Source organism: uncultured Roseobacter sp. (genome assembly GCF_947496515.1).
GTDB lineage: Bacteria > Pseudomonadota > Alphaproteobacteria > Rhodobacterales > Rhodobacteraceae > Roseobacter.
Genome location: NZ_CANMDB010000007.1, coordinates 113,362 through 228,704 on the forward strand (window position 1 = coordinate 113,362; position 115,343 = coordinate 228,704).

The window sequence follows — 115,343 nt, forward strand, 5'->3', positions numbered from 1 at the left end:
TGTGGCGGCGATCGGTTCATGTTCGGAGGGCGGCGCGTCTTTTGTCGGACCTGCGTGTGGTCGAAAGGCAGGTTATGGATCGTTGCCTTTGAACAAGCGTTCTTCTGCAGGAACTCTTTTGGCTTGAAGCATAGGGTGGGCCGATCTCGCGGACGCGCCGGGTGCTCAGAGTAGGACAGATCTTGCCTTTGGCGCTACATCCGTTGGCTCAGCGCTGCGATGTCGGGTTTCCCGGACCCCCTGTCAATTGGTCCGGTCGTCCCGCGGCTGATCCAGCGTTTAAAGTAGGCGCAACAAGACAGTCGCTCAGCTTGGAGAGGCCGGATTCTGCGTAAGATGCAACGGGTCCCTATCCGGAGAGAGCGCCCGGGATCACTCGATCGCTTCCGCTCCCACCTTCGAGATCCTTGGCGGAGGTGAATCACCCAGCCTGTTTTGCGGGACCCGACGCTACGTGAGTGCAGCGCCGGATTTAGAGGACGCTTAGCGCCGAAACATAACACACCGTGGTGGCCGACCTTCGGTTGGGAAGTGTGTGCCGGGCGTGGCGATGCCCGTGGCGTGGCTGAGTCCATCGCCATCTTCCAGAGATCAGGGGCGGACGATCGAGAGGCCAGCGCCGGGGGAGGTGGAAAGGTTCTGACCGACCTCTCCGAGCGCTTCTTGTCGCAACCCCTCTCGCGCGCGGATGGTTCGGAGAACACGGCCCTGATATCAGGGCCGCGGCGATCCTTCCTGCTGTGTCAGTGACGTTCGGGCGTGATCAGCTGGCTTCTGCCAGCGGGGGCTGTTCGGCGGAGTGCAGCAGAGCATTGAGGTCAAGAATGCGAATAACGTCGTCCTCAATCAAAGTGAGGGCAGAAACGTAGCAATCGCCGCTTTTCGTCGCTGCCTCCGGCGGTTGCTGCATGTCTTCATCGGCGGGTGTGATGATGTCGGAGACGGAATCAACCAAAAGACCGACGGTCACCTCCTTTGCCTGTACAACGATGATCACGCTGCGCTCGTTGATTTCGGGTGTCTTGAGACCAAGCTTTGACGCCAGGTCCAGAAGCGGCAGCACGTCGCCGCGCAGGTTTATGACGCCCATCACATGCGGTTCGGTGTTGGGCATGCCGGAAGGTTCCGTCCACCCGCGTATTTCGCGAACGGTGCTGATGTCGATGGCATAGCTCTGCCCGCCCAGATCGAATGCGAGATGTTCGACGCCAGCGTTGATTGTTTTGTCAGTGTCCATGGTCGTTTTACTCCTCAAAAGTCATCCCAGCTGTCGTGATCTATGGCAAGGTTGTGCGCGGCGGCGGCGGCGGGTGACCCACTCGGGCCGGGCGCGGTTTCGGCCTTTTGGGTGCCCGCATTGCGTTCCTTTGCCAGCGAAACGACATTGCTTGCGGTTTTGAACATTGCGGTGGATTGTTTCAGCCCGTCAGCCTCGTTTGACAGCAAAGCGCTTGTGGCCGTCACCTCTTCAAAAGACGCCGCCTGCTTTTGGGTATTGCTGTCGATCTGAGCAACGGCGCTGTTGATCTCGGCGATGCCGTTCACCTGTTCCGCGATCGCGGATGTGATCTGATCGATCCCTTCGGAGACACCGACGACGCTCTGTGAAATCTTGTCCAGTGATGTCCGTGCGTTATTGACCTTTTCGACGCCTTCCACGACCGCGCGGTCGCTGCTGGCGATCACATCATCAATTTCCTTTGCGGCCTCTCCGGCACGTTGGGCAAGCTGGCGTACTTCGGACGCGACAACGGAGAAACCGCGGCCCGCTTCACCCGCACGCGCTGCCTCAACGCCGGCATTGAGAGCCAGGAGATTGATCTGGAAAGAGATGTCATTGATGACCGTGACAACTTTCGCAATATCCTGAGACGCTTGCGAAATCCGGTTGATGGCCTCTGCGGCATCCGCTGCAACCACGCTGCTGGTCTCAGCCGTTTCGCGTGCGACGCCGGCACTCCTGTTCGCGGTTTCCATGTTTCCGCTGACCTGCTTGATGCTCGCGGTCAGCTCTTCCAGAGCTGCCGATGTCTCCTCAAGGGAGGCGGCGTTTTGCTCCGCCTGTTTGGACAAGGCGTCCGAGGTGTCGCGCAGCTCGTCCGAGGAGGAAGACAGGTTCACCACGCTCCCGCCGATGTCGCCGATGAGCGTGCTCAACGCGTCGATCATGTGGTTTGTGCTGCTTTGAAGATCTTTGAAAGCGCCCTTGAATTCACCCTGCATCTGCTGGGTAAAGTCGCCGCCGGCAACCCGAGACAACGTCTCTCCCGTCGCCGAAAGACCATGCTCGACGCTCTCTACCAATGTGTTCACATTTCCGGCAAGGGCGGCGAGCTCATCGTCATTGAAATCAGCATCGACCCGGCGGGAGAAATCGCCGTCAGAGGCCGCGCTGACGACATTGCCCAGAGACGAGCTGAGGTCCGCGATCATCTTTTTACGTGCAGCTTCGGCTTGCTCCTGGGCGGCTGCTTCCTGCTCCGCCTGACGCTGCTTTTGTGCTTCGGCGGCGCGTCGCCGCTCTGCTTCGGCTGCTTTTTCGCGCTCTGACGCCTCGATGGATGCCTTGCCATTGGCCTTGAAGACCTCCAGCGCCTTTGCCATCCGCCCGATTTCATTGTCGAGATCGGAGTTCTGCACCGCAATGTCGAGATCACCTTCGGCAATATGCGACATTGTGGCGACAGCGTCTTCGATGTCACCGGAGATCCGCGTGGACAGCTTTTTTGACACGCGCCAGCCAAGAGCGACAATCAGAAGGGCAGCGCCACAGATTGCCACAACTGCCCAGAAGGAAATGGCATAACCTCGTGGGCCCAGCATGTTTTGACGATCGGCCGCCAGATCAATGACTGTCTCTACATCCGACGCAATGCCTTGGCCGAGAGTGTCCATGACGCCGCGGGCATTTACCTGTATCTGCACTGCTTCTGACAGGGCATCCGCGCGATTGACGAACCTCATGATGTTTCCGAAGGTCCCATCTACAAGTTCGATCATCAGAGGATCGTCGACGCCGATCCGCAGGGTCTTTACCTCCGACGAGGCCCGGCGCATCTCTGCCACGGATTGCTCAAGATCAGCGGGGTTTTCGGTGCGCTGGTACCTTCCCAGATAGTATCGACCCGACATAGCGGCCTGCTGAACGCGCCCGGCGTAAAAGACAGCTGTGGTGTCGCCGTCTTCGTGCGCCATCGTCATGATTTCAGTGAGCGACGCCTGCGCTGTCAATCCGGCTTCCATGACCTCTTCTTGCAGTGCGTCGTAGTCCGCTCTGGCAGCGAGCATCGTGTAAAACTGTGCGTCGTATTCAGCGAGGTCCGCTTTGAGGTTCTCAAAGGCCTCGGTCACATATGCCGGCTGATCCATATCGGCCATGACGTCGGCTTCGGCCGCGACAAGCTCCTCGATATTGCCGCGAAATTCCTCAGCGTAGGCGTCGTCCTGCGACAACTCCCACTGAACGACTGCCAGACGTGCTTCGAGCAAGTCCTCCAGGATTGCACCGCCGGTCAGAGTGATGAGAGCGGTGCCGCGATATTCCACGAAGGTTGATCTGATCAACACCGTGGTGCCGATCGCAAAGGCCGACAGGATCAACAGACCCAAGATAAGCCTTTTGCTGATCGAAAAAATCTGAGCGGAGACAGGTGCGTCTGACGTCATGGATGTTCTCGCTTAACCAATCAAGCCCGGGTGCATTGTTCCGGTCCGTCTTACGATTGGAGTCTTTATGGAAGGTGAATCTCCACGGTGACGAATTGCGTCATTTCTCACCACGCTGCCGGTAGACCAGTATCTTACGTGCCGTGATCCCGGTGCGTGGTGGCCGCCGGATGCGTGTTCGGCGGCGGTGCTTGCGGCCCGCAGGTGGCTTCGCGCACGACTCATGGCGCAGGGTTCAGGCAGGATGCGGCGAGCGCTGGAGCGGCACGAGCCACCCTCGATACCGGACGATGGTTCCGATCATCGGCGCCCGCAGGTGGACATCGAAGTGGAAACGACCCTGATCGTCCGTGCTCTCCCGGGCGGCGGCTTGGGGTGCGAGCAGCCTTGGCAGCTTCCATCGCCCGATGCGCCAGCCGCTTACCGGCATTTCGAGACCACCCGGGCGTGGCCGGACCGGGATGTCGAAGGTGAGTGGCCCGAAGCGTTCGCTCAGAAGCCCCGTGGTTTCGGCCCGAAGCAAGGAGGTCATCTGTCTGCCGGCAAAGCACCGGGTCCAGCGTTCGACAGGCACACCGTCCGTCGATGTGTCGCGGTCAATTGTGACGGTGACCGGGACCTGCCTGCCTGCTTTGGGAAAGCCAAATACCCTCGCCAGGACCCGTGGTACGATCCAGCGACCGCCGGTGACATCGGCCCGTCCTTCCCAGACGGGTGGGCCCGAGGGGTCATGGAAACGGCTCACCTCTTTGGGGAGCGCTTTGAACACGGTGGCGCCGAGCGCGCGCTCGAATGCGCCTGCTTCGATCTGCGTTTGTGATGTGGCTGTCGTGACCGGATAGCCGCGCGCTTGATCCAGAATATCGCGCAGGCTGACGGCGTGATGGGCGAGCTGCGCGCCTGCCGGTACGCGACCGGCGATCAGGGCGTCCACCGCCGCCGCGGCAGGCAAGATCGGAACGAAAGGTCCATGATCACGCCTGGCGATCAGGGACCATCTTGCCCGGCACGGAACGCGCTGCGCATCAAGACCGCTGATCTCGACGCGCATGCCGCCCACATCAGACGCGAGAATGCGCGTGATGCGTCGCGCCTTGAGCAACCATGGAACCAGAGGGCGAACGTTGTTGATCAGACCCCGCTTGCGCAACGCGGCAATCGCCTCGATCCCGTATTGTTCGATCCGGAACTCAAGACCCGCGAAAAAGGCCACGCGCGACTGAACGGTGAGGAGCGAGCCCAGATGCTCTGCATCGAAGGTCTCGACCGCGGCAACGCGGCGGCGTCCCAAGGTGGGGATGTCGATGACGTGGCCGCCGCGCCAACCGGTGGTGCGGGCCAACCGCCCGGATCGCCAGACGGGGATGTCCTTGCCTGCATAGCTCATGACAGCGTCGATCACCGATCGGCCGACCTCGCTTTTGCCGCCGGGGGTGATGCTGATATCGATGGTATCGACGCGCGCCCAGCCCCGGGTCAGCTGCCGTGCCACGCCCGTCGACAGGGCTGGCGTCGAACTTGCGCCTGTGAGTGCTGCGACGCCGTGGGTGCGGGCGAGCGTGTCGAGCGCCTGTGCAAAGCCTGCAAGATAGTCGCGCGCATCCGCCAGATCGACAAAATGCGCCCCCTTGCGCAAAACGGCACGGGCCGTGTCATAGGTGGCACGCTGGAACGGGCCCGAGCAGTCAACGACGACGTGGGGCTTCAACTCGTCGAGCCGCTCGTCCAGATTGACGGCGCAGTCCAGCGCAATCGGATGCAGTGGTGCCGCGCTGTCCTGCAAACCCTGAACAAGGAGCTCCGCCTTGGCCGGATCGCGGGAGGAGACGACAAGCGCCACATCCCGCCGGGCCGACAGGTGGCGCACCAGGCGTTTTCCGAAAACACCGGTGCCACCGATGATCATGATGGTGTGGCGTCTCACAGGACAAACCGGTCGCGCTGATCCGGGTGCGGGACCATACAGGTCTCCGTTTTGCCAAAGATCCGGTAGCGATTGCGCGCGATCACGGTATAGGCCGCATCGCGCAGCGGTCTGGGAATGAAACGCAACAGCCTGCCGAACCGGGCAGGGCCGTTGAGGTGCCGAGCGATGGCGATCACGGCATCGGATTTCTCCAGCGCGCGCCCGTTTTCGATGAAGAGGAACGTGGCCGGATCGTCGGGATCGATCCCGTGGCGGTCCGCCAGCGTCCGCCCCTCGTTTGACTGGATCGCGACAAACCGTATCTGTGATGTCTTCTCGTGCCGCAGGGTGTAGCGGACGCCGCTACTGCATAGCACACACTGGCCGTCAAAGAGCCAGATGGGATCCGATGTCATGGTGGATATCCTCTGTATCTGCGGATGCGGTGGTCTGCCGTGTGCAGACGTCTCAGATGGTCTGCGGGCAGTGTGGGCAGCACTTTGGCTGCCCCCAGCCCTCGGTGTCTGCGCCACGCAGCCTCGCGTCAGGGGGGTGCGAGCGCAGTGTGTTTCGGTGATTCAGCCCGTTGAACGCGCTGACGCGGGGAGAGGGGACGGGACGGGCGGGCATGATGACGGCGCCTTTGAGCTGACTGCAACGTGGGGCGATCCGGCGCTCTATTCCGACTTCTTACCCGTTACCGACAGCAGGGAGATCACCTTGGTGCCCATTTTCATCAGCGTATGCAGCTTGCTTTTGGGCACAGACAGCATCTGCCCGTACCAGGTATCGACGGTTTGCAGGAAGTCCTGCATTTCTTTCATGCGCTTGAGAGCGACGGGGTCGAGATCGTTTTCACCCTCGGCTGCGGTGATACAATCGTGCAAGACCTGCATTGCGGGGTCAATCTCACGCTCCTTGCGGCCTTTGGCGACGCGCATGGCGATTTCCCACACATCGCTTTCGGCTTCAAAATACTCGCGACGGTCGCCGGGCTTTGGCACGCGGCGGATCAGCTTCCAACTGACCAGTTCCTTGAGGGAGGTCGAGACGTTGGATCGGGCTATGCCGAGCTGCTCGGAGATCTGTTCCGCGTTGAGCGGCTGCGCGCTGAGAAACAACAGCGCCTGGATCTGGGCGACAGATCGGTTCACGCCCCATTGCCCGCCCATGTCGCCCCAGTAGAGGACGAATTGCGATTTCGCGGAGGATGCGTTTATATCAGTAATTTCTGTCATGACAGAAATATCTCAAAAGACTGTTAGTACATCAAGGTGAAATGGAGCCTGCGGGCTGCGACATTTTCGACACCTCAGAATACCTGCTGATCTGCCGGGATGTCGCGCTTAAGGAAATGCCGTGGCAGGTACCGGATGGGGCTGGGACGCTACCGAGGCCGCGTCGTATAGGATGGCCACCCCCGGCAGCATGAGGGCAAGACGGTCACGCGACGCCTATTCGATACTGCAATGGCGTTTCAGCGGTCGCTGAGACCTGCCCAGTTTTTATGTGGCTCCTGTGCGCCGGGACTCTAGCGCTCTGCTGAAGCCCTGCGTCAGGCGCACCGTCGCCGACGCTGGGCACTGTACCTTTCAGCGGGGGCCTCCTAAGGACCGACGCCGGACTGCTGATCTTTTTGTGACTGGACCGGAGCCGTTTTTCGGGCGCATTCTGCAGCCCTAACGGGAGACCCTTCGTGCGCGCCTTTTTCCTGCTGTTCTTTTTGATGATCTGCGCGGCGGGATCCGCCCTGGCCTGCGGACCCGATACCGATTGCGTCCTCGGGGATCGTCACTACCGCATCGCGCTGCCCGAAGGTCTTGACGGCGCCACGCCCGTACCCGCGCTGGTCTTTGCCCACGGCTACCGGGGCTCTGCGGCGGCGGTGATGCGGAACGGCTCGCTCAGGCGCATGGCCTCAGACATGGGGATCGCGCTGATCGCGGCCAAATCAGGCGACGAGGACTGGATCATTCCCAATGCGCCCCGCCACCCCGACACGGATGGATCAGTGGAGTTCGACTACTTCGCCGCGGTGCTAGAAGACGCGACAAGCCGGTTTGCCATCGACCCGGACCGTATCGTGGCCACTGGTTTCAGCGCGGGCGGCATGATGGTGTGGAATCTGGCCTGTTCCATGAGCGACCGTTTTGCGGGGTTTATCCCCATCTCGGGCACCTTCTGGTTGACGCCACCGGACAATTGCACCGGTCCGGTCACAAGCATCATTCACATCCATGGAACGACCGACGGGGTGGTGCCGCTGGACGGGCGGCCCATCGGACCAACCCATCAGGGCAAGGTCAGCGAGGCGATGGCGCTCTATCGTGAGTACGGCGCATTCGAGCCCGAGGCACAGACACGCCACGGCGAACTTTCCTGCACGGAAGAAGCGGGTGCCCAGGGCAACCGCCTCGCCCTGTGTCTCTTTGAGGGCGGGCACTCCTTCCGGACGGAGTTCCTGCGCTTTGGCTGGGAGCAGTTCGAGGCGATGGGGCGGCTCTGATCGGCAGACCGCCCCCAAACGCTCAGAGCATCAGCTGATAGCTGTGCGGTACGTAGGCAAAACCGTCGCCGGCTTTTTCCACATAACCGATGCCGGGCCAGGGCATGTGATAGCCGACAAAGGCTATCTTGTCGGCGGCCAGCATATCCAGCAGACGCCGCCGGGTCGCAGCCGCCGCGGGCTTGTCCATGTCGAACTTCACCTCCCAGTCGGGATGAGCGAGGGACCAGACGTAGTGGTTGGCGAAATCAGCACCCAGAACGAGCTGCGTCCCATCATCCTCGACCATGTAGACCGTATGCCCCGGCGTATGGCCATGGGCGGCCATGGCCGTGAGACCAGAAGCCACCGCGCCGCCATCCTCAATGAATGAAAACTGCTCGGCGAAAGGTTCGATCTTGGCCTTGAAATTTTCGTTGTCCTGGGCGGCCCAGGCATCGAACTCCACCCGGCCCGTGACATAGCGGGCGTTGGGATAGGCCAGGTTGCCATCCTCATCGGTCATGCCGCCGATGTGATCGCCGTGCATATGGGTGATGACCACAACGTCGATCTGATCGGGCAGGTAGCCCGCGGCCACCAGCGCTGCACCTGTGCCCTGCGCCGACAGCCCGGTGTCAAACAGCACCAGCTCCGATCCGGTGTTGACCACGGTGGGGGTGAAGAAGAACTGCGAGACATCCGTGGGAATGTTAGCCGCGGCGGAGGCTTCGGCGAAGGCGTCTGCGTCCACGTTCAGACCAAAGATATTGTGCGGCCCTTCCACGGCGCGGGTGCCTGCCAGCAGCGTGGTGACGTCAAAACCGCCCACCTTGACCCGGTGAAAGGGAGACATGGCGGGCCCGGAAATGGGCGCCGCGGCGCGCGTGCTGTGTGCCGTGGCAGCCGCCAGCGGCAAGGCGGCAGCACCGGCAAGCGCTGTGCGGCGAGAGAGTTTGACGTCGGAGAGCATGGGAATTCCTTTCCTGTTACCTATCCTCAAAGGTAGGGTTGTGTTGCGCGCCGCCCACGAAAAAACGCGGCAGGCGGATCATGTTTTCGAGAGGTGCCACTATGGAGGGCGCAAGAGCGGCCTGTGATTTTCTGGCGACTGTGACCCCGGAGCGCCGACAGCGGGAGGCCATGACGCTCGATGCGCTGTTTCGCGAGGTGACAGGCTGGGCGCCGCGGCTCTGGTCCGGCGGGATGCTGGGGTACGGCCGGTACGATTACACGTATGCGTCAGGTCGCTCGGGCAGCTTTCTCGCCACCGGCTTTGCTCCGCGCAAGGCGCGGCTATCGGTCTACATCCTGCCGGGATATACGGATTTCTCCGCTATTCTGAAGGATCTTGGCAAGCACAAGACGGGCAAATCCTGCGTCTACATCAACAAGCTGGAAGATGTCGATCTGGACGTGTTGCGACGGCTTATCCGCGCGGGGTTGAGCGATCTGGCGGCGCAGTGGCCGGTCCATCCTTGCTGAGCGATTGCTGGACAAAGACCCGGCCCTGTGACATGCCCCCGCCCAACAGGAGACACCCATGACAACCACCCGTTTCGCGCCTTCGCCCACCGGGCATATCCATATCGGCAACCTGCGCACGGCGCTGATGAACTACCTGATCGCGCGCAAGGCAGGCGGGCAGTTCATCCTGCGGATTGATGACACAGATCCCGAGCGCTCCAAGGAAGAATACGTGGACGGGATCAAGCGGGATCTGGAGTGGCTGGGCCTGCACTGGGACCGGGTCGAGCGGCAGTCCGAGCGGCTGGACCGCTACCACGCGGCTGCGGACCGGTTGCGCGAGATGGGGCGGTTCTACGAGGCCTTCGAGACACCGACAGAGCTGGATCTCAAGCGCAAGAAACAGCTCAACATGGGCAGGCCGCCGGTCTATGACCGGGCCGCGCTAGCGCTAAGCGAGGCCGAGCGGGACAGTCTGCGGGCCGAGCGGGGTGCCGGGGTATGGCGGTTCAAGCTGGACCAGCAGCGGATTGACTGGAGCGACGGGATCCTTGGCGAGATCTCCATTGATGCGGCCAGCGTGTCCGATCCGGTGTTGATCCGCGGCGATGGTCAGGTCCTCTATACGCTGGCATCGGTGGTCGATGACACGGAGATGGGCATCACCCATGTGGTGCGCGGGTCGGATCACGTGACCAATACCGCGACACAGATCCAGATCATCGAGGCGTTGGGCGGCACGGTGCCTGCCTTTGCGCATCATTCGCTGTTGACGGGGCCGCAGGGCGAGGCCTTGAGCAAGCGGTTGGGGACGTTGTCGCTCAAGGATCTGCGTGCGCAGGGCGTTGTCCCCATGGCGCTGCTGAGCCTCATGGCGCGGCTGGGCTCCAGCGATCCGGTGGAGTTGCGGACCGACATGGGCGCGTTGATCGAGGGGTTCGATCTGGAGCGCTTCGGCAGTGCGCCCACGAAGTTCGATGCGGAGGATCTGTTTCCGCTGACGGCGCGCTATCTGGCCGGATTGCCGCTGCAGGCGGTTGCGGACAGCATCGCCGACGCAGGTGTGCCAGACGCTCAGGCCGCGGCTTTCTGGTCGGTCACGCGGGAGAATATCACCACGCTGGGCGATCTGGCGGGGTGGTGGCGGCTGATGTCCGAGGGGGCGGAGCCCCAGATCGACCCTGACGATGCGGATTTCGTGGCGGAGGCCATGGCGCTGCTGCCTGAGGGGCCGTTCGATGACAGCACCTGGGGAGCCTGGACCGCCGACGTCAAACAGGCCACGGGGCGCAAGGGGCGGGGGCTGTTCATGCCGCTGCGCAAGGCGCTGACCGGGCAGGCGCAGGGGCCGGATATGGCAGCCCTGATGCCGCTTTTGCAAGTGGTGCGCGCGCGGGGGTGACCCGCCGTGCGTCGGAGGGGGGTGAAAGCGCCCTCCCCTCCATCGAGGAGGGTCGGGCGCTGCCCGGCCTTTGGGCCGGGTGGCGGCGGGCGGCCACCCTGTGCGGCCAGAGGGTCTAGGTGATACGGGCTCCGACCTGCGCGAGGTGATCATCGACCAGTTCGGTCTGGGCAGCGGTCAACGATTGTGCGCGGGGATACCGGGGCGCCGCACGATCGTTGAGGACGGGTGTGTCCCAATTGTCTGTCGTCTCGAAAAAACGGGCGACACCGGCTGAGCCGAAGACGGTCTCAAACCCTTGCACCACAACATCGAGATAGCTGAGCAGGATCACGTGATCCTGGCGCGGTTGGTGCGCCGCCCCGGGGACAGCATAGACCGCGATCCGCGGGCGGTGCGGCAGATCATGCTGGGTCTCGTGTTCGGCGCTGTGGCGCGCGTAGCCGGCCTCGCGCGCGTCGAGCGCTGCCCAGTCGCCGCCTGGTACCTTTGCGATCAGCCCGTCGATCCGGTGGCCCGGCGCGGGCACGCCGGTCAGCAGCGCCTGACCCGCGTGCGGTGTCGCCACCCAGGCGCGCCGCCAGCCGCTGAGCAGGGCAGGGCGCGGATCGGGGTAGTCGTGGGAGCGGGTGTTTACGAGGCTGCCGTAGCCAAAGAAGTAGGGGTCTGTCATGCAGGGCTTTCGGTGGGATGATCGGCGCAGTCAACCATCGTGATCCCCGGGTCGCAAGGGTGCTTAGTGCTTCGGACCGCGGGCGAGGGCGCGCCGAGGCGCTGCCGCAATGGTCACTCCCGGGCGCGCAACACCTGGGCCGGTCGCGCGTTGAGCGGCGCCCAGGCAAAGGCCAGCCCGGCGGCAAGTGTGGCCAGCACCCCGCCCACGATGATGGCCAGCGCCGACGGCCAGATCACCCGGTAGCTGATGTCCATGATGAAGTGGCTTACGGCCCAGCCGCCCGCGATCCCGGCGGCGAGAGCCACCAGACCGGCGGCGAGCCCGAGCAATCCTGCGCGCAGGGCGAAGCTGATCAGGATGCTGCGGCGGCTGGCACCGAGGGTTTTCAACACCGCGGCCTCGAAGACGCGCGCGCCGGTGCCCGCTGCGGCGGCCCCGATCAGCACCAGAAAGCCTGTCAGCAGCGTCGCGGCAGCCCCGTATGAGGTGGCCGCTGCCAGCCCGCTCAGCACATCGGCCACGCGGTCGATGGCGTCGCGCACGCGGATCGCGGTGATATTGGGGTAGCTGTCGGCCAGATCGCGCAGGATCTGCGCTTCGGCCTGCGGTTCGGCGTAGACGGTCGAGATGAAGCTGTGCGGCGCCCCGGCCAGGGCTGCGGGGTTCATCGACAGGATGAAGCCGATGCCCGCGGTGGAGAAATCAACCTCGCGAAAGCTCGCCAGCGTGCCGGTGATGTCGCGGCCCAGGATGTTGATCGTCATGGTGTCACCGATGGCAAGGCCCATCTCGGCAGCTTCTTCGGCGGCAAAGCTGATGAGCGGCGGGCCGGTATAATCCTCGGCCCACCAGTCGCCCGCGATCAGTCGGGTATTGTCGGGCATCGCGGCGGAGTAGGTCACGCCACGGTCGCCCTGCAGCACCCAATGATCGCCCGCGACCTCGCGCGCGGGCCGGTCGTTGATGCGCGTGATGATGCCGCGCAGCATCGGGGCGGATTGTACGTCGCGCACGGCTGGATCTTCTGTCAGGCGGGTCGTAAATCCTGCCATCTGGTCTTGCTGGATATCGACAAAGAAATAGGAGGGTGCCACTTCGGGCAGGTTTCCGGTGATCGCACCGCGCAGGTTGCCGTCAATCTGGCCGACGGCCGCAAGGACCGACAGGCCCAGGCCAAGTGACAGCACGACAGAACCTGCGCCTTCTCGCGGGCCGGAGATGGCGGCGAGCGCCCAGCGGAGCGGTGCGCGCCCGTAGCTGCGCGCGGCCATGCGGCGGGACAGTGCCCGGATCGCCAGCGCGGCGGCGCTCAGAAGCACGAGCGCGCCGCAGATACCGCCAGCGGTCCAGAGCGTCAGCCACCAGGTGCCGGAAAACAGCCCCGCAAGGCTAAGCAGTGCCGCGAGTACTAGGCCGGTCGTCAGCAGATAGGGCAGCGCGGGCAAGCGACGGTGACTGCTGAGCGCATCACGAAAGAGGGTGGCGGGCTTGATCTCCTCGGCGCGGGCGAGCGGCCAGAGGGTGAAGAGAAAGGCCGTGAGCAGGCCATATATCGCAGCCTCCGCCAGCGGTGCCGGGTAGATCGCAATGGCAGCAGGGATGGGCAGCCGCGCCTCGATCAGCGGGGCGAAGGCGACGGGCACAAGCGCCCCCAGCAGCAGCCCGATCGCGATGCCGAGCAGCGACAACGCGCCGATCTGTAAGAAATAGGTTTGAAAGATCAGCCGCCGCGTGGCCCCCAGTGTTCGCAGCGTGGCGATGACACCGGTTTTACCCGCGAGATACGCGCGCACCGCCGAGGAGACGCCGACGCCGCCGACCGCCAAGCCTGACAGACCGACGAGGACCAAAAAAGCCCCCAAACGGTCCACGAACTCCGACACGCCGGGCGCACCGTTGCGCGCGTCGGTCCAGCGCATGCCCGTGGGCTCAAACCGGCTGCGGGCCTCTACCGCGAGGCTGGCCAGATCCGTCTCAGGCGGCAGCGCGAGCCGGTATTTCGTGGAAAAGAGCGTGCCGGGGGCGAGCAGTTGCGATTCAGCCAGGCTCGGGGTGGTGACGATGGTACGCGGACCGAGCGCGAAGCCGCCCGCCGCGCTGTCGGGTTCGCGGACGAGCACGGCGGAGAGATAAAACACCTGCGTACCAAGGCGAAAGCGATCCCCAAGGGTCAAGCCGAGCCGGTCGATCAGCACCCGCTCCATCACTGCGCCCGGGATGCCGTCCTGCGGGGTGAGGGCGGCGTCGAGGGTGATGTTGGGCTCCAGCACGACAGTGCCGATCAGGGGATAGGCGTCGTCCACGGCTTTTATCTGGGTCAGTGCACGGCGCGCGGCGTCCCCTTCGCCTACAACTGCCATGGAACGGAAATCCACGATCTCCGAGACGGCGGTGGCGGTGGCCTCCATCCAGGCGCGTTCGGCCTCATTGGCATAGCGGTAGGTGAAATCCATTTCCGCATCACCGCCGAGCAGCGCAGCCCCTTCGCGGGCCAGCCCGGCCTCGATCCCGCTGCGCACGGAGCCGACAGCAGCGATCGCCGCGACGCCCAAGGCGAGGCAGGCGAGAAAGATGCGAAAACCGCGCAGACCGCCGCGCAATTCGCGCCGGGCCAGGCGGGTGGCGAGCGCGAGGCTCATTCCGCGGCCCGTTTCAGCGGAGCGATGCGCCCGTCGCCAAGCTCGATCACCCGGTCACAGCGCGCGGCGAGATCGGCGCTGTGGGTCACCAGGACCAGCGTCGCCCCGTGCCGGTCGCGCAGGCCAAAGAGCAGGTCGATAATGGCGTTGCCGTTGGCACCGTCCAGATTGCCCGTCGGCTCGTCCGCCAGCAGGATGTCGGGCCGTGGTGCCGAGGCGCGGGCCAGCGCCACGCGCTGCTGCTCGCCGCCTGACATCTGTGCGGGATAGTGGCCCGCGCGGTGTGCAAGACCCACGTCGGCCAATTCGGCCTGCGCGCGGGCAAAGGCGTCCGGCGCGCCCGCAAGCTCCAGCGGTGTGGCGACATTCTCCAGCGCGGTCATGGTGGGGATGAGATGAAACGACTGAAAGACCACGCCCATATGATCGCGACGAAAGCGGGCGAGCTGATCCTCCGACATCCCGGTGAGATCCTGGCCAAGGGCAGTGATGGTGCCGGATGACGCCCGCTCCAGCCCGCCCATGAGCATCAGCAGCGAGGACTTGCCCGAACCCGATGGCCCCACCAGCGCCAGGCTCTCGCCCTTGTGAACCTGCAGCGAAATCCCGTGCAGAATATCGACGCGCCCGGCATTGCCATCCAGCGAAAGCGTGGCATCTTCAAGAGAGAAAATCGGATCGGTCATGCGCATCCCTTTCAGCGCTATAACTGGGCCGCAAGGAGGCTGGATCAAGATGAAGACATGCGTGATGGTGCTTGCCTTGCTCTGGCCTGCGGGGCTTGCAGCACAAGATGTCGTGATCGCGGCCTTGGGCGACAGCCTGACCCAAGGCTACGGGCTGCCGGCGGAGGCAGGATTTGTGCCGCAATTGCAAAGCTGGTTGACCGAGCACGGCGCGGACGTCCGGCTGATCAACGCGGGCGTGTCGGGGGATACCACCGCCGGTGGGCTGTCGCGCGTGGCCTGGACGCTGACACCGGACGTGGATGCGGTGATCGTGACGCTGGGGGGCAATGATCTTCTGCGCGGGATCGATCCTGCCGTGAGCCGCGCCAATCTCGACGGCATCCTGAGCGCGGCGGCGGCAGCGGATGTTGAGGTGCTGTTGGTGGGCATGCAGGCGCCGGGCAACTACGGCCCCGCCTACAAGCAGTCCTTTGATGCGATTTATCCTGAGTTGGCCGCAGATTACGATGCCCTTTACGCCGAGAGCTTTTTCGAGGGGCTTGGCGGTGCAACGGTGGATCCTGGGTCAGTCCAGCCGTTCATGCAGCCCGATGGCATCCATCCCAATGCCGACGGGGTAGCGCGCATCGTGCAGGGCCTCGGACCCCATGTGCTCGACCTGATCGAGCGCGTGGAGGAGTAAGCGTCACATGCCTGGGCGCTTCTTCCTGACGGCTCCTATGGCGGAGGTTGCGGCGGCTTTGGGCGTCGACCCTGCCCCTGTGGCGGATGAGCCGCCGCGTCGCAACATCGCGCCGGGCGAGACCATCGTTGTGCTGACCCGGACGGGGCTGACGCGGATGCGGTGGGGGATCATCCCCGTAGGCCGGGTGAATGCACGGGGCCGCCCGGTGATGGAGACGATTGTCAACGCCCGCAGCGAGACGGTGTTCGACAAGTCTGCCTTTGCAGGCACCGGACGTGCCGTGGTGCCGATGACGGGCTGGTACGAGTGGACAGGCGAACGGCGGCGCAAGACGGCGTGGGCCATAACGCCCAGATCGGGCGGGCTGTTGTTCTTCGCGGCGATCACGGACCGCTGGCAGGGACCGGGTGGGATTGAGGTGGATCAGGTGGCCACCCTGACCTGCGCCCCGTCAGCAGATGTGGCAGAGATCCACCACCGGATGGGTGTCATCCTGACCCCTGCGGATGTGCCGCGCTGGCTGAGTGCACCAGAGAGCGAGGCCGCCGGGTTGCTGCGGGTCTGGCCCGCGGGCAGACTGAGGGTCGCAGCCGCGACGGATGTCGATTGGGATGCGCCGTGACCGCCCGAAATGCGGCAGTCATCAGCCATAAAAAAACGGGCACCGCGGCGCCCGTTCGAATACTGTCTCGTGGGTAATCAGGCGAGGGCCAGATTGCCTGCGCTCTCGCGACCGTCGCGGCCTGCTTCGACGTCGAATGTCACTTTCTGGTTGTCGGCCAGACCTGTGAGGCCTGCGCGTTCAACGGCAGAAATATGGACAAAGATGTCTTTGCCGCCGCCATCGGGGGCGATAAAGCCGTAGCCTTTTGTGGTGTTGAACCATTTCACGGTGCCTGTGGCCATGTCCGTGTCTCCTATGTGATGCTGCCCGCAGTATGCGGCAGCTTGGCTCGGTCGAAAGCAGATCGAAAGACTGGCCGAAAGGAGCAGTGGTCGATAGTTTGTCACGTCGCAGAGCTGATATTGGGTGTGAGCCTCTCAAATGCAAGTCAAATTCTCATGACAAGCGGCCTATTGGTCGTGTCGGCGATTTCCCGCCATTGTTGTACTGCTCATAATTTGACCGGCAGATCGCTTTGTCAGGGGGCGGTGATTTTTACCAGTTGATAAAAGATCATTGCCGTGACAGCTTTTCTCCTTCGCAGTTTAAGCCAGAACTTGGGAGAAACCATGTCCAGCGATACATTCACGCCCGGAATTGCGCCGGGTCGCCTGACGCCGGAAAGCTACGAGGCGCATTTTGCCGACTTGCACCCGGCATTGGAGCCCCACGAGGCTCTGGTCGCCGCAGACCGGTGTTACTTCTGCCATGACGCGCCGTGTATCACCGCCTGCCCCACGGAAATCGACATCCCGCTGTTCATCCGGCAGATCGCGACAGGCACACCTGATGCGGCCGCCAAGACGATCCTGAGCCAGAACATCATGGGAGGCATGTGCGCCCGTGTATGCCCGACCGAAGAGCTCTGCGAGCAGGCCTGCGTGCGGGAGATCGCCGAAGGCAAGCCGGTGCTGATCGGCCAGTTGCAGCGCTACGCGACCGATCATTTGCAGGAGCAGGGGCTGCATCCATTTGAGCGCGCCGCTGCCACAGGACGGAGCATTGCGGTCGTGGGCGCGGGGCCAGCGGGACTATCCTGCGCGCACCGGCTTGCGATGTTGGGCCATGAGGTGGTGGTATTCGACGCCCGCGCCAAGGCGGGTGGGCTCAATGAGTATGGAATTGCCACTTACAAGACGGTGGACGGTTTTGCACAAGCCGAAGTGGACTGGCTGTTGAAGATTGGCGGCATAAGGATCGAATATGGCAAGGCCCTCGGCCGCGATCTGACGCTTGATGCGCTTCGCAAAGACCATGATGCGGTGTTTCTGGGCCTCGGGCTTGGTGGGGTGAACGCGCTGGCGGCCCCCGGGGCGGACAAGGAGGGCGTGCGCGACGCCGTCGGGTTCATCGCTGATCTGCGGCAGGCAGAGGACCTCTCACAGATCCCCGTGGGCCGCGATGTCGTGGTGATCGGTGGCGGTATGACGGCCGTTGACGCCGCTGTGCAGGCGAAGCTACTGGGCGCGCTCAATGTCGCGCTGGTCTACCGGCGCGGGCGTGACCGGATGAATGCCAGCGTCTATGAGCAGGACCTCGCCGCCAGCAAGGGCGTCCGGATCATCACCCACGCCGTTCCGACCGAGATCATCGGGAATGGTGCGGTGCGCGAGATCGTCTTCGACTATGTGGATGACACCATGCAGCCCACGGGCCAGTCGCTGCGACTGGCCGCCGATCAGGTCTTTTGCGCGATCGGTCAGACGCTGGAGGGGGCGACCCTGCCCGACCTTGATGGACGCAAGATCAAGGTGACCGGGACTGGGCGAACCTCTGTCACGGGTGTCTGGGCAGGTGGCGACTGCGCCGCCGGTGGGGACGATCTGACCGTGACGGCAGTTGCTGAAGGGCGCGATGCGGCCCTGGACATCCACGCTCAGCTGATGCGCAATGCCTGAGCTGCCCGAAGCCGAGGCCGCGCGCGCCCGAATTGCGCGGGGCGCGCTGAACCGCACGATTGAGAGGATCGATCTGGGCGAAGTCAGCCATATGGAGCTGCCAGACGACGCTGCGCGCAAGCGGTTGATCGGCACACAGCTCACGCGGACCCACAGGCACGGTAAGTACATCTTTGTGGGCTCCGTCACAGGCCCGTGGTTGCATATCCATCTCGGCATGGCCGGATCCATTCGTATCTGCGAGGCGGGAGCCGACCTTCCGAAGTACGTCCGCTTGACCATTGTTTTCGAAGGGAACACCCGGCTTCACTTTCGGGATCCCCGCAAGTTCGGACATATCGAGGTGGTCGAGGATGTGGATGCTTTCATCGCCGACAAGGGGCTGGGGCCGGATGCGCTGACGATCGGCGACAATGCCTTTGCCGCCACCATCGGCGCCACGCGCGGAGCGGTGAAATCAGCGCTGCTGAGCCAGCAGAAACTGGCGGGCGTTGGTAATCTCTGGGCGGATGAGGCGCTATTTCGGTCAGGTATCCACCCCGAAGCCAGAGCCTGCGATCTGGGATCTGACCGGATCCAGTCCCTGCACAGCGCGGTCACCTCGACCCTGCAGGCTGTCGTCGATACCGATGCGACCTATTCGAAACTGCCCGAGGACTGGTTGATCCATCGCAGAGAAGACGGCGCGGCCTGCACGCGGTGCGATGGGACCATCACCAAGAAGACCGTCGGCGGTCGAACGTCTTATCATTGTCCCGACCATCAGGTCGGTGTCTCAAACCCGGCCCAGGCGCAAAGCTAAGGCATAACCCGAAGAAAGGTCCGCATATGGCTGATCTGAGAAGCGAATTTATCGGCATCAAGAGCCCAAACCCGTTCTGGCTGGCCTCTGCGCCGCCCACAGACAAGGAATACAACGTTCGCCGTGCGTTTGATGCCGGTTGGGGCGGTGTGGTGTGGAAGACGCTGGGGCTGGATCCGCATGTCGTCAATGTGAACGGCGCGCGCTACGGTGCGGTCTACGGCGCGGATCGTCGGCTTTTGGGCCTCAACAACATCGAGTTGATCACTGACAGGCCGCTGCAGACCAATCTGGACGAGATCAAGGTGGTCAAGCGGGACTACCCCGACCGGGCAATGATCGTGTCATTGATGGTGCCCTGTGAGGAGGAGCCTTGGAAGTTCATCCTGCCGTTGGTCGAAGACACTGGCGCGGACGGGGTGGAGCTGAACTTTGGCTGCCCGCACGGGATGAGCGAGCGGGGCATGGGGTCGGCGGTCGGGCAGGTGCCCGAATACATCGAGATGGTGACCCGGTGGGTGAAGGCCAACACCCGAATGCCGGTGATCGTGAAGCTGACGCCTAACATCACGGACATCCGCAAGCCTGCGGAGGCCGCCATGAAAGGCGGTGCCGATGCGGTCAGCCTGATCAATACGATCAACTCCATCACGAGCGTCGATCTGGACCTTTTCGCGCCGGAGCCCACCATTGATGGCAAGGGCGCACACGGCGGGTACTGCGGACCCGCGGTCAAACCCATCGCGCTCAACATGGTGGCCGAGATCGCGCGGGACCCGACCCTGGGGCAGATCCCGATTTCGGGCATCGGTGGCATCACGACCTGGCGCGATACGGCGGAGTTCATGGCTCTGGGGGCCGGGAATGTGCAGGTGTGTACCGCGGCCATGACCTACGGGTTCAAGATCGTGCAGGAGATGATCTCGGGCCTCAGCGATTATATGGACAGCAAGGGCATCGCGTCGGTCGATGAGATTGTCGGGCGCGCGGTACCCAATGTGACCGACTGGCAGTACCTGAACCTGAATTACGTGGCCAAGGCCAAGATCAATCAGGATCTGTGCATTTCCTGCGGGCGGTGCTTTGCAGCTTGCGAGGATACCTCGCATCAGGCGATCTCCATGTCGTCTGATCGGGTGTTCGAGGTGATCGACGCGGAATGCGTCGCGTGCAACCTATGTGTTAACGTCTGTCCGGTGGAGAACTGCATCACCATGGAGGCCATGACACCGGACGAAGTGGATCCGCGCACTGGCCAAAGGGTCGAAGCGGAGTACGCCAATTGGACAACCCATCCAAATAATCCTGCGGCCAAGGCCGCAGAATAGGGATCACTTCTCCTCCCGCTCCAGAATGGGCGCGGTCGGCAAGGGGTTGGGCAACTCGAACTCCGGTTCGGCGGCTTTGGCCTCAGCTGCGGCGGCAGCGGCACGTTCTTCAGCGCGCTTGGTCTCCATGGCCTCTCGGAATGCGCGGGACTCCGCGCGCTTCTGAGCTTGCTCTGCCCGGAAGTCGCTTTCTGCCGCGGCCTTGCTGCGCGCCTCTTCCGCTCGATTTTCTTCGGCCCGCGCCTCGATGACGGATTTCGAGGTGGCATCCGCAGGCACGGTCGGCACTGGCATGCGTACCTGCGCGCGCTTCAGCAACGTGGCCAGTTGTGCGCCGCCGGTGCCGGTCCCGCTTCCCGCCCCCTGACCGGAATGGTCGGACCCCATGTTGGTTCCGTTGCTGTTAGCCGATTTTGCGGTCGGCACGGCGGCCAGCGGATTGGCCGCGGATGCGTCGGCCGGTGCCAGCGTCGCGGGCTGCGGCGCATAGGGGGCATTGAAAGATATAGCACTCATCACAAGCTCCAATCACATCAGAAGCCGCCACCCGCATCTATTAAGGCAAAATGAATGCTAACGACGCGTTAACGCCGCCCAGTTTTTTCGCCTGTGGTTAACAGGGGCTCAAGGCGTGAGCAGCCGGGTAAACATCGCGTCGAGGTGTCTGGCGGCGTCCTTATGGCTGTCGGGGTCATCTTTCAGCAGAACTTTCACCTGCACCGCGAAATCGGCGTAGTGTTGCGTCGTGGCCCAGATGGAGAAGATCAGATGGCGCGGATCGACCGGGGCCAGTTGACCTTTATCCACCCAAGTCTTTATGACAGCACATTTTTCATCGAAAAGGGGTTGCAGATCCGAGGCGAGATAGGGGGTGACCCGCGGTGCGCCTCGCAGGATCTCGCCTGCGAACAACCGGCTTTCGCGCGGCAGATCCCGCGCCATATCCAGCTTGCGCCGCACATAGCAGAGGATCTCGGCCAAGGCTTCACCGTCGGGGTTAAGTGTGACCAAAGGGTCCTGCCACGTCCCCAGCAACTGGTTCAGAAGCGTGACATGAATGTCCTCTTTACCGTCGAAATAGTAAAGAATGTTAGGTTTGCTCAGCCCCGCTGCCTCCGCAATCTGGTCCAGTGTCGCGCCGCGGTAGCCGTGTGTTGAAAAAACATCCAAGGCCGCATCCAGGATCAGGCCGCGATTGCGGCGCTGGATTCGGCTTGGTTTTTTGACGTCGCCGTCTGGCACCTTCGTCTCCGCCACCAATGCTGCAAATTGCGTCAGCCTTGTCTACTAGTGTACACATCGTCCGATGCGCTGCAAATGGAAGCCTTGACTAAGCATACGCCAGTCGCAATCGTTAGAGCTTACCAATCGGTCAAAACCGATGCGGATCAGATGGAAAAAGGATCGCAGTCATGCCTGCTCCAGGTCAAAATCTGAAGATCAACCCGGACCGGCTGTGGGACAGCCTGATGGAGATGGCAAAGATCGGACCGGGGGTGGCGGGCGGCAACAACCGTCAGACGCTGACCGATGAAGACGCGGCGGGCCGTGCGTTGTTCCAGCAGTGGTGCCAAACGGCTGGCTGCGAGATGGGGCTGGATCAGATGGGTAACATGTTCGCCCGCCGCGAGGGGGCGGACCCGGCGGCGCTGCCGGTCTACGTGGGCAGCCATCTGGACACGCAGCCGACAGGTGGCAAATACGACGGGGTGCTGGGCGTGTTGGGCGGATTGGAGATCATCCGGACGCTCAATGATCTGGGCGTGCAGACGAAACACCCGATTGTCGTGACGAATTTTACCAATGAGGAAGGGACCCGCTATGCGCCCGCGATGCTGGCGTCGGGGGTGTTTGCAGGCCTGCACACGCAAGATTGGGCTTACGCGCGTGTCGATGCGGAGGGCAAGACCTTTGGCGATGAGCTGAAGCGGATCGGCTGGCGCGGGGACGAAGAGGTGGGCAAGCGCGAGATGCACGCGTTTTTCGAACTGCATATTGAGCAAGGCCCCATCCTAGAGGCTGAAAGCAAGGACATTGGTGTGGTGACCCACGGTCAGGGTCTGCGCTGGATCGAGGTGACGCTTCTGGGCAAGGATAGTCATACGGGCTCGACCCCGATGCCGATGCGGCGCAATGCGGGGCTCGGCATGGCGCGGATTTTGGAGAGGGTTGACGAGATCGCGCTGAGCCACGCGCCCCATGCGGTGGGGGCAGCTGGTCAGATCGACGTCAGTCCCAATTCACGCAACGTGATCCCGGGCAAGGTTGTCTTTACGGTTGATTTCCGCTCGCCGGATCTGAGCGTCATCGAGCAGATGGAAGAGGAGCTTTATCGGGTCGCCCGGCAGATCGCGGAGGATATGGGATTGGAGATCTCCTTTGCGACCGTTGGCGGGTTCGATCCGGTGGCCTTTGATGACGGGTGTGTGCGGGCGGTCCGGTCCGCCGCTGAGCGGCTTGGGTATTCGCACATGGATCTGATCTCCGGCGCCGGGCATGACGCCTGTTGGATCAACCGGGTGGCGCCGACGGCGATGGTCATGTGCCCCTGCGTGGATGGCCTGAGCCACAACGAGGCGGAAGAGATCTCCAAGGAGTGGGCCGCAGCGGGCACGGATGTGCTGTTGCATGCGGTGGTCGAGACGGCGGAAATCGTCGGATAGGTGCAATTGCCCGTATGGGGGCCAGCCCCCATACCCCCGGAGTTTATCGGGCAAAGTGAAAGAGCTTTGGGCCGCGAAGAGTAGGGACATGCGATGAGCAAGGTGATCAAGGGTGGGTTGGTTTGCACGGCAGACCGCACCTGGGAAGCGGATGTGCTGATCGAGGGCGAGACCATTGCCCGGATTGGGGAAGATCTGTCGGGTGACACGTACATTGATGCGGAAGGTGCTTATGTGATTCCGGGCGGGATTGATCCGCACACGCATATGGAGATGCCTTTTATGGGCACCACCGCCGCCGAGACCTTTGAGAGCGGGACCTGGGCGGCCGCCGCTGGCGGCACGACGATGATCGTGGATTTCTGTCTGCCCGGCGCCGATGGGTCGATCAAGAACGCCATTAACGAGTGGCACCGGAAATCCGCGCCGCAGATCTGTTCCGATGTGGGCTACCACATGGCGATCACCGGATGGAACGAGAGCATTTTCAATGAAATGAAGGACGCCGTGGAGATGGGCGTGAATTCCTTCAAGCACTTTATGGCCTACAAGGGCGCGTTGATGGTGGAGGATGACGAGATGTTCGCCTCTTTCCAGCGCTGTGCCGAGTTGGGCGCGCTGCCGATGGTGCATGCGGAAAACGGCGATCTGGTGGCGGCGCTGCAGGAGAAGTATTTCAATGAAGGCATCACCGGCCCGGAAGGACATGCGTATTCGCGACCGCCCGAGGTCGAGGGTGAGGCGGCGAACCGGGCGATCACCATTGCGGATGCGGCGGGGGTGCCTCTCTACATTGTGCATGTGTCTTGTGAGCAGGCGCATGAGGCGATCCGGCGGGCGCGGCAGAAGGGGATGCGGGTTTACGGGGAGCCGCTCGTTCAGTTTCTGACATTGAACGAGTCCGAGTATTTCGACAAGGATTGGGATCATGCGGCCCGCCGGGTCATGTCGCCACCGTTCCGGTCCAAGGCGCATCAGGATGGATTATGGGCCGGGCTACAGGCCGGATCACTTCAGGTGGTGGCGACGGATCACTGTGCCTTTACCACAGAGCAGAAACGCCGCGGACGCGATGATTTCAGGATTATTCCGAATGGATCCAATGGTCTGGAGGAACGGCTTGCCGTGCTCTGGACCCGGGGGGTGGAGACGGGGCGGCTGACGCCCAATGAGTTTGTGGCCGCCACGTCCAGCAATGTGGCCAAGATCCTCAACATCTATCCACGCAAGGGGGCGCTGGTGGAGGGTGCGGATGCAGATATCGTGGTGTGGGATCCCAAGATCTCACGGACGATTTCAGCCGGCAATCATCATTCCGTTTTGGACTATAACGTATTCGAAGGGTTCGAGGTGACCGCTCAGGCGCGGTATACGTTGAACAGAGGCGAGGTGATCTGGTCCTGGGGGCAGAATTCGCAACCGAACCCGGGACGCGGTCGGTTTATTCCGCGCCCTGCATTTTCATCGGCGAGCAAGGCGCTGAGCACGTGGAAGGCCTTGACCGCGCCCAAAATGATCGAAAGAGACCCGCTGAATATCCCCGCGGGGATTTGAGACGGTCGGGTTTTTGCCGGAAGCTTCCCAGCAGTTTGTCGTGGTCTGTCGCAAAGGCTTGCGCAGACTGCTGTTCGACATCGGCAGGCCCTTGGTGACGGTGTTTTAACCGGGATATATCCGGTCTTACTCGGGATGATACCGCGCTGCGCCGTGGTCCGGTTGGATGATGATGTTTCGTTGGTAGCGACTGGTTATCGTCATCCTGCTGCGACTGCAGGACTTGGCGACGGCATTTGGTGGAGGCCGGTCGTGTTATGACAGAGCGATGGCCCGCTGATACCGGCCCTCCGGGGGGAGTTTTTTGGCAAAGTGAGAGAGCGCCTGATGCGTGCACGGTGGTTTCGCGGCAGATTGGCGGCACGGGCAGGACTTTCAGGTGCGAGCCCTGACAGACGTTGAGCAATGAACTGTCAGCTGGGTGTGCTGTTTTTGGCGCCGATGGTGGCGCAGCGGCGGTTTTTCCCCCGTCAGACTGGATTTTTTGACGCGCCAAACCATCTTAGGTGAAGCCAAGGGAGACCTGAAAGTATGAGTAACATGGAAAATCTGGAAAGCCAGTTGACCGAGCAGGAGCGGCAATCGAAGATCAACGGTGACGCGCTGGCATCGGTGTTGGCCACGGGACGGCGGCGCGAGGCGCGCGGGTATGCGATGATGTCGGCGGCTCTTGGCTACGGTGAGGGCGCGCTGGGGACAGGGGTCTTTGGAAAGATCAGTCATCTTGCCAAGCTCTTCTGCATTGGGTTTGCGTTTTTGGCGCCGAGCCTCCTGGTGTGGTATGTTCTGCTGTAATGCGCGGACATGGCGCTTTTGACGGAGTTTCGCCAGCCGAGACACGCTGAGGCTGCCGATAGGTGCCCGGTGCTAGATGTTGGAAGCGGTTGTGATCGACTGGCGGGCTATTGACTTCGTTTCGTGGAACGGCGGGGCATTGGGTCGTTGTCGTTTCGAGCAAAGCATCCTCCCGGACCGTCTTGCGTTACTGGTAGCGTCAATAAGTCTGCCGGAAACCGTTTGAAAATGTCGTTTGGGGTCGTCAGGGATGCAATGCTTCGGGCCTGGCAGCGAGCACAGATGCATGTACCCACTAGCCGACGTGGAAGTACCCTTCCGCTTATCTTAGCTCTCAACCCTAACTTGTAGTGGCGGCACACAGGTGTTAATGATCATGCCGCCGCGCTTGCTTTTCGTCTGCGCTTCCCTGCGCTCGCCTCATTGGCTCTTGTTTCACAGTCTGCGGTCAATTCCGCCGGTGGAAGCCAGAGTGGGCTGTATTTTGAACCGGGCAGGTTGCACGCGCGGTTTGGGATGTGAAGAACGATACGAGCGCTTGCCAGAACAGGCACGTCACGATGAGCGTTGCCGTTAGACCGATACCGACACCTATATATAGTGCGAGCGCTGACCAGACCCCGAAATCGAAGAAAAACAGAGCCGACAAGAACGTCAGAAAGCCGCAGACGCCTCCGATCATAGTCGAGATGATCGCCATAAGAACTCCTCCATCTTCATCGCTAACAAACGCAAATTACCCAAAGGTTAACAATGTGGCGGGAATGTGGCGCCGAGGCGCGTATTCTGAGGCAAAGCGGGGGTAACATGCTTGGGGCAGACGAAGCGCATGGATCAGAGGTAAGTCGCCGGGCCGACTACATCTTGTGTCTCGCAGTTTGCAACGTCTGCATGCTGTTGTTTTTGAACAGGCCGATGATGCACGGCTTGGCCGGGAACGGCAGGTTTAAGAGAAGTTTTAAGCAGTTGGTTGGCTCTGAGCGGTTGGACGCGGACAGCTTGCGACGTCCTGCGGACGCCGTTTCCGTGTCACGACACCGCTGGCGTTGACGGCCAGTGCTCTTTCTTGGGAGAGGGGAAGGTCCTTCTTGCCAGACCATCTCATTTCAGAAATGCCTTAACAAAGATTCAAATTTTAGAAAAAACGTCGCGAGTGTGAAGCCGGTCACATACGACGGCCCTGGTACAGGCTTAAGTGGAAGGGTGAACCGGGGGGATATAGACCTCCTCGGAAGTGGAGTAACGATTGTGACCAGAGTACCTGATTTTACTGACGATCGCCGGGATATTTCCCCGGATGTCATCCCGGTTCTGCGCACCTCTTCCTCGCGCAAAACGGGGTGCAGCCCAGTCAGCCGTCGTCCCGGCCCGAAGTGCCCCGATACGTGGCGTTTCACAGACTGGGCTGCTCTCTGACTGACCCCAGGAAGCGCAGTTTCTCCCCCTGCGCCTTTTCCTCTCCCCTGACGGGCCGGTTATTTTGCCGGCCCGTTTTTTTGCGACTGGGCGGCGAGTGCTTTTCTACGTCTTTCAGAATCCGCGCTTACGCAGCACGTCTTGGCGGTGCTCGTGTGACGGTGCGACGGTCCTCTCGCGCGCCGAGCGTACGCGGTCGATGAACCGCCGGGGCGAGGGCTGGGCGAGGCCGGAGAGTCCCTGGACGGCTTCGTTGGCAAAACGCGGGTCAGCATACTTCTAGATAGGTACCGAATGTATGTTCCAGTTCTTGCTGCAACGTGAGCCGCGGCGGTGGTCCGATATCAGCGGTAGAACCTCCATTGACCGTATTCGCAGCCACATTGTTTCACCGCGCGGGTAGTCGTGACAATGCTTTCCTGTCCCGTCCTCTGCGTCCGAAGCTGCCAGGATGGCTCACTCATATCGCTCAACTTCAATCCGTAAAGAGGCGGGATAATTTTCGCGTCGAGCTTGGATTTAGAAGACCTGCCGGCTTCGAAAAAGTCCACTTTTATGGCCTGTTTTCGGGAGGGATGTAGATGTTTCTGCAGCTTGTTGTCTCAAGTTCGTTAGATATCGACTGAGCTCACCGGTTGATGGCATCGATATGTTTGTCCGGAACGCAAAGCTTAACGCAATCTTGGGTTAAAGTCAGTCAGTCGGGCAAAGCATTTGTCAGTCACTTTATGCGGATACCGGTCCAACTAATGTACACTTTCGCCTATGATTTCCTCATAGTGACTTGTGTTTCCAAACCGTGTGACCTGAGGCCCAGCTCTCTTCCAGTCTTTTGGAGAATACGTGTATTCGTTTTTTGGCCTTATGCGGCCTGCTTTCGCAAAGTCACTTTAACCGCAAACCCATTGATCGATGAGGTCAGCAAAGACCGGGAGTCGGGTTACATACGAGCTGTTCTGTGCCAATCGGGGTCTCCGCCCGGCTCGCCTGGGGTTGCGGCGTCGTCGCGGCGGCAGAGCGTCTCGCTCGCGTGAGCCACTCCTTCGTCTGATCTGGACCGAGGTCAGCGATTCCTGCAACGCATGTGCTGCGGTCTTCGCGTGATTTTCAAAATCGGAGTAATCGATTTGCTCATGGATCCATTCCTGCAAAGATTGGTTGCGTGGGAGGTCTGCCATATCCGTCACGCCCTCAATCACGCCGTTGAGGGACATGCTGTTGGGCGGGGCATTGGTCAGAATGCGTAGACCCGCAAAAAGCAACGTTTCGTACGCCAACCGAAAAAGGTCACCGGCCTGGAACAGCGCCCATACGGGTTCAACTTCGGACGAATCCATCCCTTTATCTTCTTCGGTCGTGACGCCAAACCAGTCTCACTTCGATCCCTTGGATTTGGGGGCCGTCCACGCTGGGCGGCTAGGCGCAGCAACGTCTTGAGGGTTTGACTTCTGGTCTGGTCGCACTCTGCCACTGATGCGTGCCGCCAGAAGAGAGTAGCTGCAAGTTCACGCTGTTCTTGGCTTCCCCTACTTCGCACACATCGGCTATATGAAGGTCGATGAGGTCGCCAAAGGTCTGTAGGCGGGAAACGGACGACTTGTTCGGCGCGATTCCTCGATCGACTCGGGTTTCTGCCTGGCGAGCCCGGCGATGGGCATCGTTGCGGCGAAGGAACGTCTCGCTCGCGTAGCGGCCCTTTCGTTTGATCTGGACGCGGATCAGGCATGGGAAGGAAGCTTGGTGATGGTGGCCATTTTGTGTGCGCTGTGTGTGCAACGAGTCGTCGTAGAGGGGCAAATTCGGGGATATCGGGGCGTAGTCCATCGTAGCAGCATCCGCCGCCAACAGTTTGAAGATACATAAAAATGCACATAGATAAAAATGCTATATTGTCTGTTGCGCCCATGATGGACTGGACGGACCGGCACTGCCGCTATCTGCACCGGCTGCTGAGCGCCCATACACTGCTCTACACTGAGATGGTGACGGCGGCAGCTCTGGTGCGGGGAGGCGCGTTGCACTTGTTGGCCTTCTCACCGCAGGAGCATCCGGTTGCTTTGCAGTTGGGCGGCTCTGATCCGGCGGAGCTGGCGCGTGCAGCGAAGTTGGGTGCGCAGGCGGGGTATGATGAGATCAACCTGAACGTCGGTTGCCCGTCGGACCGTGTGCAATCCGGTGCCTTTGGCGCCGTCCTGATGCAGCAGCCGGGTCTCGTGGCCGATTGCGTCGCTGCCATGCAGGACGCTGTCGCGGTACCCGTGACCGTGAAATGCCGCATCGGTGTTGATGATCAAACCCCCGAGGAGGTGCTGCCCGAATTTCTGGCGCGGATCGTCGCCGCAGGATGCGAGCGGCTTATCATTCACGCACGCAAGGCATGGTTGCAGGGCCTCAGCCCCAAGGAAAACCGGGACATCCCGCCGCTTGACTATGATCTGGTGATGCAGATGAAGGGCCTCTTTCCGAACCTGCATATCAGTATCAACGGCGGCATTACCACGCTGGAGCAGGCCGCAGCGTTCCTTGAGGCGGGGCTCGACGGTGTGATGATCGGGCGCGCGGCCTACCATGATCCCGCGGCCGTACTTTGCCGGGCCGATCCGGTGATCTTTGGTCGGGGTGAGGCGAGCACAGCGGAGCAGGCGGCGGAGGCGATGCTGCCCTACATCGAGGCCCATCTCGCCGAGGGCGGCAAGCTGGGGCAGGTCACGCGCCATATGCTGGGGCTTTTCAACGGGCGGCCCGGTGCGCGGCTCTGGCGGCGGACCCTGTCGGAGGGGGCGCATTTGCCCGGTGCGGGGCCGGAACTTGTCGAGCAGGCCTTGCGTGCGGTTCCCGCCGTGGATGGTTTGCGGGACACCGGATGACCCGGCGCACGCACGCCCGGGCTCATGTCACGTGACACAGCCGCCGTCATTCGCTGACAAGGGCTGGACCGTCTTCGTGCCCGAGCCTGCGGTGACTGACTGGGTCGAGGCGGCGCTGCCGCACGCCCGTCAGGCCCTGATTGCGCATCCAGATCAGTTGCAGTGTGACGGGACCTGGTTCGTCGGTCTCGACGTCTTGCCCAATGATGGCAGCGGTCGCATGCCGAGAGGGCCTGCATTGGCGGGGACGGCGGTGGACTTTGCGACGGCGCACTGCGGCGGCTGGCCGGTATTGCACGCAGGCCAGTTATCGGTGACCTATCCCGGCTATCCGCGTCCCCGCGCGGGCGAGACGGAGGCGGGCTTTCGCTACCGCCTGACCCGAGACGCGGCGCATGTGGATGGGATCATCGGTCTGGGAACGCCGAAACGGCGTTTTCTCAAAGAGCCGCACGCTTTTGTGCTGGGGCTACCACTCACCGAAGCAGATGCGGATGCCGCCCCGCTGGTGGTATGGGAAGGCAGTCATCACCTGATGCGTACTGCGTTACGCGATGCTGTCGCGGCAGCGCCCGGTGATGAAATAGAACGGATCGATGTCACGCAGGCGTATCAGGCAGCACGGCGCGTCGTCTTTGAGCAGTGCAGACGTGTTGTCCTACATGGCACACCCGGATCCGTGCTGTTGCTGCATCGCCACCTGTTGCATGGTGTGGCGCCCTGGACGCCGGGGGCCATGGCGGCGCCCGAAGGCCGCATGATCGCGTATTTCCGTCCCGAACTGCCCGGTGGTTTGCCGGACTGGCTGACCGCGCCCTGAGCCTGCATGCCCGCTTTGCATTCACCCCCCTTGGCAAGGCCTCGGGCAGCACTTATACGCGCAGCCTGATCCCCCGGAGCCGGAGACACCCCCAATGGTTGGCAGCGCAAATCTCAACATCATGATCAAGGCCGCGCGCCGCGCTGGCCGGGCGCTGGCCAAGGACTTTCGCGAGGTGGAAAACCTGCAGGTCTCGATGAAGGGGGCAGGTGACTTCGTCAGCCGCGCCGACATCAACGCAGAGAAGATCATCAAAGAAGACCTGATGGGCGCCCGGCCGACCTATGGCTGGCTCGGCGAGGAAGGCGGCGGCGAAGACGGGCAGGACCCGACCCGGCGCTGGATCGTCGACCCGCTCGATGGGACCACGAATTTCCTGCACGGGCTGCCGCATTGGGCGGTCTCCATCGCGTTGGAGCACAAGGGGCAGATCGTGGCCGGTGTGGTCTTCGACCCTGCCAAGGACGAGATGTTTTTCGCCGAGAAAGGCGCGGGTGCCTGGATGAACGAAAGCCGCTTGCGGGTTTCGGGGCGTTCCAAGATGATCGAGGCGCTTTTCTCGACGGGTATCCCCTTTGGCGGCCGTGCGGATTTGCCCGAAACGTTGAAAGAGATTGCACGGGTGGCGCCTGCGTGCTCCGGCATCCGTCGATGGGGGGCGGCGGCGCTCGATCTCGCCTATGTGGCGGCGGGCCGCTACGACGGATACTGGGAACGGCGGCTCAATGCCTGGGACATCGCGGCGGGGCTCATTATTCTGCGCGAAGCGGGCGGGCTGGTGGAGCCGATCACTCCCGGCGGCAACATCATCGAAGACGGCACGGTGATTGGCGCAAATGAGGCGCTGTTTTCTCCGCTGGCCAAGCTCGTGCGCGGCTGATCAAGACCAGGGCCCGCGCGGGCGCCGACGGCGACCCGCCCTGGGGATGCTGCTGCGGACCAGCTTGTACTGTGCTTGCGGATGAGGTGGCTGGCCATCGTTGCGGTTCCAGAACGCGGGGCCGCCGCGGCGCAACCACAAGGGTGCCGTCAAGATCACGCCCGCGATAAAGCCGCCCGCATGCGCCCAATAGGCGACGCCGCCCGTGTCAGGATTGGTGCCGATGCCACCGGCGAATTGCATCCCGAACCACAGCGCCAGCATGATCCATGCGGGGATCGGAAAGATCCTGAAAAAGACGACGAAGATGATCAGAATGTCGACTTTCGCCTTGGGAAAGAGGAGCAGATAGGCGCCCATCACCCCCGCGATCGCGCCCGAAGCCCCCACCATCGGCACCGCGGATAAAGGCGCCGTGATATACTGTGCCCAACCCGCGGCCAGCCCCGATAGAATGTAGAAGAGCGCGTAGCCCAGATGCCCCATTTCATCCTCGACGTTGTCGCCAAAGATGAACAGAAAGAGCATATTGCCTGCCAGGTGCATCCAGCCGCCATGCAGGAACATCGAGGTGATGAGCGTATAGCTCGCCTCGCCCGCGTTCAGTCTGGCGGGAATGAGCGCCCAGTCAAACCACAGCGCGTTCAGGGCGCGCGCATCCTGCATGACCCCAACGTAGCTGAGAAAGATGCCGATGTTCGCGGCCATCAGCAGATAGGTAACGTAAGGTGTGCGGCCGGACGGGTTGTGATCTCGGATCGGAAACATGGCGGCACGCTGGGCGATCCGCGCCCGAGCGTCAAGAGACGCAGAGCGCGGATCTAGGGCATCGCTTGCGTCAGGCTGACGCGCCCAGCAGGGCTGCGTTCCCACCCGAGGCGGTGGTGTCCACGCAAACGTGTTGTTCTGCGCGCACGCGCGTCAGGTCCGGTCTGCCGCAGAGCAGAGGGATAATCGGTCCGGTCCGGGCGGCGAGCGCCTGATCCATCGCGCGGCCCGTTTCTGCGTCTCCCCACCAGATCACGCCGCCGTAGGCAGGTCCCGCAGTGAGCATGCCGGGATCGATGCTGCCGGTTGCCTGGACTGCCAAACCGCCCAGTGCCTCGACCGCGCGGGCCTGGGCTGCAGCGATCTCTTTGCCCGGTCCGGCACACAAAAGGGCTGCGCGCGCGCAGCTGCTCAGCCGGTTGGATTCGCCGGTGGGTCCGGGCAGGCTGTGGGCTGAGGAGGGTTGACCAGAGGGCCGGGGCAGGGCGGGCAGCGCCGACATCTCCTGCGTCCAGCGGCTTTGCGTCTCTTCCCGGTCGGGGGCGGCAAAGCGCGTGAGGTAATTCGGCCCGCCCGCCTTGGGTCCGGTGCCCGAGAGCCCCTCGCCCCCGAAGGGCTGGCTGCCCACGATGGCACCGATCTGGTTGCGGTTGATGTAGATGTTGCCTGCCTCGATCCGCTCGGAGACGTGCTGCACCCGGTCGTCGATGCGGGTATGCAAGCCAAAGGTAAGCCCGTAGTCAGTGCCGTTGATGGCGTCGATCACTGCGTCCAGCTCGGACGCGGCGAAGGTCGCCAGATGCAACACCGGGCCAAAGATCTCGCGCTCCAGATCGCCGATGCCGCTGACGCGGATCAGCGTAGGCGCGATGAAGGTGCCTGTGGCGGGGGTGGCCAGCTCGGCCATTACACGGCCTTCGCGCCGGGCAGTGTCGATGTGATCAGCGATGTTCTTGCGTGCGGCCTCGTCGATCACGGGGCCAACGTCGGTGGACAGGTCCCACGGGCGCCCCAGCTGCAGCGCCTGCATCGCGCCGGTCAGCATCTTGGTGAAGCTCTCCGCGATATCCTCCTGCACGTAGAGACAGCGCAGCGCGGAACACCGCTGACCCGCGGACTGGAAGGCACTTTCGATAATGGATTGGACGGCTTGCTCCGGCAATGCGGTGCTGTCCACGATCATCGCGTTGAGCCCGCCTGTTTCGGCGATCAGGGGGGTGCCGGGCGTGCAATGCTCGGCCATGGCCGCTCGGATCCGCAGCGCGGTTGCGGTGGAGCCGGTGAAGGCCACACCGCCCAGCCGTGCGTCCGAGGTCAGCAGCGCGCCGATGTCTCCCCCGCCGGGCAAGAGTTGCAGCGCTGTGCGCGGTACGCCCGCCTCATGCAGGATCGACACGGCGAGATGTGCGGCCAGCGGTGTCTGCTCTGCCGGTTTGGCCAGGACCGCATTGCCCGCAGCGAGTGCCGCGGTGACCTGACCGCAGAAGATCGCAAAAGGGAAGTTCCAAGGCGAGATGCAGGTAAAGATGCCCGCAGGGGGCTTATCGGTCGCCTGGGTCGCGTAGTAACGCAGGAAATCCACCCCCTCGCGCAGTTCCGCTACGCAATCCGGCAGTCCCTTGCCAGCCTCACGCGCCAGCAACGCAAAGATCTCACCGTAGCGCGCTTCCATGAGGTCCGCGGCGCGCAGCAGGGCCGCGCGACGGGTGGCGAGCGGCTCCGACCAGGGGGCCGCGTGTTCAAAGGCGGTCGCCACGTCTTGCGCGCTGGCGTTGCGCACGGTCCCGGGGCTGTCGGCGGGATCGAAGGGGTTTTCGACGGTGCGGGCCTCGTCCGAGGCACCGGGACCGGCCAGCAGCGGTTCGGCGTGCCACTGATGCGCGGCGAAAGCTGCGCGCGCGTCCTCTATCGCGTCAAGCGTCTGGGTGTGGGTCAGGTCAAATCCGCGAGCGTTGTCGCGCAGCGGCTTGAAGATCTCCGTGCCGCGGGGGATCCGGTGCGCCGGGACCTCCGCCAAAGCCTCGAATGGATCCGCGGCGACAACCTCCGGCGGTACATCCTCGTCAACGATCTGATTGACAAAGCTGGAATTGGCACCGTTCTCCAGCAGTCGGCGCACCAGATAGGCCAGCAGGTCCTTGTGCGCACCCACCGGCGCGTAGATCCGGCAGCGGGTGCCGTTCTGGCGCATGACGCTGCGGTGCAGGGTTTCGCCCATGCCATGCAGACGCTGGAATTCATAGGCCTCGCTGTCCTTGGCCATATGCAGGATGGCCGCGACCGTATGCGCGTTGTGGGTTGCGAACTGAGGGTAGATCCGGTCGGTCATGCCCAAGAGCGTTTGCGCATTGCAGATATAGGAGACGTCCGTTTCCGCCTTCCGGGTGAAGACAGGAAACCCGTCGAGCCCTTCGACCTGGGCGCGTTTGATCTCCGTATCCCAATAGGCCCCTTTGACCAGCCGCACCATGATCTTGCGATCATGATGTTCGGCCATGTCATAGAGTGTGCGGATCACGGTGCCCGCCCGTGGCCCGTAGGCCTGCACCACGACACCCAGCCCGTCCCAGCCCGCCAGCGCAGGCTCCGCCATGACACAGTCGATCACCTCCATCGACAGCGCCAAGCGGTCTGCTTCTTCCGCGTCGATGTTCAGCCCCATGCCCGCTGATTTCGCCAGCAGCGCCAGCGCCCGGATGCGCGGCACGAGTTCTGACATCACCGCCGCCTCCTGCGCTATTTCGTAGCGCGGATGAAGAGCGGAGAGCTTGACCGAAATACCGGGGTTCTTGCGGATGTCATCCGATGCACAGGCCGTCGCGATGGCGGAGATCGCGCGGCTGTAGCTCAGGTGATAGCGTTTGGCGTCGGCTTCAGTGCGGGCCGCCTCGCCCAGCATATCGTAGGAGTAGGTAAATCCCTCCTTCTCCATATTGGCGGCCCGGGTCATGGCGGCGGCGATATCTTCGCCCAACACGAACTGGCGACCCATCTCTTTCATGGCGCGGCTGACAGCGGTGCGGATCACCGGCTCGCCCAGCCGCTTGATGGCTGCGCGCAGATGGCGGACGGGACCCGGCTGCTCATCGTCGAGCACACGGCCCGTCAGCATGAGGGCCCAGGTCGAGGCGTTCACCAGGCTGGAGGTGGAATGCCCCATGTGCTTGCCCCAGTCAGACGGTGCAATCTTGTCCTCGATCAGCGCGTCAATGGTTTCTGCATCCGGGACCCGCAGGAGTGCCTCGGCCAGACACATCAGGGCCACGCCTTCGTCGGTAGAGAGACCGTATTCCGCCAGAAAGACCTCCATCAACCCCGGCGCGCTGGTGCCGCGGATGTCGCGGACAAGCCCGGCCGCGCGATCACAGATCTGCGCACGTGCTGAGGCATCGAGATCGGCGCCCGAGATCAGCTCGGCCAGCACCGCCCGGGGGTCGGCGTAGGTGACAGAATCGATGCGGTGGCGCAGGGAAGGCAGGCTGTCGCGGGCCATTGGCAGTCTCCTAAATGAACATTTGGTATAGTATAGCCCGGTTCGTTTAGTCATATTCACCAAAAGTGCGAATTTCGGAGGGCCAAATGGTCGATAAAACTGGCGATGAATTGAAAAATGACCAGCTGGCGATGGATCGGTTTGATCGCGCGATTCTCTCGGTGCTGGCGGAGGATGGGCGCATCAGCATCACGGACCTGGCCAAGCGCATCGGCTTGTCGAAATCACCGACCCAGGCAAGGCTACGACGATTGGAACAGTCAGAGGTGATCCTTGGCTACCGCGCGTTGCTGGATCCGATCAAGCTGGGGCTTGATCACGTGGCTTTTGTGGAGGTGCGGCTGAGCGATACGCGCGAACGGGCGCTGCGCGCTTTCAACGCCGCCGTGGCCAAAGTGCCCGAGATCGAGCAGGCGCATATGATAGCGGGCAACTTTGACTACCTGCTGAAAGTCCGCACCCGTGATATGTCGCGCTACAGGCAGTTTCTGGGTGAGACCGTCTCTGCGCTGCCCCATGTCGCTGGCACCTCGACATATGTGGCGATGGAAGCGGTCAAGGAGACGATGCTCGCCGACGGGACTTGAATTTGGCGCGCAGCGGCGCACTATACTGCTGGTGAGAATGCTGACCTTTGTTCTGGCCGTGATGGCGGCCCCCGTTCTGGCCGACTGTCCGGCGCCAGAAGATGTGACCGACGCCCTTGAGGATCTTTTCACCAAAGCGAGGGAGGCCGAAAACGATCAGGCGGGCGGTGCCCTCTCGGCAGCGATGTGGGAGCTATGGCTCAGCGCGCCGGATGCTGCAGCACAGGATGTTCTGGACGCAGGGATGCGCAAGCGCCAGGTGGCGGACTACACCGGTGCGATCGATGATTTCACCCGGCTGATTGACTACTGCCCGGCCTATGCAGAAGGGTTCAACCAGCGCGCCTTTGTCTATTTCCTCAGCGGTGATTTCGACGCAGCGCTGCGTGATCTGGATATCGCTTTGCAGCTACAGCCCCGTCACGTTGGGGCGCAGTCAGGGCGCGCGCTGACGCTGATGAACCTCGGGCGGACGGACGCTGCACGCGCTCAATTGCGCGCGGCCTTGGCGAACAACCCATGGCTGTCAGAACGCTTTCTGCTCGCGGACGGCGGCCCGTTGGCTTTGCCGGGCGAAGACATCTGAGATGTCGGACCGGGTCCGTGTTGATCGGGCGGATTTGCGATGTTCATCCTCGATTGGCTGTGACATCTTTCGGCGCACGCGGACGTGGTGGAATCGGTAGACACAAGAGACTTAAAATCTCTCGATCGTATGATCATGCGGGTTCGAGTCCCGCCGTCCGCACCACAGTCGCTTTGGGCAAAAGCGACGAAGCTCTTCACAATGGTGTCACGCGGCAGTCGTTTCGAAGAAACGATGAGAGCGCTTGTTTCTAGTTCTCTCTTCTCATCCGCACCACAGTCGCTTCGGACTGAAGCGACGAAGCTCGGCGGAATGGCGTCATGCGGCAGTCGTTTCGAAGAAGCGATGAGAGCATTTTGTTCCAGTTCTCTCTTCTGATCCGCACCACCGTCGCTTTTGGCAGAAAAGTGGCAATTGGAACTTGTGATTAGCCCCGGGGACCGGTTGTCTCGCCGAACCATGACGCCCCTTTCGTCTCACGCCCAAAACCTGCGTGGGCGTGCTGCGATGCCACTACAGAAAGGACTTGAAAGGGCTCATCTTCCCGGGTCTCCCGCCCGCGCGGTGATCCGGAGCCTGTGCTCAACCGCGACCTGACACACTGCTTTGATAGCGATCGAGTTCGGTGATCAGGGCGCGACCTGTGGGTAGGTTCTCACGGGCGGAAAACTCGTCCCAGACGAGAGAGAACGGCATGTCCTTGAACTCTTCGGTGACGGTCAGTCGGCTGGTGAAATCCAAGGCGTTCTCGGCGGATTTCAATGTGTCCAATGGCATCAGCAGTGCACGAAGCAAGGCCTTTTGCATGTTGCGGGTGCCAATCACCCAGGCTGCCGTCCGGCTGATCGTCGCATCAAAGAAGTCCAGCCCGATACGGGTTCTGCCCAGCAAATCCGCGCTGACCAGTTCCTGCGCCATCTGCAGGATGGCGTCGTCGAGCAATATGACGTGGTCGCTGTCCCACCGCATCGGGCGAGAGACATGAAGCAGTATGTCATCAACCGACAGCGCCACGGAACTGAGTTTGTCAGCAATGTTCTCGGTCGGATGGAAGTGGCCCATGTCGAGGCACAACAGCGTGCCTTTTCGGATCGCGTAGCCCAGGTAGAATTCATGGCTTCCGACGGTGCAGGCTTCGACACCAATCCCGAATAGCTTGCTTTCGACAGCGTCGAGCATCTGGGATTTGTCGAGGCTAGTCGCAAGCATGGTGTCGAGGGACGCCTCAAGTCGCACCCGCGCGGACATCCGGTCAGTAGGGGTGTCCTTGTAGCCGTCAGGCACCCATATATTGTTCACACAGGCCGATCCCAGAGCAGCCCCGATTTTGGCCGCGATATCCCGGGACCGCCGCCCGTGTTCTAGCCAGAAATCACGGATCTCCCTGTCCGGATGGCTGAGCGTCAGATTGTCGTCTGCCTTGGGGTGGGCAAAGAAAGTCGGATTGAAGTCCAGACCGATCCCCTGATCTTTGGCCCAATCGACCCAGGGGGTGAAATGACCGAACTCGATTTCATCGCGATCAGGGGTCGCATCTGTGTCCAGATACATGGCGTGCAGGTTCAGCCTATGGGTTCCCGGGATCATCGAATAGGCAAACTCCAGATCCGCGCGTAGTTCATCCGGTGTCCGCGCGCGGCCGGGATGATTGCCTGTCGCCTGGATGCCGCCACCCGAGGTACCGGTCTTTTGTTCAAAGCCCCGAACGTCGTCGCCCTGCCAGCAATGCATGGAGATGGGAATGGATCTCAACCGCTGCAATGCGGCCTCGGTATCCACGCCCCAGTCGGCGAAGGCGGCCTTTGCTGATTGATAGCTCATGGTGATCCCCTACCGTGTAAAGGCCTGGACGTTACCGGCATCGACATTGAGGATGTTGCCCGTGGATTTGGCGGATATGTCGGCGGCGAAGAAGTAGCAGGCCTCGGCGATATCCTCCGGATAAACGGAACGCTTTAGCAAAGAGCGCTGGCGATACATTTCTTCCAGCCCTTCCTTGTCGGTGCCATAGGTGCCCGCGCGTTGTTCAAGCCAATCCCCTTCCCAGATCCTGGATCCGCGCAGAACCGCATCGGGGTTGACCACATTGACGCGAATGCCGGTCTCCCCGCCTTCCAGGGCAAGGCACCGTGCGAGATGGATTTCGGACGCTTTTGCGGTGCAATAGGCGGCGGCATTGGGCGATGCGGCCAGGCCATTCTTGGATGCGACGAAAACGACAGAGCCACCTAGATCCTGCAGCCGCATGACCTTGAACGCTTCGCGACTGACCAGGAAATAGCCCGTGGACAAGATGTCCATGTTTTTGTTCCAGAGCGCGAGCGAGGTTTCCTCAATCGGTGCGGACGATGCGATGCCCGCATTGGACACGAGGATGTCGACGCCGCCAAACTCGACACGGGCATCGGCGAACGCGGCTGCGACGGCCTCTTCGTTCGTGACATTCATAACGACGCTGCGCACCGCATCCTTGCCATGGCGGGCGGCCAGGGTCTCTTTGGTGGCGGCAAGCGCGTCCTCGTTTACGTCGGCCAGCACGACGCAGGCACCTTCGCTCAGATACCGCTGGGCCGTGGCGCTGCCGATGCCTCCCGCGCCGCCGGTCACGAGGGCCACCCGGCCCGCGAGCGATTTCGGCTTCGGCATGCGCTGCAGCTTCGCTTCTTCCAAAAGCCAGTACTCAATGTCAAAGGCTTCCTGCTCAGGCAGCCCCTGATACTCGCTCACCGTAGACGCGCCGCGCATCACGTTGATTGCGTTGACATAGAATTCGCCGGAGATGCGTGCGGTCGACTTGTCCTTTGCAAATGTGATCATCCCAACTCCGGGCACGAGATAGACCACCGCATTGGGGTCGCGCAGCGCCGGGCTGTCGTCGTGCTTACATCGCTCGTAGTAGGCCGCGTAGTCCTTTCGATAGGTTTCAACCTGCTTGGGCAGACCGGCCAGAACATCCTCGATATTGCCCACAGCGGGATCAAATGGGACGACCAGTGGGCGGATCTTTGTGCGCAGAAAATGATCCGGGCATGACGTGCCCAATGCGGCCAGTTGCGCCATATCCCTTGAATTGACGAACTCAAGGACCGCATCGCTGTCGTTGAAATGACCAACCATGTGCTGGTTTCCCGACACGAAGCCGCGAATCGCCGGCATGAGGCGGGCCGCCATCGCGCGACGGCGTTCGGGTGAAAGACTGTCGTGGATCGGCCCGCCGAAAGGAGCGATGCCACGGCTTTGCCCTGATAGCCATTTCGTTGCGACGTTGATGACATCAATGGACTGGTCATAGCATGCGCGGGCCGTATCACCCCATGTGAAAAGACCGTGACTTTCCAGAACGACCCCATCGGCGTCGGGATTGTCGAGGCAGAATTTCTCAAGCCAGAGACCCAATTCGTAGCCGGGCCGCTTCCAGGGCAACCAGCCAATGCGATTGCCAAAAATCTGCCGGGTTAATGCCTCGGAGTTCTTGGACGCAGCAATGGCAATAATCGCGTCGGCGTGGACGTGATCAACGTGCTTGCGGGGGACATATGCGTGTAGTGGCGTATCTATGGAGGCAGCGCGGGGGTTCAGTTTGAACGTGCAGTGCGGCAAATAGCCAACCATCTCATCTTCGAACTCGACGCCGCGATAAAGTGCCTTCAGGGCGTGCAGCTTGTCCATGTAGAGCGTGGCAAACCCGTCCATCTTCATCGATCCGATATCGCCGCCGGAGCCCTTGACCCAGAGCACCTCGACCTGTTCGCCGGTCAGAGGGTCGGTTTCGATGATCTTGGCGGAGGTATTGCCTCCTCCGTAATTGGTCACGCGCTTGTCGGATCCCAGAATGTTCGACCGGTAGAGCAAAAGCTCCGATTCGCTCATGCCTTCGGCGTCTTGATCCACCCAACGGCGATCGAGGAGCTTAGAGTCCAGCGTTTCCAACATGTTCCCTCCCGGTCAGCGCTTTGCGCCCATCATCTTCATGGCGGCAAGGCTGGGCGGGTTAGCATGGTTTGTCAATCAACTTCGATCATTATCAATCGCCATTATGCCCCAGTGACTGATCGTGATTGTTTTTGATTGACAGAGAGCGCGAATCTGCACAGCCTTGGTCACCAAGGGGAGGTCGATATGCACGAGAAAGAACGCCATACGATCATCTTGTCTGCGGTTGAAGAACGCCCCGTCGTGACTGTGGCCGAGTTGTGCAATCTGACCGGCGCGTCGGAGGCCACGATCCGACGGGATATCGTGACCCTGGATCACCAAAAGCAGCTTCGCCGGGTGCGGGGGGGCGCCGAAGCGCTTAGCCCGCCGCAGTTTGTCGGCCTCGCAGGGCGGCCGTTTTCGGTCAACGAAGCCATGCGGATTGCTGAAAAGCAGGCAATTGCGGCAGCAGCTGTCGATCTGTGCGACGACGGCGATGCTGTCATTATCAACGGCGGCACGACGACATTTCAGATGGTTCACCCATTGGCGAGCCGGCGGATGCAGGTCTTCACTAATTCGTTCCCCATTGCCGAGCATCTGCTCAAGCATTCAAAAAACACGGTCATGCTGTCGGGTGGGACGATCTACCGTGAACAGAACATCATCCTGTCGCCTTTCGATAATGATGTGACCCGCAACTTCTGTGCCCGCCGCATGTTCATGGGCGCTCAAGGGCTCGGTCCGCTGGGCTTGATGGAAGCCGACCCGCTGCTGATCCAGGCAGAGCAAAAGCTGATCGGCCAGGCGGATGAGTTGGTCGTTCTGGTCGACAGCAGCAAGTTCGACCAGCGCTCCAGCCTCGTGCTTTGCCCGCTGAGCCGTATCAGCACGGTCATCACCGACGACCAGATTTCAGACAAGGCAGCCGCCATGCTGGAGGCCGCCGACGTGACCTTGATCGTCACCCAATCGGGGAGCGCTCAAAAAAACGTGGCCTCATAAGGGGCCCGATACGCGAACGTACTTTAGGGAGGAAACCAATGAAACGTCGCACTTTTACCAAACTCACCGCAAGCCTCAGCCTCGCAGCAGGCCTCTTTGGCACCACCGCGCTGGCCGAGGACAACATGCGCATCGCACTTGTGGTCAAAGCACTTGGCATCGGCTTTTTCGAGGCTGCCGCGGAAGGCGCCGAAGAAGCGGCCCAGGAATTGGGCGGGGTGGAGATCATCTATACCGGGCCAACCGACACGACCGCTGAAGGTCAGATCGAAGTGATCAATTCGCTGATCGCCCAGGGCGTCGATGCGATCGCCGTGTCGGCCAATGACACCGATGCGCTTGTGCCAACGCTCAAGAAGGCCATGCAACGGGGCATCACGGTCATTTCCTGGGATTCGGGCGTTGCCGAGGACGGTCGCCAGATGCACCTGAACCCGTCGTCCAATGCGCTGATTGGCAATATGATCATCAAACTGGCCGCCGATCACCTGCCGGAGGGCGGTGATGTGGCTGTATTGTCCGCAACCACAACCTCGACGAACCAGAACATCTGGATCGAGGAAATGAACAAGGTCATGGGCGATTATCCCGGCATAAACGTCGTGGCGACGGTTTATGGTGATGATCTTGCCGACAAATCCTACCGCGAGGCCACCGGCCTGATGCAGTCTCACCCCGATCTCGATGCGATCATCGCGCCGACCTCCGTTGGCATCGTCGCCGCAGCTCAGGCGGTCGTGGATGCCGGAAAGGTGGGGGAAGTCAACGTGACCGGCCTCGGCCTTCCATCGGAAATGGCCGGTGCGATTGAAAACGGTGCCTCACAGTCCTTCGCGATCTGGAACCCGATTGATCTTGGCTACTCCGCCGCCATGATCGCGCACGCTCTGGCGTCCGGTGCCGCAACTGCCGCACCCGGATCCGAGATCTCGATTGGTCGGGTCGGCACGATCACGCTGGACGAGACGAGCTCTGCCGCCATGGCGGATCCTTTCGTCTATGACGCCTCCAACATCGACCAGTTCAAGTCGATCTTCTAGGGGATCGACGCGTCTTTCCGGTGCGGTCGAATGGGCCGCGCCGGATACCTCTTTTCCAGCGGATTGAGATCCCCGATGCTGAAAAAACCGGACACCTTCTTGCCGACTGACGACGGGACCGGGGAAACCGCGGTCCTGGCGCTCGATGGCATTACAAAGAGGTTTCCGGGGGTGATCGCCCTGTCGGGTGTGTCACTCCGTCTGATACCGGGCAAGGTCACGGCTCTTATTGGTGAGAACGGTGCGGGCAAATCGACAGTTGTGAAAATCCTGACCGGGATTTACCAACCCGATGGTGGCGCGATGCTCGTCGATGAGCTTCCGACTGTCTTTCCGGCGCCCCAGGTCGCTGCCGAACACGGCGTGACGGCCATTCACCAGGAAACGGTTTTATTCGACGAGCTATCGGTGGCCGAAAACATCTTTCTCGGACACGCACCGCGGGGGCGTTTCGGGTTGATAGATCTCAAAGCCATGATCGCCAGATCGCGCGATATCCTTGAGAGTATCGGTGCGGGCATCGATCCCGAACAAAAGCTGAAAGACCTCGGTATTGCGAAAAAACATCTGGTGGCCATCGCCCGAGCGCTGTCCATTGATGCCCGCGTTGTCATCATGGATGAGCCGACGGCGGCGCTGTCACACAAGGAAATCGAAGAGCTGTACGAGCTTGTTGAAAGCCTCAAGTCGCAAGGCAAGGCAATCCTGTTTATCAGTCACAAGTTCGACGAGATTTTTCGAATTGCCGACAACTATACGGTTTTCCGGGACGGTCAGATGATAGGCAAGGGTGCGATGGCCGACGTGTCCGAAGTTGATTTGGTGACGATGATGGTGGGGCGCGATGTCAGCCAGATTTTCCCGCAACGCGCGTCCAATCCCGGGGAGACTGTCCTGAAGGTCGAAGGGTACGCGCACCCGACGGAGTTCGAGGATATCAGCTTTACCTTACGCAAAGGTCAGATCCTGGGGTTTTACGGCCTCGTTGGCGCGGGTCGCTCTGAATTCATGCAGGCCTTGTTCGGGATCACGCGACCCTCACGCGGCAGAATAGAGATTGACGGTATCACCGCACAGATCACCTCTCCTGCGGACGCCATTGAGAATGGCATTGTCTACGTGCCCGAGGATCGCGGCCAACAAGGCGCCATTCTAGACCTGCCGATTTTTCAAAACGTGACACTACCTTCGCTCGGGCGGATATCCGGCAACGGATTTCTGAAGCTGGCGCAGGAATTCGCACTGGCCCGTGAGTACACCGAACGCCTGGATCTGCGGGCGGCATCCTTGGACACGCATGTCGGCACCCTTTCAGGCGGCAATCAGCAAAAGGTCGTCATCGCCAAATGGCTCGCGACACGGCCAAAGGTCATCATTCTCGATGAACCCACCAAGGGCGTCGACATCGGATCCAAGGCGGCGGTGCATGAATTCATGGCGGAGCTGGCAGCCCAAGGCCTCGCCGTGATCATGGTCAGTTCCGAGATCCCGGAGATTTTGGGCATGTCCGACCGCGTTATTGTTATGCGCGAGGGGCGGATCGTCACCGAACTGGCCCAGGGCGACATGCGGCCCGAGACACTCGTTCGGCACGCGGCCGGGATCTGAAGGAAAACGCCATGCTCAAACGCCTGATCCAGTCGCGCGAAGCCTTGCTGACCGGCGCAATTATGCTGTTGCTGGCGCTGATCTTCTCGCGCTTTCCCGGATTTGTGACGCCCGCAAACCTCGCCAATGTGTTCAACGATACGGCGCCGCTGATCCTGCTGGCGATTGGCCAGATGATCGTCATCCTGACCCGGTGCATTGACCTGAGTGTCGCGGCAAACCTGGCGCTGACGGGCATGGTGGTGTCTATGATCAACGTCGCGGCACCCGGCCTGCCCATTGCCCTGATCGTGGTCATCGCGGTAGGTCTGGGCACGCTGCTGGGCATGGTCAACGGTCTTCTGGTCTGGAAGCTGGCCATTCCACCGATTGTCGTGACGCTCGGAACGATGACCATTTTCCGCGGTCTGATTTTTGTCATCTCCGACGGCAAATGGGTCAACAGCCATGAAATGAGCCCCGCCTTCAAAGCGTTTCCGCGGACCGAAATCCTAGGCCTGCCGGTTCTTGGCTGGACTGCGGTCATTGCTGTTATCGTTTTCTCTGTCGTGATGACCCGTACCTCGCTGGGTCGGGCCATCTATGCCGCTGGCGGCAATCCCCGTGCCGCGACATATGCAGGGATCAACGTTGGCAAGACGCAATTCTGGGCCTTTACGATTTCGGGCGCCCTGGCCGGATTGACCGGATATCTCTGGGTCTCCCGCTTTGCCGTCTCATACGTCGATATCGCCGGGGGCTTTGAGCTTGACGTTGTCGCAGCCTGCGTGATCGGCGGTGTGTCGATCATGGGGGGCATGGGCACCGTTGTGGGCGCGCTGCTGGGGGCGTTGTTTCTTGGCATCATCAAGAACGCCCTGCCCGTGGTTGACGTCTCTCCCTTTTGGCAGTTGGCCATTTCCGGCGGCGCCATCATCATCGCGGTTGCACTGAATGCGAAAGCCAATCGCGTCAAAGGCCGTATCATCCTTAAACGCGCGGAGCGGGCCTCATGAACACATCCTCGCGCACCATCCCCGACCGGCTGCGGTCTCCGCTGGAACAGCGCCTCAAGAGCTGGGAGACGCTGCTGCTGCTGGTTGCGATCGGGATCTTTGTCGCCAACAGTCTCGCATCGCCCTACTTCCTGAATGCCTGGAACCTGAGCGATGCGACATTCAACTTCACCGAAAAGGCGATGATCGCCTTCGCGATGGCGTTGCTCATCATCTCGGGCGAAATCGACCTCTCCGTGGCGTCCATCATAGCGCTGGCGTCCACCGCGATGGGGGCGGCGGTTCAAATGGGCGTGGGCACACCGGGCCTCGTCCTGATCGGTCTGGGGGTCGGTCTTTTGTGCGGTGCGTTCAACGGCGTGCTGGTCACCCGTTTCGGGCTGCCGTCCATTGTCGTCACCATCGGGACCATGAGCCTGTTTCGCGGCATCAGCTATATCGTTCTGGGCGATCAGGCCTTCCGGGGCTATCCCGCCAGCTTTTCGTGGTTCGGTCAGGGCTACGTCTGGTGGGTGATCTCGTTTGAGTTTGTGCTCTTTGCGATCATCGCGGTGATCTACGCCGTTCTGTTGCACAAAACCAACTTTGGTCGCGCCGTCTATGCCATCGGCAACAACGCGACGGGGGCTATGTTCTCCGGCATCCGCGTGCAACGGGTAAAGTTCACGCTGTTCCTGCTGACCGGCCTGATGTCCGGTATCGCCGCGATTTGCCTGACGGCGCGGCTCGGCTCAACCCGGCCGTCCATCGCGACGGGGTGGGAGCTTGAGATCGTGACTATGGTCGTCCTTGGAGGTGTCAGCATTCTGGGTGGCTCAGGCACGATCGTCGGCGTCGTCATCGCGGCCTTCGTCATGGGGCTGGTGACCTTCGGGCTGGGTCTCTTAAACGTACCCGGCATCGTGATGTCCATCGTGATCGGAGCGCTGTTGATCGGTGTCATCGCCCTGCCGCGCCTGTGGTCCATGTGGCGCGCCAGGTGATGGAGAAATATGCCTTCAAGATGCACCTGAACCCCGGGTGCCGCACGGAATACATCAAGCGCCATGATGAGATCTGGCCAGAGCTCTTGGCACTTCTGACAAAGGCGGGTGTTTCCGACTATTCAATTCATCTGGATGCGGAGACCGACACGCTTTTTGGTGTGCTGTGGCGGGTGGAGGGCCATGTGATGGACGACCTGCCCAACCACCCCGTGATGCGCAGGTGGTGGTCGCATATGGCCGACATCATGCAGACAGGTCCTGACAACGAACCCGTGGCCACGCCGCTTGAATGTGTGTTTCATATGCCATGACATGCCATGTCGCCGTCATAGACATCGGCAAAACCAACGCAAAACTCGCGCTGGTCGATAGAGACACCCTGACCGAGATCGCCGTCAAGACGCGCCCCAATAGGGTTCTCGCGGCCCCGCCCTGGCCGCATGTAGATGTGGAGGGCCACTGGGCGTTCTTGCTGGAGGGTTTGCGCGCGTTTCATGCGGCTTACGGCATTGACGCCATCTCAGTGACAACCCACGGCGCTTGCATCGCATTGCTTGACAGGACCGGTAACCTTGCCGCGCCGATACTGGACTATGAGCACACCGGGCCGGACGAACTGGCCGAGGACTACGATGCCATCCGCCCGCCGTTTTCGGAAACAGGATCACCACGGCTCGCCGCTGGCCTGAACATCGGGGCGCAGCTGTTCTGGCAGTTTCAGGTCGATCCCGGTCTGAAGGACAGGACGCACCGGATTGTCACCTATCCCCAGTATTGGGGCGCGCGGTTGTCCGGCGTTGCCGCGATGGATGTCACCTCTCTGGGCTGTCACAGCGATCTGTGGAACCCTCATCGGGGTGAGTTTTCCTCGCTGGTTGGATCTCTAGGCATTGCCGATAAGCTGCCCGCCGTTCGGAGACCCTCGGATGTTCTGGGGATGATCCTGCCGGAGATCGCGGAGCGGGCAAGCCTGCCGACTAGTACCCCCGTTCATTGCGGCATCCACGATTCCAACGCATCGCTACTTCCCTATATCCTTGCGAAAACGCCGCCCTTTAGCGTGATCTCCACCGGCACCTGGGCGATTGCGATGTCCATTGGCGGCAGCCCCGTTGAGCTTGACCCTGATCTTGATACCCTGATTAACGTGACTGCCCTCGATCAGCCCGCACCATCGGCGCGTTTTATGGGGGGGCGGGAACATGATCTTGCAACAGGCGGCTCCTATCCGGACCCAACGGCGCAGGATCTGGATTTCATCCTGACACATGAGATTATGCTCATGCCTGCCGTCGCCGCGGAAACCGGACCTTTCAAGGGATGCCAGTCGGCGTGGTTGGGTCCCGAGCCAGACGTGGGAACCGGCAAGCGTGGCGCCGCGGTCGCACTTTATCTTGCGCTCGTGACATCAGAGTGCCTGCTCAACATTTGCCACAAAGGATCACTCATCGTCGAAGGCCCGTTCGCGGGTAACCGCCTCTTTCTTGAGATGCTGAGTGTTGCAACGGGATCGGACGTGCATCTTTCATCGGGGATGACCGGGACCAGTGCAGGGGCGGCGTTGCTCGTGCCGGGAACGACCGATGCCCTGTCAATGCGTGATAGCCTTGTCCCCGTCTCCGCAGACCTTTCGACCTCTTTTCAACACTACGCCCATCGCTGGCGGCAACATGCGCGGCGGCGATCTATACAACGGGGCGTGTGACAGCCGGACATCCGGCGGCGTGTTCTCTGCCGTTTTTCCGGCTTTCCTGCCCGCACTACCTTCGCATATTGAGTTTGCGGTGGCCGGGCTTGCGGTGCTGATCCCGATCCAGGGCGGCGACGCGTTGTTCCTTTCAGACGTCCCGGGCCAAATCGCCGACCGTTGAACAGTCTCAGCACCTTTTGCCGGCAAGGGAGTGATGGTCTTATCGGCCTTTGGAGCCAAGTGCGATGTCAAAGCCCGACAAAAAACCTATCAACCATGCAATCATTCGTCGCTCGGCTCGGTAGCGCAAGGTTGCCACTTTGAAGACGGCATCAGGGATGATCTGGGCATTCTGTGTCGAGCCGCTGCAGCTGGGCGTATGTCCGCTGTAGCAGCATCCAATCCAGCGGCATGAACAGCTTGGACGCAAGGTCCATCGTCTTTTGGGTCACGTGCTCGACTGTCCGTTTACTCTGCGCGAGTTTGCCTTGGTTATCCGCAAGTGACCCCAGTTTAAGCTCAACCGTAAAGCACATAGCGAACTCCGCAAGCATCGCCATATGCGCGGCTTGCTCGGCAGGGCTGGTTCGGTCGGCTGCTCTGCTTTCGCTTTTATGCAGGGCCTTCTCCACCCGCAGGCGGCTGGCATCAAGCTTCGCGGGATCGGCTGATCGTCGCTCTTCCAACTCGCGTTCCGCTCCAAAAAAATGGGCGCGATAGCGATCGCTGACCGCGCGGGGCAATCCGGTCACGCGGCTTGCCCGCCGGTGTAGCGCGGCAGCATTCGCAAGGATCTCGACGGCGGCTGCAGAGGTCGAGACTTGCGCTTCGACACGCAGGCCAAACGCCCGCGCCTCCAGCGCTTCAGCCAGCGCAAGCGGCACATCTTCGCGCCCGGCAAAGCTTGCAGCAGCGAGGTCTAGCGCAAAGCGGGCAGCCGTGATGGCCTCGGCCTGTCCGGTCAATGGGCCGTCATCAAAAGATTCGCCATCCCGCGACGCAGGATGGTATGGGCCCGGCCCGGCGCCCCGTTCACCGGTGCGAGATCTTCCAGAGTGCCAAAAAGGTCTTCGGCCTCAGCGTAGCACGTGAGCGCCCGGTCAAGCTGCGCGAAATGAGGAGTAAGGCGCCGAGATCAGCGCGCGCAGATGCGTATCTCCCTCCGCCAGCAAGCCCTTGCGCACGCCGCATTGCCTCTGAGCGTCCAGCCTCCAGTTTTTCAACGGCTGGGTATTCGTCCGGCACCTTACCCATCGTCGGGATCAGGGTATCAAGGTCAGTCAGGCAACGCTGCGCCTCGATCCAGCGGAGAATCCGCGCCGTGCGCGTGCCGCTGACGAGATGGTCGCGAATGCCCTCGCGCGCTCTGGAAACCAGTAGCTGATCCGCAATCTGCGCTAGGGTCAGACGATGGGCACTGTGTTCGATCTGTGCCGCTGCGGCGACATGGGCAAGGATGCGGCCCGTGATCGGCGACCGGATCCTCTCAAGCTGTTCGAATTGAGACACGAGGATATTGCGTTCGGCGCTTTTGCTTCGTTCGGCCAGCATGGCAATCTCCCGAGAGACGCTCATCTTGCGGACCTGGAGAAGGGCTGAGGCGCCATGTTTTGCCGAGGTTTCAAAACAGGATTGCGCCTGCCGGAGTGTTTCCAGGGCCGGGACCTCGTCTTGCATGCGCGACTTAACGCGCAAGGCCATGCCACGCGCGTCCCAGCACCGCGCCACCCCTTCGGCATCCTCCAACGCCTCCAGCAATTCGGTCGCCTTTCGCAACTCGTATTCAGCGGTGCGGAGTGCATCTTTGGCACCCTTGGGCTTGGCATATGCGTGCAGAAGCAGGGTTTCGGCCAAGGCGCGCCGCGCCTCCGCCTCACCGGCCGGGTCCGGGATCGTCAGGTAGGTATCGACGGCCTGTCTGAAGGCATCCAAGGCGGTTGTCAGATGATTCGCTGCCTGTGGCCACTCCTCACGGGCGCGAGCAAGCGCCGAGAGACCCTGGTCAAGGTAGGTTCCGGCCGAGATTGCAGGATTGTCGTGATGCTCTGTGGCGCCGCGCGCGGCAAAGGTATCGCGCGCATGTGGCAGGGTTGCCGCCAACATATCCATTCCAGTTAAATCCTGGCCCGATAAATCAGCCCGACGAAAATTCGCATCGCGCCAGAAGGTGGCCGGATCGTATCCGACCATGCGCGCCAGTTCGCGCAAATCCGATGTCTTGGCGAGCATGACGCGGACGACCTTTTCCTGCCAGCCGGCACTACCAATCCTCAGAGAAGATGACCTCCGCAATGACGAGATCTGCGTGTTTTTCGCCGAGGTCGGCAAGCTGCAGAAAACCCGCCGAGAGCAGTTCTTCCTTGATGGCCTGTTCGACCTGTCCTGTCACCGTATCGGTGAATTCCTGCCACGTCGTGAAGAAGCGATGGGCCTGTGCCCCGAGGGAGAGATCGGCGCCGGGCGCGATGGTTTCGGAGAGCGAAAACCCTGCCTTGCCGTGGGCCTCAGCAGAGATCTGACGGGTGACCAACCGGGTTTCCGCTTCTCGGGCTGGTGTGCGTTCGACCGACGCGCAGATCACACGAAGGGGTTCGCTTTCAGGTGCGATCAATACGATTTCGGCCCGTTTGAGCGAGAGGCAGAAGCGCACTGCATCGTCCTACTCGGCCCCGAAGCGGCCTTCGCGAAAGACCACGCCGGCATGCACAGTTGCCGTTTCCTCGGTGTCAAAGGCCGCAACCAGTCATCCAATGAGACCACCTGTCGTACCGCTCTGCTTGAGTTAGACATGCGCAGCATCCACAAAGAAATCCGGCCAGAACCCAGATGAAAAAACCTCGAATACAACGTTGTAAAATGCCAATGACACCGATACGTATCGGAAAGCCCGGCTTGGCGCAAAAAAGCAGTGCAGGGGGTTAATGTTACCTTCCACTCACACAACAGGTCGACCGCTTGCGGGTTGGCACGCGATGCTTGAGCCAACACCGACCGGTCTGTCTGACAAAGGTGAAGGCCTTGCAATTACGGTCAAACGCGCAGCGTAGTCGGCAGGCGGCAGGATCACGGTTTTGGATCAGGACGCTTCTCAGATCACTTCCCGCCCGATCCCAACCATATTCCAGCCCCTGTACGCCTGAGATCCCGCCAGTGAACGCTGACTGCACTGGAATATCGTCTTTCAGCCAACACCGCGCATTCGCAGGGTCCTGAAGACCAGGCGCAACATACGTCCAACTGCGACACCCATCCGTTTCATTGCAACGATCACGGCAGATCTCAGGATCAGGATCACTCAGATCGAAATTGGCAATGTCCGATCCATCCCTCGAAACGTCTTTCTCAAACGTCTTGCGTGTCGCTTCGTAAAAAGCGTTCAGCAGCACAGCACCCAATTGCACAGCACCCATCTCATTGCTGTTGACTGCTGCGACGCCTACATGCCCAAAAGGCAAGCGGATCGTCAACGTATTCGCCCGACCACCCCCTACCGCCGAAGGTGGCGTGCGTCCTCCATGCGCCCGGTAGCGATTGATGCTGGTGTTTTTTGTCAGCCAAGGATGGCCGATGCTCCTCCAATAGATCATTCGCGGCGTTTCACTTGACGGGAATAGCCGCCGGGTACTGCGTTTCAGAATCGTATTGCCAAACTCAATTGTCCGCAAAATATGCGCCATGTCCCGCACGGAATAGCTCCACGAGCCCTGTGATCGACAGAAGCCCGAAGCATCGCTCAATCCGCCTTGGCTAGAGTTGCGATTTGTATATTGCTTCGCCACGCGACCATGATCCAATGCCCCGGCAACACAGGTAGCCCCATCGAAACGCACGGGAAACCGTGGCAGAAATTCCTCATTCATATATCGCGTATACAAATTGCCATATTCTTGCGCGGCAAAACCATTGTAGTCGCTCCTACCCAGGTCCGAGGCCGCCGTTTCGAGCGCGTTTGTTTCGTCCGGGTAAGCTAGGTTGGGGATCGCATATAGCAGTAGCGTGTAATTGTTGTTGTTGTAGTCCTGCGTGTCGTTGGTCAGTTCATTCATCTGGACGGGCTGCGAAAGTGCCCAGCCGATCTTTGTTCCTTCATTGTGCCTCACGGTGCTTCCGGGTTCATCCGCAAGGCCCGATGTATGGTCCAGCAAGTCTTCCAGCGTTACCCGGTCAAAGTTTGTGGTCCTGTTTCCGCCAAAATAGAAATCCTTCCATTTGTCGGGCATGAAAAACGGAAATGGTGTCTGCAATTCTTGCGCCACCGGTGCGCTCCGACTTTCCAGCAAATCCAGGAGCGCCACGCCAGAGAGAACCTTTTGGTTCGAGCCAAAGTTGATGACGACATTTGTCGCCATCGCCAAGTCGCCATCGCCAGGCGCCTGTGCCCAACCCCCGGAAGCATCCGCCACAATCCCGTCTGCATCCGCGATTGCAAAGGCATAGCCCATGACCTGCCCGGCAATCTGTCTGTCGATGGATCGCTCAAAGACATCCCGATCAACAGAGCGCCAATTCTGTGAAAGGGCGAGGTTTGGCAGCAGAACAAACAATAATAAAAGAGCAAGGCGCACATAATAAATAAGTCTCATATCAACCATCCAAATCAGTAAAAAATACAAAGGCATTGGTCTTATAGTTGGAAACTACGATACCGCATCCGGCGCTCAAAATCCACGGCACCGGCGAAAACCCGCCGTTTGTTTGCGGAAAATGGCTTGTTTAGAAACTGCGATAGAAGATCTGTCTTGATATTTACCCGGCGCTTAAGCGGAAGGACGGGAGCCGCTGGCATATGGTTATTCTTACTTTCGCCCAGCGTCCAATTTGATGCTGTCTTTCACTGTCTGGTCAAGATGTTGAGCCAAGATATTGCATCCGCAGCCCGCAATGCTGTCCGTGCATCGGGCACGTGATCTGCTTGTGCGTCAGAGAACACAGCCCATCCACGGTCTGCGTGGCTCGGTCGCTGAGTCTAGCATCTCCATTGCACGTGGCTTAGCCCGGTTGCTTTTGCTGAAGATACAACGTTCGGGCAAGATCGCGACCTACCTGACATTGCCAGTAAGGTGATCCGCAATCTGTCCGGGCAACCCGTAGCTCTACATAAGCGTATCCGCTGACACGAGGAACGGTTGAATTAGGTCGCTGAAGAAGACCAACGAGTGCGTCTGCTAAGCACAATCCCAGGTGTCGGTGCCGTGACAGCCTCGGCAATCATTCTGCAGGGCGACCAATGGGCGGTGATCGTGATCTGGCGGCCGCGGCAATGATCGTACAGCTGGCGGCTACCGGGCGATGTTCCGCACGGGCTAAGCGGCCAACGGCTACACCGCCTAGCTGATGATCCAGCAAGTGATACAGACCCTATTGAGACGAGAGAGATCAGCCACACTCATCATCGCATCGCGCCACACCGGCGAGAAAACCTCGAAAACCCGATACTGCCTGTCCGCATGTTCAAGGTTCGGTGCAGTCTTCTCCGAAACATCTGTTAGGTTGGCGGATAGTCTCTAGTTATAGAAGTAATCCACGAGGAAGAGCGGAATTGATGGGATGTAGGTGCACATCAGCAGCACGGTGAGCAGCACCGCGATGAAGTAGATGTTGACCTTGGTCACGTCCCAGATGTTCGCCCTTGCAACGGCGCAGGCTGTGATCAGAACGCTAGCCACCGGAGGGGTTTGCTGCCCGATGGCAAGGTTCAGGGTCACCACGAGCCCAAAGTGGATAGGGTTGATCCCCACTGCGTCGATCAATGGAATGACAATCGGCACAACCAGAATGATCGCTGCCGCTGAATGCAGGAAAAACCCGATGACGAGGAAGAAGAAGTTCAGGATCAGCAGGATCAGCCATTTGTTTTCGGTGATGCTGAGGATGCCGGCAGCCAACTCCTGCGGGTACTGTGCGCGGGTCAGAAAACCGCCCATGACCACGGAAGCCGCTACAAGCAGCATGACAACGGCGGTCTGCATGCCACCATCCAGCATGGAGCGCTGCAAATGCCGCAGATCGACCTGCCGGTACCAGAGGCTGATGGCGATGGCTGCGAGGACGGCCAGCCCGGCGGCCTCCGTCGCGGTCACATAGCCGCCGAAGATCCCGCCGAGGATGATCACGGGCAGGGCGAAGGTCGGCAGGGCATCGACGAAGGTTTCCCACAGCTTGCGGCCCGAAAAGGCGTCTTCGCGGGGTAGGTCATAGCGCCGTGCGAAGTAGTAAGCCACACCCATGAGGCCTGCCGCGCCCATCAGGCCAGGCACGATGCCTGCCACGAACAACTGCTCCACCGACACGTTGGCCGAGGTGGCATAGAGGATCATGGGGATGGAGGGCGGAATGATGATGGCCAGCGAGGCCGACGAGGACGTCACCGCCGCCGACAGGGCCGCGGAATAGCCGCGTTTTTTCATCTGCGGGATCATCACGGACCCCATCGCGGCCACATCCGCGACGGCCGAGCCAGATATTTCCGCGAAAAACAGTGACACGCCGATGTTCACATGCGCCAGCCCGCCCCGGATGAAGCCGATCAGGGCGGCCACGAAGTTGATCAATCGGTCGGTAATGCCGCCTGCGTTCATGATCGCGCCCGCCAGAACAAACATCGGGATGGCAATCAGCGAAAACTTGGTCGCACCGCCGTACATGTCCAGGGCGACATTCACCAAAGAGCTGGTGCCCTCCAGAACCAGAAGACCGACGATGGCAGAGACCGCCAGCGCCACACCGATTGGTATATTCAGACAGATCATCGCGACCATGGCGATGAAGATCCCCAGCATCAGCATCAGGCGTTCCCCGCTTTCTTCATCTCGGTTTCGACCTCGTCTTCGATCTCCGCATGCTCGAGCGACACACCCGCTGCCGTTTTCCGCCAGTACTCCGGCAGGCTCAGCATCTGGCAGATCAGGAAGAGCACCGCGCCGATGGGAATGACAGATTGTGTGAAGCTGATCGGCACCCATGTCAGGGAGACAAGGGACATGCCACCCAGAATGGTCATGACGGTGTATCCCGCCCAGGCCAGCAGGATGAAAAACCCGGCTGTGATCGCCTCGGCCAGGGCGACTGCCCACATCCGGGCTGGCATGCGGATCGACAAGAGCACCGAGTCAAACCCGATGTGCCGCCGCCGCAGCGCGGCCAGCGCGGACCCGTAGTACGTGATCCACGCCAGCAGGATCGCCGCCACCTCATCGTACCAGGCGAGGCTTGATCCAACCAAGCGATAGATGACGGCGACGACCACTACCGCGGTCAGGATCACCATCAGGAAGATCACCAGGTATTCGAGGACGACCTCAAAGAATGTGCGGAGCCATTGGATCATAACAAGCCTCTGCCGGTCGCAGTGCGCCGGTGCTGTCTGAGGAAGGTGTCGGGACCGGCAGGGCAGGGGGCACTCAGGCCCTCTGCCCAGGTCAGATCACGACCCCGATGCGAGGGTCTGAATGCGCTCGATCAACTCCGCCCCACCGTCGATGGACGTGGCGAATTCGTCATAGATCGAGGCAGAGGCATCGATAAAGGCCTGATTGTCGGCTTCATTGACCTCTACACCTGCCTCCCGGATCACGTCGAGCAGGTCTGTCTCCAGCTTGGCGGCGTGCTCATAGACGAAATCCTGCGTTTCGGCACCGCAGGCTTCGAGATCGGCGCGCACATCTTCCGGCCACTTCTGCCACTGACTTTCAGCGACCAGGACATACCCCGGCGTATAGACATGGCCGGTGATCGACAGATATTTCTGCACCTCCTGGAATTTCGCGGAGGCGATCTGCGCATAAGGGTTTTCCTGCCCGTCAATCACGTTGGTCTGCAGCGCCGTGAAAACTTCGGAGAACGCCATGGGTGTCGGGTTCGCGCCGTATTTCTGGAACATCTTCACCCGCCATTCGCCGTTGGGTGTGCGCAGCTTTATGCCTTGAAGGTCATCCGGCGTGTTGATCGGGCGGGTGTTGTTGGTGATATGGCGGAAGCCGTTCTCGAAGTAACCGATGATCCGGTAGCCTTCGCCTAGGGCCGCCTCCTGGAAAACATCACCCAGTTCCGCCTGAATGCGGCGCATGTGGTCGCGGTCTTGCACGATGTAAGGCATCTCGAAGACACCGAACTCCGGCGCGACCGACGACATGACGGAAGATGGCAGCGAGAAATGGACCTGCCCCAGCTTCAGTTTTTGAAGCAGTTCACGGTCCTTGCCCAGTTGGCTCGCGCCAAAGGTCTGCACCTCTGCGCGATCGCCCAGCTTCCCATTTGCACATTCTGCAAAGGCGTTGGCTGAGGCTTCGAACAGCGATCCCGGATTGCCGACATGGCCGAAGCGCAGCGTCAGATCCGCCGCGGTTGCTGCCAGCGGCATCGCGACTGCCGCCACACTTGCCAGTATGGTTGCTTTCAGTGTCATTGATTTTCCTCCCGTTTGTGCCCCCGTTGTGAGGCGTTATTCAGCGGCTACCCGCTCATCCGTTGTGTGTTTGAGATACTCCATTGCTGCCTGCGCGCCGCCAGATTGATGCGGAACGCCCGCCCGGGCCAAGCCCATTTCCACGCCCGACAGTGTTGCCATCAGCATCAAATCGTTGAAATCGCCCAGGTGTCCGATGCGGAACACCTTGTCTGCGACCTTGGACAGACCGTTACCCAGCGAGATGTCGTAGTGTTTGAGCGTCGTGGCGCGGAACCCGTCCGCCGAATGCCCCTCTGGCATCAGAACCGCTGTCAGAACGCCCGACTCCTGCCCTTGGCGTGCACAGAGCACCTCCAGCCCCCAGGCTCGAACGGCTGCCCGCGTGGCCGCACCATGACGGGCGTGGCGGGCAAAGACATTATCAAGACCTTCCTCATGCAGCATGTCGATGGCTTCATTCAGCCCGTACAGCAGGTTGGTTCCCGGCGTATACGGAAAGTAACCCGTCTTGTTTGGGCCAACCATGTCGTGCCAATCCCAGTAGCTGCGCGCCATGGTAACGGATTTCGCGTGTTCTAAAGCCTTATCGCTGACCGCGTTGAAGCTCAGACCGGGTGGCAGCATCAGACCCTTTTGCGACCCGGACACGCAGACATCTACGCCCCAATCGTCGACTTGGAAGTCAATAGACGCCAGGCCTGAGATCGAATCGACCATGAGCAGGGCAGGGTGCCCGGCGGCATCGATCGCCTTGCGCACATCCGCAATAGGCGACACCGAACCGGTCGAGGTTTCGTTGTGCACGACGCAAACGGCCCTGATCTCATGGTTGGTGTCTTCTCGCAGACGCGCCTCGATGCGATCCGGCTCAGCCCCGCCGCGCCAGTCACCCTCAAGAAACTCGGGCTCAACCCCGATCTTGCGCGCCATCTTGTTCCACAGCGTCGCAAAATGCCCCGTTTCGAACATCAGCACCTTGTCGCCCGGCGATACGGTGTTCACCAGGGCCGCTTCCCACGCTCCCGTGCCCGAGGAGGGGAAGATGAAGACATGCTGCTCCGTCTTGAAGATCGCCTTCATACCGTTCAACGCTTTCAGGCCGACCTCGGCAAAATCGGGCCCGCGATGATCGATGGTCTGCTGCCCGATTGCCTTGAGAATGCGGTCTGGAACGGCGCTCGGCCCCGGAATTTGCAAGAAATGTCTGCCAGCCTGACGCATCGAATCTATATCTCCCAGGGACGCCGTTTCGTGGGCGCGATTAGTAGTTGTCAAAACGTAATTATGAATTCATAATTCAGTCAACCAAAAAATTGCGGCCCAGGAAGCGAGGGCTGTCAAGGGAGGAAGCCAAAGGCCTCATGCGTGAGAATACACGTCTTTCCGGTCGTTTAAGCGCTGCAGTCAAAGGCGACGTCATGAGCGATGCGGCATCGCGCGGGCGCTACGCAACCGATGCGTCGATCTATCAAATGGTTCCCGAAGCGGTGGTGCTGCCGCAGTCCGAAGAGGATATTCAGGCGGCCATGCACGTGGCCCGCGAAGAAGAGGTGCCGGTCTTGCCACGCGGGGGCGGCACGTCGCAATGCGGACAGACGGTGAACCGCGCAGTGGTGCTGGACAACTCGCGACACCTCAACAAGATAATCGACATCGACACCGAAAATCTGACGGCCAAGGTCCAGCCGGGTCTGGTGCTGGACGAGTTGAACCGCGCCTTGAAACCGTATGGTCTGTGGTTCCCAGTCGATCCCTCCACCGCGTCCCGCTGCACCTTGGGAGGCATGGCCGCGAACAACTCGTCGGGTGGTAAATCCCTGCGTTTCGGCATCATGCGCGACAACGTCCGCGCGATCTCGGCTATTCTGCCGGACGGGACAAAGGCACGCTTCAACGGCTCTGATCCGCAGCCCGGCCCCTACGCCGACCTCGTCAATGACATGCGCGCCTTGGGCCAGCGCGAGGCGGATGAGATCGCCGCAAAATTTCCGAAGGTCCAGCGTCGCGTTGGCGGTTACAATATCGACGCGCTCACCGGCAACGACGTCAATATGGCGCATCTGCTGGTTGGCTCCGAAGGTACACTGGCCTATTTCACCGAACTTGAGCTCAGCCTTGCGCATTTGCCGGGCGAGAAGGTGACGGGGGTCTGTCACTTTCCAACCTTCTACGCGGCGATGGACGCGGCCCAGCACCTAGTCAAACTCGCCCCCCAGGGCGTTGAGTTGATCGACGACACCATGATCTCGCTGGGCCGCGACATCCCGCTGTTCCGCAAGACCATCGAAGCCTTCGTCGAAGGCGACCCCGCCGCGCTTTTGCTGGTCGAATTTGCCGAAGGGAGTGCGGAGGCGAACGCTGCAAAGCTGGCCGAGCTGTCGCAATTGATGGGCGATCTGGGGTTCACCTTACAGGGCGCAGGCAACAGATGGGGCGGCGTCGTGCCGGTCACGGACGACACGCTGCAAGGTGCGATTACGGAATACCGTAAGGCTGGCCTCAACGTGATGATGTCGATGAAGGAGGCGGGCAAACCGATCTCCTTTGTCGAAGACTGCGCTGTCGCGCTGCCCGATCTGGCCGACTACACCCAAGGTGTGACCGATATCTTCGTACGGCATGGCACCAAAGGCACATGGTATGCGCATGCCTCGGTCGGGTGCCTGCACGTGCGGCCCGTTCTGAACATGAGGCAGGACAAAGACATCAAAACCATGCGCGCAATGGCCGAGGAAATCTTCGACCTGGTTAAACATTACAAAGGGTCGCATTCCGGCGAACATGGGGACGGGATCGTACGGTCCGAGTTCCACGAAAAGATGTTTGGTCAGCGTATCGTGTCGGCCTTTGAAGAGGTCAAAGCGCGGTTTGACCCCGATGGCTTGATGAATCCAGGCAAGATTGTGCACGCCCCCGCCATGGATGACCGCCGCGTGTTCCGCTACGGGCCGGATTACGAAGTGCCGAATTTCAAAACCGAACTCGACTGGTCCGCATGGCCGGGTGCGGCAGGCGGTTTTCAAGGCGCGGTCGAGATGTGCAACAACAACGGCGCGTGTCGCAAGCTCAAGGGCGGTGTCATGTGCCCGTCATTCCGCGCCACCCGCAAAGAACGCGACGCGACGCGGGGCAGGGCGAACACGCTGCGCTTTGCCATCAGCGGCCAGATGCCGGGCGGTCTGACGTCTGATGCGATGGCCGACACGATGAAGTACTGCGTCTCCTGCAAAGGCTGTCGACGCGAATGCCCCACGGGCGTCGACATGGCGAAGATGAAGATCGAAGTACTGGCCGCGCGCCGCCGCGAAAACGGCATGTCATTTGCCGACAGGCTGGTTGGCTACCTGCCGCGCTATGCCCCCAAGGCCGCGAAGGTCGCTTGGTTGATGAACCTGCGCAACAAGATCGGCCCTGTACGCAAACTGACGGAAAAGTTGACCGGCGTATCGCACCGCCGGGACCTGCCGATCTGGTCCTCAAACCCATTCCGCGATGACGAGGCGCAGGATGCTGATCCGGAACTGCTGCTCTTCGCGGATGTCTTCAACCGCTACTTCGAGCCGGAAAATCTCCGCGCTGCTGTGCGTGTTCTGCGCAAAGCCGGGCTGCGCGTTGCCGTTGCACGGGATGGAAGCGGCAGGTCGCTGGAGTGTGGGCGCACCTTCTTGGCGGTCGGTTGCGTTGACGAGGCGCGCGCAGAGGCGCAACGCGCCATAACCGCAACGAAAGACGCTGTGGCCAGCGGCATTCCTGTCGTTGGCCTGGAACCCTCGTCCATCCTCACCTTCCGCGATGAATTCCTCGCGCTTTGTCCCGGACCGGACGCTGAGGCGCTTGCATCAGCGACCCATACGTTCGAAGAGTTCCTTGCCAAGCGGCCAAGCCTGCCGCTCAAAACACTGGGAAAACCGATCTATGTCCACGGCCATTGCCACCAAAAGGCACAGGACGCGGTGACGCCCATGCTCGATCTGCTGAAATGCATTCCCGGGGTTGAGGTCAACATGATTGAAACATCGTGCTGCGGAATGGCAGGCGCGTTCGGCTACGCGCCCGACACCATTGACGTCTCACTCAGGATGGCCAAGCTCGACCTTTTTCCAGCGCTGGAGGCAGCCCCGAAAGATGCGCTCGTCGTTGCCGATGGCACTTCCTGCCGACACCAGATCGCAGATGGCACACCCCGCCGCGCACTGCATGTTGCGCGCTTGCTGGATCAGGCGCTCGCCGGATAGGATGTTGACATGAACCTGACGCAAACCATCAAACGCCCGACCCTGCATGAAGAACTGGTCGAACGATTGCGCAACCTTGTGGTCGAAGATGGGTTGAAACCGGGTGAAAAGGTTCCCGAAAAAGAGCTGTGCGAGAGCTTTGGCGTCTCTCGCACCCCCCTGCGCGAAGCATTGAAGGTTCTGGCGTCCGAAGGGTTTGTCGTGCTTCAGGCCAATCGCGGTGCGCGGGTGGCAGAGGTGACCCGACAGGAGCTGGAAAATACGTTCCCCGTGATCGCCGTGCTCGAACAACTGGCCGGAGAGCTTGCCTGCCAAAATCTCGATGCCGATGAGTTGGCTTGGATTGAGAAGCGCCACAGCGCAATGCTCAGAGCCTACCAAGCGCGAGATCGGACATCTTACTTTCAGGCCAATCAGGATGTTCATCAGGCTCTGATCCGCGGCGCCAAGAACGACATCCTCGAAGGCCATCACAAGCTCCTGGCGGCACGGGTGCGCCGGGTGCGATTCATGGCGAACTTGTCGGACGAACGCTGGGCGCAAGCCATCGACGAACACGAGAACATGATGAACCGCCTGCGCGCCCGCGATTCCGGTGGTCTCGGCCAGCTCATGAAGCTTCACATGATGAACAAGTTCGCCGCGCATATTCAGGCACTGGACGCGCAATCCGGCGACACCGCCGCGACCTGACACTCATCGGAGCCGCCCGCGCAAAGTCGTGTCGCGGTCATTGTCGGTACGCCAAAAGGGCGCTTCGTTCTTAACAACCGGCCTTGCTTCGGAGGATCTTGAGATATGACCAGCGAACTCACCTCGCAGCTACGGGACCAGACGCTCTGGGTCACGTTCAACCGCCCCGAAGCACGCAATGCTTTGACCTTTTCAATGTACGAATCGTTGGCCGAGATATGCAGTACGGTGCCGACCGACGGATCCGTGCGCACAATGGTGATCTCGGGTGCAGGCGGCAAAGCCTTTGCCGCAGGTACAGACATGACTCAGTTCCGGGCGTTCGAGGTCGAGCAAGACGCTCTCGACTACGAAGATGAAATCACCGGTGTTCTGACCGCCGTTGACCAATGTCCCGTGCCGACGGTCGCCGCCATCCATGGCGCGTGCACCGGTGGCGGTGCCTCCATCGCGGCAGCCTGTGACATTCGCATCACCAGCGCACAGCTCAAGTTCGGCTTCCCTATCTCGCGCACCCTTGGCAACTGCCTGAACGCCGGAAACCTGGCCCGTCTAAGTGAATTGATGGGGGCAGGACGGGTGCGTGAGATGATCTTCACCGCGCGTCTCATGGGCGCGGAGGAAGCGCTGTCAGCAGGCCTGGTCTCCGAAATCCTGCCCGACGAAGACGCCCTTATGGCACGCGCCAGCGACCTCGCCACTCATCTGGTTGGCATGGCCCCGTTGACCTTGCGCGCCACCAAGGAGGCCATGCGTCGCAACCGCAACGCACTGGCTGTCGAGGACAGCGATCTCATCACAATGTGCTACATGAGCAAGGACTTTAAACACGGGCTCGAAGCGTTCCTTGCGAAGCAAAAGCCGGAATGGAGCGGCACATGAGCAACGTCGGACCCCTCACAGGAATGAAAGTGATAGAGCTGGCGCATATCATGGCCGGCCCGGCCTGCGGATTGATGCTGGCCGATATGGGCGCCGACGTGATCAAGGTTGAAAAGCCCGATGGCGACGACAGCCGCCGCTTTCTACCCCCCGATATCAACGGTGAAAGCGCCGCTTACATGATGATGAACCGCAACAAGCGCGGCATCGCCTTGAATCTCAAAGACCCCGACGCGATCGCTGCACTTCGCACCCTTCTGGATAGCGCCGACGTCGTCATTGAAAACTACCGCCACGACACGATGGCCAAGCTGGGTCTCGACTACGAAACCCTCCGGAGCACCAACCCAAAGCTCGTCTACTGCGCCATATCCGGCTTCGGCCGCACCGGACCTTATGCCGAACGCGGCGGGTTCGATCTGATCGCGCAAGGCATGTCTGGGCTGATGTCCATCACGGGCGAAGGTCCGGGGCGACCACCTGTCAAACCCGGCGCGCCGATTGCGGATATTACCGCTGGCTTTCTGGCTGCTTTGGGCTGTGTATCGGCCTATACCCACGCGCAGAAGACTGGCGAGGGGCAGATGGTCGATACATCGCTTTTCGAAGCCGGGATTTCCCTGACCTACTGGCAGTCGGCCATCGCTTTTGCCACCGGTCAGGCACCGGGCGCGCTCGGCTCGGCCCATCCCCTGAATGCGCCTTACCAGTCGTTCCGCACCCGTGATGGCTGGATCAACATCGGTGCTGCCAACCAACGAAACTGGCATCGGTTGCTTGACGTCATTGACGCACCCGAATTGGGGACTGACCCGCGCTTTGTCACCAACCGCGACCGGATCCAGAACCTGGCCGCGCTTGTCCCGTTGCTGGAAGGCTATATGAAACTCCGCGATACCAATGACTGGATCGCCCGCATGGAAGCGGCGGGCCTGCCAGCCGGTCCGGTGATGGATGTCTGCGAAATGCACCGCGACCCGCAGGCCATTGCGCGGGACATGATTGTTGAAACCGACCACCCGACGGCCGGGCCGGTCAAGGCCATCGGTCTGCCGATTAAGTTCAGTGAAACCCCTGGCGGCGTTGCTCGTCCGGCTCCCAACCTTGGTCAACACGGGCCCGAGGTCTTGTCAGAACATGGTTATTCGCAAGAACAGATCGATGCCTTGAAAAGGCAAAGCGCCTTGATCGTCGCGTGAGGGGGAAACGCGCCACGTAACGGTGCGCTGATCGGGTTTCGCCCGTGGTTAGCCGCCGCAAACAGTATCATTCGCGTTGTTCATGTGGATTGGATCGGCATCATCCACGACTGCTGCTCGTGTAAACGCGACCTTAGGTACGCAGTCTGGAGACCACCTCATACAACGCCCTTTCCCATGTGGACGTTGCCGATGTCATCAAAACACCCTTTCGCGCGGAAAGGCGATATGGGTGGACCGTTTCGGTATAGACGACCTTAGAAAGATAGCGCGCCGGTGTGAGTTGCCTCAGCCTAAAACACTTGTATACAGGGTGGGGTGCGATCTCAGCGCGATGCTTCATGCCCCTGTGTCGCGAAGCGGGTGGCTGAAATCCAACGGGGATCTGGTAGGTCCTGTGGCAACGGAAAAGGAATGACAGTGTGAAGCAAATGCTTTGCCACATCCGCAGAGCGCTACCCGAGATCGGGCAAGCCGAGCCTTTTCCAGCTGCCGCGGCTCGGTCCTGTGGGTCGGTCGCAGCGGATCCTTCATGCTGAAGGTCAATGACACGCCGGAAACGGTCTCCGATCTGATCGGTTGTGTTTTGATCTGGGGACGATTGCTGCGCGTATTCACCGACCCGGCGCAGGCAGAGCAGGCTGCGCGGGACGGGATTGACCTGGCGGAGCGCGCGCGGTTCAGGGCATTCGCGCACGCGACGAACCTGCGAGGGCGATTTAAACGTCTGCGGTTCAAGCACCTTTCCAAGCAGCCGTTGCCGATCGTCGCAAAAGATGTCGCCGGCGGATGGTTCATTCTTGTTGCCCAGAATGACACCGGGCTGGTGATCCAGAGACCACACGCGGCTGAGCCGGAACTCCTCAGCCCCGAAGCGCTGGCACCTTTGTGGTCGGGTCACGTGCTCTTGCTTGCGCCCAAGAAGCGCCTGATCGGCTACTCGGAGCAATTCAGTCTGCTATGGTTCTGGCGAGAGCTGAAGCAGTATAAGCTGCTGGGCGCTGAATTGCTGGCTGCCTCGGCTGCGCTGCAATTGCTGGCGCTGGTGACGCCGCTGCTGTTTCAGGCGATCTTCGACAAGGTGCTGGTACATCAGAGTTTCTCGACGCTTGATGTGCTGGTCATTGTGATTGTCGTTGTGGCAATTTTTGAGGCACTGTTGAAGGGCGCCCGCGACTACCTCGCGCTCCATACTGCCACGCGGGTGGATGCGCGGCTTGGAGCGCGGTTGTTTGGCCATCTGGTACATCTTCCGCTGTCATATTTTCAGTCACGACCCGTCGGTGTAACCGTCTCGCGCGTGATGGAGTTGGACCAGATCCGCGCCTTCCTGACCGGGGCTGCCAATACGCTGTTAATCGATCTGACCTTCTCCATGCTGTTTTTCGCGGTCATGTGGGCCTATTCTCCGCAACTGACGCTGTTCGTGATGGCATCGATCCCGCTCTACATTCTGATTGCCGTGGTCATCGCGCGGCCCTTCCTTCGGAGGGTTGAACAATTGCACCGCGATGCCGCGCTCAATACGTCCTTTCTGACCGAAATCCTGACCGGAACGGAGACGGTGAAATCCATCGCGGTGGAGCCCAAGTTGCAGCGACGCTGGGAGATGCAGACCCGTGATCTGACCCGGTCCAACCATGCGGTGCAGGAATTGACCCACCTGTCGAGCAATCTGGTTTCCTTCGTGCAGAAAGGTGTCACGGTGGTCGTGCTGTGGGTCGGGGTCGGGCTGGTGCTGGATCTTGAGCTGACCATCGGCGAGCTCATTGCCTTCAACATGATGGCGTCGCATGTCAGCCAGCCGTTGGTGCGGTTGACGGAGTTGTGGCGCGAGTTTCTGCAGGCACGGCTGGGGATCGAGCGGATCGCCGATGTGCTCAACACCCTGCCAGAGGTGAGCGAGCACAAAGCCGCACCCGCCCGGAAAGGCGGCGACATCGAGCTGCGGGGTGTCGATTTCAGCTATCAGGTGGAGGGTCCTCTGGCGCTGAAGAACCTGTCATTGCACATCCCGGAAGGCGAGATGATCGCCTTTGTCGGCGCGTCCGGATCGGGTAAGAGCACGGTCACCAAACTCATCCAGAAGCTCTATGTGCCCCACAAAGGCCAAGTGCGGTTTGGCGGGCGCGATTTGGCAGAACTGGACCCGACGGCGCTGCGCCAGCAGATCTCGGTGGTGCCACAGGAAAGCTTTCTCTTTGCTCGCTCGGTCCGCGACAATATCGCCGTGGGTCACCCCGCGGCCACGTTCGAGCAAGTCCAGCGTGCGGCAACGCTGGCCGGTGCGCATGAATTCATCGTGGCACTTTCTGACGGTTACGACACCGAGGTTGCCGAAGGCGGGGTGTCGCTGTCCGGCGGTCAGCGACAACGCATTTCGATCGCCCGGGCGCTGATGAGCGATCCGGCTGTGCTGATCCTGGATGAGGCGACCTCGGCCCTGGACGAACACTCCCAGGCCGCAATCCAGGCGAACATGGCGGAGATACGACAGGGCCGCACCGTGATCGTGGTGGCGCACCGGCTCTCCACCGTTCGCGACTGTGACAGGATCGCGGTCATGGATCAGGGTGAGGTGGTGGAACTGGGATCGCACGACGCTCTGCTCGCTGACCCCGAGGGGCGTTACCGGCGCCTGTGGGATCTTCAGGTACGCGCGCTCTGGGGCGCCACGCCCGACAAGGAGATTGAGAATGGCTAGCGAACCTCTCGGGCAGGTAGGTGTCGCGGCTGCGAAACCGCCGCCAGCTGACCCCTTTCAACCGGGCCGCAAGACCCGGTTGGAGCTTGATTTCCTGCCCGAGTATCTGGAGATCACAGAGCGCCCGCCAGCCTTTGGTGCACGGTTTCTGATCGCGGCGATCCTGACGCTCTGTGCGGCAGCGGTGGTCTGGATCTTCCTTGGCCAGATCGACATCATCGCTTCGTCGCAGGGGCGGCTGATCGTCGACGGGCGCACAAAGGTGGTGCAGGCCGGTGAGGCCGGCGAGATCCGGGCGATCCATGTCCGGGATGGCCAAAAAGTGCGCCGCGGCGATCCGCTGGTCGATCTGGTATCCACATCGGCGGAGGCCGAGGTCGCGCGGCTGGAGACGCTGATCGCCACGGCTGATCTGGAGGTCGCGCGGCTGAGGGCGATGCTGGCAGGCCAGACGCTGGAGACGTTCATCCCGCCGGATGGTGTGCGGCAGGTGGACTTTCAGCGCGCGCAGGACAGGTTTCGCGCCGATATGGTGGAACGCCGGGTGAACCGGCAGACCCGGATCGAGGCGATTGCCCAGACCGACCGGAGGATCACCGCTGCCCGCGCCGTGCTCGACCGCACGACGGCGCTCGCCGACAATGTGGAGGTCCGCCTGCAAAGCAGTGCGCAATTGCTGCAGGGTGGAAACCTGTCACGCCTGCGCTTTATCGAGCTGGAGAAAGAAAAGATCGACCAGCTGCGCCAGATCGCGGATGTGGAAGCGACCATCGTCGGGCTCGAAGCCGACAAGGCGCGGTTGCGTGGCGAGTTGGAACAGACCGATGCCAGTTGGGAGAAGTCTCTTCTCGACAAGATCGCGGAGCAGACACAGGCCGCGGAGGACACGTTGCAACGGCTGATCCCCGCCCGCGAAACACTGCGCCGTCTTGAGGTGATCGCACCGAGTGCTGGCATCATACAGGAAGTGGCGGTCAACACGTTGGGTGCCGTTGTCTCACCGGGGCAGGAATTGATGAAAATCGTGCCCGAAGACACGCAAATCGAGGCCGAGATTATGGTGCTGAATCGTGACGTCGGATTTGTCAGTGCCGGGCAAAGCGTTCAGGTCAAGATCGACAGCTTCCCCTACACGCGCTACGGCACCATCGACGGCAAGGTCACGACCATCTCGCGCGACAGTGTCGCCGACGAGCAGTTGGGTTTGGTCTTTCCCGCCCGTGTCGCGCTGGCTGCGCAGCAGATCGTCTATCAGGACCAGACAATCCCGCTGAACGCCGGGATGAGTATCGTCGGTGAGATCCGCACCGGCGAAAGGCGCATCATCGACTACATCCTGAGCCCGCTGAGACAGTATCAATCCGAGGCGCTGCGCGAGCGATGAGGCAGGGGCTGGGCGAGACGCTGGAGGAGAGCGGTTGGATCGAGAACGCGGGTGCCGCGGTCTCGCACGCGGACGATAGCGGGTTGACCGCGCTGGTCCGTGCGGCGGCAGCGCTCGATATCGCGCTGGACGCGGGGCAGCTTTGGCATCTCAACGGCGTATCGGACCGCTTCTTTTCGGTGGGCGAGTTGCTGCGGTCGGCGCGGCAAAACGGGATCAAGGCGCGGACCGGGCGTATCACGGCGATAGGGTACGCGCGCGCCTCCTTTCCGCTGCTTGTCTTCGATGACGTACAGCAACGCTGGTTCACGGTGCTCGGCGCGGAGGCCGGCCGCTACCGGATTGCAGGACTGGATGGCCCGGATGAGGCGCTCGGCGCCGCTGAAATGCTGTCGCGTTTCGGCAACAGGGTGATCCGCCTGTCACGTGCCAGGGCGGCTGACGGGCCCAGCCAGTTTGGCGGGTACGGTTGGTTTATCGCCAAAGTGCTCAAACAGTCAGGCCAGTTTCAAAGGGTTATTCTCGCCTCCGTTCTGGTGAATCTCGTCGCCATCGTGACGCCCATGATCTTTCAGGTGGTGATTGATCAGGTATTGGTCAGCCGTGGCGCCAACAGTCTCACGACGCTGGCCATTGCGCTGGCCGCGCTGGCGCTCTTTGATCCCGTGATCAACTACAGCCGTGGTGCGACGCTATCCTATGCATCAGGTGCGGTCAGCGCCGAGCTTTCTTCCGGGTTGATGTCGCATCTGTTGCGGTTGCCGCTCAGCTATTTTCAGGACAGAAAGGCAGGCGACACCATCGCCAGAATCCGCGAAATGGAGCAGATCCGATCCTTCATGACCGGCTCTGCGGTGCTGTTCATCGTCGATTTTCTGTTCATCTTCGTCTACATTGGTGTGCTTTTGGCCTACAGCCCGCGGCTTACCCTGATTGTGCTGGGCGTTCTGGTGATCTTTGCAACGATCTGGCTGGTCGTCGCGCCCATTTTGCGGCGACGGGTTACCGACGACTACGAGCGTCAGGCCGACAATACGGCCTATATCACCGAGAGTGTCAGCGGTGTCGCCACGATAAAATCACTGGCACTGACTGAGCGTTTTTCGAAAGGGTGGGAGCGGGTGCTGGGCCGGTCCATCACGGCGGGCATGCGCGCCAATGTGCTCGGGCTTTGTGCGGGGCTCAGCCTGCAGGTTGTGCAGAAGATCTCCGTTGGGCTGATCCTGTGGTTCGGGGTCGATCTGGCGATGAGCGGCACGATCTCCGTCGGTCAGCTTGTCGCGTTCAACATGATCGCCTCGCAGGCGACTATGCCCATCCTGCGCCTGTCACAGGTCTGGCAGGACTTCCAGAACACACAGGTGGCGGTACGACGCTTGGCCGACATCGCACAGGCGCCGACCGAGCGGGTGTCGCACCAAGGGCGTGCGTCCTTTCCGAGGATCGAAGGTCATGTTGAGTTTCGGTCCGTCAGTTTCCGCTACAAGCCTGACGCGCCGCAGGCGCTGCGACGCCTGAAATTGACAATTGCACCCGGCGAGGTCGTCGGCATCACCGGCCCCTCTGGCTCGGGCAAAAGCACGATAACCAAAATGATCCAAGGATTTTACGCCGCCGAGACGGGGCAGGTCCTGGTCGATGGTGTTGATCTTGCGATGGCGGATGTGGTCTCGTTGCGTCGCCAGATTGGCGTTGTCCCGCAGGAGAGTTTTCTGTTCAACGGATCGCTGCGCGACAACATCTCCTTGGGAAACGCGGCGGCCTCGGAGCGAGAGATTGCGCGGGTCATTGAACTGTCCGGCGTTGATCTTTTTCTGGACGGGTTGTCCCACGGGCTCGATACTCAGGTAGGCGAGAGAGGCGGGTTGCTGTCAGGGGGGCAACGTCAGCGCGTGGCACTGGCGCGCGCATTGCTGGGCGACCCGCGCATCCTGATCCTGGATGAGGCAACCTCGGCCGTGGATTACGAAACGGAAGCCGCCATCGCCGCGCGGATGCCGGAGATCTTTGCGGGTCGTACTGTCCTGATGATTGCGCACCGACTTTCCTCGATGCCTCTAACCGATCGTGTCGCGGTGTTGCGCCATGGTTCCGTCGTCGAGCTGGACGCACACGCAACGCTGATTGCGCAGCAAGACGGCCTGTACCGTTCCATGTGGACAGCGCAGACCAGCATGTGATGCGCCAGCTACTCCGGTGTGTGCGCCGGAACGCGTTCAAGACCGATGACGTAAGCTTCCTGCTCTGCCGTTTCCACTGCTTCGGCGCTGTGCTGGCGGCGGATGAAGGCAATCGCTTCGGCACCGGTCAGACCGTAGGTGGTGGCCAGACGCGCGGCGATCATGCCGGTCCGGCCCAGCCCTGCCTTGCAGTGGATCGCGACACAGCTACCCGTCTTGCAGACGGCCCGCGCCGCCACCATGGCGTCGGCGACCAAGGGCTCCGTCACCGCATCCGGTACGGACATATCGCGGATCGGTAGCAAAACCCATGAGATGCCGAACTGGCCAAAGCTTCCGCTATACGCTGGCACGCCGAGTGGCAGTTCCTGAGCACAGATGCAGGACAGAACAAGCCCGACGTTGTGATCGCGCAGCCGCTCTGCATCCGCCTGCAGCAGCGCCTTCGTGCTCACCCGTTGACCTGCTTGCTGCCGCACCCCTGGGCAAGACATCAACCGCAGATCAAGGTCCGTGTCCGGGAGCCGCACCGTGCTGAACCGTGTCGGGGATGTTGGGTCTGACATATGCTTTCCGATACACCGCTGGATATAGATGTATACAGGTATATAGAAAGCAGGACCAGCGCAAGTCTCGTGTCGTTGTTACGGGGCAGCGGTAGCTTGGCGCGTGCCGTCGTTCAGCATGTCCCTGTAAGCGCGAATACTGCGGCTGTGGACATCGAAGAAGGCCTCGGGATCTCCGGCGTTGAGTGCCGCCGAAAGATCATTCGCTGTCCCCTGCAACCGCCCGGCCGCAGCACCGGGGTCAGCCAGTAAGGCCGTCATCAAGGCAGGGGCCGACCGGAAGAACAGCAGCGACTCCATATGGCGGAGCACATCATCGGCCAGGAGTGGCAGACAAATGTCCTGAACCGCTTTGAGCACCTGCCAGAAATGATCGGGATCGGTGCTCTGCGACAGCCGAGAGGCCCGTCCCTGCAGGACCATCGTCAGATCGTCAGTGTCGGCGTCTGAGCTGATCATACCAAGCTCTGAAACGGCCGAGATCATCCGCGCCCGAAGCTCCAGATATCCATCGGCGAGCTCAACCGAAAACGGCTCGACAATGGTGCCGACGCCGGTGCGTACAGAGGCGAGCTTTTCGTATTCAAGCCGTTGCAGTGCTTGCCGGATTGGCGTGCGGCTGACCTCGAATTCACGGCCCAGTTCGCTTTCGTGAAAGGTATCGCCCGGTTGATAGACTCCAAGACAAATCCGGTCGCGCAAGGTTTCGTAGATCAAATCGACACGGGTTTTTTGCGCCATCGCACTTGTCTTTCCATACGGGGCATGAGCCAGCCGGGTTCGATCTTTTCATATGCCAAGCAAAACGAAATAAACAGTCTTCGCGGGTCGGGTGTCGGATTTCTGCCGCGCCCATGTGACGATCCCTGCTTCACAGAGGTTTCACATAAACCTACTATCGCCGCGATGATGCAAGCCTTGACGATGATACCGGCCCGTTTGAAAGCCGCAGGCCGGATTTTCGTCTGCGGTACGCCGGGGCTGGTGATCCTGCCCAACGGCGATCTGGATCTTTGCATGGTCACACTTGAGAACGAAATGCGACGGCTGCGTGCGCATGGTGTCAAGACACTGATCGGTCTGACCGAGGATGCGGAGCTTGAATGCGTCGCCTATGAGGACATCGCAGAGATGTCGGAGGCGTTCGGCATTGGGTCGCGACGCTTCCCGGTCCCGGATTTCGGCATTCCCGCTCCGGCGCAGGAAGCGCATTGGACGGATCTTTCACGAGAGGCGCGCGAGATCATCGCGGCTGGTGATGCAGTGGCAATCCATTGTCTGGCCGGGGCCGGACGCAGTTGCATGATGGCCGCCTGTCTATTGGTGCAACTGGGCTTGACGCCCCAGCGAGCGATTGCGGCCGTGCGCCAGGGTCGGTCTGATGCCATCGAAACGCCTGCCCAGTATGACTACGTTCACGCGACGCTCATCCCGTCCTAGTCTCTCGCAGCCGAATGCCCCTTTTCTCAGCTTGCTCAGCGCGGCCTCAGGTATTTCTCGCGCTGTTACCACACTGTCATTTGCAATGATCTCAGACTCGGTATAGCTGTATACAGCAGGAATGCTCCGCCTGAAGATAAGATGGCCGGAGCAAAACGGATCCGGGGTCTGTTCCGGATGCTCTGATAGCGGAGAAAAGCCATGTCTGATCGCAAAATTCGTACCAAGACTGGCTACATCTACGACTTCGACAACTACGTTGGCGGCACGTCCGGCAAGATCACCATTACCGCGCCGGATCAGACCAAGCGCGAGGTTGAAACCCCTTTCAAGGTGCGCAATCTCCAGGTGGTTGAGATGCCCGGTGGGGATCACTTTGTCTGGGCGCTGCAGCGCAACGGTCAGATCGAGGTGGTCGCACTCGATGACGCGGGTGAGTTAGACTACACGCGTTCGAAGATCCTGTCAGGCATGTTCAATGCGACGGGTCGACGCTACAGCCACATTGCGGTCGGAGCCTCGGGCGCCTACGCCGTGGACGACGCAGGCTATATGTACGGCTTCATCCACGGCACCGATCCCGAAGGCTTCTTCAAATCGGGAGAACCCGTGATCCCCGATCCTGCACGGATCGCCGAGGCGACCGTAAACACGGCTGGCAAACTGGTTCTTACCGACAAAAGCGGTACCGTCACGACTATCGACACCTTTGACGCGCAGGCTCTGGCACTTACGGCGGATCTCATCGCTGCGCCCGACGGTAGCGAGCGGTACTTTCTCTCTGGCACTCAGATCTACCGCAAGGCCGCCGGTTCGGAGCAATGGCTGCGTGTCGCCGGACTGGAGCCGGTAATCGACATTTGGCGCAACGCCGATGCGACGGGCACGCAGGCTGGCTCGGTCTTCGTCAAACTGGCCGGGTCCGGCGCGATCATGCGCTTTGACGGTCAGGCGTTCGCGGCGATTGACACAGATGCCGTCCCAACGGCGGAGACGGTCAAATATCTGACGAACGGAGCAGGTGGCAGCTGGAGCCTGGGTCTGGATGGCCGCATCACCACCGCCGACGGGGCTGTTCTCTCGATCCCTGATGCGCCGGGCCCGGCGCCGGTGCGGATCGTGGATTTTGCCGTTGCCGCGAACCGTGTCATTGCCGTCGATGCGTCGGGCCGTGCGTGGGAGGTCACGGGAGAGACCACAGCCACCCAGTTGGGCGACGGAGAAGGCTACAACCAGGCCAACATTGACGCCCAAGGGCGGATCATCCTGCGGCACCGGGGCGACGGTGTTCAGGCGCCGACCCGTTTCGACGTGGTCGAGGGCGATGCACTGCGCCCGCTAATCGGCGTCGATCAACCGGCACAGATCGTTCTTGATGCCGCACATGAAGGCACCATGATCGTCGACCCGGACGGGCGGCGATATTCGCTGATCGGCGGCTCGGTCCATTACTTTGACCATCAGGAAGGAGCGTGGTTTCCCACCGGCGCCGACGATGTCCGGTCGCTGGTACTGGGGGCGGACGGCGGCCTTTACGCTCAGGTGGGACCTAGCCGCATCTGGAAGCTCGACCGCTACGGCCAGCCACAGCAGTACCTGACCGATACCGTCACCGCGACGACGCCGGACGGCGAGGATCACCGCCAGCGGATGGTCAGCACCACATTGGACATGAACATCGAGAGTTTTGCCGTGGATCGGGACGGCAACATTCAGGCGGTGGGCCAACTGCGGCGGGATGCGGGCGGCGAGGCCACCAAGGAAGTGATCTTTGTTCCGTCAACGCAGAACAAGTGGAACGAGCAGCTCTTTGCCCTGTCGGGTCCCGCCGTTGCAAACGATGAGACACAGATCACCTGGAGTATCGACGGCGCGCTCAAAACACACGTTCTCGACGTGCGCCAACAGCTTCGGGTTGGGGACAAGACCTATTATCTGTCCGATACATATGGCGTCTGGTCTTGGCAGGACGGGGCCTATGCGCCGGAACATATCGTTGCTCCGGAACTGACGCCGGAGACCCTTTTTGCGACCCCCGACGGTCGATTGGGGGTGCGTGCAGCCGATGGCACACAGCAGATTTTCAACGATCATCTGTGGAGCGCACCCGCAGAGCCGTTGCAAACGATCCCGGACTTCCTTCGGAATCTGCCCACCGATCGTCGGATGCAGATCACCGTGGACCGAGATGGCGTCACCTGGGTGCTGTTGACGGGGAATAATGCCGAACCTGAACTGCGGCGATGGTCCAAGGCGACGGGCTCGACGACAATTGCCAATCTGAACGATCTGCAGGACGGTCGCACAGCAACCGCCATCGGTCTGGATGCAAACGGCGGTCTTTTGGTCACGGGTGCGGTATTGGCCACCGATGATCAAAAGCAGTTCCGCGCCAATAGCGATGGCAGCTGGAGCCTTGTCGATCAGCGCAGCGTTCCAACCACATTCGACAAGTTCTTCGACAACGTTCAGCGCAAGAACAACTCTATCAAACTGCAGTCATTCATCGGACGAACCGAATGGGCCCGCTGGTACATGGGCGCCTGGGAGAAGATGCAGGGCACGCGAAACCGTGCCGACCTCAGAACCACGCGATCGGTCAGCTATTTCAGCGGGCTGAAGAACTACGTCGCCTGGGCCTATGAGGCGATCAAAGACTACCTTAGCTACGGCGCACCCTGGCGCGTGGATTTCATGAGCCGGGCCGAAGTGAGCAACCATAACCGGCAATTGCGTCGGTTGCCGCTGGTCGGCCTTTATGACGCCGACGCCGATCTGCGTGATGCCGATACCAAAGCTCTCTTTGCCGAGACGAAAGAACGACTGACTGCCTCAAGCCTCGATGCGCTTCAGCTCATCAAGACGATAATCCCCTCCTATAAGTCTTCCTACGTCGGGGACGGTACCCCGATTTTCCGGAACCCTGTCCTGAGTGACCTTTACAACAGGCGGGTAGCGCTTTTCGGCGAGAACGATCCCCTGGCCCTCGCGCTCTTTGACATCAAGGACACGAACAAGATCTCCCAGGGGCGCAACCGCGTCGATTTGCTGATCGGCGCGATGATCGAGGATCAGGTGACGCTGGAGCAGATGAGTACCGCCGATACCGCCGAAGAGCTTCGGCAGACGGCGGCGCAGCACGCGGAGTCCCGGTGGGTACAGGCGCGCCGCATCGGCTATAGCAGCGTCTATCAGGTCGGTCGGGCTGTCGTCGGGTTGAAAAAGCTGCGCTCGATCTTTGAACGGGATCAGTTCAGCGCTGGTGTCGTGACGTCAGAAGGGGTCACGACGGGGACAGCAAAGGATACGATGCTCGACCTCATCCGCTCCATGCGGTCGGGCGAATCCGTCAGTTTTGAGAGTACCGCCGACCGGGAGGCAACGCTCTACCGGATCGTCAAGGGCGGCAATATTGCCCTTGGTGGTGCCGGGGTGGGCGAAGGACGCCTTCACGCCGGTATCAAGGATGATCGCGGCGTCGGTTTCAGCGTAAAGCGGACGGCTACGGGTTGGGACATCACGCTGGATCGCTATTACCAGAGCGGCCAGGACATTGAAGCGGTCCTGGGTCTGAGCTTCAACCCCGCCTACTTTCTGGACATCGAAGGGGGGCTACGAGCCCGGCGGAAGCACAAGACAGAGCGCGCCGTCAAATTCAGCATCGACGGTACCAATGGCGAACAGCTGCAGCGCGTCATGAACGGCTTGATGACGGGGGATGTCGACGCCGTTGAAACGTTGATGCGTGAGGCCAAGGAAAATTCTGCCAGCGTCAAGGAAAAGAGCTCTTACCGCGTCGGCCTCAGCTTTACGGCCGCTCTGCTGGGCAAGATCTCGGTCACGGATGGATACGTCGGTGATGGAAGCCCCACCCCCGACACGGCTTACCTGCGCGCGAAATATCTGGGTTTCTTTGCCGACTTCAACGTCATCGCAACCGACTTCGTGCGCAAGCAGGAAGTGAGCACCAATGCCAATGGGGTCAGCCAGATAGCCGTCTCCAGCGAAACGGTATCGAAGATTCACGACAAGACATCGGTGGAGTCCTACTATCTCGCGCTTGCGACCCGCGGCTTTACCGAGGCGGAGCTGCGTCAGACACCGGGCCGCGATGGGGACGGGGCCGACTTTGCCGGAACGCCCGATTCTATTCCGGCATTCGGCGGCGAGATTTACAAGGAATTCCAGGAGTGGGCGAAAAAGCTGTCCAAGGTCGAGCGCGCGTTTGTCCCCGATCCTGAAAAGATCAGCCTGGAGTTTGACCGCGACGGAAATCTGATCGGCGCGACCTATGACGTTGAAATCGACCGTACCGCCGCGTTCCTGGATACGCGCGCATACCGCGATCTGGTCGCAACAATGAGCGCGGACGAGCGACGTGCGTTCGATACTGATCTGCAAAAAGCACTGGCTTTCACCAACCCGGAAAACCAGAAAGCCATCGCCGACGGTTTGCAGGCGCTCCGTGCAGCTGCCGTGAGCAACGGTGCTTCTGACACTGAACTGGCCAAGATCGACAGGATGATTGGCCGCTCCGCGTTTCTCGACCGGTACGATAATCAGAATATTGTCAGCGCGCTCAAGGACATCTCGGGCTGGAGCCCGTTCCGGTCCCGCTCGGCCGAAGAAAAGCGCATCGCGAAAGGCTTGCTCAAGAGACTGGGCAACCGGCAATGGCGCAAGCCGACCAATCTCGATCTGGACAAGATGAACATCGAGATGAGCTTTTCCAAAGAGGTGGTTGCGCTGATCGGCAATCAAAACGCCGAGGGAGGCCGGTCGGAATTTCGAACAAAGGCACTCAAAGAAGGACTGTCTGTTGATGCGCCGCGGATCAGCAAGATAACGATCGACAATAGCCGCTCGGCGCGCGGCTATCGCGGCGCCAGTGGTCTTTTCTTCTATCTGACGAGCACGCGAGGCATGAAGCTCAAACGGCTCGGCGCTCTGATGACTTTCCCGGTCGATGGAGAGGGGCGCAGCCGTTACAAATCCTCGGACAGCACCGGCGATATCTTTGATACCGGGCGCAGCTACGATGTGACGGACAACGCCCAGAGGAACCGGATCGTCCGACAGGTGGCCCATGGGCTCAACAATCTCCGCGTGATTGCACCCTACGGGATCGGGCCGGACGGCACGACCGCAACTGCGGCTCAGACGCCTGACAATCGCACCATCTATTTCATCAACGGGGTGCCGACAATCAAGGTTGGCGCCAAGGTCGTGATCCTGCCGCTGGCGGCGGTGGAGGCGCTCATCGCGCAAGACACAGACAACAACGGCACGGTGATCAATGACACCATGGCGCAGGGTGAAAGCCTGCGACTTCTGCTGCCCGAACCGATTGCCGATTACGACACGCTCAAGACCCGCGCCGCTGTTAATCCGGGCCGGATCTCTGCCTCGCCGGGGAACAATCTGCCGGACGACCCGGCGACACTTCTGGACATGCTGAAGAGCGATCCCGGCAGCTTTGAGCGATTGACGGTGCGGCAGCGCTATGTGCTGGGAACGATCTTTGCGCAAGGAGGTGCTGGTGGAGACGGTGTGGCTGTTGACGGTGCCTTCTATTCAGACAGGGCTTTTCTTAAGAAAACACTTTCGCCAAGCAGCCGTATCCCCAAGATCTTCTGGCGTCGGAGCGAAAGCGAGTACAACCTCTATCGGACGGCTTTAGGCGATCAGGCGGTGATCGAGGGGCGGGTACGGGTCAGCGAAGCGGTAGCACATCTCCGGCTCGCCCGAACGGGGACATTGCCGAGCCTCAGCGGAAGAATGACGATCCTGAATGCGCTGTCCAACGTGTACGGTGTTCGTAACCCGGATTATTCCCTGAAGACCGTGAACGCGTTCCAGTCACATGCCGTGAGTGGTGCAGGCACGGAAACAGGACGTCTGAGGGCGCTGTCGGCAGGCTACATGCTGGCATTGCTGAGCGACGACCGAAGTGAAGCGGCAAGCTACCTCGAAGCCATCAATCGGCAAGACGATGCAGCCGGTTTGACCTTTGGAGAGGATTTCGGAAGCCAACTGGTGGCACTCGAACAGTTGTCCAGCGGCGACAACGCGCCCTTTGAGCGTTCTAGCCGAACTCTGAAGGAGCTGATCGGTGCGGTCGTGCGTGCGGATGTATCGGGCACGCCAGTCGGCACTGATAGCGCACAACAGTTCCAACTCGGAACCCATGAGTTTGTTCTCAGCAAAGAGGCCAAGGGCGGCAAGGTAGTCTACGCCTTTTTTGATCCAAACTTTGGCCGTTTCGAGATTGCTGGCCCCGCAAATCCGGATGCAGCACAGACGAACCGGGTCATCTCGGCGCTAAAGGCGACGATCACGGCGCATCTGAACAAGAAGATCAAAAACGCAGGTCCTGTCAAAACCCTCGGTGCCCATTACGGCGTTCCGGTTCAGAAAGAAAGCGCTGACATCGGTGATTTGCGCGTTGAAACTCTGACCCGCAAGGCGACAGCGGACCTTACACCGGCAGCAACCGCCGCGATCAACGATGTTCAGGCATCCGCCGAGGCTCTCAACGGCGAAGTGCGCCGGGCGACCGAGACCAAGGTGAAAGTGGGTGACGGCAGCTATACCCTTGCGGATCTGCGGCGCGCAGGCCTCACGGTGCCGGATGGTGTCACGGATGTGACGGTCACCCTGCGCGACCAGATGCAGAACGGCGCCCAGATATTCGACCCGGGCCGGTTCTCGTCGTTCATGATCGACACGGTGCAGATCGGAACGGCAAGGTCCTTTGCCCGGATGATCGGCAGCGTGCTCAGCCTCGCGCCGCCAAACGTGAACGTTGACGGGCTGATTGCAGGCGATGCCGGTGCCACGTCCGCAAGGCAGGCTGCAGAGGACGGGCTACGGATCGTCTCGACCTACCAAATGGATTCCTTGCGAGCCGAACAGGCGCTTGTTAGCGCTGTCAAGCAGCGCGGCGTCAGCAATCCGCAGCCCTCCGCAATGGCTCGTTTTGCGGGGCGGGCGGATGGGTTCGCCAGCGGGATCGGGATCCTTCAGGGGCTTGTCGGGCTTACGAATATGACCAGCCGTTCGCAGCTCGCGGGGCTTAGCGACCGCGAGATTGACCAGATCATGATCGATCAGAAGGTGGCCGCGGCAAGCCTTGGGGCAGAACTAGGTGGTCCCCTTACCCAGATGACTAGCGGTTGGGTGGCAAGCAGGCTGTCGGGGGCGACATCTCCGGCCAGACGCATGACGCAATATGTGGCGGCACAGGCCTCGAAGGCCTTTGGCGGCCTCCTTGGAATCGCTGGTGCGGCTTTTGGCCTCTATTTCACCATCCGCGCGGCGGAAGATGCAGCGAGGACCGATGATCCTCGGCTGAAAGAGATCTTTACCGTCAACGCGGCCCTAAGCGGGGTCGGCGCCGTTGCAGGCCTCGCCGGTATGATCGCGGTGGCTGCGGCGGTTCCGGTCGTTGGTTGGATTGCGCTTGGGGTCGGCGTGCTCGCCGGTCTGGGCACGGGGATCTATAACGCCGTCAAGGCGGTCGAGCAGATCAAGGAGGTCATTCACCTCAATCCTCTGCAGACGCTCAACGAGGGCTGGAACGCCTTCTGGGGTATGGGTCCGTCGAATGAAACACGGCGGCGTCTCGCGCAGGTCTCCAACGCTGAACACCGCAAGGCAGTCTTCGATTACTACAATAACTCCAAAGGCCGCGATTGGGCAGAAAACGAGCTGTGGCAGGTGCGTCAATACGGAGGCACGCTGGGCAAGTCGTTCATCATGGGGTTGCACCGAAGCCCGGACATTCAGGAAAACAAGCTGTGGAAGGTACAAATAAACGGTTGGTGGCCGCATGACCGAGGCAGGTATTACGATGAGGGCGGCAAGGATAAGTTTGCCACACGCCGCGAAGCCGAAGCATGGCGCGATCACCCAGATCGCGATAAGGGCCGCAAATATCGCGTGGTCGAAAGCGCCCATAAAACATATGAGGTAAAGGCCAACGACAAGATGTTCACCGTGAACGACAGCTTTGTCGTTGTTGATGGCAAGGTGGTCATCGATACCGGCGGCCGACACGTCCAGGCCTTCAGAAACATCGCGACGGACATCACGCCATCACTCGCGCGGCTGCAGAATCCACACATCATCCAGCTCAACGCAGGCACCGACAAGGTCCGAACCTTGGTTCACGATCGCCGCGTTGTGGTTTTTGCAAAAGACGGTCAGAAGAGTATCTTGCTCGGCGAGAACGATGATACCGTCGTGCTGGACGAGGTCCTGGACCACGCAGTGACGGGCACCATTTCGGGCGGTTTCGGCGAAGATGTTCTCGTTCTGAAAGGTGCGCTTGCTCGCGACCATACTGCAAACGTCACTGTCGATCTGACTGCGTCTCGGGTCGCTATCGAGAAAGTTCGACATAGCGGTGGTACAGCATCCAAAGTGCTCGATTACAGCTTCAATGCGCTGAATTTCGAGAATTACGTCGGCATCCGAGACGTGGCCGAGACAGTTCACGGCACTGATGGCAACAACGCCCTGAATGGCCAAGGCGGTGGCGGCACTTTTTACGGGCACGGCGGGGATGACATGATTACCGCTGGCGGTTCCTATGCGGACATCAGGCGGGTGGATACGGTCAAAACCTATCCCAACACGGCTGCTGGTATCGTAAAGCGGGCTGTTCAGGCTGCAAAAATTGCGATCCAGCGGACCAGACGGCAACTGGAACTGAATGTCGCAAAATCAAAAATCGTCAATACCGTCATTCATGCCGGAGCTGGCAATGATAGGGTGGTGATCGCGCGGGGGCACGCTGGTACCGAAAACATCACAATTCATGACACGACAGAGGCCGGCGGAACGCTGTCCATTTCGATGGACTACGCATTGGAAGAGATCCAGGAAATCTCGGCCCAAGCGGACCGGTCTCTCTTGTTGAAGCTGAAGGGCGATGACGCGGCGAGGACTACGGTCCGCGTTGCTGGCTTTTGGAACGAGGACTGGACCCGGCGAGACATGGGGTTCAGTCTCATGACCAACGACGGATTTACAGTTGCGCCAACCGTCGCCGTGCATGCGCCAAACCCGGGTTTCGACACTGCAAAGTCCGCTTTGGGTTTCGTTGTGAGCTACAATTTCGCCAGTGATTCCAATGTCAAAACCAAAAACAATCGATACACGCTGTTACCCCTTGGCAAGACCTACGCGGACCTCAGTGCTGATGCACGCGGCTCCGACGAATACAAACGACACGATGCTGCCGCCAAGCGCTATGAAAGCGATATCCGCCTGTATAAGAGCCAGCTCGCCAGGATAGGCAACGGCAGGCGCAGCGGTAACAAGAAGCGGAACCTGCGCAACAAGATCGCAACGGCGGAAACGAATTTGGGAAATTCGCGCTATGCACGCGGCAAGGTCGTCTCGGATTACATCGCCGATCGTGAATCGGAAGTCGATCTCGAAACCGAGATCAAGCCCATCGACCATTCGCTCAAGGTCTTGCGGACAGCAGACGGTACGCTCATCGAGAAGACCCTGCACTGGAAGGACCACCCCGATACGGTGACGCAGACAACCCTTCAGCCAGGCTTTGGCATCCTTCTGCAGGCCACCGGACGTCAGGATGTGTTGGTCGGTACCGATGGCACCGATGTCTTCACCGCCGCGGCGACATTTGCGACGCTGAGGGGTGGGGATGGCGTGGACTATTACGTGATCGCGCCGCCTGCCACGCCGGAGGCGATTGCCGATCTCGACGACATGCGGCGCGACATCACGCGCGAGATCGCGGAGATCGACGCGCTGGAGCACAACGAACGCAAGATGCTTACAAATCGCCGGGAAACGTTGCTTACCGCCCGTGACGTGTTCGATGCACAGCACGCCAAGATGCTGGCACGCCGGACCACGGTGATTGAAAATTTCAGTACCGACCGCGTCGCGCTGGCTGGCGAGAGCCAGTTGGTGACCGATGCGCTGATCGTCGGTGTGGATCGCCACGATCTGCGCGTTCGCCGTGGCCTGGGCTCGGGTTCCAACAGTGTTGTGCTGGAGGATTTGGCAAACGATGCGATTGGCAAGGTTGTCCTGCACGATTTCATGGTGTCGGAGGAACACCGCCACATCATGGTCGTGGATAAAACCGGTGCAGCCTATGAGCTAAGCCTAAAAGACGGGGTCCCCGTTCTGTCGGACGTCGGTGTGCTTAGCCTGGATGATAGCGGCAATGTGCATACCGCCGCCATTGCCGCCAATCTTATTGTCGGTGGCGCAGGCAATGATGAGCTGACCGCACAGTCAGACGGGGCCGTCGGTGGCGATTTCCTCTTGGGTGGGGATGGTGATGACACGCTGACCGACAGCGATGGCGATGACAGCCTGTTCGGCGATGCGGGCGATGATATCATCCAGCTGACGGGCAAAGGCAACGATACCGTCATGTTGGGCGCAGGCCAGGATCAGGTGATGGTCGGCCCACAGGCCGAGGGAACCAAAACGATCCTGATAGAAGGCGCAGCTATTGGCGCGACCCGTATCGCGATCGTCCACGCGGTGAGCGACGCGCCTGCCGCTGGTGGAGATCTTGATCGCAATTCGCAGCTGAACATACGTCGGACAAACGCCAGCGACCTGATCGTTGAGTTTGCGAACGACGCGTTCGGTGAACAAGGTCGCGCGCGGCTGGTCCTTGCCGGTTACTTCCTGGAGGAGAACTGGCGCAGCGTTGATATCGAGTTGGAAACGCGTATCGATCTGCTCGACCAGCCAGACGAGGTATCTACCAGGACCTACAGCGCACTGGATCTCTACAGGCTGGCCCTTCAGGCGCCCTTCGTTTCATCGGAGGACGACTTTATCGAACTTGACGCCGTGGTTGCCAATAACGTGTCGGCAGGTGACGGCGACGATACCGTGATCGTGCGGGACATCACCGGCGATACGACCAGCTTTGCCAAGCAGCGCCTCAACGGCGGGGACGGGGATGACGTCATTCATTCTCACCTCGGGGTGGATTTCCTGATCGGCGGCGACGGCGATGATGTGCTCACGGATATGGGCAATCTCAAAGGCGGTACGGATCGGCTTTCGGGCGGGTCGGGCGATGACTGGATCACGGGATCGCTCGACAGTCTCAATTTCATCAACGGTGGAAGCGGCGACGACCGGGTGAGGGGCCGTGGCACTGTGCAGGGCGGCGCGGGCAGCGACATCGTCGAAGGCAGCGATGCCGCGGATACACTGTATGGCGGCGAAATACGCAAACCCCTGGAAGCACGGGAAGAGGATGTTGATTACATCCATGGTTACGGCGGGGACGATACCATCATCGGCACGGACGGCCGCGATATCGTCGATGGCGGCGCGGGAGACGATACGATCCGTACCAACGGTGGCGATGATCTGATTTTTGCCTCCGATGGCACCGACAGGATTGATGCAGGCGATAGCGACGACGTGCTGTCCTTTGCGATGTTCGGCCGGGCCGTAACGCAGGCGGATCTGCCGGAGATCGCCGGGGTCGAGCATATTGGCGGCTCTCTTTATGACGACCGTTTGCATACCGCAGGCGATATGGTCTCGCTCTCGGGCGGTGCCGGGGATGATCATCTGTCGGTTGGAAGCGGCAGCTTCACCCGCATGCAAACGCTGACCGGCGGCGCGGGTCATGACACGCTGATCGGCAGCACCCGCGCAGATCTGTTGATTGGCGATGCACAATGGCTCGTCACGTCAGAAGCTCTGGCCGCTTACGAGCAGGCGCTGTTGTCAGCAGATCCGAACCGGACGCCGCTGATGACCCAAGGCACTATCGTGCAGTCTGCCATGGCCCTGGGTGCCGAAGCGCGCAGATTGGCAGACGAGCTGTCGCCTTTCTCCACCAGTGAGACATGGGCTTACGTGGCCGCCGCTCTGACCCCTTACTGGTCGGAGATCGCGCTGCCGGACGGCGGCTTTGACGCCGAGGCACTTTTGCCCGAAAACCAGCTGAGCACCTATCCGTCAGGGCAGGCGCCCGCGGGTTGGACGGCATTGCCCAGTAGCGTTCTGGGCTGGGGAAATATCGGCAGCGACCTTCTGCAGAGCCCCACATCCAGCAGCGACAAGGTTGCGGTGTTGCATAGTGGCGGGATCCTCAACGAGGTTGGCGAGGCATTCGATAGCAGCAAGACCTACCGCCTCAGTGCCGACCTTGGCCGGACCAAACAATGGTCGCTCAAGTTCGCGCTGCGTCTTTATGCCGGGGACAAGATGATCGCGGAAGTTACGGACGAGAGCACCGACATCATCAAATTCAAGACCGAAGGCACCGTGGCTGTCCAGGTGATGGGGGCGGATTTTGCCGCTCATGATGGCGCGGACTTGCGGGTCGAGATTGTGAACCGCCGGGATGACAACCCCTACTGGGTCGACAATGTCACGCTTGCCGCGCGCGAGACCTATTCCTACGGCGGCGCGCGTGGCCCCGCCGGTGATGACACGCTGGTTTCGGGCGGCGGGAACGACTTGCTGTTCGGCGGTGCGGGCGACGATCACTATCAGATCACGACCGTCAACGGTCAGGTCGATGACGTCACCATCGTCGATCTCGAAGGCAATGATACGCTTGCCTTTGACCGCGCAGCCCCGGCGACTCACTTCTGGCTGAAACGGGAAGCCGAAGATCTGATCGTGCTGCGAAAGCGGTTTGGCGGTGAGGTCGCGCGCACGACCATCCGCGGTCATTTCGCCAACGTCGATCACCGCATTGAGGAGATCACCATCTCGGATGGCGACCTGTCGCTTTCGGGTGCCAATATCGACAAGCTGGTCGATGTGATGGCAGCGCATCGTCGCTTTGATGTCACGGCAGCCGTTGAGGGCGTCCCGGGCAAAACCGTGGAGAATGAGATCAACCGGCTCTGGGCGACCGTTCCTACTTGATCCATCGGTACCACTGCGGTTCTCGACGGTGACGGCGGGGTTGTTACAGACCGACCCGTCGGCCTGCGTGTGGCGCTGGACATGAAAAAACCCATAAAAAATGGATGATCTGCGCGGAAAACTCTTGCTGTAAACTTGTATACAGGTTTATCTCTACGCAGTAGTGGAGACCAAACCATGCGCAAGCAGATCGTCAGCACAAGCCTCATTTGGCAGATCGCGTTTTTTTGTGCGGTGGTCTACGGCGCCGCGGTTGCAGTGCAGAACGTCGAAGCCAACCTCGCCCGCGCGGGCATCGCTGTCTCGTTCAGCTTTATGAACAGCCAGGCGGGGTTTGACATCAGCGAAAGCCTGATCGAGGTGTCTTCTTCCAGCAGCTACGCGCGCGTCTTCATGGCCGGTGTGTTGAATACTCTGATGCTCTCCGCGGTCTGTATCGCGGGCGCAACCTTGATTGGTGTGGTCATGGGCGTCTTGCGTGCGAGCACTCATGCACTCGGCACCCGGGTTGCGCATCTCTACATCGAACTGATGCGCAACCTGCCCAAGCTGCTGATCCTGCTTGCCTTGTTTCTGGCGGTGATCAACGCATTGCCACCCGTCCGGCAAAGCTGGAGCGTCCTCGACACCATATACGTGTCAAACCGTGCAATTTACTTTCCGACGCTCGATGCAAGCTCCGGCACGCGGCTGTTGCTGGTTCTTGGGCCGCTCTGGCTGGTCGGTGTTCTGATCGGGCGTCGTCTCGCAAAACGCTGGCAGGACCGCACGGGAAAAGTGATACCGGTGGTCTGGCCAATGAGCCTTGCCGTGCTGCTCATCCTGGTGGGAACGGCCGCCTTCGGGCTCGTACGGTTTCCGATTTCGCATCCTGAACTCCGTGGCTTTGACTTTCAGGAAGGTGGTCGGCTGTCGATCCAGTTCGTGGTCCTGGCGGCGGCGCTGTCCATCTATCACGGCGGTCAGGTGGCTGAGCTGGTGCGCGGTGCCATCGAGGCCGTGCCGTCCGGCCAGTCTGAAGCGGCCAAAGCCAGCGGGCTGAACTTCGTGCAAAGGATGCGTCTGGTGGTCCTGCCCCAGGCGGTGCGGGTAATCGTGCCGCCGATGGGCAATCAGTATCTCAACATCACCAAAAACACCTCCATTGGTCTCGCGGTTGGCTATTCCGACCTGGTGTCTGTCATGACGACGTCGATCAACCAGACCTTTCGCCCGATCGAGCTGATGAGCCTGAGCATGTGCATCTACCTGAGCATCTGTCTGACGGTCTCGTTGCTGGTCAACCTCTACAACCGCCACATCGCCTTGAAAGGCCGCTGAAATGAGCACCATGACCCAGGACCCGGTGCTCAGCGCGCCCAAATCGTCCCTGCTCCAGCAGATCAGGCGCAGTCTTTTCAGCAACCGGCGCGACACGGTCATCACTCTGGTGTTGCTGGCGCTGATCGTGGGCCTGGTGCAGGCAGGCGCCCGCTGGTTGCTCTTTGACGCCGTGCCGCCCTGGGGCCCGGCTACCGCCTGCGCACAAGCCGCCGGGGCATGCTGGCCGTTTCTGATGGAGAAACACCGGCTGATCCTCTTCGGCACCTACCCGTTTGAGGCCCATTGGCGCCCCCTGCTGGCGAGCCTGACCCTGATCGCTGCCGTCGGCATCAGCATGCTGCCACGGATGCACAACATGCGCCTCCTGTGGTTGTGGGCCATGGCAGGTGCGATCTTCTATCTGTTGATGCGCGGCGGGCTCGGAGGGCTGGACCTCGTTCAGCCCGAACGCTGGAATGGTCTGCCGGTGTTGCTGATGCTGGCCATTTTCGGGTTGGTCTTTGCCTTTCCGATCGGTGTCGTGCTGGCGCTCGCCCGGCACCAGGACAGCCTGCCCGTTATCCGGGCGTTTGCGGTTTTCTACATCGAGATTGTGCGCGGCGTGCCGATGATCATGGTGCTGTTTCTGGGGCTTTTCGTGCTGCCGCTGATGATGCCCGAGGGTGTGTCGCTGAACCCTCTTCTCACCACCATGATCGCGCTGGTTTTCTTTCACGCTGCCTATTTCGCGGAATCGGTGCGCGGCGGGCTGCAATCGGTTCCGGCAGGTCAGTACGAGGCGGCCGACAGCCAAGGATTGAACTACGCACAGAAGACCCGGCTGGTGATCCTGCCGCAGGCGCTCTCCCGCTCCATGCCCGGCATCATGAACACGGTGCTGGGTGCTTACAAAGACACATCGCTTGTGGTCATCATCGGCATTCACGACATCATGGCAACGGCCAAGATGGCTTTCAGCGATCCGAATTGGCAACGCTACGGGCTGGAGGCTTATCTCCTCGTTGGCCTGTGGTACCTCGCCACCTGCTGGTGCCTGTCCTCCTACAGCCGCTGGCTGGAACGAAGAACACCCCAATGATCCCAACAAACCAATAAGGAAGTCACTTATGAAATCCCTTCGACATCTACTCGCCGCCGGTGCCCTGCTGGCATTGCCGACTGCTGTCATGGCCGGGCCGGTCTTTGACCAGATCAAGAGCAGCGATAGCATAATCTGCCTTGTGAACACCAATTCGCCCGGCTTCTCGGTGCCGGACAGCCAGGGGGTCTATCAGGGCTTCAATACCGATTTCTGCCGCATGGCCGCCGCCGCGATCCTGGGCGATGCGTCGAAGGCAGATATCCGCGGCATCGGGTTCTCCGACAGCATGAAAACCATCGTGGCACAGAACGCGCACATGGCCTCAAGGAGCATCACGCGCACGGGAACGCGCGATGCCAATCCGGGCATGAATTTTGTCGCCACAACCTTCTACGATGGTCAGGGGTTTCTGGTCGCCAAGGAACTCGGCGTCTCCTCCGCGGCAGAACTGGCAGGGGCCACGGTCTGCGCCGAGGAAGGCTCGACCACACTTCTGAACATTGCGGATTGGTTTTCCGACCGTGACATTGCCTACCGGGTGGAAAACATCGCTGACAAAAGCGCGCGGTTGCAGGCTTTCTTCACTGGCAAATGCGATGTCCTCGCCAGCGACCGAACGGCGCTGAACTCCGACCGGCTGCTGGCCGAGACGCCAACCGCCTACAAGGTGCTGCCGGAAGTGATCTCAAACGAGCCGCTGACCCTGTTGGCCCAGCCCGATCCTGCGCTGGAGAAGGCGCTTTACTGGGGGTTTCAGGTGATGCTGAACGCCGAAAACCTCGGCATCACGTCGGAGAATATCGACGCGATCATGGCCGATCTGCCCAGCCAACCCAAGGCAGTGCAGCGCCTTTTGGGCACCGACTCGGCTGCAGGCGAGATGGCCGCCCAGATCGGCCTTCCGGCGGAGTGGAGCTACAACATCATCAAACAGGTCGGCAACTACGCCGAGGTCTACGAGCGGCACTTGGGTGTCGATACCACCTTCGGGCTGGAGCGCTCCCAGACAGCGAACGCTCTTAGTACCGACGGCGGTCTGATGTACCCCGACCCGATCCGCTGAAGCGGGCCCGGGCGCGGGATCCTCGCGCCCGGTTTTCCCTCATCCCCGTTCGCGCAACACCATCTTTGGCAAAGGACCGAGATATGACAGCCCAACCAGATCCGGCGCAGCACCCGATGGTCCGCATGCGCGGTGTGAACAAGTGGTACGGTGGCTACCATGCCCTTCGCGACATTACGCTCGATGTAGGCGAGGCCGAGCGTGTCGTAATTTGCGGTCCTTCCGGGTCTGGAAAATCCACTCTCATTCGCTGCATCAACCAGCTGGAGCGTCACGAAAGTGGCGAGATTGAGATCGCGGGTAGTGCGCTATCCGACACGCCGGCTCATCTCACTCGGATCCGCCAGGATGTCGGCATGGTGTTTCAGTCTTTCAATCTTTACCCGCATCTTACGATCCTGGAGAATTGCACGCTTGCGCCGATCTGGGTTCTCAAGACGCCGCGCAAGCTGGCAGAGGAACGTGCCCGCCATTTCCTCGCACGGGTGCAGATCGAAGAGCAGGCGGAGAAGTATCCGCGCCAGCTTTCAGGCGGGCAGCAGCAGCGCGTGGCGATCGCCCGAACGCTTTGCATGGCGCCAAAGGTGATCCTGTTTGACGAGCCGACGTCGGCCCTGGACCCCGAAATGATCAAGGAAGTCCTTGATGTGATGGTCGATCTTGCCCGCGACAATACCACGATGGTCTGCGTCACTCACGAAATGGGCTTTGCCCGGCGCGTGGCGGATCGTGTGATTTTCATGGATGCCGGACAGATCGTCGAGCAGAGCGCACCCGAGCTGTTTTTCGAGCATCCGAAATCCGACCGGACGCGACAGTTTCTCTCCCAGGTGCTGGCGAGTTAGTTTTGAAAGACGGGCCCGTCTCATTGTCGGTCCTCCGAATGGCAAGCTGACGTCGAGTAGGACCTGCCATGCCGTGCGATGGTATTATCGCTTCCTCCTGTCGTATCTTAATGTGCGAGCGCTCGGGCATGTGAAACATGCCCTGCCGGGCGAGGGGCGAACTGGCTGCGTAAAAACGGTGAAGGGCAGCGCACGACATCGCACCAACTGCCTCAATGTACCGGTTCCGTTTCAAATCATTTGGACTGCGCTCGACACAACCCTTCCAGCAGGATTATCGGAGCGTCGAAAAGATGGCTGCGGTCTTTTTTGAATTTCAATTCACTCGGATCAGCAAGGGCGACCCTAAACGGGATCGAAACAGTGCTTTTGATCGAAGAAGCGCAAAAAGGCGCTGGCTGCACGCTCGTGGTTTAAGCCAGTCTTGCTGAGTGAAAGACACTGGACATCGCCTGTCCCGGACTGCGGCAAGACTTTGCAGCAGGGCCGTAATTCTGCACCGCCTCGACTCTATTCGAGTGATATCTTCCAAGCCATTCCCTCAAAACGAGAAATATGGATCTAATTCTGCGATAAGCGCGCAAATGCGTTGTCATTCGTTGACGCTGCATCAATCGCTCAATAGCCTTTTCTCAGATATTTAAGAAGCACCGAGACGTACGTTTGAAAGATGCTTTTAAAAGTCAATTTGAACCGAGCTGACGATGCACGCGTGTTCCACACGTAAGCTCGGGCCTGAATTTGGGGGAATGACATGGCCGTTTCGTATTTCGGAAACAATTATAATGTTCTCGCGAACACAGTAACCTTTACACCGAAAGACAGCCAGTTCGGACCCGGCGCAGGCGGAGACCCTATCGAGCCTGTGTTTTTTGGCATCGGTGGCGACAGTCTGCGCACGACGCCATTCGACATCGGCGGGCCGGTGGTGACGGACCTGCCTTTTCTTGGTGAGGTTGAGCTGTTGCGGGCGCGATTGTTCGGTGAGCTGGGCGCGCGGATGGGCATCGAGATCCTCGCTGGGCTTGAGAAAGGCGCCGACGATCCCGATGATCCAGACCTCATAACTCCGGGCCAGATCGCCGCCGTCCTGCCCTACGATCTGGTCGTTGCCTATCCGACGCTCGCACCGACCGCGGCCTCGGGTGATCTTCTTGATCTCTTTTTCGATGCCACGTTTAATCCCGGTGCAAGCGCTGACACCGGTTTTCAGACCCGGTTTCCCAGCCTGATTTTCGAGATGAACATCATCAATGAGCTGGACGTGGTCCTAGGTGCCGAAGTCGGCGTGCTGGGCACGAACACCACGTTCACGCCGGTTGATTTCAACGCCTCCTCGTCAATCCCGCTTATATCGCTGGACACCGCGCGTACCGACGCGGAGGGCGGTGCGGACCCGGTCAACATACTGGGCATCGGAACTCAGACGATCATCAGCCTGCTGGGCCTCGATCCCATTGAAAACGAGAATGGGGAGTTTGCCGGGATCTCGGTGCCGCTGAATGCGTTTTTCGACACCACATTACCGTCTGACCGCGAGAACCCGAGCACGGATGTTGCAGGGGACCAGCCGTCGGGCCGGGTTCCCGAGCGTCCCGAGATTGATGTGGGCCGGGTCGAACTCTTCGTCCCCAACATCAACGTCGCGTCAAAAGAAGTGGACGGCATCTATGTCGCCGACCCGGACAAGCGCGTTGTCAACGGCGTGGTGCAGGACGACCCGACCGGTCGCGGAACCAAGGACGATCTTGCTGCGCTGGTTCTGGATCTGGATGGCCTTACCACGATCGCGACCGGAGGCGCTTTCCCCCCGCTTGAATTGGAATGGGAGCTCTTCAACAGCAACAACGGGGAGTCGAGCGAGGATGCCAGCCCCTTTGAGCTGGCCATCGATTTCTACTACAACCTGCTCGATGTCGAACTGCGTACCGCATTCCCGCTGGCGCAAGAGTTTGAACTCACACCCGACATCGCGACCAAGGTCTCATTCTTCGAAGTCACAGAAGACGGCGGGAAAGGCGATGCGCTGGCGGTGCAGGTCGCACAGACAAAGAAGCAATTGTTGTTTGATGCGTCCGGTTCTTTTACCAGCGACGCGGTGGCGCAGCGTCTGTCCGAACTAGCGTCGCAGTCCACGCAAGTGGCGCGCGACATCGAACTGTTCGTTGACCTTGAGCGGGCGATCCCCGGCGCCTTTACCGGCGACGTCGGTGGCGTATCGGGCGTGTTGGGCATCAGCCGCGATGGCGGAGCCTTCGAACCGCTGGATGCCTTGGGTGACGCACCGATTGTCGAATCCGAACCGCAACTCGGCGAAAACCAGAATGTGGCGCTTGATCTTTCCGGTCTGGCGTTCGGCTACATCATCAGCAGTCAGATTGACAGAACGGAAACAACCGAAGTCATCCCGCTGGATTTCGATCCAACCGCGAGTGTTTTCCGGTTTGTCGATGTGGAAACACCCGCCGGTCTGACGGAGACGGACTTTCTGACGGATCTGTCGGCTCTGAATGTTGTCTACGGTGGGGAGCAGGTTTTTGTCGAGGTCGAGACCGAGGCGCGGCCCATTGTGCGGAGCAAGACGGGGCTGGAGATTGATCTGTCTCTCTTGCTCTCGGGGCTGGAGTTCGAGGCCGGGTTCAACGCAACCGTCGATTTGGGGCCGTTCTCCGTCGGTGTGGGTCTTGATCTGGGGGTCGGACCGCTTTTCGATGAGACCATCCCGCTTTTCAACGCCGATCTCATCACCCTGTTTGAAGAGACGTTTTCGATCACCGACAGTCAGACAACATCGTTTTTGCTGGGCGGTGACATCGAGGGTGAACTGGCGCCGGGTGCGATTGTCGGAACGGAAGGTGATGACCGCCTGACACCGGAGGAAGCCGCGAACCTTGATTCTGTCATCGCGGCAGCTCAGCAGCAGGCCGCGCAGGCGCGCGCTGTGATCGCAGATAACGAACCCCTTATCCCACCAGCGGAGGCGGCGGTGCTGGCCGCCAGTCTGGCGGCGCAAGAAGCGACGACGCTGCTTTTGCTGGCGCAAGCGGTGTTTCAACGAGACCAAGCCCTGTTCGCAATAGGTGCCATCACACGCGCCGAGTTGGACGCAAGCCGCGAGGCCTTCCAACAGGCACAGTCAAATGTGACTCAGGCCAACGCGACCTTGGCCAACAGCAACAGCGAGCTTGCAGCACTTAATCAGACCCTCGACGACGCGAATGGCGATCTGGTGGAGGCTGAGCAGATCCTTGCAGACGTCGACGCGCCCGAGCTCTTGGGTACGACGCAGGCCGACGTCATCGTCGGTCTGGCCGGTGACGACAGGCTTCTGGGCCTGGCGGGTGACGATACACTGTTTCCGGGTGAGGGTGCGGATAGCGTCGATGGGGGCGATGGCATTGATCTGGTCGATTTCAGCGATCTGAACGGTGCTGTGCTGACGACCGGTTATGCAGGCCAGTTGCCCGCGGGTGCGCGCGCGGGCGTTGACGTGACACTCGATGGCGGCGTCGAGACCGCAGCGGAGATTGAAAGCGGGGGCGTGACCGGTGCTGTCACAGACGTCCGCAACGTCGAGCGCTGGCGCCTGACCGATTCCGCCGATGTTTTGCGGCTGCAAATCGCGGTAGGGCCAGAATTGGATACCCTGCGCGATGTCGCCTTGTTGGACGGCGACGACGTTGTCGAGGCGACGGGGCTTGGCCTGCGCAGTCCGAACGCTCCGTCGTTCACGGTTGATCTGGGTGAGGGCGACGACCGTTTCACCATTACCAACGGCGGCAACCTGAACGACCTTGCGCCCGGCATGACCGTTTTGGGCGGAGCGGGCGAGGACACCATCGCGGCCAGCGGCGACGTGGACCTGCAGGCAAACACAGGGCCACTGGGCGCGACGTTCTCGGGGTTCGAGAACATCACCCGGCTGGACGGCGGGCCAGGCACGCTCGCAGGAGACGACGGCGCCAACAGGCTTCAGGATAGCGCCGGAGACGGCACGCTGATCGGACGCGGTGGCGCCGACATCTTGCTGGGAGGGCTCGGCGACGACACGCTGGTAGGCGGGCTGGGCGCGGATGTTCTGGACGGTGGCGGCGGATTTGACACGGCGAGTTACGCTGACAGCACCACCTCCATTTTCGTCCGGGAGCTGTCCGATGGCCAGATGCTGGGCTTTCGAGGTGAGGCGCAGGGCGACGTGCTGGTGGATATCGAACGCATCGAAGGCTCTGCCTTCAACGATCTTTTCCGTGGCGGTGCCCGCAGCATGACAACCGAAGGCGGCGACGGTGATGACCGTATTGTCGCCGGTGCCGGAAACGATACGATCTTCGGCCAGAATGGCGATGATCTGCTGTTGCGCGCCGAAGAGGGCCAGGTGTCAGGCTCCAACACCTTTGACGGCGGCGACGGGTTTGACCTGCTGGGCGGTTTCGAGGGCGGTGTGCGGATCGCGAGTGGTTCGGTCAACGGCACCGTACGCTTTATCGAGCGCGACCCGAACGGCATTCTGCCTTCGGTCGACAGGAACATCGACAGGACAGGCACGTTCACCTACAGCGCCCCGGTTGAGCAGTTCCTGCGCGTGCGTATGGCCGATGGTGTGGCCCAGATGATCGAGGAAGACATTGACAGCAACGCCATTTTCACCAGCGTCAGTGTTCTGGGTCGCTATAACTACACTGAATTTGGCCTGTTTAATATCCCAACGGATTGGCGCAATGTGAATATCCAGACCTTTGAGCAGTTTGGGTTCACACGCGCGTCTCTGCTGGCCTCCAGCAACGATTTCGTGGATGGCACCGGCAGAGACTCACTCAGCACCTTCATCGCTGACGCAGTCAGCGGCCTATCCTCCAGCGATATCGTTCAGAGTTTTTACTCCTCGGACATCCGGTCCATCGGCAGTTTGTCCTCCAGCGAACGCATCCTCTCGACCGATACGTTCACCAATGTCGAAGGTATTGTGGGCACAACGCGCGATGATGAGCTGTTCGGTGCCGGGGCGGACGAGGCGTTCTACGGCAACGGTGGCGACGACTATATTGAAGCGGCAGCAGGGGACGACATTCTGGGCTTTGGCGAGGGTCAGGCGCTGCGGGACCTGACCGACCCGCCCGGGGGGACGGCGGTTCCTGTCTTTGGTCGCCAGGGCGGGACGAACGCGCCGCAAAACAACCCGACAATCCTAGAGCGCTTGCGGACGCTAGACCCAGATGACCGCGTCGCAAGTGCAGCGCCCGTGACCCTGACAGGCGATGTGGACGGCGTGGGAAATACCCGTGTCGATTGGGGGTCATTCCTTTGGGGCGGGGCGGGCATCGACACACTGGATCTGCGTTTTGACAGGGGCCTCAGCTTCCTGCCCAGTGACGGGCCAGCCGCACGCGCCATTGTTGACCTTGACGCCGCGCCGACCAACACGACCATCAACACCTTTACCGGCGAACGGGTGGTGTATGGCACCGCGGTCTTCACCAACCCCGGTGAAGATACGAGTGCGCGGGGTTCTTATGTCAATGCAACGCTCTACGGCATCGAAAACGTGCTGGGCACGGCGAATGACGACATCATCAGCGGCGACGCGCGGGACAACCGGATCGAAGGCGGCGGCGGCGCGGATGCGATGGAGGGGCGTGGCGGCACGGATACCGTCAGCTACGCGCTGGCATCGGAAGGTGTATCGCTGAACCTGCTCCGTACCGGTAACGGTGTTCGTTTGGACAATGCAAACGCGGGATCAGGTGATTCAGCGGGCGATGTCGCGTTCGGTTTCGAGCGTTACGAGGGGTCCGACTTCGGGGATACGGTAACGGTGACCGGCTCTTTGGCCGCGGCGCCGGTCACTATTTCATTTGTTGTGCCGCACGTCTTTCCCGAGATTACCGTAGAACAGCCTGCTCCGTCGCCTGACATTGTTCTGGCGGAAGAGACACAGGGCTTCGTGGAAACCGTGAGGATCTTTGACAGGCTGCTTGTCCCCACCGCTCCCCTCGTCACCCTCGCGCTTGGCGCCGGTGACGACGTTCTGACCGCCGACGCCGGCGCTCCGGTGATTGCCGATCTGGGAGATGGTGACGATACCGTGCACCTCACAGGGGTCAGCCATGACATCACCCTCGGCTTCGGTGACGACACTGTGACCGTTGCTGCGCTGCCGGGTGGGGCCCTCACGGGGCGTTCCGTCGCCGAACGGACCACGCTCATCGACGGTGGCGACGGTATAGACACGGTCAGTTTTGCGGCAGATGCCTTTGTCAGCCTGCAATCCGATGGTGCGGGTCGTGCTGTGGTCACCGTTGACGCAACCCCAAGCGATGTCGAAACGACGGCTGTCATTGCGCCACGCACCATCTCCCAGGCGTCACCGGCAGGCAGTATTCAGCGTACGTCCGAGTTTGATGGCCCGGTAGATCTGACGCAGGAAGGTGTCTATGCCGCTGCCTTGGCTCAATCAGCTGCTGCGCCCGCCATCTATGATCTGACAAATGTCGAGTTTATCGAGATCGCGGGCGAACGCATCCGCCTGAATGCGACCGACCCGTTGGTCGATGCCGACACCACGCTGACCATCCAGGAGGATGCGCGCGATCCTTTCGACCTTGGGATCAGTGTCTCTACAGCAGAGCAGGATGTCGGTGCCACCTTCCGCATCGAGAGGCTGCCGGACACAGCCCAGATTGTGCTTCCTGCGACCGTTGGGGGTACTGGTCCAGTGTCAGTCGGTGACGTGCTGACCAGCGATCAGGTGGCGGCGTTGCAGGTTGTGCCAGGCCAGCTGTTCGGTCAGACCATTGACCGCGTGGAATACGCCCGCGTTGATCCGCCGCAACCCGAAGCGCCCCGCGTCGCGACCTTGCCGAGCCAGGCGCCGGTGGACGGAGTGTCATTGAACATTACCGCGCCGGTCAGCCCGGATGGGGATCCGGTCACCGTCACAATCACACAGGCACCGGACAGTGGCACGCTCTTCATCATGCGGCCTGATCCCGGATTCCTGGCGTTTGGCGTGACCCTCCTCACGCCCGTCGAAGTGGCCGTAGGCGACACTCTTACCGCGGATGAGCTGGCAGAACTGGCCTATCGTCCCGCCGAGAATGTGAGCGGGCCGGTGGGCTCCTTGGCTTACGTGGCGGATACCGGGCTTGGTCTGCGACAACTGTCCGGGACCCGCGAAGACGATGATGTGCCTTCAGACCGCGACGGGCGCGCGGAGCAGGTAATCGCAATAGAGATTACCCCCGTGGATGATGCGCCCGAGGTCTCGCGACTGCTTTATCCCTTGTCACCGAATGGCGTACTGGAAGCGAAGATCACTGCAAGCGACGCGGAGAACGATCCTTTTTCACTGCGCATCGAACAGGCGCCGACGTTGGGCTCTCTGGTGCTGAACCCTGACGGCACATTTGTGTACCGCCAGGACACGGTAGTGGATTTCCAGGGCGCGGATTTTGTCGAGGATCGCTTCAGCGTGCGTGCCACGCAGGATATCGGTGGTCCCGACGGCGATCTGCTCCAATCACCGGAAGTTATACAGGTCGTGCGTATCGTGAACCCCGAGACGCAACGCGCCATCGTCTTTGACGCCGCACAGACGGATGTCTTCTTCGACGATGAGGGCCAACCGATTGCTCTGGGCGGACTTGGAACCGACGATACGCTGATCGGGCATTTCGGCCCCGATCAGCTCTTCGGCTTTGGTGGCAACGACCGGATATTCGGTTTCAAAGACGATGACGTCCTTTCCGGTGGTACCGGTGACGACAGGCTGAACGGAGGCGCGGGCAATGACACGATCTCGGGCGGTGACGGTGCGGATACGGTCTTCGGTCAGGGCGGCGATGATGACATCGACGGAGGCGACGGGAATGACACCCTCTCCGGTGAAGGCGGCGATGACATCATCAACGGCGGCAGCGGCGACGATTGGATCCGCGGCGCCAATGGAGACGATGATATCGATGGCGGCGCAGGCAATGACACTGCCTTCGGAGGTGAGGGCAAAGACATCATACGTGGCGGCGTGGGGGATGACAGGCTCGTAGGCAGCGGGGGCGCCGACGATATCTTCGGTGACGATGGCAATGACACCCTCTTCGGCGAGACCGGCGCCGACGAATTGTTCGGGGGCGCGGGTGACGACTACATGGGCGGCGGCGGCGGAGACGATTTTCTGGACGGACAAGCCGGAAATGACACGCTCTTTGGCGGCTCGAACGACGACCGGATTTTTGGCGGATCGGGCGACGACCTGCTGGATGGTCAGCAACAGGATGACGATCTCTTTGGCCAGTCAGGCGATGACACGCTGTTCGGCGGCGATGGCTTTGACAGGCTCGACGGCGGTGCGGGCAACGACATGCTCTTCGGCGGAGCTCAGGGCGACGTTCTGGCGGGCGGTGCCGGGGTTGATATGCTGGACGGCGGAGGTGGTTTTGACACATTCGACTTCAATTCGGTATCGGATTCCGCCTTTGGCGCGGCCGATACGGTCGCGGGCTTCGAGGGCGCAGGGGCGCCGGGCGGAGACGCTATTGATGTCTCGGAAATCGACGCCAATGGTCTCTTGGGCGGCGACCAGGCCTTCACCTTCCTGGGTGCTGTCACCAACGCCGTCGGCCTTGGATTTGGTGCTGGTGCGCTTTGGGTGCAGGAGTTCGGGGGCCAGACGCGGCTTTACGGCACCGTCAATGACGATGGGCTGATCGACTTCGAAGTTCGCATCAACGATGGTGCTGGCACCTTGGCCTCTGACTATGCCGCGGACGACTTCGTGCTTTGACAGCCTTGCCACGGGTGACCCTCGCAACAATGAGCGCCGTTGTCTCGGTGACCTGTCGCGAACGTCGCCGAGGTTTCGTACAGGGGGGCGTAGGATGTCGGTCGGATCCGGTCCATGGTATCGCTCAAAGGTGCGTAGTCTTGGACAGACGCTATCCCGCACGCCACCTTCTTCCATGTCCTGTAAGCCATCTCTCAACGCGACTGCGTAAAAGTCTGCGGCGGCGGTGCTACCTGTGCCGGACCGTGGATAGTGGCGGCCAAATTCCTGATTTCATGCTGTTTTAATATCGAGACGAGGCCGCCGCGCTCCGGCTTCCTGCAAAGGTGATTTCGACGATTGGCCCGCCATTCGCCTGTGTGATCAACAAAAGTGGGGGCGAATTCGGCAGGCCTGAGGGGCATGGATGCGGCTCTGCGTGACATGGATTCACCGCACAGGATCAGGGTCTATCGGTCCAAGTGTCTCAACAACGTCGTGGGTCAGAAACGCCGCGATGTGAAACGACGGACACGGGGTACGCTGGGCTTCAAATCACTCAGAATAGAAACGACAACGTTGGACGGGATTCAGACAGCGCCTATCGTCCTGAAAAGGGCTCCAGAGCAAAGGCTGTCCGTTCGAGATCTACGCCAGCTTTGCGGCGTGAACGGCGGCTGAGGTGGCTTCATTTTGGCGCAAGAAGAACTTTGCGACCGCGCCAAACGACCCGGAGAGCCTTACTCCAACCCCGTCTTGTTGCGGTGAATGGAGGTTTATCGGCAAGTAAGCCGGGAACTGATCATCGTCGCGAAGGTTGAATAAGGTATCAACTGGACAATCCGAAAGTTCGGTGGTGGCCACTGCGACGGCACCAAGGGATGTCTGAAGGCAATCGACGTGAAAGCTCAGATGAAAAACACAATACGGAGGATGAAGTGATGTCTGTTAAGAGAATGATTACAAAACTCGCACTCGCGTTCGCTGCCAAAAAGGGTATGGACGTTTTCAGGTCAGCTGGTGGCATTCAGGGTCTGACCCGTTCGCTTTCGACCCGCGGTGCAACAAACACCACCGATAATGCTGCGATGGGTCGCGTCGGCGACACCGGAGGTTCCGGCATCGGTGGTCTTGGCAATATCCTTGCATCTCTCGGCGTCGCTGGGCCTGCGGGTGGTCATCAAGCGGGTATGACCGGACAGGCAGTGCCGCAGAACCAAAGTCTGGGGCAGATTTTCGGTAACTTGGCAGCTGCATTCGGCGGCAACCCCAACAGCGGCGCCAGACAACTGAATGATGAGCTTGATATTCCCGATCGGGAGGATGCAGACGAGGCGCGCCCGGTCATAATGGCCATGGTGCAGATGGCCCGGGCCGACGGCAGTATCGACGATGCGGAACAGCGTGCTCTGCTGGACTTCTTGGATGATGCCACGGAAGCAGAGCAACGCTTACTGCGAGAAGCTTTAGACAACCCCGTCGGGCCGGCGCAAATTGCCCAGCAGACACCGCACCATGCTCGCAAGGAAGTTTATGCGGCGGCACTTTTGGTTGGAGATGCCGACAACTCGCAGGAGCGGGCATTCCTGAACGAATTGGGATCCTGTCTTCAACTGTCGGAGATGGAGACAAACCGCCTTCAAGCTGCCATGCGCGCGGATCGGGCAACGGTCTGACAACCGTACAAGTACACGTCGTCCGAGGCTTGTCGTCTCGGGAACGTGAATTTGCTTACCGTAGCATTTTGTCCAGTACGAACCTCATATCAGGTGAGGGTGGCCAATACCGCGGAGTTTAGCGCGAACGACCTTGGAGTGCTGCCCCGGCCCTGCGATGATGGTTCGCGGCGTCACCTGAAAGAACGATTTGTCCGCGACCGATACAACTGCGACCAGGCTGGTCATTTTGTGTATCTTCTGTGTGTCTTGGGCACGCCACCAGCGGTGCCGCTCTCAAGCCGTTCGATAGCGCAGGTTGGTGTCCGCTAGGAAAAGTGGACGCGATGAAGCTGCAGTTGGAACAACAATCGGATGGAGGGGATTTGGAGCGATGACGAGCCATATTGGTCTGCGAGAAAACTCGCGCAGCGGGTGTTCCGTGGTCCAGATGGTACGTCGATACCGCTTGAACGCCCAACCTCCCGTCAAATGGCTGCGGGATCAAGTCTCTGCCCGGAGCACTGCGCCGCACAAGACTAAAGCTGATTCAGTGTTCGGTCCGCCACAACGGCGGCAGAGGTTCGATTGTCCACGCCCATCTTCTGGAACACCTGCTCCAGATGCTTGTTGATGGTCCGGCTGCTTAGGCCGAGGATCTGGGCAATGTCACGGTTGGTCTTGCCCATCGACAACCAATAGAGCACCTCCGCCTCGCGCGGGGTCAGGCCGAAGCCGGTTTCGAGCCGACTGTAGGGCGCCGACGCATCCCTGAGCCCGGTTTTCAGGAGGACCTCACCCAGAGCCGACGTGCCGATGTATTCAAGTTCCAGGTCGTTTTGGGAGTACCGTTTCGTTTGTGATGCCGGGAGGCGAGCGCATTGCGCGAGCCAATCCAGGCAGGCTGGGCTGCTCAGAACGCAGTTAGTGTCGCCGACCTCATGGGGCTCGATCAATCGCAGTGCCTTTGGGCTGCCCCAGAGCAAGGTGCCGGAGGGCGTTACCGCGATGACCGACCGCCCCGAGGTATCAAGCGCCTGACGGGCACTTTGGACGGCCTTGGCGTTCAGGATATGCGTTGTGATGCGGGCGATAAGCTCATCGATGACCGCCGGCTTCATGATGTAATCCACTCCGCCGACCTGCAGGCCCCGCACAATATGTTCGGAGTCAGTGAGGCCGGTCATGAAGATCACCGGCGCATAGGCCAGACTAGCATCCGCCTTGAGCAACGCACAGGTCTCGAAGCCGTCGATGCCGGGCATCACGGCATCAAGCAGAACGACATCCGGGCGGATCCGGCGTGCCAGATCCAGCGCGGCGCGACCATTGGCGGCGACGACTGCGCTGATCCCGTGTTCCTCCAGCGCGCTACTGACCATGCTCAGCGTCTCGGGGCTGTCATCGACCACCAGCGCGATCCGTCTCTCCGGCAGCTCATCAAGCAACATCGTCATCCTCGTCGAGAATGTCGGCAATGCCCGGCAGGTCGAACACGGACGCCATCTTGTTGAGGCGCACCAGCATCGGACCTCGCAGGCTGCCGCGCTCGGCCAGTTGGGCGATGCGGTCGGTAAGCGCCCGGGCCATTCCGTTGCGGGCCAACTCGATCAACTCAGCCCGGTCATCCTCGGAAAAGGCCGCGCCGGGGATTGCGTCCGTCGCATGTTCTTTCGTGTAGACCAACTCCAGCCTGAGGATCTCCCCGATGCGGAGCAACAGGTCATCCAGATTGTAAGGCTTGGCGATAAAAGCATCGCAGAGCTTTATCTGCGCGATGGGTTGGCGCGTGTCAGCAGCGTGACCCGAGATGATGATGATGGGAGACGTCCGATGCGCACCGTGTCGCAGCTTTTCGGCCAGCGAGTAACCATCGAGACCCGGCAGATCGATATCGAGCACAAAGAGATCGGGGGTGATGTCCTCCAACATCTCCACGGCCTGCTCTGCGCTGGAGGCGGTCAGTACGGCAAAACCCAAGGGAGCCAGGAACCCTTCGACAAGGCTCAGGTGGTTGAGATCGTCGTCGACAACAAGCAGCGTCTTGCGCGATCCGGTGACACTTGAGACGGCGATCTTTGCTGTCTCTACCGGCGCGTCAGACCCGCCTTCCAAGGCGCCAAGCAGCACGGCGGGCAGCATCACGCGTACCCGAAAAAGACTGCCGACGCCGACCGTGCTCTCCATCTCGATGTCCCCTCCCAGGATTTCGACGAGCAGTTTCGTGATCGTCAGACCCAGGCCGGAGCCGCGGACTTTCATCCCCTTGCCCCGCTCGAAAGGCTCCCAGATGCGGGCACGGTCTGCCTCAAGGATCCCGCATCCGGTGTCCTGCACCTCGATCACGGCGACCTCGTTGCGATAGGTGATGCGCATTGTGACACTGCCGTGCTCGGTATAGCGGATGGCGTTGGAGAGCAGGTTGATGATGATCTGCCGCAGGCGCTTTTCGTCAAAGACAACCCAGACCGGCAGCACGTCACTGATCTGCATGGTAAAGGAGAGGTTCTTCTCCCGCGCGGCTTCCTCGAATATCGACCCGACCTGCTTGAGAAAGGCGCGCAGGTTGATCCGGTCGCGACTGAGCTTGAGGTGCCCGGCCTCGATGCGCGAGATGTCCAACAGGCCCTCGATGAGACCGGCAAGATGCTCACTGCTGCGCCGGATCGTGGTGATCGAGTTGCGCCGCTTGGTGGGAATGTCCTCGGCTCGTTCCAGGATCTGGGCGAACCCGTAGATGGAGTTGAGCGGCGTGCGCAGCTCGTGGCTGAGCCCGGTCATGTAGCGGGTCTTTGCAAGGTTGGCCGCTTCGGCTTTTTCCTTTGCCTGCTGCAGTTCACGGTCGGTACGTTCGTGGGCGCGGACCTCGAAAAGAAGCCGTTCGGTTTGCTTTTCCGCTTCGCTTCGGGCCTGCGCCTTGCTTTCCGAGATCAGCAGGAACATCCAGACCGAGACGCCGATGATAATCAGCGCCATCGCGAATATCACCCAGAGTATCGCGTCGAGGTTCTCGGCGTGACGTAGATCGCGCATCAACAGCAAGAGCCCACCGACCAGCGAACTGATGACAGATGTGCTAAGGATGAACTGCGACATGCGTGACATCAGGGCCTGAGCCACTGGTGCAGGCAGGCGTCGGTTCAGGAACTTGCGCATCTGCATGTCGAGCCGACCGTGCGGTTTGCACGCGTCGCGGCACGCGCTGTCCAGCGTGCAGCAAAGTGAGCAAATAGCCCCGCTGTGGAAAGGGCAGTGGGTCATATCAGGTGGATCAAAACTGAAATCGCAAACGATGCAGGTGTTGGGGACCGCCGTCGGGACAGGGCGCGCAAGATAGTACTGACCGCGCGTGCCCCATGCGATCAGCGGTGCCAGCGCGAAGGAACTGCCAAGCGCTATGAAACTTGATAGGGCGTCGGCGAGCGGACCAAAGACCCCGCCAAATGACAGCAATGACAGCACGCAGGCCGTTGCCGTGGCCCCGATACCGACTGGGTTGAAGTCGTAAAGATGGGCACGGCGAAACTCGATGCCCGGCGGGCTAAGTCCCAATGGTTTATTGACCACCAGATCCGCGACCAGGGCCCCGATCCAGGCCAGCGCCACATGCGAGTACAGCGCGAGGGTCGCCTCCAGCGCGCCGAAGACACCAAGCTCCATCAGCATCAGCGCGATACCGACGTTGAACACCAGCCAGACCACGCGACCGGGATGGGCATGGGTCAGGCGCGAGAAGAAGTTCGACCACGCGATTGAGCCAGCGTAGGCGTTGGTTACGTTGATCTTGAGTTGGCTGAGGATGACAAAGCTGCTGGTGAGCACGATGACCAGCAACGGTGAGCCGAGTGCCATGTCAAAGACGTTTTCGTACATGCGGGTCGGATCGCTGGCAAGCGCATCCGGGACGCCGCTTGCGAGCGCCAGAACCACCAGATAGGAGCCCGCGAGCATCTTGAACATGCCCAGGACCGACCAGCCGGGGCCCGCAACCAGTACGGCGGCCCACCAGCGTCGCTTGTCCGACGGCGTATGGGGTTTCGGCAGGAACCGCAGGTAGTCTACCTGCTCTCCGACCTGCGCGATCAGGGAAAAGATCACACCGGATGCGGCGCCCAGCAAAATGAGCTTTCCGGCCTCATGCGTTTCGGTGCCCGATTTGCCCTCGAAGCTGGACCATGCCTCAAAGTCGTAGCCCACGAACGCGAGAATGAGAAACGGCGTGATGTGCAGGACTGCCCAGAAGGGCTGCGTCCAGGTCTGAAAGGTCGAAATCTTCGAAAATCCGTTGATGACGAGCGGAATGACGACGACGGCGCTGATCAGATAGCCGAGCACCAGCGGTATGCCGAGGCAGTACTCCAGCGCGAGTGCCAGAATGGCGGCCTCGAGTGCGAAAAAGATAAAGGTGAAGGTGGCGTAGATCAGTGAGGTGATGGTCGATCCGATGTAGCCGAAACCCGCACCGCGGGTCAGCAGGTCGATGTCGACACCGTAGCGCGCAGCATAATAGCTGATCGGGAAGGCCGTCAGGAACAGAAAGGCACCGACAAGCATGATCGCGGTGACCGCAATGTCAAAGCCGTAGGACAGGGTCAGCGCACCGCCGATGGCTTCCAGCGCAAGAAACGAGATCGAGCCGATGGCGGTGTTGGCAACGCGTCCGTAGGACCACCGGCGCGCCCGGTGCGCCGTGAAACGCAGCGCAAAATCTTCCATGGTCTCATTGGCGACCCAGCGGTTGTACTGCCTCTTTTCCTTGGTCGCACGATACATCATCGCCATGAAGTACCCCGATCCTTTCTCCCGCGCCCACCGCCGGGAACATCGCCGAAAACCGTGCGCTGCCGGGTCCTCCAAACCCGATCCGCTCTCACGTCAGGGAATTGGTACAGCGTATTTATGCGCAGCGGCATACGTCAATCGACGTATACGCACCCGCCGTTGGTTAACGGATGTTGAAAGCGAGCCGCACAGATTCTGCACATGCATACAACTATATCGAGAGGATTATTCATGTCTGACGGGAAGTTACCAAACATCAAGGGCGGCACGAGCCGTCGTGCCTTCATGGCCGGTACGGCCGCGATGACCGCATCGCTTTTTGTGCCAAAGGGATTGCGGGCGCAGGATTACGCGACCGCTGACATCAATACCACGGGGCTTGCGGTCACGGATGATACGGTGACGATCGGTATCCTGCACTCCGTCACGGGTACGATGGCGATCTCCGAAACAGGCTCGGTGCAGGCCGAAAAGCTGGCGATCTCACAGATCAATGCCCAGGGCGGTATTCTTGGTCGCAAGATCGAATACATTCAGGAGGACGGCGCGTCCGATTGGCCGACCTTTGCGGAAAAGGCCCGCAAGCTGCTGGTCAATGACAAGGTCGCCTCCGTCATGGGATGCTGGACGTCTGCCTCGCGCAAGGCGGTGCTGCCGGTCTTCGAGCAGCATAACGGGTTTCTCTACTATCCGACATTCTATGAAGGGCTCGAGCAGTCTCCGAACGTGATCTACACCGGTCAGGAAGCGACCCAGCAGATCATCGCGGGGCTCGATTGGGTCAGCGAAACCAAAGGCGCGAAGACATTCTATCTGCTGGGCTCTGACTACATCTGGCCCCGGACATCGAACAAGATCGCTCGAAAGCACATCGAGAATTTCCTCGAAGGGTCCCGCGTTCTGGGCGAAGAATACTACCCTCTCGGTCACACGCAGTTCAATTCGGTCATCAACAAGATCCGCCTGCGCAAGCCCGACGTCATCTATGCCATCGTCGTCGGCGGTTCCAACGTCGCATTCTACAAGCAGCTCAAGGCCGCTGGCATCGATCCTGCCGGGGAAAGCCCGCTCGTCCTGACCATTTCGGTAACCGAGGACGAGATCCGCGGGATCGGTGGCGAGAACATCGAGGGCACCTATGCCTGCATGAAGTATTTCCAGAGCTTGGAGAACGAGAACAACATCGCTTTCGTCGAGGCTTTCCAAGATATGTGGGGCGATGACATGGTCATCGGCGACGTCACCCAGGCGGCCTATCTCGGGCCGTGGCTGTGGAAGGCTGCGGTGGAAAAAGCAGGCTCGTTCGATGTCGACAAGGTCCGCGAGGCGAGCCCGGGCATCGAGTTCGAGGGTGCGCCAGAAGGCTACGTCAAAATCCACGAGAACCATCACCTGTGGTCCAAGACCCGCGTCGGCAGAGCCCAGGCGGACGGGCAGTATGAGGTCGTGTTTGAGACGGCGGAACTGGTCGAGCCGGATCCCTTCCCCGAAGGCTACCAGTAACCACCGCTGCGGGTGGCGCCCGGGATCGGGCGCCGCCGTTTTCCCGTTTCCCCAACCGACAAAGGCAGCCGATGTTTTCCGATTATTCCATGAGCGAGCTTGGCGCGATCTTTGCCATGCAAGGGTTTGCCGGTCTGATCCTGTTTTCTGTCTTTGTGCTGATGGCGCTCGGGCTTGCCATCATCTTTGGCCAGATGGGCGTCATCAACATGGCGCATGGGGAGTTCATGATCCTCGGCGCCTACATGACCTATCTGACGTCGAACGCCTTTGCGGATTACATGCCCGCACTCTTCGGCGGGTATTTCTTTTTCGCGATGGTGATCGCCTTTCTGGCGTCGGGCCTGCTCGGGCTGCTGGTGGAATGGTCGATCATCCGGCATCTCTACAAGCGCCCCCTCGATACGCTTCTGGCGACCTGGGGGCTGAGCCTGATCCTGCAGCAGATCTATCGCAGCGTATTCGGCGCGCGAGAGGTCGGCGTCAGCATACCTGACTGGATGATGGGATCGCTGCCGCTCACCGATCTGGTCGAAGTGCCCATCAACGGCATCTTCGTCATGGTCCTCGCCGTGACCATTTCGCTTGGCGTCTACTTTCTGATGTTCCGCTCGTCCTGGGGTCTACAGGTGCGGGCGATCAGCCAGAACCGCGTGATGGCCGATGCGGTGGGGATCAATACCGCCTGGACCGATCGGCTGACCTTTGGCATCGGCTGCGGGGTGGCTGGCGTGGCGGGGTCGGCTTTCACAATGATCGGCTCAACCGGACCGACGGCGGGCCAGCTTTATATCGTCGATACCTTTCTGGTCGTTGTCTTCGGGGGCACCGGCAGCCTTTTGGGGACGATCGCCAGCGCCTTTTCGATCAGCCAGGCGCAATCGATCATGGAGTTCTTCCTTTCCGGTTCCATGGCCAAGGTGCTCACGCTTCTGGTGGTGGTCGGTATCCTGATGATCCGGCCCCAGGGGCTCTTCTCCCTCAAGTTGCGCAAGTAAGGAGCAGGCAAATGAGCCTCCGTTCGAACCGCCTTTTCTCTGTGCAGGACATCATCGGCTTTGCTATCCTCGCGGCGGTGATCTTTGTCCTGCTGCCGCTCGCGCTGGATGACTTTCGGCTGAACCTCTTCGGCAAATACCTCACCTACGCCTTCGTCGCAGTAGGGCTGGTGCTTTGCTGGGGTGCGGGGGGGATCCTCAGCCTCGGGCAAGGCGTCTTCTTTGGCCTCGGTGGTTACTGCATGGCGATGTTTCTCAAACTCGAAGCCTCCACCCCAGAGAACACCGCAATCCAGTCGACACCCGGCATCCCCGATTTCATGGACTGGAACCAGCTCACCGCCTTGCCGTGGTGGTGGGAACCTTTCAACAGCCTGGCCTTCGCGCTTTTCGCAGTCGTCGCGGTGCCGGTGACCTTTGCCTTCATCATTGGTGTGGCCATGTTCCGGCGCCGGGTGGGCGGGGTCTATTTCGCGATCATCACGCAGGCCTTCGCCGCAATCCTGACGATCCTGATCATCGGGCAGCAGGGCTTCACCGGCGGTGTTAACGGGATCACCGATCTGCGAACCCTCCAGGGCTGGGACATCCGCACCGACAGTGCCAAGGAGACGCTCTACTATGTCAACGGCGTGTTGCTTTTCGCCTGTCTCTTCATTGCGCAATTCGTGCGGAAATCGAAACTGGGGCGTCTTCTGATCGCCATGCGCGATCAGGAAGACCGGGTGCGGTTTTCTGGATATGACGTGGCCAGTTTCAAGATCTTCATTTTCTGCCTGGGGGCTGCCTTTGCTGGCATCGGCGGGGCGATGTTCACGCTGCAGGTGGGCTTTATGTCGCCAACGCTCGTGGGCATCGTGCCGTCCATCGAAATGGTGATCTTCTGCGCGGTCGGCGGGCGGTTGTCGATCATCGGGGCGGTCTACGGTGCGCTGCTGGTCAACTGGGCCAAGACCTCTCTGTCCGAAAGCTTTCCCGAGCTTTGGTTGCTGGGGCTGGGTGCTCTTTTCATCGCGGTGGTGATGGCCTTTCCGAACGGGCTGGCGGGCGTCTACGCCGAGTATGTGGCACCCCGCATCGCGCGTCTCTTCTCAAGATCGCCACCGGGTGCACCGATGACCGAAGACCGTGCCCGCACCCTTGCGGAATAGGAGACAAAGTCGTGCTGGACACCAATCCCAATTTTGTTCTGGCTGTCGAAGGCCTCACCGTCTCATTCGACGGCTTCAAGGCGGTGGACGATCTGAGCTTTTACGTCGAGCCCAACGAGTGCCGCGTGATCATCGGGCCGAACGGTGCGGGCAAGACGACTGTGCTCGACCTTCTTTGCGGGCGCACCAAGGCGACGGCGGGTTCAGCGAATTTCAAAGGTCACGAGCTTCTGAGCATGCGCGAGGACCAGATCGTCCATGCCGGGGTGGGTCGAAAATTTCAGACGCCATCGGTCTACGAGGATCTCACCGTTTTTGAAAATCTCGAACTGTCCTATCCGCATGGCTACAGCGTCTTTGGTGCGCTGGCCTTCCGGCGCAGTGCCGCGGTCCGGTCCCGGATCAAGGAAATTGCCGAGATGATCTTTCTCGACACGCTGCTGGAGGAAAAAGCCGCCTTTCTCAGCCACGGGCAAAAACAGTGGCTGGAGATCGGCATGCTGCTGATCCAGGACCCTGAGCTGTTGATGCTGGACGAACCGGTGGCGGGCATGTCCGTGGCAGAGCGCAAGAGCACCGCGACCCTGCTCCGGACCATCGTTGCCGACCGGTCGGTGATCGTGATCGAACACGACATGGGCTTTGTCGCGGACATCGCCACCCGCGTGACCGTCATGCATCAGGGCAAAGTGCTGTCAGAAGGCTCAATGGAGCGGGTTCAGAGCGACCCTCGCGTCATCGAAGTCTACCTCGGCCATTGAAGGAGACCGCCATGCTGTCCATCCAGAACCTCCGCGCGGCCTATGGCGCCTCCGAAGTGCTGCATGGCATCGATCTTGAAGTTCAGGCTGGTCAGATCGTCGCCGTCATGGGCCGCAACGGCATGGGCAAGACGACGCTGATGAAAACCCTCATGGGCATCGTGCCGGAGGCCGGTGGCGAAACGCGGGTGGGCGAGACGTCGATTGGTGGCATGAAACCGCATCAGCGCGTTGCCGCCGGTGTCGCCTATGTGCCGCAGGGCCGCATGATCTTTTCCGCGATGACCGTCCGGGAAAACATCGAAACCGGGCTTACGACTACGAGCGCCAGCACGGTGCCAGGCGAGATCTACGAGCTGTTCCCTGTGTTGCTCGAAATGAAATCGCGACGCGGCGGAAACCTGTCGGGCGGCCAGCAGCAGCAGCTTGCCATCGCACGGGCATTGGCCTCGGATCCCAAGGTATTGCTGCTTGATGAGCCGACCGAAGGCATCCAGCCGTCGATTATCCGGGAAATGGCCCGCACTCTGCGTCAAATCCGCGACCGCAAGGGTCTGACCATTGTGGTGTCCGAACAGGTGCTGAGCTTTGCGCTGGATGTGGCCGACCGGGTCATCGTTATCGAAAACGGCACCTTCGTGCATGACAGCCCGCGCGCTGGCATCGACGAGGCACGTGTGTCGAAATTCCTATCGGTCTGAGCAAGATAACCAAGCAGAGAGGATACATCATGGCTGAAACACTGATCTCCGTGGATCTGAGCGAGAGCCCTCACACCAACGAGAATGTGCACAACCGTTGGCATCCCGACATCCCGATCAACGTCTGGGTGAAGCCGGGAGATGATTTCAAGATCGAGACCTACGATTGGACGGGCGGCCAGATCAAGAACGACGACGATGCCGTCGACGTGCGCGATGTGGAGCTTGAACAGGTGCACTATCTCTCCGGTCCTATCGGGGTGAAAGGCGCGGAGCCCGGCGATCTGCTGGTGGTCGACATTCTCGACATCGGTGCTGTCGAAGAGATGAACTGGGGCTTCAACGGTTTCTTTTCCAAAAACAACGGTGGCGGTTTCCTGACCGATCATTTTCCTGCCGCGCAGAAATCGATCTGGGATTTCGACGGTATGTTCACCAAATCCCGTCATGTGCCCGGGGTGAAATATGCCGGATTGATCCACCCCGGCCTGATTGGCTGTTTGCCGGATCGCAAGATGCTCGATATGTGGAACAGCCGCGAGACAAAGCTCTTCAACACCGATCCCGACAGGGTGCCGCCGTTGGCCGCGCTGCCCAACACGCAAAGCGCGCACATGGGCGCAATGCAGGGCGATCTGCGCGACAAGGCTGCAACCGAGGCTGCGCGTACTGTGCCCCCGCGCGAGCATGGCGGCAATTGCGACATCAAGGATCTCAGCCGCGGCTGCAAGATCTACTTCCCCGTCTACGTTGATGGCGCGGGTCTCTCGATGGGCGATCTGCACTTCAGCCAGGGCGATGGCGAGATTACCTTTTGCGGCGCGATTGAGATGGCTGGCTGGCTGCATCTGAAGGTTGATCTGATCAAAGACGGCATGAAGAAATACGGGATCAGGAACCCGATCTTCAAACCGTCGCCGATCAAACCGGTCTACGATGACTATCTGATCTTTGAGGGTATCTCTGTCGATGAAAGCGGCGAACAACACTACCTCGATGTGCATATTGCCTATCGTCAGGCCTGTCTCAACGCCATCGAATACCTCAAGAAATTCGGCTACACTGGTGCACAGGCCTACTCGATCCTCGGCACGGCGCCGGTTCAGGGGCATATCTCCGGCGTGGTGGATATTCCCAATGCCTGTGCCACGCTCTGGCTGCCCAACGAGATTTTCGAATGGGACATGATGCCGAACGCCGAGGGGCCGACCACGTACCTTGACGGCTCTGTCGACATGCCGATCGCGCATGATCTCTAGTCTCATGGGCCTCCGTCCGCGGAGGCCCATTCATCATGATAACAGGAGCGGCAAATGCCCCTTTACGACTATCTTTGCGAAACCTGCGGACCGTTCACAGCGTTTGCCAAGCTTGATCAGTACGCCGACCCCATCGCGTGCCCGGATTGCACGGCCACCGCCCCTCGGGTCATGATGAATGCGCCGCGGCTTGCGATCATGAATGGCAGCACACGCGTAGCCCACGCGACGAATGAACGCAGTGCCGACAGCCCGAAAAGATCCAGCCACGGTCCCGGTTGTGCCTGTTGTTCTTCCGGAAAATCCCGACCGTCAAAGACACTGCATCACGCGGACGGCGCGAAATCATTTCCCACTAAACGACCTTGGATGATTTCGCATTAGGTTGCGGCAACAGGATTGGTTGGTTCTGTCGCAAACTTAGCGGATGACAGCCATCCCAGAAGCCAGGCATTCGCTCGGACGGTACGCAGATTGACGATTGCGACCTCCGCATCCTCCGGGCTTGTTTGATCAGGGCGGTGATGACGCTCTGCGTGTCATTGTTTGCGATCTTTTCCAGCATCACGAAGCGTGAATGCCGCTCGACCAGCGTGCCGATATATCTGGTATTGGCGCCAATGATCAGATCACCTTTCCAGTGGCCAGGCACGGCGCGTTTCCCAATGTCGGGCGGGCGCTCACTGTTCGGCGCTGCATCATTGATCTTCCGTGGTTTCGACCCCTTCTGCGTTGCATGCCGGGACCCTTGGATGGCGCGTGGGCTGCGCAGGCATCGCTGAAGTTTGGTTTTTGGAATACCGCGCGTCTGCGCGTAGAGGCTGCGATAGATTGTTTCGTGGCTCACAGGCTCTTGCTCCTCCTCCGGAGGCCTGCGCATCAGCCATTCGGAAATCTGCTGAGGCGACCACTTCAATCGCAGCTTTCGAGCAATGAACGGGCACAAAAACCTCGTTGAAAGAGAGCGTACAGGCCTTGGGTCGCTTTGCGGAGTTGCATGCGCGTTGATCGGATTGAGCTGCGCGATACGAAATGCGCCCGCCGTTTCTGCGAACCTCCCGTCTGATCGTCGATGGGGGGCGCGTGGATGCGCTCATGATCCGTGTGCAGCACAAGCTCAACTCACACAACGTGTCGGAGGCGCTGACGAAGCTGGTCATCTTGTGTGGCCCGCCGGAGTAAATGCGTTCGCTTAACAGCCCCCAATTCATGGCGCAAAAAGCGGGGGATTGGTTTACAGCTGTCGGCGCCCAGACAGCTTACCTTGAGCCAGGACCACCTCGGGAGAGCAGATACTGCGAGAGCTTTACTGCGCAATCCAGGGATGAACTGCTAAACGGTGAACTCTTGGATAGCCCGCAAGAAGCCCGTGTCCTCATCAGACAGTGGCGCTTCCGCTACAACGTCGCAAAGATACACAGCGCGTTGGATCATCAGCCTCCCGCGTGGAGGGCGTCGTATAGACATACCAGAAGCCGACGATGCACGAACACCAAATATCCACCACCCCATGTGGCCATACCGCTGCAGCGTCAGCGTGCCAAAACAACGTCGGCCCTAATGTCGAGATCGTCTTCGATGGCATCCAGCAAATAGGTCGCCACGGCCGAGCGGGATACCAGCCCGTTCCGCCAGGTCTTGGGATCTCTCAGAACCGTTGGGGGTGTAGCTGACCCGTTCGTCAGGATCACTGGCCGAACGATCGTCCAGTCAAGGGCGCTGTCCATGATCAATGCTTCTTGCCGGTCCTTGTCGGCATAGGGGCGGCCAAGAACGGCGCGATGGCCAAGGCGCTCGATACTGCTCATGGCGGATTTTGAGCGACCAGCGCCGAAGCCGGTCACGACCACAAGCCGCGTTACACTCGCTTCAGACATCGCCGGTAGCAGAACTCGGGTCGTTTCAGAAAACAGCGTCTCCTCTTCCCACAGCATCGAAAGGCGTTCTTTGATGCCTAACGCGTAGATAACTGCCCGTGTACCAGCGAGGGCCTTTTTGACATCGTCCGACGATAGCGCGTCGCCGGGAAATGGCTCGACAAGCTCGGTCGCGTCCAGCTTGTCCGCCCCGCGCGCGAAGGCTCGCGCTGGCACACCACGCGATTGCGCTTCTTTCAACGCAGCGGCGCCAATGCCAGAGGTGGCGCCGAGGATCAGGATAGGCCCGCTCAATTCATCAGATCCTCAAAGAGGCTGTGGTAAGCGCGATGCTGGGCCAGATCGCGCTTGGTGATCGCCGCCCGAGACTGCCTTTCGGAGATGGCTTCCCAAGGTTGATCGACGCTGGGCACCTGCCGACCCGGGCGGTCGCAGGCTGGCAGAATGGATCGTTTGGCATCCGTTTGAGTGGTCATCTCTGATTTCTCCGTAGGTCAGTAGATATTTGATGACGGGCTGACGTTTTTGGTCGCTCCCCGGCATTAACGTCCGAAAATTCATTTCGTTCCGTATGAGTTGGACGGGCAAGTTTCCTTTCGACCCCTGGCCGTGCCGCGTCTTTGTGTCGGGGAGCCGTGGCATCTGCCGCGCGCCATCCAGTCCGACTGACAGCATGAACAGCCTAACAAAAACCATCGCCCCAGCAACAAAACAGGTGCGGGGATGCCGTGGTCGGGCAAAGGTTCAGCTCGCCGCTCAACAAAGGAGTGCACGTGGCCCCGCGCAACAGGTGGGCCGGCGACAGCCTAGAGAGTGGCGGAAACCAATTGTGGGCAATGATCGGGCAAATCGCTCGCTTTGCATGAGATGGCACTTCGCCCTTGAGGGCGAGCCCCACGGCGGTGGCTCTTCGCAGGCACGGGTGGCGGCCTGAAATCAAGTTTCTCCCATCACTTGCTCTGATCCATATCGGTGGAGAGCTGCGGGTGTTCGTCGCGTGATGGATGGGCGATGCTGTGACGGATGGATGCCTCAGAATTGTAGACCATCGCTGCCTTCCCGCTATGTCACCTAACACATGCCGGCCGCTGCCGTGTCGTCTGCGTGCAAGATCGGCTGGCAGCACACCCGAGAGTTCAACCGACTTGGAGTATCAGAAAATGAAGGCGTCTGACCTTTTCATCAAATGCCTCGAAGCAGAAGGTATTGAGCGCATCTACGGCGTCCCTGGTGAAGAGAACGCTGATTTCATGAAGTCACTTGAAGGCTCGTCTATCGACTTCATCCTGACACGCCACGAACAGGGCGCTGCATTCATGGCGGGGGTCTACGGGCGCCTGACAGGAAAGGTTGGCGTTTGCCTGGGCACGCTCGGTCCCGGCGCGACAAATCTGATCACCGGTGTAGCCGACAGCAATATGGATCGCGCACCCGTTCTGGTGATCACGGGACAAGGTGCGCTGACACGTCAGCACAAGGAAAGCCACCAGGTGATGAACGTGGTCGAGATGTACAGGCCCGTCACAAAGTGGAGCTGCGCTATCAATCATCCCGATAATATTCCTGAGATCGTGCACAAGGCGGTCAAGCTTGCGATCGCCGAGAAGCCGGGCGCCTGCCATATCGAACTGGCCGAAGACGTGGCGGCAATTGAAACGGAGGCGGTACCTCTGCGCTCGTCCCGGGTGCGAAGACCGGTGCCTGATGACAAGATCATAGACCAGGTCTGGGAGCGCCTGAAATCGGCCAAGTCACCGCTCATTATCGCGGGCAACGGGGCGATACGGACCCGCGCCAGTCAGCAATTGCGACAGCTCTGCGCGACAACGGGGATTGGTGCGCTCATGACGTTTATGGCCAAGGGCGCGCTGGATCTGGATGACCCACAGTGCCTTTACACTGTCGGGATGGGACAGCGGGATTATCCCCAGCTTGCCATCAACGCGGCGGACCTCATTCTGACGGTGGGCTACGACCCGGTGGAGTATGGACCGTCGAAATGGAACGCGGAATGTACCAAGGCGATCATTCATATGGATTTTGAGCCAGCGGAAAGCGATCAATACTATCAGCCTGATATCGAAGTCATTGGCGATCTGGCGCACGGTCTTGCGGCACTGAACGCGCGGATTTCGCGCGAAGGTGCACCGACTTATGATCTGAGCGCACAACGCACGCTGCGCGACAAGATGCAGGCCGAGTTTGCCGAACATGCTGCGGACGCCGCCACAGGACTCATTCGCCCACAAAAGGCCGTGGCCGACGCCCGCGCGGTCTTGGGTGCCGCCGATATCCTGTTGTCCGGTGTCGGTGCCCACAAGATGTGGGTGGCGCGCCATTATCAATCGCACGAACCCAACACCTGTTTGATCTCAAACGGGTTTTGTTCGATGGGCATGCCGCTCCCCGGCGCGATCGCGGCGAGACACGCCGTGCCGGAGGCGCGCGTTCTGGCGATTGTCGGCGATGGCGACGTCATGATGAACGTTCAGGAGATGGAAACGGCCTCGCGGCTCGGCTCCGACATCGCGGTGCTGGTCTGGGAAGACCGCGAATATGGTCTGATCGCGTGGAAGCAAGAACAGGACTTTGGCTCGCACACCGATCTGTCCTTCGACAATCCGGATTGGGCAAAGCTCTGCGCGTCCATGGGGTGGCACCATCAATTCTGCGAGGAAGCCAGCGATCTGCAGGATTGTCTGCGAGGCGCCCTGGATCACGACGGGCCTGCGATGGTGGTGATCCCCGTCGACTACCGGGAAAACATGGCGCTGACCCGGCGACTGGGTACCATTGATCAAACCTTTTGATGGTCCGCTGCGGAACCAAGCGCTGATCTTGATGTTGGGACGGGTAACCGCATTCAGAGAGGTGAACGCAAGATGACGACTGATAAAGAGCAATTCTGGGACATTATCGCCGAGCTGTCGGTCTGCATGGTAACCACACGAGATGGCGGTGTTATGCGCTCGCGTCCGATGGCGCCCTATATCGACAAAGGCGCGCGGACCATTC

Annotated in this window: 81 protein-coding genes, 1 tRNA gene and 1 pseudogene (1 of these 83 running past the window's edge); 50 read left to right on the forward strand and 33 right to left on the reverse strand. The window is 60.6% G+C overall.

Annotation, left to right across the window (positions count from 1 at the left end):
* Positions 1–763: 763 nt before the first annotated feature.
* From Q1A53_RS13790 to Q1A53_RS13810, 5 genes are all read right to left on the reverse strand, one after another.
* On the reverse strand, positions 764–1,237 hold the full coding sequence (locus Q1A53_RS13790; protein ID WP_299967759.1) for a chemotaxis protein CheW: 474 nt from the start codon (positions 1,235–1,237) through the stop codon (positions 764–766).
* Positions 1,238–1,251: 14 nt separating this feature from the next.
* The gene (locus Q1A53_RS13795; RefSeq protein WP_299967762.1) at positions 1,252–3,666 is read right to left on the reverse strand and encodes a methyl-accepting chemotaxis protein; all 2,415 of its coding nucleotides are present in this window, start codon (positions 3,664–3,666) and stop codon (positions 1,252–1,254) included.
* A gap of 235 nt (positions 3,667–3,901) precedes the next feature.
* The gene (locus tag Q1A53_RS13800) at positions 3,902–5,590 is read right to left on the reverse strand and encodes an SDR family oxidoreductase (RefSeq protein WP_299967765.1); all 1,689 of its coding nucleotides are present in this window, start codon (positions 5,588–5,590) and stop codon (positions 3,902–3,904) included.
* The gene (locus Q1A53_RS13805; protein ID WP_299967768.1) at positions 5,587–5,988 is read right to left on the reverse strand and encodes a thiol-disulfide oxidoreductase DCC family protein; all 402 of its coding nucleotides are present in this window, start codon (positions 5,986–5,988) and stop codon (positions 5,587–5,589) included. The genes Q1A53_RS13800 and Q1A53_RS13805 overlap by 4 nt, the downstream gene beginning before the upstream one ends.
* Positions 5,989–6,249: 261 nt before the next feature.
* Positions 6,250–6,810 (reverse strand): MarR family transcriptional regulator, encoded by a 561-nt coding sequence (locus Q1A53_RS13810; protein ID WP_299967771.1) that lies wholly within the window; start codon positions 6,808–6,810, stop codon positions 6,250–6,252.
* Positions 6,811–7,268: 458 nt separating this feature from the next.
* Between Q1A53_RS13810 and Q1A53_RS13815 the strand changes: the two genes are divergently transcribed.
* Complete coding sequence (locus Q1A53_RS13815) at positions 7,269–8,078, forward strand: prolyl oligopeptidase family serine peptidase (protein WP_299967774.1); 810 nt, start codon at positions 7,269–7,271, stop codon at positions 8,076–8,078.
* A 22-nt stretch (positions 8,079–8,100) separates the two neighbouring features.
* On the opposite strand, the gene Q1A53_RS13820 is transcribed toward Q1A53_RS13815, so the two are convergent.
* Positions 8,101–9,030, reverse strand: a complete 930-nt coding sequence (locus Q1A53_RS13820; protein ID WP_299967776.1) for an MBL fold metallo-hydrolase — start codon at positions 9,028–9,030, stop codon at positions 8,101–8,103.
* A gap of 101 nt (positions 9,031–9,131) precedes the next feature.
* On the opposite strand from Q1A53_RS13820, the gene Q1A53_RS13825 reads away from it, so the two are divergent.
* Together Q1A53_RS13825 and gltX are read left to right on the forward strand one after the other, a co-directional pair.
* Complete coding sequence (locus Q1A53_RS13825) at positions 9,132–9,542, forward strand: DUF1801 domain-containing protein (protein ID WP_299967778.1); 411 nt, start codon at positions 9,132–9,134, stop codon at positions 9,540–9,542.
* Between the two features lie 58 nt (positions 9,543–9,600).
* Positions 9,601–10,926: a glutamate--tRNA ligase gene (gltX, locus tag Q1A53_RS13830; protein ID WP_299967780.1), complete on the forward strand. Its 1,326-nt coding sequence runs from the start codon at positions 9,601–9,603 to the stop codon at positions 10,924–10,926.
* 115 nt (positions 10,927–11,041) lie between these two features.
* On the opposite strand, the gene Q1A53_RS13835 is transcribed toward gltX, so the two are convergent.
* The 3 genes from Q1A53_RS13835 to Q1A53_RS13845 form a co-directional block, all read right to left on the reverse strand.
* The gene (locus Q1A53_RS13835) at positions 11,042–11,599 is read right to left on the reverse strand and encodes a gamma-glutamylcyclotransferase (protein ID WP_299967783.1); all 558 of its coding nucleotides are present in this window, start codon (positions 11,597–11,599) and stop codon (positions 11,042–11,044) included.
* A 113-nt stretch (positions 11,600–11,712) separates the two neighbouring features.
* The gene (locus Q1A53_RS13840; protein WP_299967785.1) at positions 11,713–14,241 is read right to left on the reverse strand and encodes an FtsX-like permease family protein; all 2,529 of its coding nucleotides are present in this window, start codon (positions 14,239–14,241) and stop codon (positions 11,713–11,715) included.
* On the reverse strand, positions 14,238–14,927 hold the full coding sequence (locus tag Q1A53_RS13845; protein WP_299967788.1) for an ABC transporter ATP-binding protein: 690 nt from the start codon (positions 14,925–14,927) through the stop codon (positions 14,238–14,240). The genes Q1A53_RS13840 and Q1A53_RS13845 overlap by 4 nt, the downstream gene beginning before the upstream one ends.
* Before the next feature lie 49 nt (positions 14,928–14,976).
* On the opposite strand from Q1A53_RS13845, the gene Q1A53_RS13850 reads away from it, so the two are divergent.
* Positions 14,977–15,612 carry an arylesterase gene (locus Q1A53_RS13850; protein ID WP_299967790.1) on the forward strand — a complete coding sequence of 212 codons (636 nt, stop codon included), beginning with the start codon at positions 14,977–14,979 and terminating at the stop codon, positions 15,610–15,612.
* Between the two features lie 7 nt (positions 15,613–15,619).
* The gene (locus Q1A53_RS13855; protein WP_299967792.1) at positions 15,620–16,237 is read left to right on the forward strand and encodes an SOS response-associated peptidase; all 618 of its coding nucleotides are present in this window, start codon (positions 15,620–15,622) and stop codon (positions 16,235–16,237) included.
* A gap of 77 nt (positions 16,238–16,314) precedes the next feature.
* Here the strand turns inward: Q1A53_RS13855 and Q1A53_RS13860 are convergent, their stop codons facing one another.
* Positions 16,315–16,521: a cold-shock protein gene (locus tag Q1A53_RS13860; RefSeq protein WP_159977586.1), complete on the reverse strand. Its 207-nt coding sequence runs from the start codon at positions 16,519–16,521 to the stop codon at positions 16,315–16,317.
* Between the two features lie 327 nt (positions 16,522–16,848).
* On the opposite strand from Q1A53_RS13860, the gene Q1A53_RS13865 reads away from it, so the two are divergent.
* From Q1A53_RS13865 to preA, 3 genes are read left to right on the forward strand one after another with little or no spacing between them, the layout of a single operon-like run.
* Complete coding sequence (locus Q1A53_RS13865) at positions 16,849–18,177, forward strand: NAD(P)-dependent oxidoreductase (protein ID WP_299967794.1); 1,329 nt, start codon at positions 16,849–16,851, stop codon at positions 18,175–18,177.
* On the forward strand, positions 18,170–18,979 hold the full coding sequence (locus Q1A53_RS13870; RefSeq protein ID WP_299967797.1) for a DNA-formamidopyrimidine glycosylase family protein: 810 nt from the start codon (positions 18,170–18,172) through the stop codon (positions 18,977–18,979). Before Q1A53_RS13865 ends, Q1A53_RS13870 begins: the two co-directional genes overlap by 8 nt.
* A 26-nt stretch (positions 18,980–19,005) precedes the next feature.
* Positions 19,006–20,307, forward strand: a complete 1,302-nt coding sequence (gene preA, locus Q1A53_RS13875) for an NAD-dependent dihydropyrimidine dehydrogenase subunit PreA (protein WP_299967799.1) — start codon at positions 19,006–19,008, stop codon at positions 20,305–20,307.
* Positions 20,308–20,310: 3 nt separating this feature from the next.
* Here preA and Q1A53_RS13880 read toward each other — a convergent pair whose 3' ends face one another.
* Both Q1A53_RS13880 and Q1A53_RS13885 read right to left on the reverse strand, forming a co-directional pair.
* Positions 20,311–20,823 carry a hypothetical protein gene (locus tag Q1A53_RS13880; protein WP_299967802.1) on the reverse strand — a complete coding sequence of 171 codons (513 nt, stop codon included), beginning with the start codon at positions 20,821–20,823 and terminating at the stop codon, positions 20,311–20,313.
* Positions 20,824–20,931: 108 nt separating this feature from the next.
* Positions 20,932–21,549: a TetR family transcriptional regulator C-terminal domain-containing protein gene (locus Q1A53_RS13885; RefSeq protein ID WP_299967805.1), complete on the reverse strand. Its 618-nt coding sequence runs from the start codon at positions 21,547–21,549 to the stop codon at positions 20,932–20,934.
* Between the two features lie 170 nt (positions 21,550–21,719).
* Between Q1A53_RS13885 and Q1A53_RS13890 the strand changes: the two genes are divergently transcribed.
* The 3 genes from Q1A53_RS13890 (at position 21,720) to Q1A53_RS13900 (ending at position 25,319) form a co-directional block, all read left to right on the forward strand.
* Entirely contained in the window at positions 21,720–22,970 is a 1,251-nt protein-coding gene (locus tag Q1A53_RS13890) for a Zn-dependent hydrolase (RefSeq protein WP_299967807.1), read from the forward strand.
* 93 nt (positions 22,971–23,063) lie between these two features.
* Positions 23,064–24,524, forward strand: a complete 1,461-nt coding sequence (hydA, locus tag Q1A53_RS13895) for a dihydropyrimidinase (protein ID WP_299967810.1) — start codon at positions 23,064–23,066, stop codon at positions 24,522–24,524.
* Positions 24,525–25,055: 531 nt separating this feature from the next.
* Positions 25,056–25,319, forward strand: coding sequence for a hypothetical protein (locus Q1A53_RS13900; protein ID WP_299967812.1), 264 nt, complete (start codon positions 25,056–25,058; stop codon positions 25,317–25,319).
* A 2,306-nt stretch (positions 25,320–27,625) separates the two neighbouring features.
* Here Q1A53_RS13900 and Q1A53_RS13905 read toward each other — a convergent pair.
* Positions 27,626–28,072 carry a hypothetical protein gene (locus Q1A53_RS13905; protein WP_299967814.1) on the reverse strand — a complete coding sequence of 149 codons (447 nt, stop codon included), beginning with the start codon at positions 28,070–28,072 and terminating at the stop codon, positions 27,626–27,628.
* A gap of 528 nt (positions 28,073–28,600) precedes the next feature.
* Between Q1A53_RS13905 and dusA the strand changes: the two genes are divergently transcribed.
* From dusA to Q1A53_RS13920, 3 genes are all read left to right on the forward strand, one after another.
* A complete protein-coding gene (dusA, locus tag Q1A53_RS13910) occupies positions 28,601–29,602 on the forward strand; it encodes a tRNA dihydrouridine(20/20a) synthase DusA (protein ID WP_299967816.1) in 1,002 nt (333 codons plus the stop codon).
* 31 nt (positions 29,603–29,633) lie between these two features.
* Positions 29,634–30,422, forward strand: coding sequence for a hypothetical protein (locus Q1A53_RS13915; protein WP_299967819.1), 789 nt, complete (start codon positions 29,634–29,636; stop codon positions 30,420–30,422).
* A gap of 94 nt (positions 30,423–30,516) precedes the next feature.
* Positions 30,517–31,302 (forward strand): inositol monophosphatase family protein, encoded by a 786-nt coding sequence (locus Q1A53_RS13920; RefSeq protein WP_299967820.1) that lies wholly within the window; start codon positions 30,517–30,519, stop codon positions 31,300–31,302.
* On the opposite strand, the gene Q1A53_RS13925 is transcribed toward Q1A53_RS13920, so the two are convergent.
* Positions 31,303–32,070, reverse strand: coding sequence for a rhomboid family intramembrane serine protease (locus tag Q1A53_RS13925; RefSeq protein ID WP_299967822.1), 768 nt, complete (start codon positions 32,068–32,070; stop codon positions 31,303–31,305).
* A 70-nt stretch (positions 32,071–32,140) separates the two neighbouring features.
* Positions 32,141–35,563: a bifunctional proline dehydrogenase/L-glutamate gamma-semialdehyde dehydrogenase PutA gene (gene putA / locus Q1A53_RS13930; protein ID WP_299967825.1), complete on the reverse strand. Its 3,423-nt coding sequence runs from the start codon at positions 35,561–35,563 to the stop codon at positions 32,141–32,143.
* A gap of 86 nt (positions 35,564–35,649) precedes the next feature.
* Between putA and Q1A53_RS13935 the strand changes: the two genes are divergently transcribed.
* The 3 genes from Q1A53_RS13935 to Q1A53_RS13945 all read left to right on the forward strand — a co-directional run bounded on the left by Q1A53_RS13935 (position 35,650) and on the right by Q1A53_RS13945 (position 36,901).
* Complete coding sequence (locus Q1A53_RS13935; protein ID WP_299967827.1) at positions 35,650–36,150, forward strand: Lrp/AsnC ligand binding domain-containing protein; 501 nt, start codon at positions 35,650–35,652, stop codon at positions 36,148–36,150.
* 37 nt (positions 36,151–36,187) lie between these two features.
* On the forward strand, positions 36,188–36,736 hold the full coding sequence (locus Q1A53_RS13940; protein WP_299967956.1) for a tetratricopeptide repeat protein: 549 nt from the start codon (positions 36,188–36,190) through the stop codon (positions 36,734–36,736).
* Between the two features lie 78 nt (positions 36,737–36,814).
* Positions 36,815–36,901 (forward strand) — tRNA-Leu (locus tag Q1A53_RS13945).
* Positions 36,902–37,318: 417 nt separating this feature from the next.
* Here Q1A53_RS13945 and Q1A53_RS13950 read toward each other — a convergent pair.
* Both Q1A53_RS13950 and Q1A53_RS13955 read right to left on the reverse strand, forming a co-directional pair.
* On the reverse strand, positions 37,319–38,557 hold the full coding sequence (locus Q1A53_RS13950; protein WP_299967829.1) for an L-rhamnose isomerase: 1,239 nt from the start codon (positions 38,555–38,557) through the stop codon (positions 37,319–37,321).
* Between the two features lie 9 nt (positions 38,558–38,566).
* Positions 38,567–40,669, reverse strand: coding sequence for a bifunctional rhamnulose-1-phosphate aldolase/short-chain dehydrogenase (locus tag Q1A53_RS13955; protein ID WP_299967832.1), 2,103 nt, complete (start codon positions 40,667–40,669; stop codon positions 38,567–38,569).
* A 186-nt stretch (positions 40,670–40,855) separates the two neighbouring features.
* Here Q1A53_RS13955 and Q1A53_RS13960 point away from each other — a divergent pair, with 186 nt between their 5' ends.
* The 7 genes from Q1A53_RS13960 to Q1A53_RS13990 all read left to right on the forward strand — a co-directional run bounded on the left by Q1A53_RS13960 (position 40,856) and on the right by Q1A53_RS13990 (position 47,990).
* Positions 40,856–41,656, forward strand: a complete 801-nt coding sequence (locus Q1A53_RS13960) for a DeoR/GlpR family DNA-binding transcription regulator (protein WP_299967835.1) — start codon at positions 40,856–40,858, stop codon at positions 41,654–41,656.
* A 38-nt stretch (positions 41,657–41,694) separates the two neighbouring features.
* On the forward strand, positions 41,695–42,696 hold the full coding sequence (rhaS, locus tag Q1A53_RS13965; RefSeq protein ID WP_299967837.1) for a rhamnose ABC transporter substrate-binding protein: 1,002 nt from the start codon (positions 41,695–41,697) through the stop codon (positions 42,694–42,696).
* A gap of 75 nt (positions 42,697–42,771) precedes the next feature.
* On the forward strand, positions 42,772–44,304 hold the full coding sequence (locus tag Q1A53_RS13970; RefSeq protein WP_299967840.1) for a sugar ABC transporter ATP-binding protein: 1,533 nt from the start codon (positions 42,772–42,774) through the stop codon (positions 44,302–44,304).
* 11 nt (positions 44,305–44,315) lie between these two features.
* A complete protein-coding gene (locus tag Q1A53_RS13975; protein WP_299967842.1) occupies positions 44,316–45,299 on the forward strand; it encodes an ABC transporter permease in 984 nt (327 codons plus the stop codon).
* Positions 45,296–46,282, forward strand: a complete 987-nt coding sequence (locus Q1A53_RS13980) for an ABC transporter permease (protein ID WP_299967844.1) — start codon at positions 45,296–45,298, stop codon at positions 46,280–46,282. The genes Q1A53_RS13975 and Q1A53_RS13980 overlap by 4 nt, the downstream gene beginning before the upstream one ends.
* Entirely contained in the window at positions 46,282–46,596 is a 315-nt protein-coding gene (gene rhaM, locus Q1A53_RS13985) for an L-rhamnose mutarotase (protein ID WP_299967846.1), read from the forward strand. Before Q1A53_RS13980 ends, rhaM begins: the two co-directional genes overlap by 1 nt.
* Positions 46,593–47,990, forward strand: a complete 1,398-nt coding sequence (locus Q1A53_RS13990) for an FGGY-family carbohydrate kinase (protein WP_299967850.1) — start codon at positions 46,593–46,595, stop codon at positions 47,988–47,990. Before rhaM ends, Q1A53_RS13990 begins: the two co-directional genes overlap by 4 nt.
* A 317-nt stretch (positions 47,991–48,307) precedes the next feature.
* Here Q1A53_RS13990 and Q1A53_RS13995 read toward each other — a convergent pair whose 3' ends face one another.
* The 8 genes from Q1A53_RS13995 to Q1A53_RS14030 form a co-directional block, all read right to left on the reverse strand.
* Positions 48,308–48,940, reverse strand: coding sequence for a hypothetical protein (locus Q1A53_RS13995; RefSeq protein WP_299967853.1), 633 nt, complete (start codon positions 48,938–48,940; stop codon positions 48,308–48,310).
* A gap of 67 nt (positions 48,941–49,007) precedes the next feature.
* A complete protein-coding gene (locus tag Q1A53_RS14000) occupies positions 49,008–50,204 on the reverse strand; it encodes a hypothetical protein (RefSeq protein WP_299967855.1) in 1,197 nt (398 codons plus the stop codon).
* Between the two features lie 31 nt (positions 50,205–50,235).
* Complete coding sequence (locus Q1A53_RS14005) at positions 50,236–50,625, reverse strand: hypothetical protein (RefSeq protein WP_299967857.1); 390 nt, start codon at positions 50,623–50,625, stop codon at positions 50,236–50,238.
* A 274-nt stretch (positions 50,626–50,899) separates the two neighbouring features.
* A complete protein-coding gene (locus tag Q1A53_RS14010; protein WP_299967859.1) occupies positions 50,900–52,567 on the reverse strand; it encodes a PAN domain-containing protein in 1,668 nt (555 codons plus the stop codon).
* A gap of 912 nt (positions 52,568–53,479) precedes the next feature.
* Entirely contained in the window at positions 53,480–54,760 is a 1,281-nt protein-coding gene (locus Q1A53_RS14015; RefSeq protein ID WP_299967861.1) for a TRAP transporter large permease, read from the reverse strand.
* Positions 54,760–55,302 carry a TRAP transporter small permease subunit gene (locus tag Q1A53_RS14020; RefSeq protein ID WP_299967863.1) on the reverse strand — a complete coding sequence of 181 codons (543 nt, stop codon included), beginning with the start codon at positions 55,300–55,302 and terminating at the stop codon, positions 54,760–54,762. The genes Q1A53_RS14015 and Q1A53_RS14020 overlap by 1 nt, the downstream gene beginning before the upstream one ends.
* A gap of 96 nt (positions 55,303–55,398) precedes the next feature.
* Positions 55,399–56,379: a TRAP transporter substrate-binding protein gene (locus Q1A53_RS14025; RefSeq protein WP_299967865.1), complete on the reverse strand. Its 981-nt coding sequence runs from the start codon at positions 56,377–56,379 to the stop codon at positions 55,399–55,401.
* A gap of 36 nt (positions 56,380–56,415) precedes the next feature.
* The gene (locus Q1A53_RS14030) at positions 56,416–57,603 is read right to left on the reverse strand and encodes an aminotransferase class V-fold PLP-dependent enzyme (protein ID WP_299967867.1); all 1,188 of its coding nucleotides are present in this window, start codon (positions 57,601–57,603) and stop codon (positions 56,416–56,418) included.
* A 197-nt stretch (positions 57,604–57,800) separates the two neighbouring features.
* Here Q1A53_RS14030 and Q1A53_RS14035 point away from each other — a divergent pair, with 197 nt between their 5' ends.
* The 4 genes from Q1A53_RS14035 (at position 57,801) to Q1A53_RS14050 (ending at position 63,391) form a co-directional block, all read left to right on the forward strand.
* Positions 57,801–60,617: an FAD-binding oxidoreductase gene (locus Q1A53_RS14035; RefSeq protein WP_299967869.1), complete on the forward strand. Its 2,817-nt coding sequence runs from the start codon at positions 57,801–57,803 to the stop codon at positions 60,615–60,617.
* 9 nt (positions 60,618–60,626) lie between these two features.
* The gene (locus tag Q1A53_RS14040; RefSeq protein WP_299967871.1) at positions 60,627–61,310 is read left to right on the forward strand and encodes a GntR family transcriptional regulator; all 684 of its coding nucleotides are present in this window, start codon (positions 60,627–60,629) and stop codon (positions 61,308–61,310) included.
* 105 nt (positions 61,311–61,415) lie between these two features.
* Entirely contained in the window at positions 61,416–62,192 is a 777-nt protein-coding gene (locus tag Q1A53_RS14045) for an enoyl-CoA hydratase/isomerase family protein (protein WP_299967873.1), read from the forward strand.
* Positions 62,189–63,391: a CoA transferase gene (locus tag Q1A53_RS14050; protein ID WP_299967876.1), complete on the forward strand. Its 1,203-nt coding sequence runs from the start codon at positions 62,189–62,191 to the stop codon at positions 63,389–63,391. The genes Q1A53_RS14045 and Q1A53_RS14050 overlap by 4 nt, the downstream gene beginning before the upstream one ends.
* A 48-nt stretch (positions 63,392–63,439) precedes the next feature.
* Here the strand turns inward: Q1A53_RS14050 and Q1A53_RS14055 are convergent.
* Positions 63,440–63,639 (reverse strand): annotated as a pseudogene (locus tag Q1A53_RS14055) (hypothetical protein); the annotation flags it as partial.
* 284 nt (positions 63,640–63,923) lie between these two features.
* On the opposite strand from Q1A53_RS14055, the gene Q1A53_RS14060 reads away from it, so the two are divergent.
* From Q1A53_RS14060 to Q1A53_RS14070, 3 genes are read left to right on the forward strand one after another with little or no spacing between them, the layout of a single operon-like run.
* The gene (locus tag Q1A53_RS14060) at positions 63,924–66,095 is read left to right on the forward strand and encodes a type I secretion system permease/ATPase (protein ID WP_299967879.1); all 2,172 of its coding nucleotides are present in this window, start codon (positions 63,924–63,926) and stop codon (positions 66,093–66,095) included.
* Positions 66,088–67,479, forward strand: a complete 1,392-nt coding sequence (locus tag Q1A53_RS14065) for an HlyD family type I secretion periplasmic adaptor subunit (RefSeq protein ID WP_299967881.1) — start codon at positions 66,088–66,090, stop codon at positions 67,477–67,479. Before Q1A53_RS14060 ends, Q1A53_RS14065 begins: the two co-directional genes overlap by 8 nt.
* Positions 67,476–69,659: a type I secretion system permease/ATPase gene (locus Q1A53_RS14070; protein ID WP_299967883.1), complete on the forward strand. Its 2,184-nt coding sequence runs from the start codon at positions 67,476–67,478 to the stop codon at positions 69,657–69,659. Before Q1A53_RS14065 ends, Q1A53_RS14070 begins: the two co-directional genes overlap by 4 nt.
* Positions 69,660–69,667: 8 nt before the next feature.
* Here Q1A53_RS14070 and Q1A53_RS14075 read toward each other — a convergent pair whose 3' ends face one another.
* A complete protein-coding gene (locus Q1A53_RS14075) occupies positions 69,668–70,114 on the reverse strand; it encodes a hypothetical protein (RefSeq protein ID WP_299967885.1) in 447 nt (148 codons plus the stop codon).
* A 189-nt stretch (positions 70,115–70,303) separates the two neighbouring features.
* The gene (locus Q1A53_RS14080) at positions 70,304–70,966 is read right to left on the reverse strand and encodes a GntR family transcriptional regulator (protein ID WP_299967887.1); all 663 of its coding nucleotides are present in this window, start codon (positions 70,964–70,966) and stop codon (positions 70,304–70,306) included.
* A gap of 165 nt (positions 70,967–71,131) precedes the next feature.
* Here Q1A53_RS14080 and Q1A53_RS14085 point away from each other — a divergent pair, with 165 nt between their 5' ends.
* The 8 genes from Q1A53_RS14085 (at position 71,132) to Q1A53_RS14120 (ending at position 99,317) form a co-directional block, all read left to right on the forward strand.
* Entirely contained in the window at positions 71,132–71,665 is a 534-nt protein-coding gene (locus Q1A53_RS14085) for a protein-tyrosine phosphatase family protein (protein ID WP_299967890.1), read from the forward strand.
* Positions 71,666–71,866: 201 nt separating this feature from the next.
* The gene (locus Q1A53_RS14090) at positions 71,867–84,571 is read left to right on the forward strand and encodes a hypothetical protein (protein ID WP_299967891.1); all 12,705 of its coding nucleotides are present in this window, start codon (positions 71,867–71,869) and stop codon (positions 84,569–84,571) included.
* A 177-nt stretch (positions 84,572–84,748) separates the two neighbouring features.
* On the forward strand, positions 84,749–85,891 hold the full coding sequence (locus Q1A53_RS14095; protein ID WP_299967893.1) for an ABC transporter permease subunit: 1,143 nt from the start codon (positions 84,749–84,751) through the stop codon (positions 85,889–85,891).
* Position 85,892: 1 nt separating this feature from the next.
* Positions 85,893–86,972, forward strand: coding sequence for an amino acid ABC transporter permease (locus Q1A53_RS14100; RefSeq protein ID WP_299967896.1), 1,080 nt, complete (start codon positions 85,893–85,895; stop codon positions 86,970–86,972).
* Positions 86,973–87,000: 28 nt separating this feature from the next.
* Entirely contained in the window at positions 87,001–88,038 is a 1,038-nt protein-coding gene (locus Q1A53_RS14105) for a transporter substrate-binding domain-containing protein (RefSeq protein ID WP_299967899.1), read from the forward strand.
* 83 nt (positions 88,039–88,121) lie between these two features.
* Positions 88,122–88,883, forward strand: a complete 762-nt coding sequence (locus tag Q1A53_RS14110; protein WP_299967901.1) for an amino acid ABC transporter ATP-binding protein — start codon at positions 88,122–88,124, stop codon at positions 88,881–88,883.
* 754 nt (positions 88,884–89,637) lie between these two features.
* Positions 89,638–97,662 carry an Ig-like domain-containing protein gene (locus Q1A53_RS14115; protein ID WP_299967904.1) on the forward strand — a complete coding sequence of 2,675 codons (8,025 nt, stop codon included), beginning with the start codon at positions 89,638–89,640 and terminating at the stop codon, positions 97,660–97,662.
* Positions 97,663–98,522: 860 nt separating this feature from the next.
* Positions 98,523–99,317: a tellurite resistance TerB family protein gene (locus Q1A53_RS14120; RefSeq protein WP_299967907.1), complete on the forward strand. Its 795-nt coding sequence runs from the start codon at positions 98,523–98,525 to the stop codon at positions 99,315–99,317.
* 518 nt (positions 99,318–99,835) lie between these two features.
* Here the strand turns inward: Q1A53_RS14120 and Q1A53_RS14125 are convergent.
* Both Q1A53_RS14125 and Q1A53_RS14130 read right to left on the reverse strand, forming a co-directional pair.
* Positions 99,836–100,747: a DNA-binding response regulator gene (locus Q1A53_RS14125; protein ID WP_299967909.1), complete on the reverse strand. Its 912-nt coding sequence runs from the start codon at positions 100,745–100,747 to the stop codon at positions 99,836–99,838.
* Positions 100,737–104,078: an ATP-binding protein gene (locus Q1A53_RS14130; RefSeq protein ID WP_299967912.1), complete on the reverse strand. Its 3,342-nt coding sequence runs from the start codon at positions 104,076–104,078 to the stop codon at positions 100,737–100,739. The genes Q1A53_RS14125 and Q1A53_RS14130 overlap by 11 nt, the downstream gene beginning before the upstream one ends.
* 231 nt (positions 104,079–104,309) lie before the next feature.
* On the opposite strand from Q1A53_RS14130, the gene urtA reads away from it, so the two are divergent.
* The 7 genes from urtA to Q1A53_RS14165 all read left to right on the forward strand — a co-directional run bounded on the left by urtA (position 104,310) and on the right by Q1A53_RS14165 (position 110,835).
* Positions 104,310–105,581 (forward strand): urea ABC transporter substrate-binding protein, encoded by a 1,272-nt coding sequence (urtA, locus tag Q1A53_RS14135; protein ID WP_299967914.1) that lies wholly within the window; start codon positions 104,310–104,312, stop codon positions 105,579–105,581.
* Between the two features lie 89 nt (positions 105,582–105,670).
* The gene (gene urtB, locus Q1A53_RS14140; protein ID WP_299967916.1) at positions 105,671–106,579 is read left to right on the forward strand and encodes an urea ABC transporter permease subunit UrtB; all 909 of its coding nucleotides are present in this window, start codon (positions 105,671–105,673) and stop codon (positions 106,577–106,579) included.
* An 11-nt stretch (positions 106,580–106,590) separates the two neighbouring features.
* Positions 106,591–107,730, forward strand: coding sequence for an urea ABC transporter permease subunit UrtC (urtC, locus tag Q1A53_RS14145; RefSeq protein WP_299967919.1), 1,140 nt, complete (start codon positions 106,591–106,593; stop codon positions 107,728–107,730).
* Between the two features lie 11 nt (positions 107,731–107,741).
* The gene (urtD, locus tag Q1A53_RS14150; RefSeq protein WP_299967921.1) at positions 107,742–108,491 is read left to right on the forward strand and encodes an urea ABC transporter ATP-binding protein UrtD; all 750 of its coding nucleotides are present in this window, start codon (positions 107,742–107,744) and stop codon (positions 108,489–108,491) included.
* Positions 108,492–108,502: 11 nt separating this feature from the next.
* Positions 108,503–109,192: an urea ABC transporter ATP-binding subunit UrtE gene (gene urtE, locus Q1A53_RS14155; protein WP_299967923.1), complete on the forward strand. Its 690-nt coding sequence runs from the start codon at positions 108,503–108,505 to the stop codon at positions 109,190–109,192.
* Positions 109,193–109,221: 29 nt separating this feature from the next.
* Positions 109,222–110,451, forward strand: a complete 1,230-nt coding sequence (fmdA, locus tag Q1A53_RS14160; protein ID WP_299967924.1) for a formamidase — start codon at positions 109,222–109,224, stop codon at positions 110,449–110,451.
* A gap of 54 nt (positions 110,452–110,505) precedes the next feature.
* Positions 110,506–110,835 (forward strand): FmdB family zinc ribbon protein, encoded by a 330-nt coding sequence (locus tag Q1A53_RS14165; protein WP_299967926.1) that lies wholly within the window; start codon positions 110,506–110,508, stop codon positions 110,833–110,835.
* Here Q1A53_RS14165 and Q1A53_RS14170 read toward each other — a convergent pair.
* On the reverse strand, positions 110,807–111,397 hold the full coding sequence (locus Q1A53_RS14170; protein ID WP_366872734.1) for an IS30 family transposase: 591 nt from the start codon (positions 111,395–111,397) through the stop codon (positions 110,807–110,809). The two genes, Q1A53_RS14165 and Q1A53_RS14170, sit on opposite strands and share 29 nt — an antisense overlap.
* 86 nt (positions 111,398–111,483) lie before the next feature.
* On the opposite strand from Q1A53_RS14170, the gene Q1A53_RS14175 reads away from it, so the two are divergent.
* Positions 111,484–111,633 carry a hypothetical protein gene (locus Q1A53_RS14175; RefSeq protein ID WP_299967931.1) on the forward strand — a complete coding sequence of 50 codons (150 nt, stop codon included), beginning with the start codon at positions 111,484–111,486 and terminating at the stop codon, positions 111,631–111,633.
* Between the two features lie 27 nt (positions 111,634–111,660).
* A complete protein-coding gene (locus Q1A53_RS23415) occupies positions 111,661–112,047 on the forward strand; it encodes an integrase core domain-containing protein (protein ID WP_366872737.1) in 387 nt (128 codons plus the stop codon).
* Here Q1A53_RS23415 and Q1A53_RS14180 read toward each other — a convergent pair.
* Positions 111,984–112,622 (reverse strand): NAD(P)-binding oxidoreductase, encoded by a 639-nt coding sequence (locus Q1A53_RS14180; RefSeq protein ID WP_299967933.1) that lies wholly within the window; start codon positions 112,620–112,622, stop codon positions 111,984–111,986. The genes Q1A53_RS23415 and Q1A53_RS14180 overlap by 64 nt on opposite strands.
* Positions 112,619–112,804, reverse strand: coding sequence for a hypothetical protein (locus tag Q1A53_RS14185; protein ID WP_299967936.1), 186 nt, complete (start codon positions 112,802–112,804; stop codon positions 112,619–112,621). The genes Q1A53_RS14180 and Q1A53_RS14185 overlap by 4 nt, the downstream gene beginning before the upstream one ends.
* Positions 112,805–113,488: 684 nt before the next feature.
* On the opposite strand from Q1A53_RS14185, the gene Q1A53_RS14190 reads away from it, so the two are divergent.
* Positions 113,489–115,138, forward strand: coding sequence for an acetolactate synthase large subunit (locus tag Q1A53_RS14190; protein ID WP_299967939.1), 1,650 nt, complete (start codon positions 113,489–113,491; stop codon positions 115,136–115,138).
* A 72-nt stretch (positions 115,139–115,210) separates the two neighbouring features.
* Positions 115,211–115,343 carry the 5' end (the start) of a pyridoxamine 5'-phosphate oxidase family protein gene (locus Q1A53_RS14195; RefSeq protein ID WP_299967941.1) on the forward strand. 353 nt of this gene lie beyond the right edge of the window, so the window shows 133 of its 486 coding nt (coding positions 1–133); the start codon lies at positions 115,211–115,213; the stop codon falls past the right edge of the window.

What these genes read in the sequence shown, in the direction of transcription:
- Q1A53_RS13790 (WP_299967759.1), bottom strand. Translation starts at nt 1,237, where the DNA reads ATGGACACTGACAAAACAATCAACGCTGGCGTCGAACATCTCGCATTC.
- Q1A53_RS13795 (WP_299967762.1), bottom strand. Translation starts at nt 3,666, where the DNA reads ATGACGTCAGACGCACCTGTCTCCGCTCAGATTTTTTCGATCAGCAAA.
- Q1A53_RS13805 (WP_299967768.1), bottom strand. Translation starts at nt 5,988, where the DNA reads ATGACATCGGATCCCATCTGGCTCTTTGACGGCCAGTGTGTGCTATGC.
- Q1A53_RS13810 (WP_299967771.1), bottom strand. Translation starts at nt 6,810, where the DNA reads ATGACAGAAATTACTGATATAAACGCATCCTCCGCGAAATCGCAATTC.
- Q1A53_RS13820 (WP_299967776.1), bottom strand. Translation starts at nt 9,030, where the DNA reads ATGCTCTCCGACGTCAAACTCTCTCGCCGCACAGCGCTTGCCGGTGCT.
- Q1A53_RS13825 (WP_299967778.1), top strand. Translation starts at nt 9,132, where the DNA reads ATGGAGGGCGCAAGAGCGGCCTGTGATTTTCTGGCGACTGTGACCCCG.
- gltX (WP_299967780.1), top strand. Translation starts at nt 9,601, where the DNA reads ATGACAACCACCCGTTTCGCGCCTTCGCCCACCGGGCATATCCATATC.
- Q1A53_RS13835 (WP_299967783.1), bottom strand. Translation starts at nt 11,599, where the DNA reads ATGACAGACCCCTACTTCTTTGGCTACGGCAGCCTCGTAAACACCCGC.
- Q1A53_RS13840 (WP_299967785.1), bottom strand. Translation starts at nt 14,241, where the DNA reads ATGAGCCTCGCGCTCGCCACCCGCCTGGCCCGGCGCGAATTGCGCGGC.
- Q1A53_RS13845 (WP_299967788.1), bottom strand. Translation starts at nt 14,927, where the DNA reads ATGACCGATCCGATTTTCTCTCTTGAAGATGCCACGCTTTCGCTGGAT.
- Q1A53_RS13850 (WP_299967790.1), top strand. Translation starts at nt 14,977, where the DNA reads ATGAAGACATGCGTGATGGTGCTTGCCTTGCTCTGGCCTGCGGGGCTT.
- Q1A53_RS13855 (WP_299967792.1), top strand. Translation starts at nt 15,620, where the DNA reads ATGCCTGGGCGCTTCTTCCTGACGGCTCCTATGGCGGAGGTTGCGGCG.
- Q1A53_RS13860 (WP_159977586.1), bottom strand. Translation starts at nt 16,521, where the DNA reads ATGGCCACAGGCACCGTGAAATGGTTCAACACCACAAAAGGCTACGGC.
- Q1A53_RS13865 (WP_299967794.1), top strand. Translation starts at nt 16,849, where the DNA reads ATGTCCAGCGATACATTCACGCCCGGAATTGCGCCGGGTCGCCTGACG.
- Q1A53_RS13870 (WP_299967797.1), top strand. Translation starts at nt 18,170, where the DNA reads ATGCCTGAGCTGCCCGAAGCCGAGGCCGCGCGCGCCCGAATTGCGCGG.
- preA (WP_299967799.1), top strand. Translation starts at nt 19,006, where the DNA reads ATGGCTGATCTGAGAAGCGAATTTATCGGCATCAAGAGCCCAAACCCG.
- Q1A53_RS13880 (WP_299967802.1), bottom strand. Translation starts at nt 20,823, where the DNA reads ATGAGTGCTATATCTTTCAATGCCCCCTATGCGCCGCAGCCCGCGACG.
- Q1A53_RS13890 (WP_299967807.1), top strand. Translation starts at nt 21,720, where the DNA reads ATGCCTGCTCCAGGTCAAAATCTGAAGATCAACCCGGACCGGCTGTGG.
- hydA (WP_299967810.1), top strand. Translation starts at nt 23,064, where the DNA reads ATGAGCAAGGTGATCAAGGGTGGGTTGGTTTGCACGGCAGACCGCACC.
- Q1A53_RS13900 (WP_299967812.1), top strand. Translation starts at nt 25,056, where the DNA reads ATGAGTAACATGGAAAATCTGGAAAGCCAGTTGACCGAGCAGGAGCGG.
- Q1A53_RS13905 (WP_299967814.1), bottom strand. Translation starts at nt 28,072, where the DNA reads ATGGATTCGTCCGAAGTTGAACCCGTATGGGCGCTGTTCCAGGCCGGT.
- dusA (WP_299967816.1), top strand. Translation starts at nt 28,601, where the DNA reads ATGCACATAGATAAAAATGCTATATTGTCTGTTGCGCCCATGATGGAC.
- Q1A53_RS13920 (WP_299967820.1), top strand. Translation starts at nt 30,517, where the DNA reads ATGGTTGGCAGCGCAAATCTCAACATCATGATCAAGGCCGCGCGCCGC.
- Q1A53_RS13925 (WP_299967822.1), bottom strand. Translation starts at nt 32,070, where the DNA reads ATGTTTCCGATCCGAGATCACAACCCGTCCGGCCGCACACCTTACGTT.
- putA (WP_299967825.1), bottom strand. Translation starts at nt 35,563, where the DNA reads ATGGCCCGCGACAGCCTGCCTTCCCTGCGCCACCGCATCGATTCTGTC.
- Q1A53_RS13935 (WP_299967827.1), top strand. Translation starts at nt 35,650, where the DNA reads ATGGTCGATAAAACTGGCGATGAATTGAAAAATGACCAGCTGGCGATG.
- Q1A53_RS13940 (WP_299967956.1), top strand. Translation starts at nt 36,188, where the DNA reads ATGCTGACCTTTGTTCTGGCCGTGATGGCGGCCCCCGTTCTGGCCGAC.
- Q1A53_RS13950 (WP_299967829.1), bottom strand. Translation starts at nt 38,557, where the DNA reads ATGAGCTATCAATCAGCAAAGGCCGCCTTCGCCGACTGGGGCGTGGAT.
- Q1A53_RS13955 (WP_299967832.1), bottom strand. Translation starts at nt 40,669, where the DNA reads ATGTTGGAAACGCTGGACTCTAAGCTCCTCGATCGCCGTTGGGTGGAT.
- Q1A53_RS13960 (WP_299967835.1), top strand. Translation starts at nt 40,856, where the DNA reads ATGCACGAGAAAGAACGCCATACGATCATCTTGTCTGCGGTTGAAGAA.
- rhaS (WP_299967837.1), top strand. Translation starts at nt 41,695, where the DNA reads ATGAAACGTCGCACTTTTACCAAACTCACCGCAAGCCTCAGCCTCGCA.
- Q1A53_RS13970 (WP_299967840.1), top strand. Translation starts at nt 42,772, where the DNA reads ATGCTGAAAAAACCGGACACCTTCTTGCCGACTGACGACGGGACCGGG.
- Q1A53_RS13975 (WP_299967842.1), top strand. Translation starts at nt 44,316, where the DNA reads ATGCTCAAACGCCTGATCCAGTCGCGCGAAGCCTTGCTGACCGGCGCA.
- Q1A53_RS13980 (WP_299967844.1), top strand. Translation starts at nt 45,296, where the DNA reads ATGAACACATCCTCGCGCACCATCCCCGACCGGCTGCGGTCTCCGCTG.
- rhaM (WP_299967846.1), top strand. Translation starts at nt 46,282, where the DNA reads ATGGAGAAATATGCCTTCAAGATGCACCTGAACCCCGGGTGCCGCACG.
- Q1A53_RS13990 (WP_299967850.1), top strand. Translation starts at nt 46,593, where the DNA reads ATGACATGCCATGTCGCCGTCATAGACATCGGCAAAACCAACGCAAAA.
- Q1A53_RS14000 (WP_299967855.1), bottom strand. Translation starts at nt 50,204, where the DNA reads ATGCTCGCCAAGACATCGGATTTGCGCGAACTGGCGCGCATGGTCGGA.
- Q1A53_RS14010 (WP_299967859.1), bottom strand. Translation starts at nt 52,567, where the DNA reads ATGGTTGATATGAGACTTATTTATTATGTGCGCCTTGCTCTTTTATTA.
- Q1A53_RS14015 (WP_299967861.1), bottom strand. Translation starts at nt 54,760, where the DNA reads ATGCTGATGCTGGGGATCTTCATCGCCATGGTCGCGATGATCTGTCTG.
- Q1A53_RS14020 (WP_299967863.1), bottom strand. Translation starts at nt 55,302, where the DNA reads ATGATCCAATGGCTCCGCACATTCTTTGAGGTCGTCCTCGAATACCTG.
- Q1A53_RS14025 (WP_299967865.1), bottom strand. Translation starts at nt 56,379, where the DNA reads ATGACACTGAAAGCAACCATACTGGCAAGTGTGGCGGCAGTCGCGATG.
- Q1A53_RS14030 (WP_299967867.1), bottom strand. Translation starts at nt 57,603, where the DNA reads ATGCGTCAGGCTGGCAGACATTTCTTGCAAATTCCGGGGCCGAGCGCC.
- Q1A53_RS14035 (WP_299967869.1), top strand. Translation starts at nt 57,801, where the DNA reads ATGAGCGATGCGGCATCGCGCGGGCGCTACGCAACCGATGCGTCGATC.
- Q1A53_RS14040 (WP_299967871.1), top strand. Translation starts at nt 60,627, where the DNA reads ATGAACCTGACGCAAACCATCAAACGCCCGACCCTGCATGAAGAACTG.
- Q1A53_RS14045 (WP_299967873.1), top strand. Translation starts at nt 61,416, where the DNA reads ATGACCAGCGAACTCACCTCGCAGCTACGGGACCAGACGCTCTGGGTC.
- Q1A53_RS14050 (WP_299967876.1), top strand. Translation starts at nt 62,189, where the DNA reads ATGAGCAACGTCGGACCCCTCACAGGAATGAAAGTGATAGAGCTGGCG.
- Q1A53_RS14060 (WP_299967879.1), top strand. Translation starts at nt 63,924, where the DNA reads ATGCTGAAGGTCAATGACACGCCGGAAACGGTCTCCGATCTGATCGGT.
- Q1A53_RS14065 (WP_299967881.1), top strand. Translation starts at nt 66,088, where the DNA reads ATGGCTAGCGAACCTCTCGGGCAGGTAGGTGTCGCGGCTGCGAAACCG.
- Q1A53_RS14070 (WP_299967883.1), top strand. Translation starts at nt 67,476, where the DNA reads ATGAGGCAGGGGCTGGGCGAGACGCTGGAGGAGAGCGGTTGGATCGAG.
- Q1A53_RS14080 (WP_299967887.1), bottom strand. Translation starts at nt 70,966, where the DNA reads ATGGCGCAAAAAACCCGTGTCGATTTGATCTACGAAACCTTGCGCGAC.
- Q1A53_RS14085 (WP_299967890.1), top strand. Translation starts at nt 71,132, where the DNA reads ATGATGCAAGCCTTGACGATGATACCGGCCCGTTTGAAAGCCGCAGGC.
- Q1A53_RS14090 (WP_299967891.1), top strand. Translation starts at nt 71,867, where the DNA reads ATGTCTGATCGCAAAATTCGTACCAAGACTGGCTACATCTACGACTTC.
- Q1A53_RS14095 (WP_299967893.1), top strand. Translation starts at nt 84,749, where the DNA reads ATGCGCAAGCAGATCGTCAGCACAAGCCTCATTTGGCAGATCGCGTTT.
- Q1A53_RS14100 (WP_299967896.1), top strand. Translation starts at nt 85,893, where the DNA reads ATGAGCACCATGACCCAGGACCCGGTGCTCAGCGCGCCCAAATCGTCC.
- Q1A53_RS14105 (WP_299967899.1), top strand. Translation starts at nt 87,001, where the DNA reads ATGAAATCCCTTCGACATCTACTCGCCGCCGGTGCCCTGCTGGCATTG.
- Q1A53_RS14110 (WP_299967901.1), top strand. Translation starts at nt 88,122, where the DNA reads ATGACAGCCCAACCAGATCCGGCGCAGCACCCGATGGTCCGCATGCGC.
- Q1A53_RS14115 (WP_299967904.1), top strand. Translation starts at nt 89,638, where the DNA reads ATGGCCGTTTCGTATTTCGGAAACAATTATAATGTTCTCGCGAACACA.
- Q1A53_RS14120 (WP_299967907.1), top strand. Translation starts at nt 98,523, where the DNA reads ATGTCTGAAGGCAATCGACGTGAAAGCTCAGATGAAAAACACAATACG.
- Q1A53_RS14125 (WP_299967909.1), bottom strand. Translation starts at nt 100,747, where the DNA reads ATGTTGCTTGATGAGCTGCCGGAGAGACGGATCGCGCTGGTGGTCGAT.
- Q1A53_RS14130 (WP_299967912.1), bottom strand. Translation starts at nt 104,078, where the DNA reads ATGGCGATGATGTATCGTGCGACCAAGGAAAAGAGGCAGTACAACCGC.
- urtA (WP_299967914.1), top strand. Translation starts at nt 104,310, where the DNA reads ATGTCTGACGGGAAGTTACCAAACATCAAGGGCGGCACGAGCCGTCGT.
- urtB (WP_299967916.1), top strand. Translation starts at nt 105,671, where the DNA reads ATGAGCGAGCTTGGCGCGATCTTTGCCATGCAAGGGTTTGCCGGTCTG.
- urtC (WP_299967919.1), top strand. Translation starts at nt 106,591, where the DNA reads ATGAGCCTCCGTTCGAACCGCCTTTTCTCTGTGCAGGACATCATCGGC.
- urtE (WP_299967923.1), top strand. Translation starts at nt 108,503, where the DNA reads ATGCTGTCCATCCAGAACCTCCGCGCGGCCTATGGCGCCTCCGAAGTG.
- fmdA (WP_299967924.1), top strand. Translation starts at nt 109,222, where the DNA reads ATGGCTGAAACACTGATCTCCGTGGATCTGAGCGAGAGCCCTCACACC.
- Q1A53_RS14165 (WP_299967926.1), top strand. Translation starts at nt 110,506, where the DNA reads ATGCCCCTTTACGACTATCTTTGCGAAACCTGCGGACCGTTCACAGCG.
- Q1A53_RS14175 (WP_299967931.1), top strand. Translation starts at nt 111,484, where the DNA reads ATGCGCCCGCCGTTTCTGCGAACCTCCCGTCTGATCGTCGATGGGGGG.
- Q1A53_RS23415 (WP_366872737.1), top strand. Translation starts at nt 111,661, where the DNA reads ATGGCGCAAAAAGCGGGGGATTGGTTTACAGCTGTCGGCGCCCAGACA.
- Q1A53_RS14185 (WP_299967936.1), bottom strand. Translation starts at nt 112,804, where the DNA reads ATGACCACTCAAACGGATGCCAAACGATCCATTCTGCCAGCCTGCGAC.
- Q1A53_RS14190 (WP_299967939.1), top strand. Translation starts at nt 113,489, where the DNA reads ATGAAGGCGTCTGACCTTTTCATCAAATGCCTCGAAGCAGAAGGTATT.